Genomic DNA, 115,343 nt, shown 5'->3' on the forward strand with positions numbered 1-115,343 from the left:
TAGCCATAGCAGAGAACTCCTTTTAAGTTAATTTTTGTTGTGGTGACTAAAATATAACACAAAGAGAGTATCTCTGCTTTTTAATTATTCAGTTGTAACACATGTATTGTAATCCTACAAATAAAAACAGGAAGATAACAAGAAACGAATTGACAAACAAGAAACTGCTTAGTACAATGAAATTGCAATTAAAACACAATAGAATCGTGCGTTTGTGTGAAATTACATACTATGCGGGGGCAATAGGGATAACCTGGAGAAGTACGTGCGTATAAAAGGTGGATTATGAGGCGATGAACGAAATGCCGGGAAGAACCCTGAAGAAAAACAGTTTTCAGAGTGCTTTCCGGTATTTTTTTAATAATATTATAAAAGCTGTTGCGTTATTGATTGACACTTTACAATATAATTAGTACAATTACACTGTAAATAAAATACAATCAATTAAGAGAGGGCAAAAAATTGAAGTCTTACAAAAGAGCGACAGCTTTCATCTTATCTGTTGTGACAGCAGCATCATTGGTTGCTCCACAGATTCCGGTAAGGGCAGAGGAACCGATGCAACAGTATGTTGTGTTGGCAAAGAATGAGAAGGGATGTGATAAGGTAGACAGGCTGTGCGGAGAAAGAGCAGTTGAGGTAACAGAGGAGCTTGCGGAGGAAATGTCAGACAATCATGTTGTGGTTGCACAAATGACAGAGACGGAAGCGGAAAGACTGGAAAGAGACAGAAATATTATCTTAGTGGAAGAAGATATTATTCTGGATGCAAGTCTTGCAGTAGAGGAGGTAGACGCCAAAAGTAGCATATCATCATCTGATATACAGATGGAACAGGAAATTATTGAGGCGACAGATGTATTAGAGGATGTGGAAACTGTATCCGGAAATGAGCATTTCGAAAAAGAATTCCGGAATGCAGATATGAGTGCATTGCAGTGGAATATGGATGCAATGCATATTGTACGTGGAAGCGATGAAGCACCTATTAAGATAGCGCTTCTGGATAGTGGAGTTTCTTTTGATCCGGATATAGAGCTTGCAGGGCAGATTACTGTAAATCCGGAAAATCAGATGGAGAATCCTCTGTTTGACGATGCAACAGGACATGGTACTGCAATGGCAGGTGTGATTGCAGCCAAAGATAACGGGGAATGCATTACGGGTGTGAATCCAAATGTGGAACTTTATTCAGTGAAGATTTTGAATTGTGATAACCAGACCACTTTAAGTCAGGTGGTGGCAGGTATCTATTATGCGATGAATCAGAACTGCGATATCATTAACATGAGCTTTGGTACGCGTGTAGATTCTGAAATACTGCATCAGGCGGTTATAGATGCATATAAACAGGGAATATTATTGATCGCAGCAGCAGGTAATAAAGCAGGTAATCCGGTAGAATATCCGGCGGCTTATGATGAAGTAATGGCAGTAGGTGGCACTGACGCAATGGGACACAAAATGACAGATACCTGTGATGGAGGAGAGATTGATATTCTGGCACCGGGCAGTCAGATCATTACAACAGGTCTGTATGGTGGATATCTGGTAGCTGAAGGCACCAGTATTGCAGCAGCTCAGGTCAGTGGAGCAGCTTCCCTGATCTGGTCTAAGGATAAGGGTAAAACGGCGAATTTTGTACGTCGTCTATTAGAAACAACTGCACAGATGAATGTTGGTGATAATGGAGCATCAGAAGCAGGACTTATTGATGTGGAAGAAGCGTTCAGACAATATGACGTATTTGCAGGTATGTATACAGAACAGCAAAAAGAATATGCAGATCTGAATGATAAAGAGCCACAGGCTTATGAAGATGTGGAGCTGGTTAATGGATCGTGGTCAGCAGGTGATCATCAGAAACTGGTAAGCGGAGCAGTTGATCCGGATTATAAAGTAAATGCATCTTACATATCATTGATGCAGAAGGTGGTATATGAGGCAGATTATACCTATAAAGCAGCGAATTATCTGCATGGCTTGCAAAATTATGTGAAAGGTCTGAAATTTTTATATCAATGTGCAGGCTATCTGAGGGCTGGAAAGAGTGAGAAAACAGCAATTGATACGGCAGCTAAGGATGCGGGATTCGATAAAAACAATACACACGATGCAGAATTAATAAATCAGACGAAAAGTTTACTGGGTAAAAACTATGGAATTGTTGATTACACTACTGCTGCAGCCAAAAGCTATAAGGTATTGGGGTTTGCAATGCATCTGGTAGGAGATACGTTTGCACACAGAACGATCGTACCTGATTATACAGTAGCCGGAACCAATCCAAAGACTATGATTAAGTCCCCAAAGGTCGGAGAGGCAAGGTTTGGTACAGGAGATTTTGATAAAACACCAAGCAGTGGTCATGATGTCACGGATGCAACATTAAAGAGCTGGGCAAAAGCAGCAGACAAAGGAACGGGCTGTAAGCATTGGAAGTGTTTTCAGCGTACGGTCAGATTAGGTGTAATGGAGTTTAAAGATATTAAATACTATACACTGGAAAAGAAGTATACATACGAGGATGATAATCAGTTCTGTGCGGAACGGTACAAAGATGCGAAAATGAATTGTACGGTATTGTTTGATGCATATCACGGAAAAGAAAAATATGATGGTATTTATATTTTTGAACCTACTGAAAAATATGTAAAATTAAATAATTTTAAGAATTTCGCAAAAGATGCGGGTGAAAACATCAGTGTACATACTGATGCGGAATGGGCAAAGATCTCAACACCGGAAAGATATTAAAAAGGAGGAAGTAGATATGAGAAGAAAACAAAATAAACTGGTTGCTTTGGCTGCAGTCATACTTACTGTGTCGCTGATACCGGCACAAACTGCAAGTGCATATGATATCTATAGACATACTGATTTCCAGGATAATAGCTGGGGAAGAGACGATAAGATCCAAAGTATTGAACGGTATAAATTGTATGATGAGCTGGTTAAGTTCTCCAATCAGCGTGTGAATAAGAATGTGCTTACAAGTGGTGACACGGTCAGATTTTATGTGGATGTGGATGATTCTGTTCTCAAATCCAAAAAATGTAGTGAGTTGGAAGACCAGTATTGGAAGTATTTTGATGCACAACATTATTTTGATGGAGATGGTGTCCGAAACATTGCACTTGTACTGGTGCCCGAGAAAGCAGATAAAAGTGAAATTGTTGTTCTGAACAAAAGCAGGGATAATGCAGACGGAACCAGCAGATTTACGGGAAAAATGAAAATAGGTGCATATATGACTTTCGGAAAGTGGAAAATAAAAGATCTGTATGTTAATTATGATGATTCCCCGGAAGAATACGGAATGGCAATGCTCTATGGTAACAGAGCGGTATATGCAAATCCTGCAATGCCTGATCTGTCATGGGGTGATTTTAAGGTGACCGGAACCAAAAAGGATTCAAGTGCGCCAAAGGTATATGATATCAAGATAGAAAGACTGGACAATGGGAAGAAACAGATTTCCTGGAAGATAGAGGACAAAAACCTGAAGAAGTGTTATGCGGAGTATTATGGAGGCAGCCATCTTTTAAAAACGAAAAAGGTAAAAGGAAAAAGCAATACATACACATATGTGTTATCCGAAACATATGATGAAGAAAATGAACAAATCCAGATCTACGCAGTCGATCAGGCGGGAAATCAATCAGCATTTGCCTATTCAAATGGGGAAATAACCAAAGGAAGCAATCAGAAGTATGCAAGTGTAAAACCAAAGGCAAGTGATCTGAAGGTGTCACAAAAGAAGGTAGATAAGGGACAAGATGTTAAGATAAGTGTAAAACTGAAGGTGAAAAATAACTATAAAATGAAAAAAATAGAAGCGTATTATGAGTCCCCATATGGAGGATATACAAGGTGCGTACGCTTAAAGCATGGCAAAGGGTCTGTATGGGAAGGAACCTTCCATACAGTGGAGTCTATGCCGTCTGGTAAATGGACACTTGCAGCTATTAGTTTTGATGATGGTAAACTGGGTCGTTTTTCAATAGAAAATACAAAGTATTGTAAGAGCATTACGGATCCTTATTCTGTGTTGAGATTCCGACAGGATTTATCTGCAGGAAGTATCACAGTGAAGTAGGATATTGATACAAGAACAAAAAATACTGTCGGGCATATCAACCGGCAGTATTTCTTTGATGACCTGCCTGACAACTTTTAAATCGCTGTAGGACAAAATGCACAAAGATCTGAGAATGCAAGACCAAATTGCAGAAAAAGTACGGGTAAGGTCGAAAAAAGTTATCCACATAAGAAAGAACGGTTTTAAGGCAAAAAGTGACTTATAAACGAGGTTATCCACATTATCCACATAAAATGGGGTTAAAAATAAAGGGATTTTATGGTAACTTTCAGAACGTTTGTTTTGTTGGATAATCATAAAAAACAGATTTTTGGTGAAAAACGTCGAAAAAGGGCTTGACTTTTCTGGTGTACAAATATTACAGACAATTTGAATAAATATTGCAAATATATATGCAAATGTGCTATAATTATCACATAAATTAAAGACAGAAAGGGTGAGCCGTATGAAATATATCATTATTGGCAAAAACATTGAAGTGACTCCTGGTTTAAAGACAGCAGTGGAGGACAAGATTGGTAAGCTGGAGAAATACTTTACGCCGGAGACAGAAGTACATGTTACTTTGAGTGTAGAGAAAGACAGACAGAAGATCGAAGTAACAATTCCTGTAAAAGGCAACATCATCCGTTCCGAGCAGGTAAGCAACGACATGTATGTTTCTATTGATCTTGTGGAAGAGATCATCGAGAGACAGCTGAAGAAGTATAAGAATAAACTGGTGGACAAGCAGCAGGCAGGCAGCTTCTTCAAACAGGAATTCATTGAGAAAGATTATATGGATGAAGAGGATGTGAAGATCATCCGTACAAAGAAGTTCGACATCAAGCCGATGTATCCGGAAGATGCATGTGTACAGATGGAGCTTCTGGGACATAATTTCTTCGTATTCTGCAATGCGGAAACAGACGAAGTAAACGTTGTTTATAAGAGAAAAGGCGGTACATACGGACTGATCGAACCTGAAAATTAAATATAGGATGTCAAAAAACAGGGAGAATTGTGGGAAAAGCGATTCTCCCTCTTGTTTTTGCACTTTTGCTATGTTAAAATAAGTGCAGTGGGCAATGACAAAAAAATAACAATCATTGCCAAGCCCGAAAAATAAGGGCGGGAAACAATTATATGGAGGAAAGAAAAATGGCAAAAAAAGTAGTTTTAGCAGGCGCCTGCCGTACAGCAATCGGTACAATGGGTGGATCTCTTAGCACAACTCCAGCTCCGGAACTGGGTGCTATCGTTATTAAAGAAGCTTTAAACAGAGCTGGCGTTAAGCCGGAAGATGTAGATCAGGTTTACATGGGGTGTGTAATCCAGGCCGGACAGGGACAGAATGTAGCTCGTCAGGCAAGTATCAAAGCAGGTCTTCCAAATGAAGTACCGGCTGTTACAATCAACGTTGTATGTGGTTCAGGTCTGAACTGTGTCAACATGGCAGCACAGATGATCATGGCAGGAGATGCTGATATCGTTGTTGCCGGTGGTATGGAAAATATGTCTATGGCTCCATACGCTATGATGCAGGGACGTTACGGCTACAGAATGGGCAATGCTAAACTTGTTGATACAATGGTAAATGATGCTCTTTGGGATGCATTTAATGACTACCATATGATCAAGACTGCTGATAATATCTGCGAAGAATGGGGACTGACAAGAGAAGAGCTTGATGAGTTCGCATTAAAGAGCCAGTTAAAGGCTTGCGCAGCACAGGAAAACGGTGCTTTCGATAAGGAAATCGTTCCTGTAATGGTTAAGAAGAAAAAAGAAACAATCGAATTCAAGAAGGATGAAGGTCCAAGACCAGGTTCTACAATCGAAGGTCTTGCAAAACTTCGTACAATCAATCCGGGCGGATTCGTTACAGCCGGTAATGCATCCGGTATCAATGATGGTGCAGCAGCAATCGTTGTTATGAGCGAAGAAAAAGCAAAAGAGCTTGGTGTTAAGCCAATGGCTACATTCGTAGCTGGCGCACTTGCAGGCTGCAGACCGGAAGTTATGGGTATTGGTCCTGTTCCGGCAACAAAGAAGGCTATGGCAAAAGCTGGCATGAAGATCGAAGACTTCGATATCATCGAAGCAAACGAAGCTTTCGCAGCACAGTCTGTTGCAGTAGGTAAAGAGCTTGGTATTGATGTAGATAAGCAGCTGAATCCAAACGGTGGTGCAATCGCACTTGGTCATCCGGTTGGAGCTTCAGGCGCTCGTATCCTTGTTACTCTGCTTCATGAGATGGAAGCAAAGGATGCTAAGAAGGGTCTTGCTACATTATGTATCGGTGGCGGTATGGGATGCGCAACAATCGTTGAGCGTGAGTAATCTGCCTGCCTGAATAGTCAATAAGGAGAACAACAATGGATTATATTTTATATGAAGTAAATGGTGCAGTCGGCACTATTACGATCAACCGTGAAAAAGCATTAAACGCTTTAAATTCACAGGTTCTTGATGAACTGAATGAGACTCTTGACGCTGTAGATCTGAATACAGTAAGATGTCTGATCCTGACAGGCGCAGGCCAGAAATCATTTGTTGCAGGCGCAGATATCGGAGAAATGAGCACACTGACAAAGGCAGAAGGCGAAGCATTCGGCAAGAAGGGTAATGATGTATTCCGCAAGCTGGAAACATTCCCAATCCCTGTTATCGCTGCTGTAAACGGCTTTGCACTTGGCGGCGGCTGTGAGATCTCTATGAGCTGTGATATCAGAATCTGTTCTGATAACGCTGTATTCGGTCAGCCGGAAGTTGGTCTTGGTATCACACCTGGCTTTGGCGGAACACAGAGACTGGCAAGACTTGTCAGCCCTGGTATGGCAAAACAGCTTATCTACACAGCAAGAAATATCAAAGCAGACGAAGCATACAGAATCGGTCTTGTAAATGCCGTATATACACAGGAAGAACTTCTTCCGGCTGCACAGAAGATGGCAGCAGGCATTGCAAAGAACGCACCGATCGCAGTTCGTAACTGCAAGAAGGCAATTAACGAAGGTCTTCAGGTAGATATGGATCAGGCAGTTGTGATCGAAGAGAAATTATTCGGTGACTGCTTCGAGACAGAAGATCAGAAGTATGGTATGGCTTTCTTCCTTGACAAGAACAAAGAAAAAGTAAAAGAGCCATTCAAAAACTGCTAATTTATTCAGGTAATATACACACCGGGCTGGCAGAATTTCTGCCAGCCATGTGTGGGTAAAGATAAACAAATATTTAAAGGAGGCACAACAATGAAAGTTGGCGTTATTGGTGCAGGAACCATGGGTCAGGGTATTGCAAAAGCATTTGCCCAGGTTGACGGTTATGAAGTAGCTCTCTGCGATATCAAGCAGGAGTGGGCTGAAGGCGGCAAGGATAAGATCGCTAAAGGCTATGCAAGACTTGTAGAAAAAGGAAAAATGACACAGGATAAGGTAGATGCTATCTTAAACAGCATCACACCTGGTTTAAAGGAAAACCTGTGTGCAGACTGCGACCTGATCGTAGAAGCTGCATTTGAAAATATGGAAGTTAAGAAGACAACATTTGCTGAGCTTGACAAGATCGCTAAGCCGGAATGTATTTTCGCTTCCAATACATCTTCTCTTTCTATCACAGAGATCGGAAATGGCTTAACACGTCCTATGATCGGTATGCATTTCTTCAATCCTGCTGACAGAATGAAACTTGTAGAAGTGATCGCAGGTGTAAACACACCGGTTGAAACAGTAGATGCTATCAAGAAGATCGCTGAAGAGATCGGCAAGACTCCTGTACAGGTAAATGAAGCTGCCGGTTTCGTAGTAAACCGTATCCTGATCCCAATGATCAACGAAGCTGCTTTCATCAAGATGGAAGGTGTTTCAGATATCGCTGGTATCGATGCAGCTATGAAGCTTGGTGCTAATCATCCAATGGGACCTCTTGAACTTGGTGATTTCGTAGGTCTGGATATCTGCCTTGCTATCATGGATGTTCTCTACAATGAGACAGGCGACAGCAAGTATCGTGCATGTCCACTGATCCGCAAGATGGTACGTGGCGGCAATCTTGGTGTTAAGAGCGGAAAAGGTTTCTATGTATACAACGCAGATCGTACAAAGACACCTGTAGACGCACAGTAAGCTTTGCGCTGAACTATAAATATGGAGGAATTAAAAAATGGATTTCACTTTAAGTAAGAAACATGAAATGGCAAGACAGTTATTTAAAGATTTTGCCGAAAATGAAGTTAAGCCACTTGCTCAGGAAATCGATGAAGAACACAGATTTCCAAGAGAAACAGTAGAAAAAATGGCTAAAGCAGGCTTTATGGGTATTCCTGTTCCGAAGGAATTAGGCGGACAGGGCTGCGATCCTTTAACATATGCTATGTGTGTTGAAGAGCTTTCAAAAGTTTGCGGTACAACTGGTGTTATCGTATCTGCTCATACATCTCTTTGTGTAGATCCGATCCAGACATTTGGTACAGACGCTCAGAAAGCAAAATATTTACCGGATCTTTGCTCAGGCAAGAAGCTTGGTGCTTTCGGTTTAACAGAGCCAGGTGCCGGTACAGATGCACAGGGTCAGCAGACAAAGGCTGTATTTGATGAAGCAACAAACGAATGGGTATTAAACGGTTCTAAGTGCTTCATTACAAACGGTAAAGAAGCTGATGTTTATGTAATCATCGCTGTAACAGGTAAGATCGAGAAACGTGGTCGTGTTCAGAAAGAGATTTCTGCATTCCTCGTAGAAAAAGGAACACCTGGATTTACATTCGGTACAAAAGAGAACAAGATGGGTATCTGTGCTTCTTCCACATACGAGCTGATCTTCACAGACTGCCGTATCCCGGCAGATGCTATCTTAGGCGCAAAGGGCAAAGGCTTTGGTATCGCAATGCATACACTGGATGGTGGACGTATCGGTATCGCTGCTCAGGCTCTTGGTCTTGCAGAAGGTGCTCTTGAGACAACAATCAACTATGTAAAGGAAAGAAAGCAGTTCGGTCGTTCCATTGCACAGTTCCAGAATACACAGTTCCAGTTAGCAGATATGGCTACAAAGGTAGAAGCTGCTAAGTTATTAGTATACAAGGCTGCTATGAAGAAAGCGCAGTATCAGCAGGATCACAAGACTTCTTATTCTGTAGAAGCTGCTATGGCTAAGTTATGTGCAGCAGAAGTTGCTATGGAAGTAACAACAAAATGTGTTCAGTTACATGGTGGTTACGGTTACATCAAAGAGTACGATGTAGAGCGTATGATGCGTGATGCTAAGATTACCGAGATCTACGAAGGAACTTCAGAAGTTCAGCGTATGGTAATTTCAGCTAATCTTTTGAAATAAGGAGGAACATACTGTGAAAATCGTTGTTTGTATTAAACAGGTACCTGATACAAAGGGTGGCGTACAGTTCAACCCAGACGGTACATTAAATAGAGCTGCAATGCTCACAATCATGAACCCAGATGATAAGGCAGGTCTTGAGGCTGCTCTTAGAATCAAGGATCAGACAGGCGCTGAAGTTACTGTTGTAACAATGGGTCTTCCAAAGGCTGCTGACGTTCTTCGTGAAGCAATGGCTATGGGAGCTGACAAAGGCGTCCTGATCACAGATAGAGTATTAGGTGGTGCTGACACATGGGCAACATCTACAACTATCGCAGGTGCACTTAGAGGAATGGAATATGATCTGATCATCACAGGTCGTCAGGCTATCGATGGTGATACAGCTCAGGTTGGTCCACAGATCGCAGAGCACTTAAATCTTCCGATCATCTCTTATGCAGAAGATATCAAGGTTGAAGGCGACAGCGTTATCGTAAAACGTCAGTATGAAGACGGATTCCATATGCTGAAAGCTAAAATGCCATGTCTGATCACAGCTCTTTCTGAGTTAAATGAAGCTCGTTACATGACTCCAGGCGGAATCTTCGATGCTTGTGATGCAGAAATTACAACACTTGGCAGAGCAGATCTGATTGATGTTGATGATTCTAACATCGGTCTGATGGGATCTCCAACAAAGATCGCAAGAGCTTCTGATAAGGTACGTAAGGGTGCTGGTGAGAAATTTACTCCAGACACAGCTGATGAAGCAGCTAAGATTATTGTAGACGCATTAAAAACAAAGCACATTATCTAATTTAAGAGGTGAATAAAATGGGCGCAATGAACGCAGAAGAATTAGCAAAGTACAAAGGCGTATTCGTCTTTGCACAGCAGGTAGATAATAAATTAAGCGGTATCGCATTCGAACTTGTCGGCGAAGGTTCAAGACTTGCAGAAAAGTTAGGAACAGAAGTAACTGCAGTTTTACTTGGCTCAGGAGTTGCTGGTCTTGCAGATGAACTTGCTGAGTACGGTGCTGACAAAGTTATCGTTGTTGACGATCCTGAATTAAAGGATTACAGAACAGAGCCATATGCACATGCACTTGCATCTGTTATCAATGAGTACAAGCCAGAGATCATGTTAGTTGGTGCAACAGCTATCGGTCGTGACCTTGGCCCTACAGTATCAGCAAGAGTTAAGACAGGTCTTACTGCTGACTGTACATTACTGGAGATCGGTGATTTCCCTGTTAATCCAATTCCTGGAAAAGAACAGAAACACAACCAGTTATTAATGACTCGTCCTGCATTCGGTGGTAACACAATCGCTACTATCGCATGTCCTGACAACCGTCCACAGATGGCTACAGTTCGTCCGGGTGTTATGCAGAAGCTTGACAGAGTAGCTGGAAAGAAAGCAGAAGTAATCAACTACAATCCTGGATTTACTCCAAACAACAGATATGTAGAAATCCTTGAGATTTCCAAAGCTGTTTCAAACATCAAAGATATCATGGATGCTAAGATCTTAGTATCTGGTGGTCGTGGTGTTGGATCTGCAGAAAACTTCAAGATTCTGGAAGATCTTGCAGAAGTACTTGGTGGACAGATTTCTTGTTCACGTGCTGCTGTTGAAAGCTATGGAATGGCTCCGGAGTTACAGGTTGGACAGACAGGTAAGACAGTTCGTCCTAACGTATACTTCGCAATCGGTATTTCAGGTGCTATCCAGCACGTAGCCGGTATGGAAGAATCAGACATCATCATCGCTATCAACAAAGATGAAGATGCTCCAATCTTCGATGTAGCTGACTACGGTATTGTAGGAGATCTGAATAAGATCGTTCCACTGCTTACAGAGCAGATCAAAGCAGAACTTGCTAACAAATAGTTGTAAGTGATCTGTGAAAAGATGAAATAAAAGGCGGGAGATCGAAAGATCTCCCGTTTTAACGCTAATAGTTTATAGGAGTATATGATAGATGAATCCTGCAGTACTGATGAAACTGATGAGCGCAAAGGCGCAGTTTGAACAAAATCATCCAAAGGTAATTTCTTTTTTAAAGACCGTGTTTTCCCGTCCGATCGAGGAAGGGACTATTTTGGAGCTGACTGTAACACGTCCGGGAGAAGAACCGGTCACAACGAATTTGAAAGTAAAAGATTCCGATCTGGCTTTGATGGAAAGCCTGAAGGATCTTATGAAAAATAAATAAACAGATGAATAACAGAAAGAAAACAATACAATATGCATTTCAAAAATCAATCCCGATCATGACAGGCTATATTGTACTTGGGATGGGATTTGGTATTCTGCTGCAAAAGCAGGGCTATGGGCTTCTATGGGCGTTCCTTATGAGTCTTTGTATTTACGCAGGCTCCATGCAGTATGTGACGATCGATCTGCTGGGAAGCGGAGCCTCTTTGGTTGCCACGGCGATCATGACATTGATGGTAAATATCCGCCATGTATTTTATGGCATCACGATGCTGACAAAATATCAGAAAGCAGGCAGGAAAAAGCCGTATCTGATCTTTGCACTCACAGATGAAACCTTTTCGGTTGTCTGCGATGTGGATCTGCCTGAGGGAGTAGAGGAGAACGAATATTATTTCTGGATCTCTCTGATGGATCAGTTTTACTGGGTATTGGGCAGTCTGCTTGGCAGTATCATTGGCAGCACGCTCCCATTTAATTCAGCAGGTGTGGAATTTTCCATGACAGCATTGTTTGTTGTTATTTTTGTAGAACAGTGGGAAAAGACAAAGCAGCATTTTCCGGCACTTTGCGGTGTTTTGCTTTCGCTGCTCAGTCTGCTTTTGTTCGGAGCGGATGATTTCCTGATTCCTGCCATGATCGGCATTACGATCGCATTGTTGATCGGTAAAAAATGGATGGAGAAGGGAGAGACAAAGGCATGATATATTTAGGATGTATGGCCGGCAGTACGATCAGTCAGGGACATGCAGCCGGTATCGTGGCGGTTGCAGCACTTGTTACAATGGCGATCCGGTTCTCTCCGTTTGTGATATTTAAAAAGCATACGCCGGCGATCGTTTTGTATCTGGGAGAGGTGCTTCCCTTTGCAATTATGGGCATGCTGGTTGTATACTGTCTGAAAGGTATGACGCCGCTTTCCGGCAATCATGGGATTCCGGAGCTTGCAGCAGTTCTTTTGACAGTTGGTTTACATAAGTGGAAACACAATACCCTGTTGTCTATATTGGGCGGAACAATTTGTTATATGGTTTTAATTCAGTGTGTTTTTTGATATAAGGAGGGAAAGCATATGATTACAATATGGAACAGAAAACTTTTGTTTGATACGTACGATATGGGAAAGCAAGGAACGCTCAGACAGCTCCTGGCACAAAATAATATCGAATATACCTACAAGCTGGCAGGCAATGCGATAGGTTCGCAGGGAAAGTTTGGAAGCAGTCCGCAAAGACCATTGCAATATAAAATATATGTACATAAAAAAGATTACGATGCTGCAAAAAAGATAATGCATGATCAAAAAATATTTTGAAAAGCAGGGTACTTGTGTAAGTAAGAAAAGGAGAAGCGAGAAATGAATACATTTTATTATATCGTAGACAGCATTGATGGCGATTATGCGCATCTTGCACGCACAACAGAAGCGGGCGAACGCATTGAAGGAGAAGAAACAAAATTGGTAGCGCGTGCACTTTTGCCGGATACGATCATGGAAGGTACACGGCTGATCTACGAGTGGATGCAGTACAAAGTAATATAAGAAAGAAGGTAATCATATGGCAAAGAAAGAAGTGAAAACAAATGCCATGAGAATACTCGACAGGATGAAGATCCCATATACGCATCAGGCATATGAATGTGACGAGTTTGTAGATGGCATTCAGACAGCGGATAATCTGGGGCTGCCTCACGAAAAGGTGTATAAGACGCTTGTTACGCAGGGAAACGACAAACAGTATTATGTGTTTGTTCTGCCGATCGAAGCAGAGCTGGATCTGAAGAAAGCGGCAAAGGCAGCAGGTGTAAAGTCTGTTTCCATGCTTCATGTGAAGGATATCACGCAGGTAACAGGATATGTGCGCGGCGGCTGCACAGCGATCGGAATGAAGAAGCAGTACAAAACATTTATCAGCGACAGTGCCAAGACGCTTTCGGATGTGTATGTCAGCGGTGGCAGGATTGGCTGTCAGATGAACCTTGCACCGGATGATCTATGCAAAGCAAGCGGCGGAAGCTATGCGGATATATTGGTATGATATGGGAGTCAAAAGATGCCATACGGATTGTGAGAGTGCAAGTTCAACATGTTTTTTGATTTTTGGCCATGGCATTATTATATAAATGAAGAAGAAAGAAGGAAGGGTAATCAGAATGAATTATGTAATAGTAGGAGCCGGTGGGTGCGGCGGAAGCATCGCCGCATATCTGGCAAGAGCAGGAAAAGATGTGACAGTGATCGCGAGAGGAAAGCATTTAGAGAAGATGCAGAAGGACGGCATTAAAATGGAAACACCTCATCTGGGTGATTTTACCGTTCCGGTACATGCGATGGTGGCAGATGACTATGAAGGGATCGCTGACGTGATCTTTGTCTGTGTGAAAGGCTATTCCGTTATGGATATCGTACCATTTCTGCAGGCGCATAGTGATGCTCATACAGTGATCATTCCTATTCTGAATATCTATGGAACAGGCAGTAAGCTGCAGGCACTTTTACCGGAACCGACAGTGCTTGACGGCTGTATCTACATTGCAGCAGAGATCAAAGAGCCGGGTGTGATCCTGCAAAAAGGCAGCATCTTCCGTATTGTATACGGCGCAAGAAAAGAGCAGGAGCCGAATAAGGAAATGTTTGACATTGCAAAGGATCTGCGACAGGCAGGAATTGAAGCAGTCATCTCCGATAATATTGCAAGAGATGCATTCCAGAAATATGCCTATGTGGCACCGATGGCAGCCTGCGGACTGTACTATGATGCCAAGGCTGATGTATTTCAGCAGGCTGGTGAAGAACGTGAGCTTTTCGTGAAATGTATGCAGGAAATGGATGCGCTTGCGACAGCAATGGAGATCCCATTCCTCGTGGATATCGTAAAGACCAATCTGGATATTCTGGATACCCTGTCCCCGGAGGCTTCCACCTCTATGCAGCGTGATATCTGGGCAGGTAAGGATTCCGAGCTGGAAGGCCTTGTATTTGAGCCGGTCCGCATGGGACGTAAGGCAGGCATTGCAATGCCGAATTACGAGATGATCGCTAAGAAGTTTGGGCTGGAGTAAAAAGGAGGAGGGTTAAAATCCCTCCTCCTTCAAGTTTTCCACAAGCTGTATGTAACATTCTAACACATCAAATCCCTTGATATCTTCTCTTTTCAGATCGATCATATCGCCGTGCGAAATGCCGCGCTTTCTGCTTTGCAGCGTCTCCTGAAACTGTCCCCATTTGGCGGAGCTTTCTGTCACAAGACCATCGTTTGGCTCATGGGAAAGCAGCTTCATAAAGAAGTAAGGCACTGACAAAAGCGAGTCACTGAAGCAGTTTTTCATAACAGAAGCATAGCTTTGATAATAGACCTGCGGGCTGTCCGGTGTTGTCTCATTAAACCGGCTGCAGAATGCAGGATCAAGCTGTTTGCTGGAATGGTAGCAGTCCGGATGTTCGTCGCCAAGCTGAGTGGAAGAACGATCCAGAAGACCGGCGATCCATCGATAGATGCCATCCGGCAGTTTGTTTAAAAACGGGATCAGCTCGGAACCGCGGTGCGGCGTTGACATTGTTGTCAGGCTGGCGACCTTGTCTGCGTACCCAAGGTGGCTGATCAGATAACGGCTGTCCAGCCCTCCCTTTGAATGGGCAATGATATTGACTTTATCTGCATCGGTCTCCTGCAGTGCTTTGTCAATCGTCTGTGCGATGGCAGCGGCATTTTCTTCGATGGTTCCCCAGGCTTTCTGATGTCCATAATAGACACAGGCGCCATTTTTCTGCAAGATCCGCGGAATACGTCCCCAGTAATTAAAATATTTCAGATCACGGAATCCGATACCATGCACCATGATAAGCGGATATTTTGTCTTGCAGGCATTGGAAGAGGGACGAAGCTCTGCGTTTTGCCGTCTGGTGACTGCAATGGCATATTCATCCTTAACAGCTCTGCACATAGCATGGGCAAGAAATAGATTGACCACGGGGATCCAGAGGTTGAGACAGAGCAGAACCCGCTTTACAATGCCGAGCCGCCTGCAGGTGCAGATCACACGGATGCCACCATTCAGCAGAAACAGCAGGATAAATACGCATGTGTAAATAATATCAAACGTAAAGAACAGCGCAGTTGCAAAGCTGATGCCATAGTCAAGCCTGTCGAACAAAGACGGTAGAAAGAACTGGCTTGTCAGATATAGGATAAGATACAGGAAGATCTGCAGAAAAATGCCGAGAATACCAGCCTTTAACAGAAGCATGCCACCGTATTCGATGCGGATCCGTGTATTGCCGGATTCGTCCCTGCGGAAGGGCACAAAATGCATTCGGATCGTGGAATACAGATGAAATGCTGCCAGCCCAAGGGCAAGGAATATCAAAGGAATCAAGGAAAGATCCGAGATCAGACAGCAGTAAAAAATAAATGGAAAATGCGGTACGATCAGAAAATACAGAAACCGCATCGGACCGGTCAGCAGGTCGATCTTTTTGACCGCATCCAGATATAGCAATAACATTAAAATACAAAAAATCAAAATTGTCATTTGTTTTCTCCTTTCCCAAATTATAGCAGAGAATATCCAAGGCGTATAGGTATAAAAAAAGATACAAAATTGTATATAACTATGCTATAGTAGATTTGTATGGTCGATAGAAAATCAAACTACAATCATTTTAGGAGGATTTATAGCATGCAGATGAAGTCGATTGAAAAGGAATTGCAGCAAAATGCATATCCGGGCAGAGGTATTATCATTGGAAAGAGTGCAAACGGTAAGTATGCGGTAACAGCATATTTTATCATGGGCAGAAGTGAGAACAGCCGTAACCGTGTTTTTGTAGAGGACGGAGAGGGCATCCGCACACAGGCATTTGATCCAAGTAAATTAAGTGATCCGAGTCTGATCATCTACGCACCGGTACGTGTGCTGGGCAATAAGACGATCGTGACGAACGGCGATCAGACAGATACGATCTATGAACTGATAGACAAGCAGCAGACATTTGAACAGGCACTGCGCACCAGAGAGTTTGAACCGGATGCACCAAACTACACACCTCGTATTTCAGGTATCATGCATCTTGAAAACGGCGGCTTCAATTATGCAATGTCTATTTTAAAGAGTAATAATGGCAATCCGGCGGCTTGCAACCGTTACACATTTGCCTACGAAAATCCGGTAGCAGGCGAAGGACATTTTATTCATACATATATGGGTGATGGCAATCCGCTTCCGAGCTTTGAAGGAGAACCTGAGCTGATCTCTATTCCGGATGATATGGATGCATTCACAGAGCTTCTGTGGAACAGCTTAAACGCAGATAATAAAGTATCTTTATTTGTCAGATACATTGAGATCGAGACAGGTAAGTATACCTCTAAGATCGTGAATAAGAACCAGTAAAATAAAATCAAACAAAAAGGGAGAATACAAATGAACGAATTAGAACTGAAATACGGTTGTAACCCAAATCAGAAGCCTTCCCGCATTTATATGGAAGATGGCAGTGATCTGCCGGTCACAGTACTGAACGGAAAGCCGGGTTATATCAATTTTCTGGATGCTTTTAATGGCTGGCAGCTTGTAAAGGAGCTGAAGGCAGCAACAGGGCTTCCTGCTGCAACTTCTTTTAAACACGTATCTCCTGCAGGTGCGGCTGTCGGACTTCCGCTGAGTGAAGTAGAGAGCAAGATCTACTGGGTAGATGATCTCGGCGAGCTTTCTCCGCTGGCTTGTGCATATGCAAGAGCAAGAGGCGCAGACAGAATGTCTTCTTTCGGTGATTTTATTTCTCTTTCCGATGTCTGTGATGAATCCACAGCAAGGATCATCAAAAGAGAAGTTTCCGATGGTGTCATTGCACCGGGCTATACAGACGAGGCACTTGCGATCTTAAAGGCAAAGAAAAACGGAAATTACAATGTGATTCAGATCGATCCTGATTATGTACCGGCTCCGATCGAGCACAAGCAGGTATTCGGCATTACATTTGAACAGGGCAGAAATGAGCTTAAGATCAATGATGAGCTGCTTTCCAATGTAGTCACAGACAACAAAGAAATTCCGGAATCTGCAAAGATCGATCTTGCGATTGCGCTGATCACACTGAAATATACACAGTCCAATTCCGTCTGCTTCGCAAAAGGCGGACAGGCAATCGGTATCGGAGCAGGACAGCAGTCCCGTATCCACTGTACAAGACTGGCAGGCTCTAAGGCTGATAACTGGTTCCTGCGTCAGTCACCACAGGTTATGAACCTTCCGTTTGTAGACAATATCCGCAGAGCAGACCGTGATAACACGATCGACCTCTATATCGGGGAAGATTACATGGATGTTCTGGCTGAAGGCGAATGGCAGAAGTTCTTCAAGGAAAAACCGCCTGTATTTACCCGTGAGGAAAAGAGAGCATGGCTGGATCAGAATACAGATGTGGCACTTGGCTCCGATGCATTCTTCCCATTCGGTGATAACATCGAAAGAGCACACAAGAGCGGTGTGAAATATGTGGCACAGCCGGGCGGCTCTATCCGCGATGACCATGTCATCGAGACCTGCAACAAGTACAATATGGCAATGTGCTTCACAGGAATCCGCCTGTTCCACCACTAATTATCGAAAAAACAATAGCTCCTGCATTATATTTTATGCACGCTACGCATGCTTTTCTACTAAGGCACGTACTAACATGAATATGGCACGCGAACATTCGACATCCATGTCTCAGGTTCGCTGCCACGACATCCTTGTCGTGGCACCATATCCATTGTCAGTACTTAGCCAAGTAGAAAGACGCATTTGTAGCTATCGCATAGCAATATAATGCCGGAGCTATTTTATTTTGTAGAAATATAGAAGAAAACCATATGCCGGACAATCGATAGCGTAGACGACCGAGATTTGCGAAGCACTTGCTGCAGCGGAGAGACCGCAACGCTTTTTTGCGGCCGGAGCGCGGCAATATGTGCTCATAGCAAATCGCAGGGTAGTCAAGCGTGATTGACTGGTATATGGTTTTCTTCGTATTATTACATATTATAATAATTCTAATTTTATTGAAAAAGGACTTAGTACTGCATAGCCTCTTCTTCTCCGTTCACAACGCGAAGTCCGCCCTGTGCAAGTGCAAGAAGCTCATCTTCGCCCGGATATACAGTAAATGGAGCGATCCATTCGCAGCGGGCTTTCAGACCGTCTACAACACCCTTATCGTAAGCAATACCACCTGTTACGATGATCTGGTCAACCTTGCCTTCGAGTACAGTAGCCATAGCACCGATGTTCTTAGACATCTGCTGGATGAATGCATCACGTACTTCAGCTGCTTTTGCATCGCCTTCGTCAACCATCTTTTCTACGTCACGCATATCGTTTGTACCAAGATAAGCATTGAAACCGCCGTTACCGACTAATTTCTTGTAAACTTCTGCTTCTGTATATTTGCCGGAGAAGCACATCTTTACAAGTGCACCAACAGGAACTGCGCCTGCACGCTCCGGAGAGAATGCGCCGTCACCGTCAAGGGCGTTGAAGATATCAATGACCTTGCCCTGCTTGTGGGGACCTACGGAAACACCGCCGCCCATGTGGACAACGATCAGATTCAGGGAGTCATAAGACTTGCCGATTTCCTTTGCATATCTCTTTGCAACAGCCTTCTGGTTCAGTGCGTGGAAGACAGAAGTTCTCGGAAGCTCTGGAACACCTGAATAACGGGATGTTGGGATCAGCTCGTCTACAACGACCGGATCAACGATGAAAGAAGGAACACCGATGGAATCACCGATCTCTCTTGCAAGGATACCGCCAAGGTTGGAAGCATGCTGTCCCTGTTTACCGATCTTTAAGTCATTTAAAAGATCGTCTGTTACTGCATAAGTGCCGCCCGGGATTGGTTTTAACATACCGCCGCGGCCAACAACGAAATCAAGGGAATTGATGTCGAAATCTTTTTCCTTTAACAGATTTACGATAATTTCCTTACGGAAGTCTTTCTGATCGAAAATAGTTGCATATTTAGCGATCTCTTCTGTGGAATGACGCAGTGTTTCTTCGAATAATAATGTTTCATCTTCAAAAACACCGATCTTTGTAGAAGTAGAACCTGGATTGATAATTAAACTCTTCTTAGACATAACTGTTTCCTTTCTTTATGAAAATACATTATTTCATCATTTCTTCTGCCATAACGGCTGCAAGTGCAATGGAGTTTACCTTTGTCTCGCATGTATCGGAACGGGATGTCAGGATAACCGGTGCCTGTGTACCTGTTAAGATGTTACCGTTTTTAACAGGTACCATATGTACGATTGCTTTGTATACAAGGTTACCTGCATGGATATCAGGGAACAGAAGAATATCTGCATCGCCTGCTACCTTGCGGTCAAGTGCACCCTTTTCTGCAGCGGCCTCTTTGTAAAGCGCGATATCAAGAGAAAGAGGACCGTCAACGATACAGCCTGTGATCTCACCCTTTTCGTTCATTTCCGTAAGCTGCTGTGCATCTACTGTAACAGGCATCTTCGGATTGACAACTTCAACTGCTGCAAGCGGAGCAACCTTTGGATTCTCAACGCCGCAGGCATTTGCAACTTCAACTGTATAGTTGATGATATTGACTTTATCTTCCAGTGTAGGATATGGGATGAATGCTACGTCGGTAAAGAATAACAGACGGTCGATCCCCGGAATTTCAAATACACAGACATGAGATAATGGTTTGCCTGTACGAAGACCACATTCTTTGTTCAGAACACTCTTTAAGAATGTCTTTGTGTCAAGAAGACCTTTCAGGTACATATCTGCTTTTTTATCATGTACCAGCTTAACTGCTGCAAGAGAAGCTTCAACAGTGTCTTCTACATTGATGATTTCATAATCGGCTAAATCCATATCGATCGTAGCTGCGATCTCTCTGATCTTTGCTTCGTCACCGACAAGAATGGAATCAGCAATGCCACGTTCCTTAGCAGCCTTGACAGCTTCCAGAACAGCCTTGTCCTGTGCGCAGGCTACAGATAATTTCTTCTTTGAACAAGAAGAAACCTTTGACAATAATTCATCAAAATTTTTTGCCATTTTTTTACACCTCATTTGTCTTATTCTTCTGGGGAAACCCCATTTGTTAAAATTCTAACACTAAAAGAGCGAAAAAGCAATGATTCAGCCTCTTTCTATTCATAAAAATTTAACTTTCTTAACCAGCCTTTCAGGTTGAATCATCTATGTAAATCTGTTACAATGTACTTTAGGTTTTATCCTGAATAACTCTGCTTTATGCAGAGAACAGTAGGAGTTAAGGCAAATTATGAAAATGATAGAAAAGGTATTCGGAACCCACAGCGAGCGGGAACTGAAGCGTATTGAGCCAATCGTGGAGAAGATCGAATCTTATCGCGATACGATGCGTGCACTGTCAGATGAAGAATTAAAAGGCAAAACAAAAGAGTATAAAAAACGTCTTGCGGAAGGCGAGACACTCGATGATCTTCTGCCGGAGGCATTTGCGACAGTCCGTGAGGCTGGTAAACGTGTTCTGAATATGGAGCATTACCGGGTACAGCTCATTGGTGGTATTATCCTGCACCAGGGACGTATCGCTGAAATGCGTACCGGTGAAGGTAAGACACTTGTTTCCACACTGCCGGCTTATCTGAATGCGCTGGAAGGAAAGGGCGTACATATCGTTACGGTCAATGACTATCTGGCAAAGCGTGATGCGGAGTGGATGGGACAGATCCATGAGTTCTTGGGACTGACGGTCGGTGTTGTACTCAATGACTTAAAGCCGGAGGAAAGACGGGCCGCTTATAACTGTGATATCACTTATGTCACGAATAACGAGCTCGGATTCGATTATCTGCGTGACAACATGGTTATTTATAAGGAACAGCTTGTACTTCGCGATCTGCATTATGCGATCATCGATGAGGTTGACTCCGTTCTGATCGATGAGGCGCGTACCCCACTGATCATTTCCGGACAGAGCGGCAAATCCACAAAGCTGTATGAGGCATGCGATATCCTGGCTCGCCAGCTCAAGCGTGGTAAAGATCAGGAAGAGCAGTCCAAGCTGGATATCATGATGGGTATCGAGCAGGAAGAGGACGGTGATTTCATCGTCAACGAAAAGGATAAGCTGGTCAACCTGACAGCAGAAGGTGTGGAGAAGGTTGAGAAATTCTTCCAGATTGAAAATCTGGCTGATCCGGAAAATCTGGAGATCCAGCATAATATTATTCTGGCACTGCGTGCCCACAATCTGATGTTCCGTGATCAGGATTACGTTGTAAAAGACGATCAGGTCTTCATCGTAGATGAATTTACCGGTCGTATTATGCCGGGACGTCGTTTCTCAGACGGTCTGCATCAGGCGATCGAAGCAAAGGAACATGTAAAGATCAAGAGAGAAAGCAAGACGCTTGCAACCATTACCTTCCAGAACTTCTTTAATAAGTTTGAAAAGAAGTCAGGTATGACAGGTACTGCTTTAACAGAAGAAAAGGAATTCCGTGATATTTACGGAATGGACGTTATCGAGATCCCGACAAACCGCCCTGTTATCCGTAAGGACTGGGAGGATGCAGTCTATAAGACAAAGAAAGAAAAGCTGCATGCGGTTGTGGAAGCTGTCAAGGAAGCACATGACAGAAATCAGCCGGTTCTGGTCGGTACGATCACGATTGAAGCATCCGAAGAAATCAGTAGACTTTTAAAGAGAGAAGGTATCCAGCATAAGGTATTAAATGCCAAGTTCCATGAGCTGGAGGCTGAGATTGTTGCAGATGCAGGTATCCACGGTTCCGTTACGATCGCTACCAACATGGCAGGTCGTGGTACGGATATCAAGCTGGATGATGAATCCAAAGCAGCAGGTGGCCTGCGTATCATCGGTACAGAACGTCATGAGTCAAGACGTATCGATAACCAGCTCCGCGGTCGTGCAGGTCGACAGGGAGATCCGGGTGAATCCCGTTTCTATATATCCCTAGAGGATGATCTGATGCGTCTGTTCGGTTCAGACCGTATGATGACAATGTTCAATGCACTCGGTATCGAGGAAGGACAGCAGATCGAGCATAAGATGCTGACAAAGGCGATCGAGACAGCCCAGAAGAAGATTGAAAGTAATAACTACGGTATCAGAAAAACGCTTCTGGAATACGATCAGGTTATGAATGAGCAGAGAGAGATCATCTATGCAGAGCGTCTCCGTGTATTGAATGGAGAAAGTATGCGTGATGTGATCTATAAGATGATCACAGATATCGTGGAAAATGCGGTAGATTCCTGCATTTCCGATGACAGAAGCAGTGATGACTGGGATCTGGCAGAGCTGAATCAGTTCCTCCTGCCGATCATTCCGTTAAAGCCGGTGATCCATCCGGATATCAAGGGTATGAAGAAGAACGAACTGAAGCACTCCCTGAAGGAAGAAGCAGTCAAGCTGTATGAAAGCAAAGAAACAGAATTCCCGCAGCCGGAGGCAATCCGTGAAGTAGAGCGTGTGATCCTTCTGAAGGTGATCGACCAGAAGTGGATGTCCCATATCGATGATATGGAGCAGCTTCGTCAGGGTGTCGGTCTGCAGGCTTACGGACAGAGAGATCCGCTCGTAGAATACAAGCTCGCCGGCTATGATATGTTTGATGCCATGACAGTAGCAATTCAGGAAGATACGGTCAGACTGCTGTTCAATGTCCGGATTGAGCAGAAGGTAGAGCGTGAGCAGGTTGCAAAGGTAACAGGAACAAACAAAGATGATTCTGCACCGAAGGGACCTGTCAGAAGAGAAAGCGAAAAGATCTATCCAAATGATCCGTGTCCATGCGGAAGCGGAAAGAAATATAAGAACTGCTGCGGCAGAAAGTTATAATCAAAGCTGTAGCGGCTATAAAGGTGGTGAGCAGAGTGGTCGAACTCGATCAGTTAAAACAGGAACTTTTATCCTACGAATCTCCACTTGCGGAAGTAAGGGATTCACTTTGACATCGCTAATAAAGAAAAGCGAATCGAAGAATTAGAGCGGGAAATGGAAGCCCCGGGCTTTTGGGATGATGCGGAAGCAGCACAGGAAAAGTCAAAGCTTCTCAAAGGATTAAAAGATGATGTAGAAACATGTGCACATCTGTACCAGCAGTACGAAGATATCGAGACGCTGATCCAGATGGGCTATGAAGAAAATGACGAAGAGCTTGCACAGGAAGCGAGAGAAGAATTTGACAGCTTCGTGCAGACGCTGGACAATATCAAGATCCGTACCCTGCTTTCAGGTGAGTATGACAAATGTAATGCGATCTTGAAGCTGAATGCGGGCGCAGGCGGAACGGAAAGCTGTGACTGGGCGCAGATGCTTTATCGTATGTATACAAGATGGGCAGAGCGCAAGGGCTTTACGGTAGAAGAGCTGGATTTTCTGGAAGGAGAAGAAGCCGGTATCAAATCGGTCACATTCCAGGTAAACGGCGAGAACGCTTACGGTTATCTGAAATCAGAAAAGGGTGTGCACAGACTGGTGCGTATTTCTCCGTTCAATGCACAGGGCAAGCGTCAGACTTCGTTTGTGTCGCTGGATGTAATGCCGGACATTGAAGAAGATGTGGATGTGGAGATCCGCGATGAAGATCTTCGTATCGATACCTACCGAAGCTCCGGAGCCGGCGGACAGCACATCAACAAGACGTCTTCTGCAATCCGTATCACGCATCTGCCGACAGGCATCGTGGTACAGTGTCAGAATGAACGAAGCCAGCATATGAACAAGGACAAGGCAATGCAGATGCTGCGTGCAAAGCTGTATATGCTCAAGCAGGAAGCAAATGCGGAAAAGCTGTCGGATATCCGTGGTGAGGTGACGGAGATCGGATGGGGCAATCAGATCAGATCCTATGTCATGCAGCCATATACCATGGTAAAAGATACAAGAACCGGTGCTGAGACAGGCAATGTAGATGCAGTCTTAGACGGCGATCTCGATAAATTTATCAATGCATATCTCAAATGGAAAAGCCTGGGCAATTAAGCCCAGGCTTTTATCGCATTCTTCTTTTTCTTATTTATACTTCGGAATTCTCTCAAAGTAAGACTTTGTCTCAGCCACGATCACACCGGATAATGCAAGCAGTGCTACCAGGTTCGGCAGAGCCATAAGACCGTTGAAGATATCGGCGATCGTCCAGACAGCGGAGATCGTCATGAAAGGCCCGATCAGAACTGCCAGAATGTAGATCCAGCGATATATATGTACAACCTTCTGATTGCCATGGCAGAGATATTCAAGACAACGCTCAGAATAGTAATCCCAGCCAAGGATCGTAGTGAAGGCAAAGAAGATCAGGCAAAGCATTAAAATAAAGGAGCATACCTCATCAGGAAGCGGAAGTCCACGCTGGAATGCTGCTGTTGTAACGGCAACACCTTCCAGACCGATGTTCCATGTATCAGTGATGACGATGGCAAGACCTGTCATCGTACAGATGATCAGTGTATCGATAATGGTTCCCATCATGGAAACAAGTCCCTGTCTTACAGGCTCTTCTGTATGAGCAGCGGCTGCAGCGATGGGTGCGCTACCAAGACCGGCCTCATTGGAGAAGATACCACGGGCAATACCCTTCTGCATAGCAAGCAGGACTGCACCGAGTGCACCACCTGCAGCAGCACGCAGACCAAATGCGCTCTGTACGATCGTAACAAAAGCAGCAGGGATTTTTGTGACATTGCAGATCAGGATGGCAATAGCAGCGATCACATAGATCACAGCCATGAATGGTACGACAATCTGTGAAACCTGTGAAATTCTCTTTAAACCGCCGATGACAACAAGACCGACGCAGATGGCAAGGATCAGGCCTGTGATCACAACGGACCAGGAATAATCACGACCGAATAAGGAGATCAGGTGTGTGTTGTTTGGATCAAAGAAGTTGTTGGCTGCACTTGTGATACCGTTTACCTGGGTAAAAGTACCGATACCGAAAAGACCAACGCCAACGCCAAAGAAAGCAAAAAGCTTTGCAAGCCATTTCCATTTTTCTCCCATACCTTTTTCAATATAGTAGAATGGACCGCCCACGATATGGCCGTCCTCTGCAACTGTACGATATTTTACAGCAAGAAGACCTTCTGCATATTTGGTGGCTGTTCCTAAAAAGGCTGCAATCCACATCCAGAATAATGCGCCAGGACCGCCGGCTACGATAGCAGTTGCAACACCGACGATGTTACCGGTTCCGATCGTTGCGGATAATGCGGTACAAAGTGCAGCAAAGCTGGATACTTCACCGTCCAGATCCTCGGACTCCGAATGAAACATATAATGGATCGCGCGTGGAAGTTTGGTGATTTGGAGACATCTGACACGAATTGTCAGATAGATGCCTGTGGCGAGGATAATGACGATCAGGGGAACGCCCCATACGAAGTCATCGATCGCGCCAAGTAGATTGTTGATAGTTTCTAACATTTTTGTGTTCCTTCCTCTCTTAGTCATGATTTGACTCTAAAGAGAAGAACATGCAATACGTATTAGATATGTAATGCTCTGTCCTTTGTGCCTGAGAGATTGGCTGCTAAGCCTTACACCTTCGGCGCTCTCTTCCCGAAACGGGCGAGAGACTCTCCAGAGTGGTTACCCATAGATAATAAGTTATCATAGCATACAGTCTGTGTCAAATAGCATATCACAATTTCTACACACTTTTTTCACAAAATCATATCCTTTTTTTCACAATTTCAAATTATGATAGGGGCAAATATAAGATGGTACAGGGAGGCAGACCATGATAGAAGTAAATCATCTGACGAAAAAATATGGGAATCATGTGGCAGTGGATGATTTGTCCTTTCAGGTAGAAGAAGGGCAGATATATGGCTTTTTGGGCCCGAACGGGGCAGGAAAATCAACCACGATGAACATGCTGACCGGTTACTTGGGAGCAACCAGCGGAGAAATCAAAATTGACGGACATGATATTTATAAGGAACCGGAGGAAGCCAAGAAGAATATTGGTTATCTGCCGGAGCTTCCACCTGTCTATGATGCCATGACCGTAAAAGAATATCTGGCATTTGTGGCAGAACTGAAGAAGATCGACAAAAAGGAACGACAGAAGCAGATCGAAGAGGTTATGGAGCTGACGAAGATCACATCCATGCAGGACAGACTGATCCAGAACCTTTCCAAAGGCTATAAGCAGAGAGTCGGTCTGGCGCAGGCAATTTTAGGCTATCCGAAGATCATTATTTTAGATGAGCCGACAGTCGGACTGGATCCGATGCAGATCATAGAGATCAGACAGCTGATTAAGAGTCTGGGCAAGAAACATACAGTAATACTGAGTTCACACATTTTACCGGAAGTCAGTGCAGTCTGTGATCATATCATGATCATTGCACACGGCAAACTGGTGGCAAGTGATACACCGGAAAATCTGAGCCGGCTGATGAGCGGCGACAACGTACTTTCCATGCAGCTTCGCGGCGCAGAGGATGCAGTCAGGGCTGCGGAAAATGAACTGAAAGAACGCTATACGGCGATTGAAGAAGTTCATATTTCGCAGAATGCGGAAAATGATCTGTGGCAGATGGAGCTTCATTATAAAAAGGAAGAAGATCTGCGGGAAGAGATCTTCTATTATATGGCAGAGCATAAACTTCCAATTTATGAGATGAAGATGACGAGTAAATCCTTAGAGGACGTATTCCTGGAACTGACGAAGGAACAGGAGAGCGGAAAAGCATCCGGACAGGATGCAGCAGAGACTGCTGCGACAGAGAATACGCAGACGGCAGAAACAGAGCAGAAGGAGGAGACAGACAATGCTGGCGATATGGAAAAGGGAATTTAAGAGTTATTTACATACGGTGATAGGCTGGCTGTTCATGGCAGCGATCCTCTTTTTTGTCGGATTGTATTTTACAGCAACCAACCTGTTATACGGTAGTGCTTATTTTTCAAACGTGATCAGTGCATGCGGTTTTATCCTGCTTCTGGCAGTTCCGATTCTGACCATGCGCTGTCTTGCGGAAGAACGAAAAAATAAAACCGATCAGCTCATTTTGACAGCACCGGTTTCTCTGGGCAAGATCATTGCGGGAAAGTTTCTGGCACTGGTTTCCATCTTTACGATCCCGATGCTGGTGATCTGTCTGTATCCGCTGATCCTGACAAGGTTCGGTAATGTTCCGCTGGCAGAAGCGTATACAGCGATTCTGGGCTTTTATTTATATGGGTTGGCCTGTATGGCAGTCGGTGTGTTTATTTCCTCTCTGACGGAAAGTCAGGTGATCGCGGCAGTACTATCCTTTGCTGCTCTCTTTGTCTGCTATATCATGAGCGGGCTTTGCAATATGATTTCTTCAGAAGGCAATATACTGACAAAGATTCTTGGATGCTTTGATTTTTACACAAGATTTTCAGCTTTTCTGACAGGAACACTGGATCTGAAAGCTGTGATCTACTTTGTAACCGTTATCCTGTTGCTTATGTTTTTGACCTGTCAGTCCATCCAGAAGAGAAGATGGAGCATTTCCGTCAAGAGTCTGAAAACAGGCGTATTCAGCAGCGGAATGATCGCCGTCGCGATCGCGGTAACGGTACTTGTCAATCTGGTTGCGGATCAGCTTCCACTTTCTGTATCCAGCATTGATATGACGAGTAATCATCTGTATTCCCTGACGGATGATACGGTGCAGTTCTTAAAGAACATGCAGGAAGATGTTACGATCTATGTATATGGAAAGAAGAGTACACTGGACGAAACGATTTCCCAGACACTTTCCAAGTATGAAAGTGAATCTTCTCATATTAAAGTAGAATATAAGGATCCGGTTAAATATCCGAATTTTGCATCGGATTATACAAGTGATACGTTGCAGGAAAACAGTCTGATCGTAGTGGGAGAAAAGAGAAACAAAGTGATCTCCTATGCGGATATGTATGAAACGCAGCTTGATTATAACACCTATTCCCAGCAGACGACCGGATATGACGGAGAAGGCAGGATCACAAGTGCGCTCGATTATGTGACGGCAGCAGAGATGCCTGTTGTTTACCGGATCACAGGACATGATGAACAGGAACTTGACAGTTCCTTCCAGACAGCGATGGAAAAGGCAAATCTGACCGTAGAAGATCTAAACCTGATGGATCAGGATGCGATCCCGGATGATGCGGATGCCATCATGATTCTGGCTCCGCTCAGTGATTTTTCCACGGATGATGCCAAGAAAGTAAAAGATTATATGGCAGCAGGCGGGAAAGCCATTGTTGTGACGACCTATACGGATAAAGATATGACGAATTTTAAATCTATTCTGGATGAATATGGGGTATCTGTGACAAAAGGTATTCTGGCAGAAATCGATAACGGACATTATTATCAGAATCCGTTTTATCTGATTCCGGAAGTCAAGAGCAACACTTATACTTCCGATTTCGCAGATTCTAAGTATGTATTTGCTCCGTATGCACAGGGACTGACTGTTTCCGAAAACGATGCCCTTTCCGTGACACAGATGCTTGTGACAAGTGAAAATGCGGTTGTAAAGGATGATCCGCAGAGCATGACGAGTTATGAAGCAGAAGATGGCGATGAAACAGGACAGTTTACTTTGGGCGCAAAAGTAGAGAAAACAGCAGATGATACAACAAGTACATTGTTTGTATTCTCTTCCGAGAACCTTTTTACGGATGCGTCCAGCCAGATGGTCGGCGGTTCCAACCTGCAGCTGTTTACACGTGTGATCAATGATCTGTCAGACGAACAGAGTTCTGTTTCCATTCCTGTAAAAGAGTATACACAGGAAAATATTACGGTTCCGCAGAATCAGTTCGTATTCCTCGGACTGACTACCGTGATCCTTCTGCCGGTATTACTCCTTGTAGCCGGTATTGTGATCTGGGTAAGGAGGAGAAGACGATGAAAAAACAGAAAATACAGATGATCATTTTACTGGTTGTGCTTGTTCTTCTGATCGGTGGTTATTTCTTCCTGCAAAGCTATAATAAGAAGCAGGAGGAAAAGGAAGATGCAGATAAGATCCAGGTGGCGCAGATCGATGCGGATGCGATAGAGGCATTTTCCTATCAGCTCAATGGAGAGACTTTATCTTTCACCAAAATAGATGGTAACTGGAGCTATGATCAGAATACAGAACTTCATATGGATAATGACCGGATCACGAGTATGCTTGCCAATGTGACAAAGGTAGAAGCGGACGAAGAAATCGATGGTGTGACAGATCTGTCCGAATATGGGCTGGAGGATCCGGCAAACGTCATTACCGTCACAACAGCGGATCAGACGTATACCTTTACGGTCGGCGATCACAATGCGACAGCAAACTGCTATTACTTTATGACCGATCAGCAGCCGGATGTGGTTTATACGATGACAAGCGGGCTCTGTGGCAGCTTTCAGGAAACGGCAGACGATCTGATCAAGCTCGAATCGGTTGTTTCCGATAACAGTGCGGAAACGGATGATGCAGCGGAGGCAGTAACTGACGAAGCATCAGACGCAGAATAAGGATAAGACGGGGCGGAAACTTCCGCCCCTTAAATATGTGATAATATATGTGTAAAATATGTGCGGATTATGTGAAAAAATATATGAAAAAATATACGAAAACAGTTGACAAAGAATACAGAATCATATAAAATACATGATGTTGCGAGTGACGTAACAAAGCATATGTGCGTGTAGCTCAGCTGGATAGAGCGTCTGGCTACGGACCAGAAGGTCGAGGGTTCGAATCCTTTCACGCACGCTGCAAAAGGCATCCCGAAGATTCAGGATGCCTTTTTTATATCCTTTTTAAATTAAGTGGAACTGTGTCCATTTTTGTGAATGATATCTGTGTATAAAAATGATACCACGGAAAACAAGATCCATGCTCATACCGAGTGCAACGCCGATAACGCCCCAGCCAAATACGAGTCCGAACAATGCAGAGAAGAAGAGTCTTGCGGCAATGGTCAGCGAAATAGAGGTGAGCATTGTAAATTTGACATCTCCCGCAGCCCGCAGCCCATTACCGAGTGACCCGGCAAACGGATATGCCAGTCCGTTAAAAATGTTGTTGATCAGGACAAGCCATATCACCAGAGATTTTGCTTCAGCCGAAATTGCGGAATAGCGGATGATCAGCGGTGTGATTGCAAAGACAAAGATATTCCATATAATAGACAGAACAAGCGTGATCTTGTTCAGCTTTTTAAAATAATCATTTGCCGCATCAATATCACGGGCCCCCATACATTGTCCGATCACGGTTGTATAGACGGGAGCCATGGCAAGTCCCATAATAGAAGCCAACGACCAAATGCTCTGTGCTACACCGTTTGCAGCGATCTGATAAGTCCCAAATAAAGCTACCATGCTGGAAAGCGCAACTTTGACAAGCTGGTGGATACCGTTCTCTATTCCGTTTGGCAATGCGATGCCCATGATCTTCTTTTGCAGTGAACCATCCCATCTGATCAGAGAAGCCAGCCGGTAAGTAACGGGGAGTTTTGGATAAAAACAGTAAGCAGTAACAGCAACGGCGGAAAGCATTCTGGTGATCAGTGAGGGATATGCCACACCTGCAGCTCCTAGATGAAATACAAATACGCCGATACAGTTTCCGATGATATTCAGCAGATTTGTGACAGCCGAAATATACATGGTCGCGTTCGTTTTCTCAATGCTTCTGCAAAGTGCGGCACCTGCATCATAGACAGCCAGCGCCGGAAGAGAAAAGGTTGTGATTATAAGATAGCTTTCGCAGGCGTGCATTACGTCCGGTTCAATTTTTCCAAACAGCAGATGTAGCAGCTGATCTTTAAATAAAAGGATCAGAGCGGACAATGCGATCGAGATCAGTATGGATATTAATAAAAGCTGACTGGCTGACCGGGAAGCTTCTTTTTTGTCCTGTTTCCCGATATACTGGCTGATGATCACTGCACCGCCCGATGACAGGGCTGTAAATAAGAAGATCAGAACCGTATTGAAAGACGTTACCAGAGAAACACCGGATACATCTGCTTCGCCGGAAAAGCTGACTACAAAGGTGTCGGCAATTCCGACAAACATCAGAAGAAACTGTTCCACAAAAAGTGGAAGGATCAGATTTTTCAGATCCTTATTGGAAAACATTTCATTTTTCATATTTCTTCAAAAAAGCCTCCTTACATTCTGTCAGCATATGTTCTGCTTTTTCCATATTCCAGTCGCAGAAATCTGTAGCGATCATGGATGCGATACCATGTGTGTGCATCCACAGATGATCATGCAGGTTATCTGCTTCCTCATAACTGATTCCGTAAAGCGTTATAAATTCCTTTACGGACTGGTCGATAATGGGAAAAAGCAGGCGCTTTGTCTGGGTAAATGCGTTTGCACGCATGAATAAAAAGCAGAAGAGTCTGGGTTCGTTTTGTGCAAAACGAATGTATGTCCTGTCATAAAGGCGGATAGCGCCGTCCGGACTTCCTTTTTCCATGACGGTTCTGAATTCTCTGACAGCCAGTGGGATCAGTTCATTCCGCAGTTCATCCATTCCCGTAAATGATAAATAAATGGGCTGTGTGGAACAGTGCAGGGATTTTGCGAGTTCCTTGACCGTAATGGCTTCAAAGCCTTTTTCCTTTAAGATTTTTAAAGAAACTTCTAGGATCATATCGTGTGTGATCTGTTTTTTTGCCGGCATATAAAACCTCCCGATAATAAAATAAATATATTTATCAATAAACAAGTTTATTTTATTTCAATCATATTTTTCTGTCAATAGATTACTCGGTTTCTGCATTTTATGGCACTCTTCTGTGACATCTGCATATTTTCATGATACGCAAAGTATGATATAATTTACTTTGAATGGATTTATGTATTGTGTAAGAGGAAAAAGAGTGGTAAGGGGAAATACAAATGAAAAATAAAAAAGAGCACAGGATCATTCTATGGACGATAGTTGCACTGGCAGTCGATCTGTTGGGACGTACAGTGGCAGACAGACTGACATTGCCAATCTGGTGCGATTCGATAGGTACTTTTTTGATCGCTTATATGGCAGGACCGATTTGCGGTGGTATTGTGGGATTTGCCAATAATATCATTTACGGTATTTTTGTCGATCAGCAATCCGTGTATTGTATTGTCGGGGCGCTTCTTGGCGTAGTGGTCGGTTATTTCGCAAAGAAGAAGGTATTTGAAAGCCAGTTCAGGACAATGACACTTGGTATGGGTCTGGCATTGTTTTCAACAGGCGTTGCGGTTGTGCTCAACACAGCATTATATGACGGACAAAGTGGAAATATCTGGGGAAACCAGGTGATAGAGCTCTGTATCGACAATGGGTTCCCTATCTATCTTGCAAATCTGCTCGGGCAGTTCTGCGTGGAATTTTTAGATAAGCTGCTCTGCGTGGAGATTGTGTATCTGTGTATCAGATTGAGCAGGTTCCGAAGGACGAGAAAACGGGTCGATACACTGCTTGTTCTGCTGCTTGTTATGGCAGGTGTTCTTCTGCAGAATGAAACTGCACAGGCAGGGGAAGCAGCTGATTATGATGCCTATATTCAAATGGAATATGGAAAGGAAGAAGGCCTGTTATCCGGAGAAGCCAATGATATCGCGCAGACAAAGGATGGAAAGCTCTGGATTGGTACTTATGCGGGTCTGTTCAGCTATGATGGTACCAGGTTCAAGCTGTTTCAGGATATAGAATCCATTAAAAATGTAAACTGCTTATATGTGGATGAAGAAGGCAGACTGTGGGTCGGGACAAATGACGACGGTGTGACGATTCTGATCAATGAGCATGTGATGAATGTGTTGGATGATGAAAACGGACTTTTATCCAATTCCGTAAAAAGCATTGTCTGTGATTCCAACGGCAATTATTATATAGGCACAACAGAGGGGCTTTCACAGGTATCTTTAAGCAGTGGCGTAAAGGTAACCAAGTCTTACAGGCAGATCAAAAATGTGATGGATATGTCAGCAGACGGGAATGGAAATGTCGTGATCGTGACAGAAAGAGGAAAGACCTATTGGCTGAAAGACGGCGAAATTGCACAGGCACCGCAGGGATTTGTGCAGAACAAGCCGCTAAGTACAGCCTGCTTTGCAGATGACCTGCTGCTGACCGCAACAGAAGACGATCAGGTTCTGCTTTATCAGACGGAAAATGAGCAGCTGAAGCTGCTTCAGACAACTGCCATGGATGGGATTGAGGCAATCAATTCTTTTTATATGACAGACGAAAATCAAATTTTTGTCTGTTCTGATACAGGCGTTGCCATATTACAGAAAAACGGCACTTATGAAAAGATGAGTACCGGTAAATTTACGAGTTCTATCGATAATATGCTGATAGATTATCAGGGGAACCTCTGGCTCAGTTCTTCGCGTCTCGGATTGATGGAGCTGTGTCAGTCGCCTTTTACGGAGCTGTTCCGGGAAATCGGAGAAACGGCTGTTGTCAATACCACACAGAAGTGGCAGGGGCTGCTTTTCTGCGGAACGGATCAGGGACTTGTCATTCTGGGAGGGGATGAAAAGAGCAGGGTAGAAAATGAACTCAGTGAACTGCTGCAGAATACAAGAGTGCGCTGCCTGACGGTAGACAGCCAGGATCGGTTATGGATCGCAACGACCGGAATGGGAATCTATCAGGTTTCTGCGGCAAACGGTACATACCGGATCCGTAATTTTACGGAAGAAGATGGTATGCCTGGTACACGTTTCCGAAATATCTGTGAGCTTTCGGATGGCAGGATCGTGACTGCGGGAGATTATGGTGTGGCAGTCCTTTCTGAAAATGAGGTCATACAGGTTTTTACGGCAGAAAACGGTCTGGTGAATGAAAAATCGCTCTGTCTGCTGGCGGACGGTGACAGCTTTTATATTGGTTCTGACGGTGGTGGGATCACACAGATCAGAAATGACAGGATCGTGGCGCATATCGGAAGAGAGGATGGACTGTCTTCGAACGTGATTCTGCGTATGGTTGCGGATCCGGTATCCGGCGGTATTTACATTGTGACCAGTAACGGTCTGTGTTACAGATCGCCGGACGGAAGCATAAAGTATCTGAAGAATTTCCCATACAGTAATAATTTTGATATGATCTGCGATGCGGACGGAACCTGCTGGATTTTGAGCAGCGCCGGCATTTATGTGGCGGAAACAAAGGATCTGATGGCAGATAAGAAAACGGATTATCTGCTGATCAATGCAAAACGGGGATTCCGTTCTTCGCTGGTTGCCAATGCATGGATGTACCGGGAGGGGGATGAACTGTATCTGTGCTGTGACAGCGGTGTAGTAAAGGTCAATATGTCACAGTATGATATGACGGCAAAATCCTATCGTATGATTCTGGATTATATTTATGTGGATGGTGAAAAATTTGATATTGACCGTGTGGATACATTCCGGCTTTCTCCACAGGCGGATACGATCGTGCTGGAACCGGAAGTATTAAATTATTCCATGAATGATCCATATGTCAGCGTTTATCTGGAAGGCTATGATACAAAGGCTTCTGTCTGTCTGTTAAGTGAGCTGGACAAGCTGACCTATCAGAAACTAAAACCCGGTATTTATACATTCCGGATCGCGATCCTGGACAGTGCGGATGGTGCGGTTGTGGAATCGGCAAACTATAAGATAGAAAAAGAAACCGAGATGTACCAGAACTGGTGGTTCCGGTTATACGTTATCTTTATTGCGGGACTTGTACTGATCTGGATCACATGGTTCATTACAAGAACACAGGCACAGAGAACGCTGCTGAAGCAGAAATATGAGTTGGAATACGCAAAGAAACAGATCCAGATGGGGAATGAAACCATTCTTTCCATTGCCCGGACAGTTGATGCGAAGGATTCCAATACAAGTGAGCATTCCTTCCGTGTATCGGAGTATTCTGTGGCAATCGCAAAACGGTTGCATTACACAAAGGAAAAATGTGAAAATCTCCGTCAGATGGCACTATTGCATGATATCGGTAAGATCGGTATTCCGGATGCAATTCTGAATAAGCCGGGCAGACTGACGGATGAAGAATATGCGATCATGAAAACACACGTAACACGAGGTGGTGAAATCTTAAAGGATTTTACAATGATCGACAATGTGAGCGTTGGTGCGTTGTATCACCATGAACGATATGACGGAACAGGATACTGTGCGGGACTGAAGGGAGAAGAGATCCCGTTAGATGCAAGGATCATCGGTATTGCCGATGCGTTTGATGCCATGACGGCAAACCGTGTTTATCGAAAACAACTGGATATTGATTTTGTGATTGGCGAACTGAAGCGTTGCAGCGGAACACAGTTTGATCCGAAGCTGGTAGATATTTTACTGTCCCTGATCGAAGATGGAACGATTGATGTGGAAAAACTGTATGCAAAGTCTAAGGAGGATAAGTAGGATGAAACGGACATACACTTTATGTATTATCACTTCTCTGATCATGTGTATCCTGGCAGTTGGCGTGCATCGTATCACGAGAACGGAAGAAAAGCATCTGAAAGTCGGATTTATCTTTGTCGGTGATGAGATCACACCATATACAGAGAATTTTATCAAAGCAAGAAATCATGTGATGGAAGTGTACGGAGATCAGATCGAATGTGTTACCAAATATAATGTAACGGAAGATCAGATCGAGGAACCGCTGCAGGAGCTGGTTGCTGAAAAATGTGATTATATCATCGCAGCAAGCTACGGTTATGGTCCGGTTGTGAAAGAGGTGGCGGAAAAGCATCCGGAGATCCAGTTTTGCGTTCCAACGGGGGACAATGCCAATCAGGAACCGGTTCTTTCCAATTACCACAACTGTTATGGCACGATTTATCAGGGACGTTATGTCTGTGGTGTTGTGGCGGGTGTGAAATTAAAAGAAATGATAGAAAATGGGATCATTACGCCGGAGCAGGCAAAGATCGGTTATGTTGCGGCATTTCCGTATGCAGAGGTCATATCCGGTTATACGGCATTTTATCTGGGTGTCAGATCGGTTGTGCCCGAGGCAACGATGCTTGTCAAATATACGGATACATGGTCAAATTATTCCATGGAAAAACAGGTGGCAACGGAACTGATCGAACAGGATTGCGTACTCATTTCGCAGCATTCCGACACAATAGGACCGGCAACGGCCTGCGAAAATGCAGGAGGCAGTATTCCGGTGTATCATGTTGGCTATAATCAGAGTATGACGGATGTTGCGCCGACAAGATCACTGGTAAGCAGCTGTGTGGATTATTCCTATTATTTTGAGCAGTCGATCTATGCGCTTTTGCATGACAAAAAGATCGAAGACTGCATAGACGGTAAGACATACGGACAGGATGCCATGGCAGGGCTGGATAAGAACTGGGTACGTATTCTGGATATCAATGAAGCAATTGTACCAAAGGAAACGGATCAGATCGTTGAAGATACGATCAATGAGCTGGTCAGCGGAAAAAAACAGGTATTTTCAGGAAACCTGACAGGTGTTGACCCGTATGATAGTACAAAACGGATCGACCTGAATACACCGTATATAGAAAATGAAACATCTTCATCACCGACATTTTCCTATATTTTAGATGATGTGATCACGATCGTGGAATGATGATGCGGGAATAAAAATGAGAGTGGAATGTGGGAGGCGCTTATGCAACAGGGGTCAATGTCACGGATCCGCCAGAAAACAAAAAAGGTAAAGCAGAGTGGTGGCAGGGTGCTGTTCCGTCTGATATTCAGCCGGACTATGGTCACAATTCTGCTTTTGCTGTTGCAGATATTATGTCTGGGCGGCATTTTTCGTATGGTCAGACTATCCAAAGAACTGATCACACTCAGTAACCTGGTTGGTATGGCTGCAATCGTTTATATCATCAACAGTGAGGATAACCCTGCGTTTAAGCTGGCATGGGTGCTTCCGATTTGTCTTGTGCCGGTTTTCGGGATCGGATTCTATTTCTTTATCATGCTGAATCCCGGAAATCGGGGACTGCAAAAGCTGCTAAATCGCAGAAAGGATGAGACAAAGCCGTATCTGCGGACAGAATATCATGTTGTGGAAAAACTGAAAAAAGAAAGTACCGGAATCCGTAATCTGGGGCATTATATTCAGAATCAGAATGGTTTTCCGACTTACGATCATACGAATGTAACGTTTTTCTCCACGGGAGAAGAAAAATACGCAGATCTTTTAAAGGAATTGGAGCGGGCAGAGCATTTTATCTTTCTGGAATATTTTATCATCAATCAGGGAGAAGTCTGGGATCATGTGCTGGAAATACTGGAACGGAAAGTAAAAGAAGGCGTGGAAGTACGCGTCATGTACGACGGTATGTGTGCACTTGTATCCCTTCCATACCGTTATCCGCAGCAACTTCGGGAAAAGGGAATCCGGGCAAAGATGTTTTCGCCGATCAAACCGCTTCTGTCCACGCATCAGAATAACAGAGATCACCGCAAGATCGCCGTGATCGATGGCAGGGTGGCATATAACGGCGGAATCAATCTGGCAGATGAATATATGAATCTGAAAAAACGTTTCGGGCACTGGAAGGATACGGCGGTCAAGCTGGAAGGTGAGGCAGTCAGAAGCTTTACAATCATGTTTTTACAGATGTGGTATATGACAGAAACGGGGGAGGGTGAGTATGAAACATATCTGCCGCGCTATGGTGCGCCCATGGCACCGGGCTATGTGATCCCGTTCAATGACGATCCGATTAACCGCCTTGATATTGCAGAGAGTGTTTATCTGGATATCCTGTATAAGGCAAAGAAATATGTGCATATAATGACGCCTTATCTGATCATAGACAACGAGCTCGTTACAGCATTGACTTATGCGGCGAGAAGAGGCGTGGATGTGAAGCTGATCCTGCCCCATATACCGGATAAAAAGATCATCTTTGCAATTGCAAGGACGTATTATCCACAGCTTCTGGAAGCAGGCGTAAAGATTTACGAATACACGCCGGGCTTTGTACATGCAAAGGAATTTGTTTCAGACGATAAGAAGGCGGTGGTTGGCAGTATCAATCTGGATTTCAGAAGTCTGTATGAGCATTTTGAATGTGCAACCTTTATTTATAAGAATCCGGTCATTCTGGATATAGAAAAGGACTATCAGGAAACGCTTAAGAAGTGCAGGAAAATCGATATGCAGTTTTGCGTGGATCTGCCGCTTTGGTACCGGATTGGCGGTCATGTGTTCAGGCTGTTCGGACCGCTTGTATAAAATTATAGGAAGAAAAAGAAAGGGGCTTCGGCAAATGCCGAAGCCCTTAATATTTGTAATGGATTAGCCCATAACAACTTCTACTGTATGAGTCTTACCGTCGCCGAATGCAGGAATGACATTGCCTTCAATCGCATTACCGTCAACTGTTACGCTCTTGATACCCTTGTTGACATGAGAAGGATTGGAAACCCTGATGTCATAAGTAGCACCGCGGAACTGACGTGTTGCAGTAAGACCATCCCATGCAGCAGGGATAGATGGATCAATCTTCAGACCATCGAAGTCTGCTGAGATACCAAGGATGTACTGGGAAATAGCAACCATGTTCCATGCAGCAGTACCTGTCAGCCATGAGTTCTTGCCCTGACCGAAGTTCTTACCGGTCTGCCCGATATCAGAACCAGCGTCCTTACCACCGATCATCTGACCGTATACATATGGCTCAGTCTTGTGCAGATCTGAAGTCTCTTCTGTAAAGGCAGGAGCGATCTCTGAATAATACTTAAATGCCTGATCACCCTGGCCTGCGTAAGCGGCAGCACAGATGATCCATGCATTGTTGTGAGTGAAGATACCGGCATTTTCTTTATATCCGCCCGGATATGTGGAGATTTCGCCGTACTGTACATAGTATTTTGTATAAGCAGGGTTGTTCAGAACAAGACCGTGCTTTGTATTTAATCTCTCGTCAATCGCTTTCAGAGTCTTCAGATCAGCGCCCTGATCTTTACCGATCTCTGACATGATAGCGAAGCCCTGTGGCTCGATGAAGATCTGACCTTCTTCACATTCCTTAGATCCCATCTTTTCGCCGTTTGCATCGTATGCACGCAGGAACCAGTCGCCGTCCCATGCGGATTCCATAACGTTTGCTTTCATCTTATCGATCTCAGCCTGTGCTTTTGCAGCTTCGTCGTCTTTGTCAAGGTGCTTTAAGATAGCAACGTAGTTTGGACCTGCATAGGTAAATAAAGTAGCAACCATAACAGACTCAGCAACCTTTGAGTAACCGCCTTCAGCAGCGAACTTCGGATTTGTGTAAGTCTGGAAGCTTTCACCCGGTGTATCGGAGAAGCAGGAAAGGTTGATACAGTCGTTCCAGTCAGCACGCATTGCAAGTGGAAGACCATGCGGTCCTAAGTTGTCTACAATGTGGTAGAAGGAAACTTTTAAGTGCTCCAGCATTGTCTGTGCGATAGACATATCATTATCATAAGGAACCATCTCATCCAGGATTGTCCAGTCGCCTGTTTCCTTAATATATGCGGAAACGGAAAGGATCAGCCATAACGGATCATCTGAGAAGTCTCCGCCGATATCTGCGTTACCTTTCTTTGTCAGTGGCTGATACTGATGGTAGCATCCGCCATCCGGGAACTGTGTAGAAGCAATATCAATGATTCTTTCTCTTGCACGATCCGGGATCTGATGAACGAATCCGAGAACGTCCTGGTTGGAATCACGGAAGCCCATACCACGTCCGATACCTGACTCAAAGTAGGAAGCGGAACGGGAAAGGTTGAAGGTTACCATACACTGGTACTGGTTCCAGATGTTTACCATACGGTTTACTTTTTCATCCGGTGTGTTGACATTTAAGATGCCAAGCAGGTGATCCCAGTATGCTTTCAGCTCTGCCATTCCGGCAGCAACCTTTTCGGGTGTGTTGTACTGGTCGATCATGGCAAGTGCTTTTACTTTGTTGATCGTCTTGCCGTCTGCCTCGAATTTCTGATCTTCCGGCATTTCTACATAACCGAGTACGAATACGAGTGTCTTGCTTTCACCCGGTGCAAGTTTGATCTTCTTGCAGTGGGAAGCGATCGGAGACCAGCCGTCTGCGATGGAGTTAGTCGGTGCGTTGTTTGTAACAACCTGTGGATCGCCGAAGCCGTTGTACATACCGATGAAAGCATCTCTGTCTGTATCAAAACCGTCGATCTCGTCATTTACAGTATAGAAAGCGAAGTGATTACGTCTGTCTCTGTACTCTGTCTTGTGATATACAGTAGATCCAACTACTTCAACACGTCCTGTAGAGAAGTTTCTCTGGAAGTTTGTACAGTCATCCTGTGCATCCCATAAACACCACTCAGCGAAAGAATACAGTGTGAATTCTTTATCCTGGGAGCCCTCGTTTGTCAGGACAACCTGCTGTACTTCACCGTCGTAGTTCTGTGGTACGAAGAAAGTAACTTCTGCTTTCAGATCGTTTTTCTTACCTGTGATAACAGTGTAGCCCATACCATGACGGCATTCATAAGAGTCAAGCTCTGTCTTGACCGGAGACCAGCCCGGATTCCAGATCGTACCGTTTTCATTAATATAGAAGTAACGGCCTCCCATATCGATCGGTACATTATTATAACGATAACGTGTGATACGGCGAAGACGTGCATCCTTGTAGAAGCTGTAGCCGCCTGCTGTATTGGAGATCAGAGAGAAGAACCCCTGTGTTCCTAAGTAGTTGATCCATGGATATGGAGTTCTTGGAGATGTGATGACATATTCTCTTCTGTCATCATCGAAATAACCAAATTTCATAATTCTATGTCCTTTCGTAATTTAAATTTGCGAAAACTTAGAAAACGATTAAGTAAGACAAGATTTTGAAATCTTTACAGACAAAATTATACTCAATGCCCGGAATAAAAGCAAGCAAAAGCTGGCAAAAACAAACTTATTTTAATAGTTGTAATATAGAAGAAAAGGGTTTATTATAAATATGAACAAAATGTAAACGAACTGTGTATGAACTGTTCAAAAACGGATCGCCAAAATTGTGAAATAGTACCAAAAATATAGAAACTATACAAAAAAAAGTAAAAAACCATTGCCAAATTATCCAAATTGTAATATATTAAAAAGGCGAAAACGATTAAGTAATTTTCATGTTTTCCTTGAGAGGAGAAGACATGGTATCCATGAAAGATATAGCTGCTGCTTGCCACGTTTCCGTTGCCACAGTCAGTAAAGCACTGAATGGGCACAGAGATATCAGCGAGGAGACGAAGCTACATATTAAGAAGGTAGCGAAGGATATGGGGTACTTCCCCAATTCAGTTGCCAGAGCATTAAAAACAAATAAGACATTTAACATCGGTGTCCTGTTTGTGGAAGAAGCACACAGTGGTCTGACACATAACTACTTTTCACATCTGCTTGACAGCTTTAAGGTCACGGCAGAGGCGCAGGGATACGATATCACATTCCTTAATTGCAATAAGCAGAGAAAAGACAGAATGTCTTATCTGGAACACAGCCGCTACAGGGGCTTCGATGGAGTTGTCATTGCATGTGTCAACTTTGAAGATCCCGAAGTGATCGAACTGATCGAAAGTAATCTTCCGGTCGTGACGATCGACAGGGTATTCCCCAACCGCATCAGTATTGCTTCCGATAATAAGAAAGGGATCACAGATCTGGTTTCCTACATTATTAAAAAGGGGCATACAAAGATCGCATACATACACGGCCGTGATTCCGCAGTCACAAGGCAGCGTCTGACAGGCTTCCGGGAAGTGATGGAACAACATGATATTGTTGTTCCGGAAGAATATATCCGGGAGACCGATTATCGGGATATCCAGAGAACGGCGATCGCAACGGCAGAACTTTTAAAATTGCCGGATCCGCCTACCTGTATTTTGTTCCCGGATGACTATGCTGCATATGGTGGCATCAATGTAATAAAAGCCGCAGGGCTCCGCATTCCGGAAGATGTTTCGGTAGCAGGATATGATGGCATCTCACTGGCGACTAAGATAGAGCCGAAGATGACGACGATCAAGCAGGACACCAAGACGATGGGAATGCTGGCAGCGGAAAAACTGATCGCTCTGATCGAGAGACCGAGTACGACGGAGATTACATCCATCACCGTGCCGGGCATCCTTTTACCGGGGGCGACAGTTGCAAGCCAATAAAGGCATTTATATCACGCAAGTGATACTTTAATAAATGCAAGGTACTATTAACCAACACTTTATTTCAAACATTTTTTAGAGGAGGACAAAAAAAGAATGAAAAAGAAATTATTAAGTGTAGTTCTTTCAACAGCTATGGTAGCATCTCTTTTAGTAGGATGCGGTAGCAGCAACGATGCAGCAGATGATTCTGCAGCAACAGACGCAGCAACAGATGAAGCAACAGACGCTGCAACAGATGAAGCAACAGATGCAACAGACGCAACTGATGCTGCAACAGATGAAGAAGCAGATGTAGAGCTTCCAGAAGATACAGGTAAAGTTCTTAACATTTACTGCTGGAACGACGAGTTCGCTAACCGTCTGAAAGATCACTATCCGGGATACGAAGCAAATGATCCTGATGATGCTTTAGCAGGTGGTAAGATCGGTGATGTTGAAGTTAAGTTCACATCTACACCATCTACAGACAACGCTTACCAGAACAACCTGGATGCTACTCTTCCTGGAAACGCAGATGCAGCAGCAGATGACAAGGTTGATATGTTCTTAGTAGAAGCTGACTACGCATTAAAGTATGTTAACACAGATCTTTGTATGCCAGTAGCTGATCTTGGAATCAAAGATTCTGAATTAGCTAACCAGTATCAGTATACAAAAGATATCATGACAGATTCTGACGGAAACTTAAAGGGTCTTTCATGGCAGGGATGTCCTGGTGTTCTGATCTACAACCGTGAAGCAGCTAAAGAAGTTTTCGGTTCTGATGATCCAGATACAGTACAGGCTAAGGTTTCTGACTGGGCTACATTCAATGCTACAGCAGCAGAAATGAAAGATGCTGGCTACAAGATGACAGCTACAACAAACGATACATTCCGTACATACTCTAACAACGTAACAACTCCTTGGGTTGTTGATGGAAAGATCCAGATCGATGACAACATCAAAGCATGGGTTGACGCTTCTAAGGAAATGGCTGACAACGGATACTGTGGAACACAGGCTCTTTGGTCAGATGACTGGAGCAAAGGCTTCTATCCAGACGGAAAAGTATTCTGCTACTTTGGACCAGCTTGGTTAATCAACTTCTCTATGGCAGCTGATACAGAAGGTTCTATCGCTAACGCAGGTGGCTGGGGTGCTTGTGAAGGTCCTCAGGGCTTCTACTGGGGTGGTACATGGATCGCAGCAGCTACAGGTACAGACAATGCTAACCTTGTTGCAGATATCATGAGAAAACTTACAACAGATGAAACAATCATGACAGACATCGTTAAAGCAGATAGCGACTTCGTAAACAACAAGCCAGCTATGGAAGCAGCAGCTCAGGATGATTCTTATGCATTCCCTGTATTAGGCGGACAGAATCCACTGGCTATGTTCTGTGCAGGTGCTGATAAGATTTCTCTTTCTAACATCACAGAGTACGATCAGGGATGTAACGAAGAGTTCCAGAATGCTATGACAGGCTACTTCGATGGCAACTACGCTACATATGATGAAGCACTTGATGCATTCTACACAGCTATTACTGAAAAATATCCTGAACTTACATACTAAGATTTAGGAATCGCATAGTAAGATAGCGAAATAGCTAGTGCGCCTGTTTGGCGGTCAGCCGGACAGGCGCACTTTTTTAACAGACAGGTTTGGAAAAATAACATGCGGAGGTGTGGTACAGTATGGCTAAAAAGAAAAGCGGAACTGTTCTTCGTTATAATCGGTGGGGCTACATTTTCTTAATTCCTTTTATTGTAGTATTTATTATCTTTCAGTTGATTCCTCTGATTAGCACGATCTATAATAGTTTCTTTGAACACTATTTTAAAAATGGTTTAACAGAAGTTGGACCTACATTTATTGGTATCCAGAATTATGCGACCCTGTTTACAACGGGTGACCTGCCTAAATACTTAGGCAACACAATGATCATGTGGATCATCGGATTTGTTCCTCAGATCCTTCTTTCATTACTTCTTGGTGCTTGGTTCTCAGATCCGAGCCTGAGATTAAAACATCAGCAGTTCTTTAAAACTGTTATTTACTTACCGAACTTAATCATGGCATCAGCTTTTGCCATGTTATTCTTTACATTGTTCTCAGATGGTGGTCCGATCAACTCTTTGTTGATGCAGATGGGCATTCTGAGCGAGCCTTACAAGTTCCTGTCACACGCAGGAAGCGCAAGATCCTTAGTTGGATTCATGAACTTCTTAATGTGGTTTGGTAATACGACAATCTTATTACTGGCAGGTATGTTAGGTATTGATACATCCTTATATGAAGCAGCCGAAGTTGACGGTGCTACTTCTACACAGGTATTCTTCAAGATCACATTACCACTTTTAAGACCTATTCTGGTATACGTAATGGTTACATCTCTGATCGGTGGTCTGCAGATGTACGATGTACCACAGATCTTAACAAATGGTCAGGGTAATCCGGCTCGTACAACAATGACACTGATCATGTATCTGAATAAGCACTTATATTCTAAGAACTACGGTCTTGGTGGTGCGCTTTCAGTTATCCTGTTTATTGTAACCGGTATTTTGAGTGTCATCGTATTTAAGATGAACCAGGCATCAGAGAAATAGGAGGCGAAAATATGAATGCATCATCTAAAGGTTTAAATGTAAAGACTAGAAGAGTCATTTCATATGTAGTTCTCGTTATTGTAACTATTATGTGTCTGTTCTGGTTCTATGTATTATTTGTAAACTCAACACGTTCACATGCAGATTTAACAAAGGGTTTCAGTGCCCTGCCAAGTACAAACGCGCTGAAGAACGTAAACAGCTTGTTACACAGCAGTAACATCCCGATTCTTTCCGGTCTGCTTAACAGTGTTATCGTAGCTGGTTTTACAGCATTATTGAGTACATACTTCTCAACAATGACTGCATATGCAATCCATGCATATGATTTCAAATTAAAGAAATTTATGTTCACATTTATTCTCGGTATTATGATGATCCCTACACAGGTAACTGCACTTGGTTTCATCCAGTTAATGAGAAAAATGCACTTAATGAACTCTTTCATTCCGCTGATCATACCGGCAATCGCAGCTCCGGCCGTATTCTTCTACATGAAGCAGTACATGGAAAGTACACTTCCTCTGGAACTGTTAGAAGCAGCTCGTATCGATGGTGCCGGCGAGTTCAGAACATTTAACCAGATTGCACTTCCACTTATGAAACCGGCTATTGCGGTTCAGGCAATCTTCTCATTCGTAGGAAGCTGGAATAACTACTTCACACCTGCCTTAATTTTGACAGATGACAATAAGAAGACACTTCCTATTTTGATCGCAACACTTCGTTCTGCTGACTATTTGAAGTTTGATATGGGTCAGGTTTACATGATGATCACATTCTCTATTTTACCTGTTATCATCGTATACCTCATCCTTTCTAAGAACATCGTATCTGGTCTTGCAGTTGGTGCTGTTAAAGGTTGATATTTGCAAATTAAAAGCACATACCTTCGGGTATGTGCTTTTTTATTTGCAAAATGGGCAAAACTCTTATTTTATGCTTATTTAATAGTCTTTTTGGGGGAAAGATGGTAAAATAAGAACTGGGTCATGCAAATGATCCGGAAAGGGATATGAAAATGAGCGATATTTTGCAGAATGATAAAGTGCAGGAAACAGAAGAAAGACGTACGATCTCTGAGATTGCTGCGCAGATGGAAGAAGAGGAAGAACTGACAGGGGAAAACAATCCACTGAATCGGATGGAAAAGGGAACGGATACCAGAAATCCGATTATCAAAGCGCTGGAACGGTTTGGAGATCTGTTTGCATTGAATCTGACCTTTTTGCTGTCCTGTATTCCGGTTATCACAATAGGTGCTTCTGTGACAGCGCTGTTTACCATGACTAACAAAATGGTCAGAAATGAAGACGGTACGATGTGGAAAGGCTTCTGGAAGGCATTCAGGCAGAATTTCAAGGTGGGCACCAAAATGTGGGCGGTCATCCTTGTGTATCTCGGCGTTGTATATGCGGAATACGCGTATATGATACAGTCCGCAGGACAGACAACCAGTTTTATGGTGGTTCTGATTGGCTTTGAAATGGTGCTGTTATCCTTTTTACTGCCGTTTCTGTTCCCGATCATTGCAAGATATGAAAATACGATCGGCAATTACATCAAGAATACACTGATTATTTCTGTGTCAAACTTTAAGACGTGGCTGGTTGTATTTATCATCTGGTTTGTACCGGCGCTTGCGCTGGCTGCAAGTGCGTTGCTTTTGGCATATACATGGTACTTGTGGCTTCTGGTCATGTTTGCTGTGCAGGCGTATGCAACATCTATGATCCTGCAGAAGGTGTTTGATAAGCTGGAAGAGGCACAGACAGCGGGAAAGGAGTGAGGCATTACAGATGAGTAAAGAAGAATATATCGACGCGTTGGAGCGGAAATTGTGGGATCGACTGGATCCTGATCAACTGAGAGACATCATTTCTTATTATAAAGATTATTTTGCAATGGAAGCTGCAAAGGGGATTTTGGAGGAAGAGACGATACAGAAGCTGGGAGATCCTGCGTTGCTTGCAAAAAGTATTCTTGCGGCGGAGGGCAGTAAGGGAGAATCGGCAGAGCCGGAGATCGAGCAGGGCATGCAAAAGCAGCACCGGGGATTCCAAAGTGGCAGGCTGCTCGTCCCACTTGTGATCGTAGCGGTTCTGGTCGTGCTGTGTGCGATCATCGGACTGATCTTTTCTGTTGTCAGTGCACTTCTGCCATTCTTATTTGTTCTGGCATTTGTTTTTCTGATTTTTTCCTTTTTTAAAAATAATCGATAAAGAAACAAAATTAAAAAGCCTATCAGGGGTGATAGGCTTTTTTGGGGAGTATAAATAAAAATACTATTCTTACAACAGAGCAATTGGGGATTGCTGTTGTATGATTAGATTATAGGATATTTTAGAAAAATTATCAAGAATTATTTTGCCTGAGTGACCATTTATGAAAAAAATAAGACCGAATATGCATAAAAATTAAAATCCTCCGAATACTAGTACTGCAACACAAAATGAAGGAGGAAACAGTTATGGCAAAGAATGAAACAAACGCAAAGAACAGTGCACAGAACAGTCAGGATGAACAGTCTAAGAACAGTGCAAAACAGGCATACAAAAATGCAAGTGACACAAAATCCTGCACTTCTGACTACAAGGATAAACAGTCTAATAAAAACGATCAGTAATCAAAAGCAGGCATGTCCTGCTTTACATAGCATCATTTATATTGACAGCCCGGAAAAATCATTTTAAGATAAGCGTATGAAAACATTTGAGTGTATTGCACCATGCCATTTCGGGCTGGAAGCAGTGTTAAAAAGAGAAATTATAGAATTAGGGTATGAAATAACATCGGTCGAAGATGGCCGTGTCACATTTATCGGTGACGCTGAGGCAGTCTGTCGTGCCAATGTTTTTTTGCGTACAGCAGAAAGAATACTGATTAAAGTAGGACAGTTCCATGCGGAAACGTTTGATGAGCTGTTTGAGGGAACAAAGGCACTTCCGTGGGAAGAATATCTGCCACAGAATGCCAAATTCTGGGTCACCAAGGCTGCAAGCGTCAAAAGTAAGCTGTTCAGCCCATCGGATATCCAGTCGATCATGAAAAAAGCCATGGTAGAGCGGATGCGCAAGGTTTATCGGGTGAACTGGTTCCCGGAGGACGGAGATGCTTTTCCGGTGCGTGTTTTTCTGCATAAGGATGAAGTGACGGTTTCTCTGGATACAACCGGAGAATCACTGCATAAGAGAGGCTACAGAAAGCTGACGGCAAAAGCCCCGATTGCAGAAAATCTTGCAGCGGCACTGATTATGCTGACACCATGGAATAGGACAAGGATTCTGGTGGATCCTTTCTGCGGAAGCGGTACGATCCCGATCGAAGCAGCTATGATGGCTGCCAATATGGCACCGGGCATGAACCGCAGCTTTCTGGCAGAAAGCTGGACACACATCATTCCGAAAAAAGAGTGGTACGCCTGCATGGATGAGGCAGCGGAGCTGGTTGATTTCAGCCAGATGCCGGATATTCAGGGCTATGATATTGATGATGAGATGGTAAGAATTGCAAGAGAAAATGCAAAACTGGCAGGCGTGGAGCAGTATATCCACTTCCAGCGCAGAGGCGTAGAGGCGCTCAGCCATCCGAAAAAATACGGGTTTATCATTACAAATCCGCCGTATGGAGAACGACTGGAAGATAAAAATACGATCGCGTCCATTTACCGTACACTGGGCGAACGCTACAGACAGCTTGATTCCTGGTCGCTTTATGTGATCACCTCCTATGAGGATGCACAGCAGATGATCGGCAGAAAGGCAGATAAAAACCGCAAGATCTATAATGGTATGTTAAAAACCTATTATTATCAGTTTATGGGGCCGAAGCCGGGGAGCAGATCATGACAGGAAAAGCAGCAAAAGCCTATGTGACAGCCTGTCTTCTGGTATTTGCGGTCAGCCTGTGTCTGCTCGTATATCAGGGCAGAAAAGGCGTGCAGGCAGAAGAAACGGCAAATCTGCCGACCGAAATAACAGGGCAGGAAAACTGCATGCAGTACGATGCATCACTGGCAGAGAATACACTTCTGCTGCAGTTGCCGGATGGTGTGGCAGAGCAGGATATAGAAGTGCAGAGCGACTGTATGGCAAAAAAGGTGACGATCCGTCTACGGAAAGAAGCGGGCGGCAAGCAGCTGGACAGACAGTATTTTCAGAAACGTCCGATCCTGCAGAATATTTCTTTTGTGGAAAGTGAAGTAAAAGAAGAACAGGATACGATCCTTTTTACATTTGTTTTAAATCAGCCGCAGGAGGCTTCTGTGCATTTGCAGCAGGAAACTGTGGGAACAGAGGCAGAGATTACATTGCAGGCACCGGTCACGCTTTATGACAGGATTGTCGTTCTAGATGCCGGGCATGGCGGAAGCGATGCGGGAGAAACTGCCATGGCACAGGATGTGAGCCTGCAGGAAAAAGATATAACGCTTGCAACTGTAAAGAAAGCAGGAGAACTGCTTTCGGCGCAGGGCATACAGATTTATTATACAAGAGAAGATGACAGCGACCGCAGCGGACAGGACAGAGTGGACTTTGCCAATGCACTGCAGGCAGATATGCTGATCAGCGTCCATGTAACGTCGACGGAGGATACGACGGTTTACGGAATCCAGACAGAATACAATGCACAGTATTTTATACCGGATTTCTCCAGCGCGGATCTTGCTTATCTGCTGCTTACCAAGGTTGCGGAAACGACCAATGAAAAGGCACTGGATATTATATCGGGTCAGGATGACAATGCGGTGATCAGGGATGCCATGATTCCGGTCGCACAGCTTGACATGGGCTTTTTGAGTAACCAGCAGGAACGTAAGCTGCTGCAAAAAGATGCATATACAGAAAAAGTGGCACAGGGCATCTGTGATGCTGTGCTTTTGGCATACAAGGAGATGGGAAAGTGAAACAGATCGTATTAGCAAGTACAAATCAGGGAAAAGTCAGGGAAGTTGCCATGATGGTACAGGACATGGGAATTGAGATCATTCCGCTGTCAGAAACGGCTTTTCAGGGAGAAATAGAAGAGAACGGAACGACTTTTGAAGAAAATGCCATCATAAAGGCAACACAGGTGGCAAAAACACTGGGTGTTCCGGCACTTGCAGATGATTCCGGCCTGGAGATCGATTATCTGAATAAAGAACCGGGCATTTATTCCGCACGATATCTGGGACATGATACCCCGTACGCGATCAAAAACAAGCAGATTCTGGAAAAACTGAAAGATGTACCAGAGGAGCAGCGTACAGCGCGGTTTGTATGTGCTATGGCACTTGTTCTCCCGGATGGGACGACAAAGACAACACAGGCGACCATGGAAGGCCGTATCGGTTATGAGATCAAGGGAGAGAATGGGTTTGGATATGATCCGATCTTTTACCTGCCGGAGTTTGGAAAAAGCTCTGCGGAAATCTCACCGGAACAGAAAAACGCGATCAGTCACCGCGGAAAAGCACTGCGGCTGATGAAAGATAAAATAAAAGAATTGTGTAAGGATGAAGCATGAAGATACTGGTTGTAAGTGATACACATCGCCACAATGAGAATTATTTTAAAGTGATCGAAAAACTCGGAAAGATAGATCTTGTGATCCATTGCGGGGATGCAGAGGGAAGTGAATATGCGATCAGCGAAAGGGCTGGCTGTGAGACGCTTATTGTGATGGGAAATAATGATTTTTTCTCCAAACTGCCGCGGGAGATCGAGACGACTATCGGAAAATACAAGGTCTGGATCACGCACGGACATAATTACTATGTTTCCATGAACAGTGAAATCATCAAGGAAGAAGCGGTCCGCCGGGGCGTTGATATTGTATTTTACGGACATTCGCACAGACCGGTCATAGAGATCGGGAAAGAAGTGATCGCTGTGAATCCGGGCAGCCTTTCCTATCCGAGACAGGAAGGAAAAAGACCGTCTTATGTGGTAATGGATATCGACAGAGAAGGGGAAGCACATTTCAATATTTGCTATCTGTAAAAAACTTGTAAAAAAACTGCAAAAAATTGTTGACAATGGAAAAACCATATAATATAATATATCTTGCGTCACGGATAAAGAGTGATACAAAACGGGGTGTGGCTCAGCTTGGCTAGAGCGCCTGGTTTGGGACCAGGAGGTCGCAGGTTCGAATCCTGTCACCCCGATTTTTTATGCAAGATTTTGCGGGTGTAGTTCAATGGTAGAACACCAGCCTTCCAAGCTGGATACGTGGGTTCGATTCCCATCACCCGCTTGGCATTTTATGACTGTCATTCATTACAGGAACAGAGGTGCCCCATTATGAAAGAAGCACACCGACGTGTGCAGATGTGTGTTCGTAGCTCAGCTGGATAGAGCAACGGCCTTCTAAGCCGTGGGTCGGGGGTTCGAATCCCTTCGAGCACGTATGAGGGAAGCTGGTTCTTCCCTCAAATCATATGGTGGGTATGGCGCAGTTGGTTAGCGCGCCAGATTGTGGCTCTGGAGGCCAAGGGTTCGAATCCCTTTACCCACCTTTTCTGATAATGGGCTATCGCCAAGCGGTAAGGCACAGGACTTTGACTCCTGCATTCGGCAGTTCGAATCTGCCTAGCCCAGTTTAAAATATGGGCCACTAGCTCAGGTGGTAGAGCACTTGACTTTTAATCAAGTTGTCCGGGGTTCGAGTCCCCGGTGGCTCATTTGAAAATCTTGAAGCTGACTATGCTTCAAGATTTTTTGTATAATAGGAAATTCTGCCGGACTTTATGCGGCACGGCGGAGTACGTTATATGCGGATGTGGCGGAATTGGCAGACGCGCCAGATTTAGGTTCTGGTGGGAGACCGTGCAGGTTCAAGTCCTGTTATCCGCATGAATGCCATACAGGCATAAGAAAAGAGGATGTTTCTTCCGAGACATCCTCTTTTTGTGTTAATGTTTTTTACATTATCGTTTTGGCATTTTTTTAAGTTTGCTTTCTTTGAAGGATGCAGTAGCTTTTTCCCAACTGCTGATACCGATTGTTTGCAGGCAGGATTTGGTATATTTTGCATACTGTGGTGTATCCATATACTTGAAAACCTTGTAAGCAGGCTTTTCTTTGCCATCCGTGGTATAAAGGCCAAAGCTCAGCCCCTGTGATACCTCGGAAGCGTCATCTTGCATTGAACGGAAGATGACGGCATCAATCATCGGATTGAATTCTGCCTTGTAATAAGTGTAGGCAATGGCTGCTGCCTGCACATCCTGCCCGCAATTAGATGTAAAGCCCTGTTCGGATAACAGGATATGCGTATCGGATCCGAAGTTCTTTTTTACATAGTTTGTCATGACATCCAGATTCCTTGGTGAAACAAAATCGCTGTCAAGACTGTTCTTTGTATAAGAATCTCTCCATGTTGCGGATTGTGTCAAAATAGCAGGGTAAGCATGGTAGGCAAGATTCCATTTAATGTTTTTGTTTTGTGATTTGATTTCACTGTTGAAAGCATCCATAAATGGTTTTGCACCCCAGTCACCGCACCGGTTAATCCAGGTGTGGTCGGTACAGATGAATACGCGTGCGTTTTTATAGTTGCTGCGGACTGCATAGTATAAAATACGATAAGTGTCTGCATAGTTTTGCATAAAAGCGGTTTTTCCGGTGTTTCCGGCGTAATACCACATCGGATAAATATTGACTTCGTTCCCCAGAATCCAGTTATCGAGATGGCAATCTTGTGTGGAATAGCGTTCAGCGAGAAAACTGAAGGCTGCTTCCAGTGTTTCACGGGCTTTTTTGGTCTGGGCGTTCATGGCATAGTAACCTGTTCCGGATGAAGCTGATTTTGTGCCATAGAGCAGATAAGAATAGGAACTGCCCGGGTAGCGCAGCATGAGCTGTCCGGTAACTGTCATTCCGTTCTGGTTGGCAGAAGAAATAAAACTGCCATACGGATCGTTGAAATAATAGGTTTTGCCATTGTACCGGTAGGCATAAGAGCCACCTGTTATAACATCATTCAGATTCATGTTAATAAATGTATGCTGTATGCCAAGTCCTGTATCTAATGAGCCTTGCAGTCCTTTTTTGGAGGTTGTGGACGGGAAGGCAGCGGTATAAGCTGCTGCAGCTTCCGGGTTCTTGACAAAGGAACTGCCGGATATGATAAAGTAGGATTTCCCTTTTTTCACGGCAAGTGCATACTTGCCCTGAATCAGATGATTTCCTTTTTCGTCGACCAGAGGCAGGGAAAACTGTGGTTTTGTCAGCTTCGGGCAGGCGGCAATCTTTTTTTCGTATTTATCGGTGGCGGGATTGACTCTGACCAGATAATAGGAGTCGTCGCTGCTCTTCAGTCGTTTCGGTACGGAAGCGCTGACAAAGAGCTGCCCGTCCTTGACTTCTACTTTTTTGAGTTTGCCGGCATTTTTCTGTGCTTTGTATTCTTTGACCCCTTTTTTGATCTTGCAGGACAGAACATTGGAATAAGAACTGTAGCAGATGCTGCCTGTGGAATCTGTGGCAAAAGCACGGACACGGAAGTAATATGTTTTCCCTTTGGGTAGATTCTGGATTGTGTAGCTTGTTTTGTTCCCAACGGTCTCTTTATTCACATTTTTTTTGAATTTTTTATCGGTTGTATAAGAAATCTCGTAGTTTTTGGCAGTGGCCGTGTAGCTTAAAGCAACTTTACCGGCGCTTTTGTTCCGCGCATTTGTAAGCTGTGGTGCCTTCGGCTTTGCATCTATCCATTTGGCATACAGCGTAAGTGGATTTACAATACCGTTTTCGTCGGAATCGATATAAGAACCGGCAGGGATCTCCGTTACCTTCTCGGTAAAAGTATTGTCCGCATACCAGCCGTCAAATTTGTAATTTTTCCGCGTAGCATCCGGTAAAACGATTGTGTCGTCAGTGACACGGAAGCTGTAAGGAATATCAATTTCGTTACCATCTGCATCAACATCGCTTATGCTGCCGCCATTTGTTTCATAGTTGATTTCAAAGGAATAAGGGGTTGTTTTCCAGTTGGCTGTAAAGGTCATATCTTTATTTAGAGAAAGATTATAAATACTGGAAGTTTTTCGATAGGTTTTGCCGTTAGTCAGGCAGTTCCAGGAAGCTAACTGATAGCCTTGGCGGACCGGCTGCAGAAAATCCGCAGTTTCATAAAAGTCGTACAGATGTAAGGATGTACCCTGATAGGTGAGCGGAAACTGCATCAGAACGGTCTGGGCATCACTGTCGTAAAAAGTGATTGTAATGGTTTGACCAACCTCGGTGGCATCTGCGTCCAGATCATCATCCGGCAAAGCGTTTTGCTGTGAGTCGTCATTGGCAGATACAGATGCATCTTCGCCTGTTGTTTGCGTATCATTTTCCGAGACAGAAGCATGCACAGGCAAATCCATTGGCCGTAGCAGCAGAAGCGCTGCCAGAAAGATTGATAGAATTCTTTTAGGTTTTTTCATTGTTTACCTCCCTCATATTGATTCTTCTTATATTATAAAGGAAGAAAGGGTGTTCTACAACAAAAGAAAGCACAAAAAGGACTTTACAAAGTCACAGTTTTCATGTATAAGAAAGATGAAGAAGTAGGGAATTTAATTGAAGAAGTAGGAGGGTCATTATGACATTACAAAGAGAAGTGATAGAACTGAAGCTGGAGGATCAGCTGGAGGGCATTACACAGTCCATGTACAGTAAATCTATTTCAGCCTGCAGCGATAAAGAACTTTATTATGCAATTCTCCGCCTGACGAAAGGTATGCTGGAGATCACAGAGCCAATCAGTGGGCCGAAAAAAGTATATTATATTTCGGCAGAATTTCTGATCGGAAAACTGTTATCCAACAATCTGATCAATCTGGGCATTTATGATAAATTGAGCGGCATTTTGGAAAAGAACGGCAAGAAACTGGCAGCGATCGAAGAGGTTGAGCCGGAGCCGTCACTTGGCAACGGCGGACTTGGCAGACTGGCAGCCTGCTTTCTGGATTCCATTGCAACACTTGGTCTGCCGGGCGACGGTATCGGTCTGAATTATCATTTCGGGCTGTTTAAACAGGTGTTTAAAAATCACAAGCAGTATGCAGAAAAAAATGACTGGATCGAGGATGATTCCTGGCTGACAAAGACAGATGTGACATTTGATGTCATGTTTGGTGAGCATAAGGTAACTTCCCGTTTGTATGATATTGATGTAGTGGGTTATGAAAACGGTATTAACAAGCTGCATCTGTTTGATATTGAAACAGTGGATGAAAGCATTGTAAAATCAGGCATTGATTTTGATAAGAAAGATATCGATAAAAACCTGACTTTATTCTTATACCCGGATGATTCCGATGAAGCAGGTAATCTGCTCCGTATCTATCAGCAGTATTTCATGGTCAGCAATGGTGCACAGCTTATCTTAAAAGAACTGCGTGAAAAGAAATGCGATCTGCGCAAGATGAATGAGTATGCGGTGATTCAGATCAACGATACCCATCCGACAATGATTATTCCGGAACTGATCCGTATTCTGGTAGATGAAAAGGCATTTACGATTGATGAAGCAATCGATGTAGTCAGCAAGACGTGTGCTTATACCAATCATACGATTCTGGCGGAAGCACTGGAAAAATGGCCGCTCAAGTATCTGGAAAAGGTTGTACCGCAGCTTGTACCGATTATCAAAGAGCTTGATAAACGTGTCCGTGCGAAATATGACGATGAGAGAGTACAGATCATCGATAAGGACGACAGAGTCCATATGGCACATATTGACATTCATTACGGATTTTCCGTTAATGGTGTGGCAGCGATCCATACAGAGATCCTGAAAGAAACAGAACTGAATCATTTTTATAAGATCTATCCGGAGAAGTTCAACAATAAGACAAACGGTATTACATTCCGCCGCTGGCTTTTATCCTGCAACAAACCGCTTGCCCAGATGCTGACGGAAACAATTGGCGACGGCTATAAGAAGAATGCGGATGAACTGAAGAAACTGCTGCAGTTTGAGGACGACAGCAAGGTACTTGACCGGATCGCAGCGATCAAGCATGAAAAGAAACAGGAACTGGCTGCATATCTGCAGGAGAACGAAGGCGTTACCGTAGATCCGAATTCTATCTTCGATATCCAGATCAAGCGTCTGCATGAGTACAAACGTCAGCAGATGAATGCGCTGTATATCATACATAAATATTTGGAGATCAAGTGCGGCAAGAAGCCAAGTACACCGATCACCTTTATTTTCGGTGCCAAGGCAGCACCTGCCTATATCATTGCACAGGATATCATCCACCTGCTGCTCTGCCTGCAGGAGCTTGTCAATAACGATCCTGATGTAAAAGATTACATGAAGGTTGTCATGGTGGAAAACTACAATGTCAGCTATGCGGAAAAGCTGATCCCTGCCTGCGATATTTCCGAGCAGATCTCTCTGGCAAGTAAGGAAGCATCCGGAACAGGTAATATGAAGTTTATGCTGAACGGAGCAGTGACACTCGGTACAAGTGACGGTGCAAACGTAGAGATTGATGAGCTTGTCGGCGAAGACAATATTTATATCTTCGGTGAAAAGTCCGAAACAGTCATCAAACATTATGAGAATGCGGATTATGTTTCCAGGGATTACTATGAGAAGAGCCCTGTGATCAAGGAAGCAGTGGACTTTATCATAAGTGATGCGCTTGTGAAGATCGGAGATAAGGAAAATCTGGAACGTCTTTACAAAGAGCTTCTGAACAAAGACTGGTTCATGACATTGTTGGATCTGGAAGCTTATATCAAGACAAAGGATCAGGCACTGGCAGATTACGAAAAGAAAGAAGAATGGAAGAAGAAAATGCTCGTCAACATTGCAATGGCAGGTTTCTTCTCATCAGACAGAACAATCGCACAATACAATGAGGATATCTGGAAATTAAAAAAAGACGAGATGTAAGGTGGCAGAAATGAGGAAAAATAGAAAAGCCGGCATTTTACTGCCGATCACAAGTCTTCCCAGCAGATATGGGATCGGAACACTGGGAAAGGAAGCATACGCATTTGTGGATTTCCTCAAAAAAGCAGGACAGTCCTACTGGCAGATATTGCCGGTAGGACCTACCGGTTATGGGGATTCGCCGTATCAGTCGTTTTCGACTTTTGCAGGGAATCCTTATTTTATCGATCTGGAGCTGATGATTGAGGAGGGACTGCTGACAAAGGAAATCTGTGACCGGGCAGAGCTTGGCACCAATCCGCAATATGTGGATTATGAAAAACAATATCAGAACCGTTATCCGCTGCTCCGTCTGGCGTTTCAGAGCTTTACGGCGCAGGGCGGGATCAGAGACAAGGCATATCGCAGCTTTTGCGAAGAAAATGCATTCTGGCTGCCTGATTATGCCCTGTATATGGCAGTGAAGGAAACCTTTGACGGCAAGAGCTTTTCCGAGTGGGACGAAGATATCAGACTGCGCAGGGAAGATGCCCTGCAGAAATATAAGATCGCCTGCAGGGAAGAAATGGATTTTATCTACTTCCTGCAGTATGAGTTTGCAAAGCAGTGGAAGCAATTAAAAGCATATGCAAATGAAAATGGCATTCGCATCATCGGGGATATTCCGATCTATGTGGCAGCAGACAGTGCGGATACCTGGGCGAATCCACAGCTGTTCCAGCTTGAGGAGGACGGTGTTCCGAAAGCAGTGGCAGGCTGCCCGCCGGACTGTTTCAGTAAAACAGGCCAGCTTTGGGGCAATCCCGTTTACGACTGGGACTATCATAAACAGACCGGATTTGCATGGTGGATCCAACGGATCCGTTACTGCTACCAGCTTTATGATGTGGTCAGGATCGATCATTTCAGAGGTTTTGATGCATATTATGCCATTCCCTACGGGGATCCGACGGCAGAGTTCGGTACCTGGATGCCGGGGCCGGGCATGGAGCTTTTTGAAGCACTGCAGAAGGCACTCGGCAAGATGGATGTCATCGCAGAGGACCTTGGCTTTTTGACGCCGTCTGTGCTGAAACTGGTACGAAAGACCGGTTATCCGGGCATGAAGGTACTGCAGTTTGCATTTGATCCGGCAGGAGACAGCACGTATCTGCCGCACAATTATCCGAAAAACAGTGTGGTCTATACGGGCACGCATGACAATGATACATCGATCGGCTGTTATAAGTCGTTAAGCCGCAGGGAAAAACAGTTTGCAAAGGCTTATCTGGGACTGCAGGGGACGAAAAACATCAACTGGGCATTTATCCGCACGGCGCTGGCCAGTATGAGCGATACGGCGATCATCATGATGCAGGATTATCTGGGACTTTCCTCCGAAGCGCGGATCAATACACCGTCAACGCTGGGAGATAACTGGAAGTGGCGTATGCTGCCCGGTCAGGCAGATGAGCAGCTGGCAGAGAAAATCAGGGAAACCTGTTTTGTATATGCAAGATGCAGTAAGCAATGAGTGAAAAAAACAGCCGAACTTAATGTCCGGCTGTAGCCATATTGGAGTTGTGATAGGCGGGATCGTTTGTGACATCTGCAAGGAACCAGTCCGGCATGACAAAGGCATTGGCACTTTCTTCATCCGGGAATTCCACCTCTGCCATAACGAGGTCGGATGGTGAATGGAACAGATCCAGTTCAATGACCAGATTGGTATGGTCGATCGGAATTTTGTAGCGAGTTTTGTGGATAACAACCCCTTCTGTCTTTGGCAGGAGCTTTTCAAAGGCTTCCTGTGTCAGCGGCAGGTTGTATTCTTCCCGCACCATAAGACCGCTTCCTTTATAGGTAAAGACGTATTTGCTGTCCTGCTTGCGGATCCGCATGACGGGATCGGTGCACAGATACGCCTGCTTGATCTCATAATGTGGATAAGCATCCAGATTTTCGGGAAGCTGTTTGATCGTAAATTTACGTTCGATTTCCATGATTTTGTACTCCGTTTCAAAAGGATTTGTGGATGCGGATGTATATGACAGACAGGCTGCCATCCGCTATCATTACTATTATATATGGTGAGTGGTAAAAATGCGAATTATTTTTCTGCGATAGAGCAGAAGAACAGGAGAAAACTATGAATAAAGTATGTGTATTTCTGGCAGACGGTGTGGAGGAGATCGAAGCACTGACTGTGGTAGACATTTTAAGACGTGGCGGCGTTACGGTAGAGACAGTGTCCATTACGGACAGTAAGAGCGTCACAAGCTCACACAAGATTACAATACAGGCAGATAAAACGCTTTCGGAGCTTGATTTTGATGAGGTTGCCATGATCGTTCTGCCGGGTGGAATGCCCGGAACAAAGAATCTGGAAGCATGTGCACCGCTTATGGAGCAGGTGGATCGGTTCCACGCACAGGGAAAGTATTTGAGTGCGATCTGTGCAGCACCGAGCATTTTCGGTCATAAGGGACTGTTAAAGGGCAGAACAGCCTGCTGTTTCCCGGATTTTGAAAGTCATCTGGAAGGTGCAACTGTGACTAAGAATCCGGTAGAGGTCTGCGATCACTTTATCACAAGCCGCGGTATGGGCACGGCGATCGAATTTGCACTTGCCATTCTGGCACGTATGCAGGATCAGGCGTGTGCGGACGATATTGCAGAGCGGATCGTATACGAACGCTAAAACAGGTGGCATAGAAGCTATGCGATCTGCATATAAAAAACAAAGAAAAGGGAATGAAAAATAATGTGGACGAGAAGTGAATTAAAAGAAAAAGCAAAAGTTTACGTAAAACGCAGTTACTGGCCGCTCGTACTGGTATCTCTGATTCTGGCGGTCATCACCGGTGGGTTTTCGAACGGCGGTAACAGCGGTAATTACTCGACAGACTGGAGTGACAGTGTGGACGGAGGCGATATCGCAAACCGGATCACCGGAAGTATCACAGGGATTAACTGGGCACTTGTAGGTGGCATTATGGCAGTGACTGCGGTGTTTGCCATCGCCGTGATCGCCATTGCCGTGGCTGTATCCATATTTGTGCTGAATCCGATCGAGGTTGGCTGCAGAAGATATTTTATCGAAGCGGCTTATGGTGAAGTGACCATGAAAAACATTGGTGTGCTGGTGCAGGCATTTAAGGACGGGAAATATGGCAATATCGTAAAGACCATGTTTCTGAGAGATCTGTATCAGTTTTTGTGGACACTGCTTTTGGTCATTCCGGGTATTGTGAAGAGCTATGAGTATCGGATGATCCCTTATATTCTGGCAGAAAATCCGGACGTGACAACAGAAGAAGCGTTCCGCCTTTCCAAAGAAATGATGGACGGTGAAAAGTGGGAAGCATTTGTGCTGGATCTTTCCTTTATCGGATGGGCGCTTGTGGCAGGTATTACATGCGGTATTGCAGGCATTTTCTGGGTAAATCCTTATATGAACATGACAGGAACGGCACTTTATGAAACATTAAAGAGAAGAGCGAAAGTAGATTATTACGATAAGTCGCTGGGCGGCTATGAGAATGTATACGGTAATCCGGGGGCTTATATGGATCAGGCACCGCAGGATTATTATGAAGATGGAAATATAAGAGATTTATAAGGAATATAACAAAAAGGACAGCAGCCGCTGTCCTTTTTGCATGAAGATCTGAGGGAGTTATCTTAACTGAGATTCTTCGTAGTTCTTTACCATTCTACGAACCATCTCGCCACCGATGGAACCTGCTTCCTTAGAAGTCAGATCACCGTTGTAGCCTTCTTTTAAGTTAACACCAAGTTCAGATGCAACCTCTGTTTTGAAACGATCCATAGCTGCCTTAGCTTCTGGAACTTCCATGCTCTTAGATGATTTTGTGTTTGCCATTTTGTTCACCTCCGTGATTTTATTTGTTGATCTATTTCCAAGATAAGTGCAAAACACTTACTCTGGAATTGCTTCGCCGGATCCGTGCTTTTTATCACTTATCTTGGTGTTATTATGTTCGGAATGAAAGAAATCTATAATGGTAAGTTCTGTCAGACAAAAAAGTGCATTTTTGCAAAGAAAAAGTGCTGGTAATTGCATGTTACTTGTGCTATAATCCTATAATGACTGTGAGTATGGGAAATTGTTTCTTGGCTCAGTACGAAAAGAATATTGCGTGATACGAATGAGATCACAAGCAAGGAGGAAATAGAAAAAATGAGTTTACAGATGGAAAAATTAGAGCACAACATGGCTAAGATTACAATCGAGGTACCTGTGGAAGAAATGGCAAAAGCTGTTAATGCTGCTTATTTAAAAAATAAGAACCAGATCTCTATTCCGGGCTTCCGTAAAGGAAAAGTACCGCTTGCTATGGTAGAAAAAATGTATGGCAAGGGTGTATTTTTAGAGGATGCTGCAAATGCTGTTATTCCTGGTGCATATGACAAAGCAGTTAAGGAATGTGAAGAAGAGATCGTATCCACACCAACGATCGATGTGGTACAGTTAGAGCCTGACAAAGCATTTATCTTCACAGCAGAAGTTGCATTAAAGCCGGCAGTTGAGCTTGGAAAATACAAAGGTGTTAAGATCGACAAGATCGAAACGGAAGTAACAGAAGAAGAAGTAAACGAAGCAATCGACCGTGAAAGAAAGAACAACGCACGTGAGATCACAGTAGAAGATCGTCCGATCCAGGATGGTGATAAGGCAGTGATCGACTTTGAAGGATTTGTAGACGGCGTTGCATTTGAAGGTGGCAAGGGAACAAATTACGATCTGGTGATCGGTTCTCATTCTTTCATTGATAATTTTGAAGAACAGCTGATCGGTAAGAACATCGGTGACGAAGTAGAAGTGAATGTTACTTTCCCGGAAAGCTATCAGGCAGAAGAACTTGCCGGAAAGCCAGCAGTATTCAAAGTAAAAGTAAACGGTATCAAAGTAGACGAGCTGCCTGAGCTGGATGATGAATTCGCATCAGAAGTTTCAGAGTTCGAAACAGTAGCAGAGTACAAGGACAGCGTGAAGAAGAGCCTTGCAGAGACAAAGGAAAAGAATGCAAAGGACGCAAAAGAAAAAGCAGCAATCGATGCAGTGATCGCTGATGCAAAGATGGATATCCCGGAAGCAATGGTTTCCACAACACAGAGACAGATGATGGATGAGTTTGCACAGCGTGTATCCAGCCAGGGATTATCTTTCGAGCAGTATCTGCAGTTTACAGGCATGACAGAAGAGCAGATGCTTGAGCAGATCAAGCCACAGGCTGAGCTCCGTATCAAGTCAAGACTTGTCTTAGAAGCAGTTGTAGCAGCAGAAAAGATCGAAGCAACTGAAGAAGATTTCGAACAAGAAATCGCAAAGATGGCTGAAATGTACCAGATGGAAGCTGACAAGGCAAAAGAGCTGGTCGGCGAAGCCGGTAAGGCAGAGATCATGAAGGATCTTGCAGTTACAAAGGCAGCAGAGTTCGTAAGAGACAATGCAAAGGAAAGCAAAAGCAAATAAGAAGTAAGACGTGTTTTATATAAGTAAGGAGGAATTACCATGAGTTTAGTACCTTATGTCATTGAACAAACAAGCCGTGGGGAACGTTCCTATGATATTTATTCAAGACTGTTAAAAGAAAGAATTATCTTTTTGGGCGAAGAAGTAAATGATACTTCTGCCAGCATCGTAGTAGCACAGCTTCTGTTCTTAGAGGCTGAGGATCCGGAAAAAGATATCCAGATCTATATCAACAGCCCGGGCGGTTCCGTAACTGCCGGAATGGCGATCTATGACACGATGCAGTATGTAAAGTGTGATGTTTCCACCATTTGTATCGGTATGGCTGCAAGTATGGGTGCATTCCTGCTCGCAGGCGGTACAAAGGGAAAACGTATGGCACTTCCGAACGCTGAGATCATGATCCATCAGCCTTCAGGCGGATCTCAGGGACAGGCTACAGAGATCGAAATTGCAGCAAAGCATATTCTGCGTACCAAGGAAAAGCTGAATAAGATCCTTGCTGCCAACACCGGTCAGGATTACGAAGTGATCGCTGCCGATACAGAAAGAGATAACTGGAAGACTGCACAGGAAGCGCTGGAGTATGGTCTGATCGATAAGGTTATCGAAAACAGAACAGAAATTTAAAATGTAGGAGCGTAAAGATGGCAGGAAAAAGTTCTGATACAAAAGTCAGATGTTCTTTTTGCAATAAGACACAGGATCAGGTGCGCAAGATGATCGCAGGCCCGACGGGCGTATATATCTGTGATGAATGCGTGGATCTGTGTGCAGATATTATTGAAGAAGAATACGAAGAGGAAGAATCCACCAATGCAGTGGATATTAACCTGCTCAAACCGGTAGAGATCAAAGAGTTTCTGGATGATTATGTGATAGGGCAGGAGGAAGCCAAGAAGGTACTGTCTGTGGCTGTTTATAATCATTATAAGCGTGTGACAGCAGATAAGGATCTGGATGATGTGGAGCTCCAGAAGAGCAATATCATCATGATCGGACCGACAGGCAGCGGTAAGACATTTTTGGCGCAGACGCTTGCAAAGATCATTAACGTACCGTTTGCGATCGCAGATGCGACGACACTGACGGAAGCCGGTTATGTCGGAGAAGATGTGGAAAATATCCTGCTGAAGCTGATTCAGGCAGCAGATTATGATGTAGAGCGTGCACAGTACGGTATCATTTATATTGATGAGATCGATAAGATCACAAAGAAGAGCGAAAATGTTTCAATCACCAGAGACGTATCGGGCGAGGGTGTACAGCAGGCACTTCTGAAGATCATTGAAGGTACGGTTGCATCGGTTCCGCCGCAAGGAGGCAGAAAGCACCCACATCAGGAATTGATCCAGATTGACACAACCAATATTTTATTTATATGTTCCGGTGCATTTGACGGACTGGAAAAGATCATTGAAAACAGACTGGACAGAAAGTCCATTGGCTTTAATGCAGAGATCGGAGAAAATGTGATCCGCGACATCAGCGATATGCTGAAGGAAGTAACGCCGCAGGATCTTGTGAAGTTTGGTCTGATCCCTGAATTTGTCGGACGAGTTCCGATTACGGTATCTTTGGAAGGGCTGGATGAAGAAGCACTGAAGAAGATCCTGACAGAGCCAAAGAGCGCGCTTGTAAAGCAGTATAAGAAGCTCTTTGAAATGGATGGCGTAGATCTTGAATTTGAGCCGGATGCGGTTACAGAGATCGCAAAGCAGGCGATGGAGAGAAAGACCGGAGCCAGAGGTCTGAGATCGATCATTGAAAAGATCATGATGGATATCATGTATGAGATCCCATCGGATGATACGATACAGAAATGTGTCATTACAAAACAGGTAGTGCTGGGAGAAAGTAAACCGATCGTAGAGCGTCGGGGAACGGATTCCACAAAGAAATTAAGAGCATAAGGACGTCGCCCTGGCAGCAGGGCGGCGTTTTGCCATAAGAAAGAGAAAAATATGGAACAGATACAGAAGAAATTACCATTGATCCCCCTGCGGGATGTCTGCGTTCTGCCCGATAATGTGCTGCATTTTGATATCAGCCGGAAGGCGTCTGTTGCTGCGCTGGAGCTGGCGATGAGCATGGAGCAGGAGATCTTTCTGGTTATGCAGAAGGATCCGCAGGTAACGGAGCCTGCAAGAGAAGACCTGTATGAGATCGGTACTCTTGCAAAGATCAGGCAGCTTATCAAAATGCCGGGAAAGATCATACGTGTCCTGGTAGAAGGCGTCTGCAGAGGACAGATAGATGAAATAGAAGAAACTGAATGCATGTGGGCAGCCTTTACGATACAGAAAGAGGATACAGAGGCGGATGCACGACTGGATGCAGCAATGCAGGAAGCGATGCGTCGGCAGCTAGCAGAAGCCTATGCGAAGCTGCAGAGCATGCAGGACAAAGGCAACGGCGTGATCCGGCATTTGGAAGAAGTGAAAGATTTCTCTCATTTTATGGATCAGCTTGCCATGAATCTGCAAGTTTCTCCTGCAAAAAAGCAGCAGGTGCTTGCATGTATATCCCTGCAGGACAGATATTCCTATATCGAAACGCTGTTGCAGGAGGAGATCCAGATCATGGAGATCCGCAATGAGCTGAATAAAGAGGTCAAGAAAAAAGTAGAGAAAAACCAGAGAGAATACGTGCTCAGGGAGCAGATGCATTACATCCGCAAGGAACTGGGCGAGGAAGATACCGAGTCGGATGCGGAAGTATTCCGCAAAAAGCTGAAAAAGCTGCAGGCAGATGATACGGTAAAAGAACGGATCAAAAAAGAAATCGCCAGATACGAGAGAATCAGTACCAATTCTTCGGAAAGTGCTGTGGAACGCGGCTATATTGAGACACTTCTGGAGATGCCATGGAATAAGTGCTCAGAAGATAATACGGACATTGAAAAGGCAGAAAAGATCCTGCAGGCAGACCATTACGGGCTTACAGATGTCAAAGAGAGGATTTTAGAATATCTGGCAGTCAGACAGCTCGCTGAAAAAGGAAACAGCCCTATTTTATGTCTGGTCGGACCGCCGGGTATCGGTAAAACGAGTATTGCGCGCAGTATGGCACGTGCCATGCACAAAGAATACGTCAGAATCTGTCTGGGCGGCGTCAGGGATGAAGCAGAGATCCGTGGACACAGAAAGACATATGTAGGTGCAATGCCTGGGCGGATCGTTACGGCGATCAAGCAGGCAGGCGTGAAAAATCCGCTGATCCTGCTGGATGAGATCGACAAGATGAGCCGGGACTATAAAGGAGATACTGCTTCCGCAATGCTGGAAGTGCTCGACAGCGAACAGAATGAGCATTTTCAGGATCATTATCTGGAACTGCCGATCGATCTGTCAGAGGTTACTTTTATTGCGACAGCAAACGATCTGCAGGACATTGATGCGCCGCTGCGCGACCGTATGGAGATCATAGAGATCGGCGGCTATACAACAAACGAGAAGCTGCATATTGCAAAGGAACACCTCGTAAAGAAGCAGCTCTCCCAGCACGGACTTCTGGCAAAGCAGCTTTCCTTCAGTGATAAAGCACTGGAGAAACTGATCCTTGCCTATACAAGAGAGGCAGGCGTCAGAGAGCTGGAACGTAAGATCGGCAAGATCTGCAGAAAGGTGGCAGCGCAGATCCTGAAAAAGGAAACAAAAGCTGTCCGCATTACCATTCATAATCTGTCCGAATATCTGGGCAAAGAAAAATTCCAGCCGGAGAAGCGGGCGAAAAAGGCAGATGTCGGTATTGTACGCGGACTGGCATGGACAAGCGTCGGCGGTGTGACACTGGAGATCGAAGTCAATGAAATGCCGGGTAAAGGCGAGATCAAACTGACCGGACAACTGGGCGATGTGATGAAGGAGTCTGCAATGACAGGCATTTCCTATATCCGATCCGTCAGCAGAAAGTATGATATCCCGGATGATTATTTTGAAACGCATGATCTGCATATCCATATCCCGGAGGGCGCAGTGCCAAAGGATGGGCCAAGCGCAGGTATAACAATGGCGGTAGCGGTCTTATCGGCGATCACACACCGGAAGATCCGCGCTAATCTTGCCATGACAGGCGAGATCACATTGCGCGGCCGTGTGTTACCGATCGGCGGACTGAAAGAAAAACTGCTTGCAGCCAAAAATGCAGGTATTGAAAACGTATTAATACCAGTGGATAATGAAAAAGATCTGGAAGAAATAGAACAAGAAATTAAAACAGGACTTAATATTACACCTGTTACTAATATGGAAGAAGTGCTGCAGCAGTCCTTCCAGAAAGGAAATAAAGATGATCATTAAAAGTGTGGCACTGGAGACAGTGTGTGGCATTACCAGTACATTACCGAAAAATACACTACCGGAGATCGCATTTGCCGGTAAGAGTAACGTGGGAAAATCTTCTCTGATCAACGGGCTGATGAACCGTAAATCGCTGGCGCGGACTTCCGCTCAGCCGGGTAAGACACAGACGATCAATTATTACAATATCAATCAGGAGCTGTATTTTGTGGATCTGCCGGGCTATGGCTATGCGAATGCTTCTGTGGAGGTAAAGGCAAAATGGGGCAAGATGATCGAGCGGTATCTGCAGAAGTCGGAAATGCTCAAAGAGGTATTTCTGCTGATCGATATCCGGCATAAACCGGGCGCAAATGATGTACAGATGTATGACTGGATCTTACATAACGGTTTCAGACCGATCATCATTGCAACAAAGCTGGATAAGATCAATCGTTCCCAGATACAGAAACAGATCAAGCAGATCAAGGAAACCTTGCAGGTAGAACCGGGAACACTGGTATTCCCTTATTCTGCCCAGACAAAGCAGGGCAGGGACGAACTGTATGACTTTATTGATGAAGTGGTTTTAGGAAAGAAAGAGTGATGGATGATGGATTCTGTAAAACACTATCTGAAAATTTTTCTGAATCTCGTACTTGCGGTTCTTGCAATCATATTGGTTGTTATTTTATTGCCGCGGCTGATCGTATTTTTTATGCCGTTTGTCGTTGGCTGGATCATAGCGCTGCTTGCCAATCCGCTGGTACAGCTTTTGGAAAAGCATCTGAAGATCAAGCGAAAAGCCGGTTCCGCTTTTATTATTGCGGTGGTTATCGGCGGTGTGGCATTTCTGCTGTATCTGGCTGCTGATTTTCTGGCGCAGCAGGTGATCGGCTTTATCGGAAACCTGCCTTCCATGTGGGAAGCAATCGAGGCGGATCTGACACATGTGGGTGGCAGATTCCAGGTGCTTTACCAGCGTATGCCACTGGATTCCAGACAGCAGATCGACAGCGTGATCGAAAGCGTCAAATCCTATATGGGCAATTTGCTTGGCAACCTGAGCTCGCCGACGGTAAAGGTAGTCAGCCGGTTTGCAATGAATGTGCCAAGTATCCTGATGTCTATTTTGATGGGATTGTTATCCGCTTACTTCTTTGTTGCGGAAAAATTCCAGATCAATGCGTTTTTGCAGAAATGGGTTCCACAGCCGGTCAAGAAGCAGTGGCAGATCGTGAAAAATACGATGACAAAGGCTTTTGGCGGTTATTTTCTGGCACAGCTTAAAATTGAGATCTGGATGTATCTGCTGCTTGTGATCGGTCTGACGATCGCGGGGACAAAATATGCGGTGCTGGTAGCGCTGGGCATTGCAGTACTGGACTTTTTACCGGTCTTTGGAACGGGAACGGTGCTGGTGCCATGGGCGATCATCAAGATCCTGAACGGAAGCTATACAACAGCGATCATCCTTCTGGTGCTGTGGGGCGGCGGACAGCTGCTCCGTCAGCTGATCCAGCCAAGGATCGTCGGAGATTCCCTCGGACTGCCTGCTCTGCCAACCCTGATCCTTTTATTTATCGGCTGGCGGCTTTCCGGCGTCGGCGGTATGATCCTGGCGGTTCCGATCGGACTGGTGCTGTACAATCTCTATAAATCAGGTCTGTTTGATACAACGATCGACAGCTTTAAAATACTGGCGAATGATCTGAGTGCATTTTGTAAGTATACAAAGCAGGATTATGTGCATTATAAAAAGTATGAAAAACCGGAGAAAAAGCAGGACGGGGATTGCAAAAAAGAGTAGGGTAAGGTATACTGAAAGTAGCTTTTCGGAAGGAAGGAATCAGTATGGGAATTGGTGCAATCATGGCTTATCAGCCATATATCTACAATACCAATACAGTCAGTGCAAAAAGCCTTGAAAAAATACAGGGCGTAAATAACGATGTATCGACTGATCATATCGAAAAGAAATCCCCTTATGTTGCGGATGTGGAGAATTCTCTTTCTTATGGAGAGACTTCTGATTTTGCCAGTATTTTAGATGAGCAGATGCATATGGGTATGCAGAATGCAATGCGCTTATTCGGAAGCGATTCCGTTTACGCAGCAAATGCAACGGCTTAAGGGAAGTTCAGGCATGCATAGAAACTCATGGATATACGATCCATGAGTTTTTTTGAACCTATATATTAAAATAAAAGTCAAATGAGGAGAAAACAATGAACATTTTTATCGCAATCGTACTGCTGGTCGTCGGATTTGTGATGCTGACCAAAGGTGCTGACTGGTTTGTGGACGGATCTTCTGCACTTGCCTTCCGGCTCGGCATACCACAGCTTGTGATCGGTCTGACGATCGTCGCTATGGGAACAAGTGCACCGGAGGCGGCTGTCAGTATTACATCAGCCCTGAAAGGAAACGAAGGGATCACGGTCGGAAACGTTGTAGGAAGCAATATTATGAATATCCTGCTGATCCTTGGCATTGCATCAGTCATTGTGCCGTTGGCGGTACAGAAGTCAACAAGACTGATAGAAATACCGTATATGATCGCCATCACCGTTTTATTTGGCGTGTTAGGCTATACAGGAGAAAATGTCACAAGAGTGGAAGGCGGTATTTTGTGGATCGCTTTTCTGATCTATCTGGGCTATCTGCTCTGGATGGCAAAGAAGGGCAAGGAGGACAATGAGCCGGACGAAAAGCAGAAGAGCCTGCCTGTGCAGCTTTTGATGATATTGGTTGGGCTTGTCTGTATCGTGCTGGGCAGTCGGTTTGTAGTAGACGGTGCGACAGAGATCGCCGAGGTGATCGGTATCAGTGAAAGGATCATCGGTCTGACGATCGTTGCCTTTGGTACATCGCTGCCTGAACTGGTGACTTCCATCGCAGCGGCAAGAAGAGGCAATGCGGATATCGCGATCGGTAATATCGTGGGCAGTAATGTATTCAATATTTTATTTGTAGCAGGCACTTCCGCACTGATCCGTCCGGTCGTATTTGAAAGAAAATTTGTGCTGGATACAGCGATGGCAACGGCAACAGCCGTGCTGCTCCATGTCTGTGTCTGCAATAAAGACAGTAAACTCAAGCGCACAGGCGGCATTATCATGCTGCTTGCGTATGCAGCGTATTTTGTGAAGCTGCTGGTGGGGTAGATAAAATAAAATTACAAAGATATATCATAAAACGAAAGGAGAAGGATATGAGAACGTTTGAAGGGTATCAGAAAGGCATTAATTTAGGAGGCTGGATCTCACAGTGCAGAGTATATGAAACACAGCACTATGACAGCTTCATCAAGGAGGAGGACATCAAGGAGATCGCATCCTGGGGCGTGGATCACATCAGACTCCCACTTGATTACAATGTGATCGAGGAGGAAGACGGTACACCGATCGAGGAGAATTACAAGTACATAGACAACTGTATCGAGTGGTGCAGAAAATATAATCTGAATCTGATCCTCGATCTGCATAAGACAGCAGGCTATGTATTTGATGATGTAGAGGGCAGTGAGGGATTTTTTGACAATGATAAACTGAAAGACCGCTTTATTGCTTTATGGGACAAACTGGCATCAAGATATGCAAAATACAGCGACAGAATGGCATTTGAGCTGCTGAACGAGATCGTAGATCCGGGTGTGGCACTGAAATGGAATGCGCTGGCAAAACGTGCCATGGAGACAGTACGCAAGTACAGCAAGGATGCTTATATTCTGGTAGGCGGCATCAATTACAACAGTGTGCTTTCCGTTCCACAGCTTGATCCACCGATGGATGATAAGATCGTATATAATTTCCACTGCTATGATCCGCAGCTTTTCACACACCAGTCCGCATACTGGCAGGATTTCATGCCAAAGGGCTTCCATACGGAGTATCCGATGACAGTGGCAGAGTATGAAAAAGCGGCAAAGGATAATAACATGCCGGATCACACAACAGAGATCTTCAGACGGGCAGGTGTTGCAGACATGGGAATCGGCTTTTTTGACGCGATTTTTGCTCCGGCGATCGAATATGCCGAAAAAATGAATGCACCGCTGTATTGCGGCGAATACGGCGTTATAGACCAGGCTCCGACCGACGGTACGGTAAACTGGTACAAGGATATCCATGCAGCCTTTGAAAAACATGGCATCGGACGCGCAGCATGGACTTATAAGGAAATGGATTTCGGCTTGACACAGGAGCATGTGGCATCTGTGAAAGAGGAGCTGATCAAGTTATTATAAGATTTCACTGCTGAGATTACAGGAGATAGACAGGAACATAAAGAGCTGGGCAAAATTTAGATTTTGTTCAGCTTTTTTTATGTAGATTTCATAGATCTTACACAATTCATTCAAATATATCTGGTAAGATATAGAAAATAAAAAGCAAAGACCGGGCAGCAGGCAGATGTTGCACGATTGAAGGAAAAGGGAGTAAGACATGGAATACATAGAGGAAGCGGATTATGACAGTCTTATCATTCCGTATCAGGATGCCATGGCAAATCTGATGACGAGGCTGGAGAGCCTGAATAACGATTACAGGCGCAAATATAAGAATTATCCGATCCATCATATGCAGGAACGCATCAAAAAGAAGGAAAGTATCGAAGAAAAGCTGCGCAGAAAGGGCTGCAGGGTGAGCGCAGAGGAAGCAAGGGAAAACCTGACAGATATTGCAGGGATCCGGATCATCTGCTATTTTGAAGAAGATATATATCATGTACTGGAGCGGATCAAGAGGCAGACGGACATTCTGATCCTGCAGGAGAAAGATTATATCAGGCAGGAGAAGGAAAACGGCTACAGGAGCCTACATATTATCGTAGGAATTCCGGTCTATCACATCGATGGCATGGATTATTATCCGGTAGAAATCCAGATGCGGACAATGGCAATGGATCTCTGGGCGAGCATGGAACACCGGATCTGCTACAAAAACGAGGAGAAGATCGGAAAAGATTCTCCAAAGAAAGAAGCCTTTAAAGAATTTGCAAAAGAACTATACCAGATGGAACAAAAACTGAGTGAGATGAAGTGAGAAACTTCTTCTCACTCTTTTTTATTAGTTTGATATTTTTAGCCCGTCTCCCTGTTCTTAGCGGCTTGCTCTCTTTTTTTAATTCATAGTTTGCTCTTTTTCGATTATTTTTTACTCTGATTTATCTGGACTTTCGGGTTTCTGACCGTCTTTTGCCGTTTTTATCCCATTTTATGTTATCTTCTTCTGTTTTCTCAGCTTCTGCGCTTTCTGCAGTCCGCTATCCTTTCTGTTTTTTATCTGTGATTTGTTTTGAAATTTCAGTTAGTATAGCATCTGTAACGTAACACATGGGATAAAATAATTCTTTCTTTTTAATTTACATAACATCAATAACATAATATTAAATAACAATCCTATTTATTACAATAAAAGAAGCAGTAATACACCATATCTTGTTTGATTTGGTCAAAAAATATACTATATTATGTTGCAGCAAATTGACTAGAAAATATAGGATACAAAACTGATACCTAGGTCATAAAAATTTTGAAAAAATAAAATAGCACATATCATAAATCAGAAAATAAGAAAAAATACAGAAAATGATTGGATTGTCAGCAAAACGATGACTGTAATAGTCAATATAAAATTCTGAAAAATAACACAAATATTTAATTGCGTAAGTTTACATAAAATAAACAATAATATTAAAATAACAATATCAATATTTAAAAATACGATAAAATCGTATTTCATAACGCCACAATTAAAAATTTGCTATAAATATTATGTATACCTATAAATTACATATGTGTTTAATGAAAAGGTACGAGCAAAGAGAAAGAGACAATGAAAATATAATAGGGAAAATAAAGCCGCAAGCCGGTGGCATAAAAGGAGAAAAGACAGGGAAGGGTGTCGGAATCAAAATAAAAAACAACTGTCATGTATGGTCATAGGTTGAAAAAAGGGATATTTCTTGTATAATGAAAATGATATGTCATTAACATAGGAAAAGATTACAAATGGAGGAGTCATCAAATGGCAGACGTAAGACGGATTTATGTTGAGAAAAAAGATGCTTTTGCAGTCAAAGCGAAGGAGCTGCAGGAGGATCTGAAAAACTATCTGGGAATGACAGGCATCGACAAGGTCAGAGTGCTGATCCGCTATGATGTGGAAAATATCTCAGAAGAAACCTTCCAGAAAGCATGTAAGACTGTTTTCAGTGAACCGCCGGTTGATATGCTGTACGAGGAGCAGTTCCCAATGCCGGAGAATGCAAAATGTTTTTCCGTAGAGTTTTTACCGGGACAGTTCGACCAGCGTGCGGATTCCGCACTGCAGTGTATCCAGTTTTTAAAGGAAGATGAACAGCCGATCATCAAAACTGCTGTTACTTATGTACTGGAGGGTTCTGTTTCAGATGAAGATCTGGAAAAGATCAAAGCATATTGTATCAACCCTGTAGATTCCAGAGAAACCGGTATGAAGAAGCCGGAAACACTCGTATCCGAATATAAAGAGCCGGATGATGTTAAAATCTTTACCGGTTTTCAGGATATGGCAGAAGACGAGCTGAAGAAGTTATATGATTCTCTGGGACTTGCGATGACATTTAAGGATTTCCTTCATATTCAGAATTATTTCAAGAAGGAAGAAAAACGTGATCCGTCCATGACAGAGATCCGTGTACTCGATACGTACTGGTCTGATCACTGCCGTCATACTACTTTCTCCACAGAGCTGAAGGATGTAACATTTGAAGATGGCTATTACAAGACTCCGATTGAAAAAACATATAAAGAATATCTGGCTGCCAGAGAAGAGATCTTCAAGGGCAGGGATGACAAGTTTGTCTGCCTGATGGATCTTGCACTCATGGCAATGCGCAAGTTGAAAAAAGAAGGCAAGTTGGATGACATGGAAAAATCAGATGAGATCAATGCCTGCTCGATCGTTGTACCGGTAGAGATTGACGGTAAGACAGAAGAATGGCTGATCTTCTTTAAAAATGAAACACACAACCATCCGACAGAGATCGAGCCGTTCGGTGGTGCTGCTACCTGTCTGGGTGGTGCGATCCGTGATCCGCTTTCAGGCCGTGGTTATGTATATCAGGCAATGCGTATTACAGGTGCTGCAGATCCGACAGTTCCTGTCACAGAGACTTTAAAAGGAAAACTTTCCCAGAAAAAACTTGTCAGAGGCGCAGCAAGCGGTTACTCCTCCTATGGTAACCAGATCGGTCTTGCGACAGGCTACGTAAAGGAGATTTACCATCCTGATTATGTGGCAAAGAGAATGGAGATCGGTGCTGTTATGGGTGCTGCTCCGAGAAAGAACGTCATTCGTGAAAATTCCGATCCGGGCGATATCATCATCCTGCTCGGTGGCAGAACCGGACGTGACGGCTGCGGCGGTGCAACAGGTTCGTCTAAGGTACATACAACAACTTCCATTGAAACATGCGGTGCGGAAGTACAGAAAGGTAATGCACCGACAGAGCGTAAGATCCAGAGACTGTTCCGCAGAGCGGAAGTCAGCAAGCTGATCAAGAAATGTAATGACTTTGGTGCAGGCGGTGTATCCGTAGCGATCGGTGAACTGGCAGACGGACTTGTTGTTGATCTTGATAAAGTACCGAAGAAATATGCAGGTCTGGACGGTACAGAGCTTGCCATTTCCGAATCTCAGGAAAGAATGGCAGTTGTCGTAGCACCAAAGGATGTAGATGAATTCTTAGGCTATGCGGCAGAGGAAAATCTGGAAGCTGTCAAAGTTGCAACGGTAACAGAGGAGCCAAGACTGGTACTGAACTGGAGGGGCAAGAGCATTGTAAATCTTTCCAGAGCATTTCTGGATACAAACGGTGCACATCAGGAAACAAGCGTAAAGGTGGACGTACCGAAGAAAGAAGACAACTATTTAGAAAAGATTGCAATAGATAAAGTAGAAAAGGATCTGGAGCAGAAGGATGTCAAGGCTGCTATGCTGGATACCCTGCATGACCTCAATGTCTGCAGCCAGAAAGGCCTTGTGGAAATGTTTGATGCTTCCATCGGTGCAGGCAGCGTATTTATGCCATACGGTGGTCAGTATCAGCTGACAGAGACACAGTCCATGGTTGCAAAGCTTCCTGTTCTGCATGGCAAGACAGATACTGTTACAATGATGAGCTATGGTTTTGATCCATATCTTTCCAGCTGGAGCCCATATCATGGTGCAATTTATGCAGTCCTCGAATCTTTATCCAAGATTGTTGCAACGGGCGGCGATTATAAGAAGGTTCGTTTCACATTCCAGGAATACTTCCGCCGCATGACAGAAGATCCGGAAAGATGGAGCCAGCCGTTTGCAGCACTTTTAGGTGCTTATAATGCGCAGATCGGTTTCGGACTGCCAAGTATCGGCGGAAAGGACAGTATGTCCGGTACATTTAATGATATCGACGTACCTCCGACACTCGTGTCATTTGCAGTAGATACCGCACTGCAGCAGGAAATCCTGACACCGGAACTGAAAAAGACAGGCGACGCGCTTGTATTATTTGAGATTCCGAAGGATGCTTATGATCTGCCGGAATACGATAAGGTAATGGCTTTATATGAGAAGCTGCATGCTCTTGTTGTAGACGGTACTTTAAAGGCTGCTTATACAGTAGACGGTACAGGTGTGATGGCTGCAACAGCCAAGATGGCATTCGGTAATAAGCTGGGTGTCAGCTATGCAGACAGCCTGACAGAAAAAGAGTTGTTCGGTAATCAGATCGGCGCGATCGTTGCAGAAGTGGCACAGGAAGATCTTGCAAAGCTTCCGGCTTATAAACTGGTCGGCAGCGTAGCAGAGAGCGGATTTGCTTATAAAGATGCAGTTGTGACGGAAGACGATGCACTGAAGAGCTGGAGTTCCACACTGGAACGTGTCTTCCCGACAAAGGCAGAAAAGGGCACAGAGCTGGTTGCTTCTCCTTTATATGAAGCAAAAGAAGTATATGTATGCAAGCATAAAGTAGCAAAACCGACCGTATTCATTCCGGTATTCCCGGGTACAAACTGTGAATACGATTCCGCCAAGGCATTTGAAAGAGCTGGTGCGGATGTTATCACAAAGGTATTTAAAAATATGTCGGCAGAAGACATCAGAGAAAGTGTAGATGCTTTTGAACAGGCAATCAGCCAGGCACAGATCATCATGTTCCCGGGCGGCTTCTCGGCTGGTGATGAACCGGACGGAAGTGCGAAGTTCTTTGCAACTGCGTTCCAGAATGCAAAGATCAAAGAAGCTGTAACAAAGCTGCTGAACGAGCGCGACGGTCTTGCACTTGGTATTTGTAACGGATTCCAGGCATTGATCAAACTCGGTCTTGTACCGTATGGCGAGATCTGTGGACAGAAGGAAGATTCTCCGACACTGACTTACAATACGATCAACCGTCATATCTCCAAGATGGTTTATACAAAGGTTGTTTCCAATAAATCTCCATGGCTGGCACAGGCAGAGGTTGGTAAGACTTATGTATCACCTGCTTCTCACGGCGAAGGTCGTTTCGTAGCTCCGAAGGAATGGATCGACAAGCTGTTTGCAAACGGACAGGTTGCAACACAGTATGCAGATTTCAACGGTAATGTTTCCATGGATGAAGAGTGGAACGTCAACGGTTCTTATGCAGCCATCGAAGGTATCACTTCTCCGGATGGCAGATGCTTCGGTAAGATGGCACATGCGGAAAGACGTGACAATGCGGTAGCGATCAACATTTGTGGCGAACAGGATCTGAAGATTTTTGAATCCGGTGTAGCTTACTTTAAATAAAAAAGCATGAAATAGAGATAATAAAAAGCGGGATGCTGTGCATCTCGCTTTTTATTTTGCATGACACATATTATTTGATTGCAAATGTATTGCTAATTACAATACAAGGTGATACACTACATAGGAAAGGTGGTGTTATACATGGCAGCAAAAACAGCAAATGTTACAGCAAGAATACAGCCGGAAATCAAAGAATCAGCAGAGGCTATTTTGGAAAAATTGGGAATACCGGTATCTGTTTTTATTGATATGACATACAGACAGGTGATTGCAAAAAACGGAATTCCGTTTGAATTGAAGGCACCCAGGTCTATTGCAAGCAGAGATGTCATGACGGATTCACAATTCAATGCCATTATGGAGAACGGACTTATGCAGGCAAAAGCAGATGATTCCAGAACTGCGAAGGAAGTTTTTGCAGAATTGAGAAAGAGGGGTTAGATTGGCAGATACTTATGAGGTAAAGATTACGAGTCAGGCACAGGAACAAATGGCGGAAATTGTTGATTATATCTCTAATGAACTTTTTGCACCGGAAGCGGCAGAGCATCTTTTGAATCGGATGGAAAATAGTATATTGGCTTTGGCGGAGTTCCCGGAGCGCAATCAGTTGATAGAAGAGGAACCATGGAAAACACATGGAATCCGTAAAATAGTAGTTAGCAATTTCCTAGTATACTATTGGATCAATAAACCTGAGAAGAAGGTTCAGATAATAGCGGTGATTTATACTAAGAGAGATCAAATAGAACAGCTGAAAAATATGACTATACATAAAAATAATAATTGACATTTAAAAACTTTATAGCAAAACAGCCGTCTCCCTCATATAGTAAATTATGTATAGGGGGAGCGGCTATGAAGAAAAGAATTGTACTACTGGGAGGAGATCTCAGACAGTATTATATGGCAAAATCTCTTATTCGTAAGGATTTTGCCATTTCTTATTATGGACTGAATTTCCCGCAGGAGGAGCAGGGAGCACGTCAGTGCAGAGATAAAAGTGCTCTGTGGGCTGCTTTGCGGGAAACGGACGCACTCGTATTACCGGACCCTGTCAGCCGGGATGGCATGACTGTCCGGGAAAATATGCTGGAAACACCTGTGCTTCTGGCAGAAGTGATGCTGCATATGGATGGGCAGCAGCTTTTTGGCGGCAGATTTCCGGTTGACATGGTAGCGGCTGCAGCAAAAAATAACTGTCGGTTGCATGATTTCGTGCAAAATGAAAGACTGCAGATCAAAAATGCAACTCTTATTGCAGAGGCAGCTTTGCTGGAAGCGAAGCTGCTGAGCGATGAAATGCTGCGGGGAAGTAATTGTCTGATCATAGGTTATACGCTGGAGGCAAGACTGCTTGTGCAATATCTGAAAGCATTTGGAGCGCATGTGACAGTTGTGTCAACGATCGGACGGCGCAGACTGGAGGCGGAGGCATGTGGCTGCATCGGAATGGATGAGGAACGGCTGTCGGAATCCGGTATGAGATGGAAATATGTATTTCAGATAACGGGTGAAATCAAACTTGGACGCAAGCTGCTCAATCTGATGCAGCCGGATACAGTGATCCTCGATCTGTCGGAAAAAGAGGACAGTGTCAATACCGTATACGGGCGGAGTCAGCATCTGACGATCCGAAAATGCACAGATCTGCCCGGCAGATATGCTGCAAAGACGGTTGGAGAAGAATATGCCGATTATGTGGCGACTGTTATTTAATTATCTGATAGCTGATCGTCTGATATCTTGATAGAAGGTAAAATGGGAATAAGATAACAAAGTGAAAAAAGAACAGGACGGATATGAAATCTGCCCTGTTCTTTCCCTTTGCGAAATTACTTCTATATACTATGTAATTATTCTGCTGAATCACTTGCAGTATCTGTAGCGTTCTCGTCAGAAGCTGAATCACTTGCAGCATCTGCAGCGTTCTCATCAGAAGCTGTATCGCTTGCGCTATCTGTAGCAGCATCTGTGCTGTCTGCTGACTCGCTGTTGTTTAAAATATTCATGATATTATTTGCAATATCTTCTGTTGAGTTTTCGGAAGTTGAGCTTTGCTCGGACTGCTTCTTGGGTAATACAACATTGGTATAGTAAACCAGATAGCCACATCCACCAACGATCAGAAGGGCGATCACGATACCGCAGATCCAACTGATGATGCGTTTCTTCTTAGCTTTCTTTTCCAATTCTTTCTTATTCTTTTTGGCGTTTTTGTAAGCCTCCATTTTCTTCTGGCTCATGGTAAAATCCTCTTTTCTGTTAGATATAATGGTATTTTATGAAAATCTATTCTTATTGTAAAGAATAATTGTGAAAAAAATATGATAAATAATAGAAAAAGAATATTGACAGACAGGAAACAAATGCTATAATGAACATATGAACAGATATTCATATGAACATATCTACATGTAATAAAAGGAGGACAATATGAAGAAAATAGAAGGCGAAGCTGAAAAATGTGATTGCATTCACGTTCATGAAGATATCGTGAAAAAGGTAGAAGAAAAGATGCCACAGGATGAACAGCTCGCAGATCTGGCTGAGTTCTTCCGCATCTTCGGAGATGCGACCAGAATCCGTATCTTATATGTGCTGATGTGTTCGGAAATGTGTGTCTGCGATATTGCCACGCTTCTGGGGATGACGCAATCCGCAATCTCGCATCAGCTCAGAGTGCTGAAGCAGATGGATCTGGTGAAGAACAGAAGAGAAGGCAAAACAGTATTCTATTCACTGGCAGACGGTCATATCAAGACGATCTTAAGTCAGGGAATTGAACATATCAACGAATAATAAAACAAAATCAAATCAAACGGAGGTAAGGAACATGAAAAAAACAGTTATTTTAGAGGATCTGGATTGTGCACATTGCGCAGGTAAAATCGAGGAAGCGGTAAATGAACTGAAAGACGTTGAAAAATGCAGCGTCAACTTCCTGACACAGAAGATGATCATTGATGCAGATGAAGCAGCAATGGATGGTGTTTTAAAAGAAGCCAAGAAAATCGTAAAGAAAATTGAGCCGGATGTTACATTTACTGTAAAGTAAATAATAGCGGTAAGGCAGAAGAGAAGCTGTATCGGATATACAGAGAACCTACAAGTATGCCTGGTAAGTGAGGAAGAAGTATGACAAAGAAACTGAAAAAAAGACTCTATAGAATCATAGCAGGTGCAGTTTGTTATGCAGCCTGTATGGCAATGGAAAAACTGGCACCTGTCAGCAACAACGTATTACTGATCGCATTTCTTGTTACCTATTTTATTATAGGTGGCGATGTACTGAAAGGCGCAGCACAGAATATCATAAAGGGACAGATCTTTGATGAAAAATTCCTGATGGTGATCGCAACGATCGGTGCATTTTTAAGCAGCCAGTATCCGGAAGCGGTAGCGGTAATGCTGTTTTATCAGATCGGTGAATGGTTCCAGTCATATGCGGTCAACAAGTCCAGAAGATCGATCAAGGATCTGATGGATATCCGACCGGATTATGCAAATGTATATAATGAGGCCGGAGAGCTTGTCAGTGTAGACCCGGATGAAGTCAGCATCGGTACGACCATCGTAGTAAAACCGGGCGAGAAGATCCCGCTGGATGGAGAGGTCATCAAAGGCGAAACTTCCTTAGATACGATGGCACTGACCGGAGAAAGCCTGCCAAGAGAGATCCGTACAGGAGACGAAGTCATCAGTGGCTGTATCAACTTATCCGGTGTGATCGAGGTAAAGACCAACAAGGAATTCGGCGAATCTACAGTAGCGAAGATCCTGAATCTGGTAGAAAATGCGACTGCAAAGAAGGCAGAAGCAGAGAACTTTATTTCCAAATTTGCAAAATACTACACTCCGATCGTCGTATTTTTAGCTGTTGCACTGGCGATCATCCCATCTGTTATCACAGGTGCGTGGGGTAAATGGGTTTACCGTGCACTTTGCTTTTTGGTTATTTCCTGTCCTTGTGCCCTTGTTATTTCCATTCCGCTCAGCTTCTTCGGTGGTATCGGCGCAGCAAGCAAAGCCGGTATTTTAGTAAAGGGAAGCAACTACTTAGAGGCACTTGCCAATGCGGAAACGATCGTTATGGATAAGACCGGTACGCTGACAAAAGGACAGTTTGCTGTGACAAAGATCATGGCGGTGAATGAATCCGAACAGCGTGTACTTGCATACGGTGCTTTTGCAGAACGATTATCCACACATCCGATCTCCAAATCCATTATGGCTGCTTACCAGCAGAAAAACGGAGATATGACAATTATGTCATCTAACGAAGCGGTAGAAGAAAAAGCCGGATTCGGTGTGGTCGCGCAGAAGGACGGCGGTAAGATTGCAGTCGGCAATGAGAAGCTTATGGCACATGTGCTGGGTGCGGATGCCTGGGCTGCCTGCAAAGAAAAATATCTGGCAGGCGAAAAGGCATTGTCCGAAGGAACGATCTGCCATATCGCATACAATGATGTGTACTGGGGCTTCCTGCTGATTGAAGATCAGCTCAAGGAAGATGCGGCAGAGTGTGTAACAGGACTGAAAAAAGCGGGTATGCGGCTTGTTATGCTGACCGGAGACCAGAAGGGTGTTGCAGATAAGGTAGCAGGTCAGCTCGGCATTACAGAGTATTATGCAGAGCTTCTGCCGGGCGATAAAGTAGATCATGTAGAAAAGCTGCTGGCTGAGAAGTCGGAAAAAGGCAAGCTGATCTTTGTCGGAGACGGTATCAATGATGCGCCGGTACTTGCAAGAGCAGATATCGGTATTGCAATGGGCGGTCTTGGCTCCGATGCAGCGATCGAAGCAGCGGATATCGTTATCATGACGGATGAACCGGCGAAGATCACGACAGCAATGCATATTTCCAAGAAAACGCTGGAGATCGTTAAACAGAACATTATCTTTGCGATCGGTGTAAAGATTTTGGTACTGATCCTGGCAGCGCTCGGTGTAGCCTCCATGTGGTGGGCAGTATTTGCCGATGTCGGTGTTGCGTTTATCGCGATCCTGAATGCCATGAGAGCATTAAAACTGAAATAATAGTAAAAACTTATAAAACAGAGTATAGTGGCGGATGCTGCTGTACTCTGTTTTTTGTTATGGCGACGAGGAAAATGCACGCATTTATGCGATGCATTTGACGACCGCTAATCAGAGCGAGATTCGCAGAGCGTATCTCGTCTCTGTTATGGCGACGAGGAAAATGATAAAATTAAAATTTAAAAAAATGAAAAATATGTATTGACAATATGACATTCTGTGTTATAGTTGAAATAGAACAGATACAACGAGGAGGTGTCTAGTATGAATATTCAAAAATTTACACAGAAATCCCTGGAAGCTGTCAATGGTTGCGAAAAGCTCGCGTATGAGTTCGGCAATCAGGAGGTGGATCAGGAGCATCTTCTTTATAGTCTGCTTACAATCGATGACAGCCTGATCTTAAAGCTCATCGAGAAAATGGAGATTAATAAAGAGCACTTTTTAGATAGAAGTAAAGCCGCGATCGAGAAAAAGACAAAGGTCAGCGGCGGACAGATTTATATGAGCAAGGCTTTGAATGAAGTCCTGCTTATGGCTGAGGATGAGGCAAAGGCGATGGGAGACGAATATGTTTCCGTAGAGCACTTGTTCTTATCTCTGTTAAAGCATCCGAATGCAGAGATCAAAAAGCTGTTTTCGGAATACGGTCTGACGAGAGAGCGCTTTTTGCAGGCATTGTCCACAGTACGTGGCAATCAGCGTGTGACAAGCGATAACCCGGAAGCCACCTATGATACACTGGAAAAATACGGACAGGATCTGGTAGAGCGCGCAAGATCGCAGAAGCTTGATCCGGTCATCGGACGTGATAACGAGATCCGTAATGTGATCCGTATCCTGTCCCGTAAGACGAAAAACAATCCGGTACTGATCGGTGAGCCCGGCGTTGGTAAGACGGCAGTAGTAGAAGGTCTTGCACAACGTATCGTCAGAGGCGATGTACCACAGACCTTAAAGGATAAAAAGATCTTTGCGCTGGATATGGGCGCGCTTGTTGCAGGTGCCAAATATCGTGGTGAATTTGAAGAGCGTCTGAAAGCAGTGCTGGAGGATGTCAGAAAGAGCGAAGGACAGATCATTCTGTTCATTGATGAGCTGCATACGATCGTCGGTGCAGGCAAGACAGACGGCGCACTGGATGCGGGCAATATGTTAAAACCTATGCTGGCACGTGGTGAGCTGCATTGTATCGGTGCTACGACACTGGACGAATACAGACAATATATTGAAAAGGATGCAGCACTGGAACGTCGTTTCCAGACCGTTATGGTCGAAGAGCCGACGGTTGAAGATACGATATCCATCCTGCGTGGCTTAAAAGAGCGTTACGAAGTGTTCCATGGTGTTAAGATCATGGATAATGCGCTTGTCAGTGCGGCAGTTTTATCGAACCGTTACATTACGGACAGATTTCTGCCGGATAAAGCGATCGACCTTGTCGATGAGGCCTGTGCGCTGATTAAGACAGAGCTGGATTCTATGCCGACGGAGCTGGATGAAATGCGCCGTAAAGTGATGCAGATGGAGATTGAGGAAGCTGCGCTGAAGAAGGAAGACGACAGTCTTTCCAAAGAACGTCTTGCCAATCTGCAGAAGGAACTGGCAGAACTGAAAGAGAAATTCAACAGCCAGAAAGCAACCTGGGAAAACGAAAAGAATTCCGTACAGAGACTGCAGAAAATGCGTGAAGAGATCGAGTCTGTCAATAATGAGATCCAGATCGCACAACGGGAAGGCAATCTGGAGAAAGCTGCAGAGCTTTCCTATGGAAAACTGCCAAATCTGAAAAAACAACTGGAGATAGAAGAGGAAAAGGTAAAATCAGAAGATCTTTCTCTGGTGCATGAAAATGTCAATGAGGAAGAGATCGCAAAGATCGTATCCCGCTGGACAGGTATTCCTGTTGCAAAACTGACGGAAGGAGAACGAAATAAAACCCTGCATCTGGATGAAGAACTCCATAAGAGAGTCATCGGACAGGATGAAGGTGTGACAAAAGTGTCAGAAGCCATTATCCGTTCCAAAGCGGGTATCAAGGATCCGACAAAGCCGATCGGTTCGTTCCTGTTCTTAGGCCCTACCGGTGTTGGTAAGACAGAACTTGCAAAAGCACTTGCCGCAAGCCTGTTTGATAATGAGAATAATATGGTGCGTATCGATATGAGTGAGTACATGGAGAAATACTCTGTGTCACGTCTGATCGGAGCGCCTCCGGGATATGTCGGTTATGAAGAGGGCGGTCAGCTGACAGAAGCAGTCCGCCGCAGACCTTACAGTGTTGTTTTGTTTGATGAGATCGAAAAGGCACATCCTGATGTATTTAATGTGCTTCTGCAGGTACTGGATGACGGTCGTATCACAGACTCTCAGGGCAGAACGGTAGATTTCAAAAATACCATTCTGATCATGACCTCCAATATCGGTGCGTCCTATCTGCTGGATGGCATCAATGAGGATGGTACGATCAAGCCGGAAGCAGAGGCTGCGGTTATGAACGATCTGCGTAATCATTTCAGACCGGAATTTTTAAACCGTCTGGATGAAACGATCCTGTTTAAACCGCTGACAAAGAGCAATATCAGTGGTATCATCAATCTGCTTGTGGACGATCTGAACAAACGGCTTGCTGATAAGGAGATTTCCATCAGACTGACAGATGCTGCCAAACAGCATATTGTGGAAAACGGATATGATCCTGTTTACGGTGCAAGACCACTCAAGCGTTATATGCAGAAATATGTGGAAACATTGTCTGCAAAGCTGATTCTGGAGGATAAAGTAAAACCGAAGGATACGATCGTGATCGATGAAAAAGACGGTGAGCTGACAGCTGGTTGCGAGAGTTATTCATAAGTGAAAAAATGGAAAGAAAATCAGTTGATTATCTTTTAAAATCAATGGTTTCATGGTAATCTATAAGAGAGCCTTAGCTATTTATGCGAAAGCGTTATGGCTAAGGCTCTTTTTGACAAGATGAACAGGGGTGAGACGATGATACCAAAGGATCCGGTTATGCTGCTGAGCTTTGTGAATCTGAAGCTGCGTGATTATTACAGCAGTCTTGACGATATGTGTGACGGACTGGATGTCAGTAAGCAGGAGATCACAGAGAAGCTGGCACAGATCGATTATCATTATGATGCAGACAGAAATCAGTTCTGTTAAATAAGTTTGATGTAATGTATAGGGTGAGTTATGGGAGAGAAAAAAATGCAGATGGTAGTGAAAAACGGAGGAGCGTTTTCTCTGAACGCCGGGGAAAGCGTTCTTTCTGTGCTGAAAAAGAGGAATCTTGCAACATTTTCCAATTGCGGCGGGCATGGAACCTGCGGAAAATGTGCGGTGCGTTTCCTGAAAGGAGCGCCGCTTCCGCTGCCGGCGGACCGGAAACGGTTTTCGCCGTCGCAGCTCAGGGAAGGATACAGGCTGGCATGCCTTGCAAAGCCTGCGCAGGACTGTATCGTGGAAATGGCATTTGAAAAAGAGAGGGAATTTATTCTGACTTCCTCAGCCCTTCCGTCAGATGCACTTTCCTCACAGATGAAGTCGCAGGTGCTTCTGCGGGAAGATCCAAAGCAGTATGGAAAAACGTTTGTGATTGCCGATCTGGGTACTACAACGATCGTTCTGCAGCTTGTGGAGGCTGAGAGCGGACGTGTGATCGATACGTATCGGGCACTCAATCCACAGAGGCAGTACGGAAGCGATGTGATCAGCCGCATGGAACATGCGCTTTCCGGTATGGATCATCTGCTGGCAGACTGCGTACATTACCTTCTGGAGGGGGCAGTGGAAAAATGGCTGCAGGCAGGATTTTCCCCGCTGTTTGTTGTGCTTGCGGGTAATACGGTCATGGATCATCTGCTGCTGCATATGGATGTGAGCGGTCTTTCCCATGCGCCGTTTACACCGGTCACAACCGATCAGGTGGTAACGGATATTGCAATGCTGAAATGCTATGTGATGCCCGGTATTTCTGCATTTGTCGGAGGTGATATCATGGCAGGCATGCTTTCCGTGCGGGAGCAGATGCAGAAGGAGCAGGTGGAAAAAGCTCTTTTGATCGATCTGGGAACAAACGGAGAAATGGCGCTGATCGACAAGGACAGGACGGTATGTACGGCAACGGCTGCGGGCCCGGCTTTTGAGGGTGGTGCAAGTGCCAATGTACCGGGAACGGATATGATCGCGCTGGTGGCACGCATGCTGTCAGGCGGTATTATAGATGAGACGGGATTGATCTGCGAGGAATATTTCCATAATGGTGTGACAGTGGATCATGTCTGTATCAGGCAGGAGGATGTACGCGGGCTGCAGATCGCCAAAGCGGCTGTTTATGCGGGCATTCATGTACTGCTGGAAACGGCGGGCTGTAAGGTAGAAGAGCTGGAACGGGTTTATCTGGCAGGTGGTTTCGGGTATCTGCTGGACGGAGAAAGTGCGATCCGGATCGGACTGCTTCCTGCACAGCTGCGCGGAAAGATCACAGCAGTCGGAAATACGGCGCTTTCCGGTGCTTACTTATATGGGAAGCTGTTGCTTGCACAACGGGCGGAGGAGAAGACCGCTGCGATCAAGAAGCAGACGGAAAGTATCAATCTGGCAGAGCAGGATGCTTTTCAGGCGTGCTATCTGCAGGCAATGTCATTGACGGAAATGGCAGAATAAAAAGAAATACAGGGTTGGAGAAAGGTTATGTTATTTCAGGATTTTTACAAAGGACGAGCATTTGATGCTTATACATATTTCGGAGCACATATCGAGGGAAAAGGCGTTTGGTTCCGCGTCTACGCACCGGCGGCAAAAGCTGTTTATGTGATCGGTGATTTTTCGGACTGGAACAGGGTCCGGATGGATCACGGTTATGACGGTGGTGTTTTTACGGCTTATGTAGAGGGTGCAAAGGCTGGACAGATGTATAAATATCTGGTGGAAGAGCAAAGCGGTGTGGTACGCGAACACTGTGATCCTTACGGCTTTGCAATGGAAAAACGTCCGGCGTTTGCATCGATCATTACCGATCTGTACAAGTACCGGTTTGCGGATGAAGAATGGATGGCAAAGCGGGACAAAGCCTATAATAAGCCAATGAATATTTATGAACTGCATCTGGCATCCTGGAAAAACAAAAAGGCAGTCAGGGAACGCAAAGAGGGAGAAGAAATGCACTTCCCGACGTATGAGGAAATTGCAAGTGAGCTGATCCCATATCTGAAAGAAAACCATTTTAATTATATTGAAGTACTGCCGCTTGCGGAGCATCCGGCGGATTGCTCCTGGGGGTATCAGGATACGGGCTTTTATGCACCGACTGCAAGATATGGCAGCCCGGACGGACTGAAAAAGCTGATCGATAGCTGCCATCAGAATGACATTGGTGTCATTCTGGATTTTGTACCGATCCATTTTGCAATGGATGGGTATGGACTGAAAAAGTTTGACGGAACAGCTCTTTATGAATATGAAAACAAAGATGTCGGCGAGAGTGAGTGGGGCACCTGCAATTTCAATCATTCCCGCGGAGAAGTGGCAAGCTTCTTACAGTCCAATGCCAATTACTGGCTGCAGGAGTTCCATTTTGACGGGATCCGTATGGATGCGATCAGCCGTGCCATTTACTGGATGGGAGATCCGAAGCGTGGCGTGAATACCAGAAGTGTTGCATTTATCAGGGAGATGAATGCAGGGCTGCACAGCCTAAATCCGACCGCAATTCTGGTGGCGGAGGATTCCACCAATTATCTGAAGGTCACAGCACCGGTAGAATATGACGGACTGGGCTTTGATTATAAGTGGGACATGGGCTTTATGAATGATACGCTGGACTATTTCCGCCTGGAGCCGGTGTACAGACCGGCAAATTATGATAAACTTGCTTTTTCCATGCAGTATTTTTATAACGAATTATACCTGCTTGCTTTTTCGCATGATGAAGTTGTCCATGGAAAGGCAACAATCGTGCAGAAGATGTGGGGCGATTATGAACAGAAATTCCCGCAGGCAAGAGCTTTATATGCTTATTTTTATACCCATCCGGGCAAGAAGCTGAATTTCATGGGCAATGAGATCGGACAGCTCCGGGAGTGGGACGAAAACCGCCAGCAGGACTGGGATATGCTGAAGTATCCGATGCATGACAGTTTTTATCATTATTACAGAGAGCTGAGCAGGCTCTATACTACCTGTCCTGCTTTATATAACGGGGAATACAATCCGAACTGCTTCCGCTGGCTGCAGGTGCATGCAGCACAGTTTTCCACTTATGTATATGAAAGACGTGCCGAGGGACAGTCGGTGATCGTCATGCTGAACTTCTCGGATCAGTACTGGAGCAGCTTCTCATTTGGATATGACAGAAATGTCACACTGGAAGAGCTGATCAACAGCGACTGGGAAGAGTACAGCGGTAAGACAAAGCATTCGGATATGCAGGTTCTGGTGCAGAAGCAGGTGTATGACGGAATGCCATACCGCATCAGTACAGATATTGCACCATTTTCTGCCAGGATCTTTTTGGTGAAAAAGGGCTTGTAATTTTCGAACACTTGTTTATAATAAGAATATAACTCGAACAGATGTTCTTTATATAAACAGGTGGGTAGAATATGATCGTTTTGGAAGATTTAGAAATTGAAAAGAAGCTGGAGATCTTATCCGATGCGGCGAAATATGATGTGGCATGTACTTCAAGCGGCGTAGAGCGTAAGGGGAGTCAGGAAGGCATGGGAAATGCGACGCAGTGTGGCATCTGTCACAGCTTTGCGGCTGACGGCAGGTGTATTTCTCTTTTGAAGGTTTTGCTGACCAACGAATGCATCTATGACTGCAAATACTGCATCAACCGCCGCTCCAATGACACGGTCCGTACATCGTTTACGCCGCAGGAGCTTTGCGAGCTGACGATCCAGTTTTATCGGCGCAACTATATCGAGGGGCTCTTTTTGAGCTCCGGGATCAGGCGTTCGCCGGATGAGACGATGGAGCAGATCTACCAGGTTCTTTTTTTATTGCGCAGGCAGTATCATTTCAATGGCTATATTCATGTGAAGGGGATTCCGGGCGCATCTGCAGAGCTTGTGCAGGCAGTCGGGTATCTGGCAGACCGCATGAGCCTGAATCTGGAGCTGCCGACCGCACAGGGATTGAAAAAGCTGGCACCGGGCAAGACACGGGAAAAGATCCTGACACCGATGCGGCAGATCCAGAATGGCATCAGAGAGCAGAAGCTGCTACTGGCGGATCATCGCCGGATCGCAGGAAAACAGGACAGGGGCAGCAGTCTGTATCTGCCGGGAGGCGGGCAGCTTTTACGGGAGAAGAGCAGCTATGGCGTCAGTGTGCCCGGCGGAAAGCAGGATCGTTTTGTGCCGGCGGGACAGAGTACCCAGATGATCGTTGGTGCAACGCAGGAGAATGATTACCAGATCCTGACGATCGCAGAGTCTTTATATCAGAAGTATGAACTGAAACGCGTCTTTTACTCTGCCTATGTGGCACTGAATGAAGACCGCGATCTGCCGCAGGTAGGCACAAAGCCGCCGCTGCTCCGCGAGCACCGTCTGTATCAGGCAGATTTCCTGCTACGCTTTTACGGATTTGCGGCAAAGGAGCTTCTGTCAGAGGAAAAGCCGAATTTTAATGTGTATCTCGATCCGAAGTGTGACTGGGCGATCCGGCATCTGGAATATTTTCCGGTCGAGATCAACCGGGCGGGGTATGAAATGCTGCTCCGCGTTCCGGGGATCGGGGTGAAATCAGCGCAGCGGATCATGCGGGCGCGCAGATCGGCAAAGCTGGATTTTGACCAGCTGAAACGGATCGGTGTGGTACTGAAGCGGGCGCATTATTTTATTACCTGCAACGGGAAAATGCTTTACCATACAAAGATCGAAGAAGATTACATCACCAGAAGGATCTTAGAGCTCGATCATGCCAAAAACTGGCAGATGGAGTATCAGATGACCTATCGGCAGCTTTCTCTTTTCGATGACCGGAAGGAGGGGATGACAGGATGATCACTTATCTTTGTGAGGATACGCCGGAAGGTATTTTTACAGCAATCTATGATGCATGGGCGGCAAAGATCCCGGATGACCGGCTTCATCTGATGACGGAGCAGGAGATGAATTTCAGTTTGTTTACGGAATACCGGCAGGTGGAAACGGATCAGGAAAAAGCAGTCAAGGTGGCACGTTCCATCCGGCAGAAGATTGCAAATGAAGCATATGTACAGGTGTATTATGCGTCACTGTCAGATGAAGAAGACAAGGTCGATGCTATCTATCACTTTTTAAAACAGGGCTTTCGCTATGGAGCACGCGTTCTGGATATGCACGGTCTTGTGCAGGTATGCAGAGTATATGAGCTGTACCGGGCGGTGAGCAATGAAAATCAGAAATACAGAGGGTTTGTAAGGTTTGCGGAGATCGGCAGACAGGGACAGAAGCTATTGCTTGCCAGGATCCGCCCGAAGAACCAGCTTCTGCCGCTTCTGGGACAACATTTTGCGGACAGGTTTGGGCAGGAAAATTTTGCGATCATAGATGATGAACGGGCAATGGGCTATTTCCATGGAAAGACGGCTTTTCTCTCCAAGGTGGATATGGCGCAGATAGACAGGCTGTGGCAGGGGCAGCGTGACACGGCGTATGAGGAACTGTTCCAGACGTTTTTTCGCAGCATTGCCATCAAAGAGCGGGAAAACTATGTCTGCCAGAGGACGATGTGCCCGATCCGTTACCGGGATTATATGGTGGAATTTAATAAGACAGGCACAGATCACGAAAAGCTGCATAAGATACAGGAAGAACACAGAGCGTAGAGAAGTCTGACATGGAAAAAAGCAGAAAGTGGAAACTATTTCTGGGAGCGGGCATTCTGGCAGTGTACGCATTTGCCAGTCTGCTTGCCTTCTGGCGTATGCCTGAAAGAGCAGCTGCATGGTCGGAAGATACGGTCCCAAAGCGCATAGCACTTACCTTTGATGATGGCCCTTATCCGAATCTGACAAGGCAGCTTTTGGACGGACTGCGCGAGCGTGGTGTAAAAGCCAGCTTTTTTGTGGTGGGCGAAAATGCAAAAGCCTATCCGGATGTGATCGAAACGATGTATGAGGACGGGCATCTGATCGGGAATCATACTTACCATCATGTACAGCTGACCGAAGTTGGTGAAGAGAAATTTAAAGAAGAGATCCGTATGACAAATGCGGTGCTTTCTGAGATCACCGGAGAAACACCGACCTTTATCAGACCACCGTATGGGAGCTGGAATAAAAAGTATGAGGAAGAATTAAATCTTTTCCCTGTTTTGTGGACGGTGGATCCGCTGGACTGGTGCTGTAACAGCAGCCAATGTGTTTATCAAAGAGTAGTGACGACTGTGAAGGAAAATGATATTATATTGTTGCATGATTGCTATGAGACATCTGTGACTGCTGCACTTTCAATCGTAGACAGCCTGCAGGCACAGGGGTATGAATTTGTTACAGTAGACGAACTGCTGCTGGAGTAGCAGACAGGGCAGAGCATGCAGAGAGAAGGCATAGGATGGACTTATTTGAATACATGAGACAGAATACGATGGAAAAGGAATCGCCGCTGGCAGCGCGTATGCGGCCGACAACCCTGTCAGAAATCGTGGGACAGCGTCATATCTTAGGCGAAGACAAGCTGTTGTATCGTGCGATCAAGGCGGATAAGCTCAGTTCTCTGATCTTTTACGGACCGCCGGGCACAGGAAAGACGACGATCGCCAAAGTCATTGCCAATACGACAAGTGCGGAATTTACACAGATCAATGCGACCGTAGCAGGCAAAAAGGATATGGAGGAAGTCGTTGCAAAGGCAAAGGATACGATGGGCATGTATCAGAAAAAGACGATCCTCTTTATCGATGAGATCCACCGTTTCAACAAAGGGCAGCAGGATTATCTGCTTCCGTTTGTAGAGGACGGAACGATCATCCTGATCGGAGCGACAACGGAAAATCCGTATTTTGAGGTAAATGGAGCTTTGCTGTCACGGTCCATCATTTTTGAACTGAAACCGTTGGAGAAGGAGGATATCAAGGATCTGATCAGGCGGGCACTGACGGATGAAAAAAAGGGGCTTGGCAGCTATCAGGCAGAGATCGATGAAGATGCACTGGAATTTCTGGCAGATATGGCAGGCGGTGATGCAAGACATGCATTGAATGCGGTCGAGATCGGTGTCCTGACGACGCAGCGCAGTGAGGACGGAAAGATCCATCTTACCTTGCCAGTCGCTTCCGAATGTATCCAGAAGCGTGTTGTGAAATACGACAAGACGGGAGATAATCATTACGATACGATATCTGCGTTTATCAAGAGCATGCGCGGGTCAGACCCGGATGCTGCTGTTTATTATCTGGCAAAGATGCTGTATGCGGGAGAAAGTGTGACGTTTATTGCGCGGCGTATGATGATCTGCGCGGCGGAAGATGTGGGAATGGCGGATCCGAATGCCATCCAGGTTGCAACCAGCGCAGCACTTGCAGTAGAGCGTGTCGGAATGCCAGAGGCGCAGATCATTTTGTCGGAGGCGGTAATCTATATCGCGACCGCACCAAAGAGCAACAGTGCCAACAATGCGATCGCTGCAGCGATGGACTGTGTCAGAAAGACCGGAAATCTGAAGGTACCGACGCATCTGCAGGATGCACACTATAAAGGCGCAGCAAAGCTGGGACATGGTCTGGGCTATCAATATGCGCATGATTTTGACAAGCATTATGTACAGCAGCAGTATCTGCCGGACGAACTGACAGATTCTGTTTTTTATGAACCGTCAACAATGGGCTATGAAAGTAAAGTACAGGAGCATATGAAATGGTTAAAAGAAGAAAAATAGACCAGCGGATGGTCGTCATTTCGCTGGATGCAGTCGGAGCGAGAGATCTTGCCTATTTAAAAACATTACCGAATTTTCAGAAGCTGCGTGCACAGAGTGGGTATTGCGACCATGTAGAGAGTGTCTATCCGTCCATTACCTATCCTGCGCATACGTCGATCGTAACAGGGAAAAAGCCACTGCATCATGGTGTTGTCAATAACCTGCAGCTGCAGCCCGGCAGAAAGAGCCCGGACTGGATGTGGCAAAAGCATTTTATCCATGGAAAGACTTTATATGAAGCAGCGGCAGAAAAAGGATACGTCACAGCATCTATTTTATGGCCGGTGACAGGCAAAAGCGGGATCCGGTATTGTGTACCGGAGATCTTTGCCAATCACTGGTGGCAGAATCAGGTCACGGTATCGGCGACAAACGGACCGGTGCTGTATCAGATCGAGCTGTTAAAGAAGTTCGGACATCTGATCGATGGCATCAAACAACCGCAGCTGGATAACTTTGTTTATGCGGCAGCAGACTATACGATCCGCAAATATGATCCGCAGCTGTTTCTGATCCATCTGACGGATGTGGACACCAACAGACATCTGTACGGACTGGATGCACCGCAGATCAAAGAAGCACTGGAGCGTCATGATGAAAGGCTGGGTGGCATCTGTCAGGCACTTGCCGAAACGGGAGATATGGAGAAAACGACGATCGTTGTGCTCGGCGATCATTGCCAGATCGATACCCATACAGTGCTGTATCCGAATTATTATCTGAAAAAAGCGGGGCTGATCCGGGCAACAGCAGACGGAAAGATCAAAGACTATGATTTTATCGCGCAGCATTGTGATGGCAGTTGTTATATTTACGCCGGAAAGAAGCTGAAAAAACAAATGACAATCATGTCAACAGAGGAAAAGGAAGCAGTGATGAAGCAGCTGAGAGGCTGTCTGCAGAAAATACCGCATCTGCATGAGATCTTTTCCAGAAAGCATGCGGCTGCTCTCGGTGCAGACGGTGACTGCATCTGTATGTTGGAAGCAGAGCCGGGATATTACTTCCAGAATGGCATGGAAAAGCCGCAGGAAGAAGTCGATCAGATGCAGGGCGAAAGAATGCTGGCAACCCATGGATATCTGCCAACATTACCGGAATATGAAACGTTCTTTATGATGAGCGGATATGGAGTCAAACAGGGAGAAATCCCTAAGATGTATTTATGGGATGAGGGACCGACACTTGCGTCAGTTCTTGGCGTATCCTTACCGGATACCGATGGTAAAATAATAGAGCAGCTTTTAAAATAGCTGCTCTATCAGAAACTGATACACATCCTGACTTTTACGTTCCCATTTTTCGCAGATCGACTGGGCGATCGCTTCGGTTGGAACGGAGATCGTCAGATCGAGCAGTGTCACATGCTTTTCTCGGGCGATCAGATGGGCTTTGTATTCGCCGTCAGTTCCCTTGAAGAACTCACTGCTTAAAGAGGCTTCTTCTTTTAAAGAAATGGATTTTTCCTGCAGATAAGTCTCAATGTCTTTTTTGATCTCCGGGGAAATCCTGTTTTCAAAAAAGCCCAGTGTTGTTTTCCCTTCTTCGGTGATCAAAAGCTGCGTCCGGTTACGGATCGTACGTTCCATGATCATATTGCTGTCCCTAAGCTGTGCCAGAACGGACTGCAGGTTCATATATGTCGTATATTCTTTTTCTAATATAAAGTCTGTGATCTGTGCCTTGGTCAGCGGAAAATCTACGCGGTTCAGCATATAAAGCACGATCAGCTTATAAAGTGTCAACGGATCCTGTGTCATGGATACCCTTCCTTTCTATATAATCCCTTCCCTGATAATGTCCGCCTGCCTTCAAGGCTTTGTGCAGGCTGTTTAAAACATTGCGCTTCTGCAGGCTCCAGGTCGGTGCGATCAGCAGATCCTTCGGCCCGTCTCCGGTAACTCTGTGCAGAATGATGGCAGGGTTTAAATGGTCAATGCAGCTGCAGAGCAGGTCGATGTAAGCCTCCTTTGAGAGACAGGAAAAAAAACCGCGCTCATATTCTGCCGCCAGATCTGTACCACGCAGAACATGTAAAAGCTGCAGCTTGATGCCAAAGATATTTTTATGACTTAAGTAGTCAATGGTGGCAAGCATATCTGCCTGCGTTTCCCCCGGAAGCCCTAGGATCACATGAACGATCACGGGAACGGACATTGCCTGCAACGCCGCGAGTGCCTCTTCAAAGCAGGAGAGCGGATAGCCGCGGCGTATATAAAGAGCTGTTTTTTCATGGATGGATTGCAGCCCCAGCTCGATCCAGATAAATTTATCGGGAAATTCTGTCTGGCATCGCTTTATCACATCCAGAACAGACGTGGGCAGGCAGTCCGGTCTTGTAGCGATGGAGATCCCGACGATCTTCGGATGGGAGAGTGCCATGTGATACAGGGCATAGAGCCGCTCAGGAGCCGCATAGGTACCTGTGTAAGCCTGAAAATAGGCAATAAAACGCTGCCCGGTCTGCTTATCGCCAAAACGGGCAAGCGCCTGTGTGATTTGCGCATCGATCGAACTGTTCTGACGAATAGCAGTGGCGAATTCACCACTGCCGCCTGCAGAGCAGAAGATGCAGCCACGCGTGCCACACGTTCCGTCTCTGTTGGGGCAGGTAAATCCGCCATCCAGTGCAATCTTATATATTTTTTCACCGTATTTCTTTTTTAAATAGGCATTCAGGCTCTGGTACGGCTTATACAAAGCTTCTTCCCGGAGCTGGTTTTCTATCGGATCAGATGTGGGATTTGACAGCATTTGCAACAACCTCTGCAACACGCGGATCAAAAGCCTGTGGCATGATATTGTCGTCGCTCAGCTCATCATCGGAAACGAGAGAAGCGATGGCAAGTGCAGCAGCAAGCTTCATATCTTCTGTGATCTGGGTAGCACGTCCTTCTAAAGCACCCTTGAAAATACCCGGGAATGCAACGACATTATTGACCTGATTCGGGAAATCGGATCTGCCTGTACCAACAACTCTGGCACCGGCTGCTTTTGCAACATCAGGCATGATCTCCGGAACCGGATTTGCCATGGCAAATAAAATGGAATCCTTGTTCATGGATCTTACCATTTCAGACGTCACGATATTCGGTGCGGAAACACCGACAAAAATATCTGCACCCTTTAAAGCATCGGCAAGAGAGCCTGTTTCATTATTTGGATTGGTCACCTCTGTCATTTTCTGCTGCATCCAGTTCAGATTTTCGGAATCCTTTGAAATGATACCTGCCTTGTCACACATGATCACATTTGGGAAACCATAGGTAAGGAGCAGCTTTGTGATCGCGATACCGGCACTTCCCGCACCGTTGATAACAACCTTGCAATCCTCTTTCTTCTTATTGACAACCTTTAAGGCATTGATGATACCTGCAAGTACGACAATGGCTGTACCGTGCTGGTCATCATGGAAAACAGGAATGTTTAACGTCTGTTTCAGGCGTTCCTCGATCTCAAAGCATCTTGGTGCACTGATATCCTCTAAATTGATACCGCCGTAGTTGGGTGCAAGATAAGTGATTGTCTTGATGAGTTCTTCTGTATCCTGTGTGTCCAGACAGATCGGAACGGCATTGACATTACCGAACTCCTTGAACAGTACACATTTTCCTTCCATAACAGGCATAGCAGCGAGCGGGCCGATATTTCCAAGACCGAGAACAGCACTGCCGTCTGAGATAACGGCAACAGTGTTTGCCTTCATTGTATATTTGTAAGCAGCTTCCGGATCCTCTGCGATCACCTTACAAGGCTCTGCGACACCCGGTGTATAGGCAAGTGCAAGATCCTCTCTGGATTTGACAGATGCCTTTGCGGTGGTTTCCAGTTTACCGTTCCATTGTTCGTGAAGCTTTAACGCCAGCTCTTTTGATGCCATTTTATTTTCCTCTTCCTTTGATATAATATAGTAAATAGATAGCAAATGATTGATTCGCAATTACCTATAATGATATAACATCTTTTTGAGGTCTGCAATCCTTTACCATAAGAAAATATAAAAAGTACTTTACTATTTAAAGTTATTTGTTATACTATAGAAGCAAATCGTAATGCGGAATGTTCTTTCTTATTTCATATTGTAGATGTGTGCGGTTATATGCAGGCGAAATCCCCAATGAGTTTAGAATCGAATATAATATGCAAATAACGGAGCAGATGACGGGATAGAATCTGGCTGGAACAGGAGGTAATAAATTTGATGAGAGAAAAGTATGAATCTCTGGCATTAGCAGATCTAAAAGAAATTGCAAAATCCAGAGGAATCAAAGGTGTTTCCACGATGAAAAAAGCAGATGTTGTGGAAGCAATGCTTGCAGAAGATGAAAAAAGTAAAATAAATCCGGAAAAGCTCAGCTCGGATCTGGACAGCGGCGTGGAAGTTGGTGGAATCTTAGAGGTAATGCCGGATGGCTATGGCTTTATCCGAAGTGCCAATTATCTGCCGGGAGAAAATGATGTGTATGTGGCACCAAGCCAGATCCGCAAATTCGGGCTGAAAACAGGTGACATCATCACCGGTAACACAAGAGTAAAGACACAGGGAGAAAAATTCAGTGCACTGTTATATGTCAAAAAGATCAACGGGCTGCATCCGGCGGAACTGGAGCACAGGATCAGCTTTGAAGACCTGACACCGATCTTCCCTGATGAGAGACTGAAGATGGAAACAAAGGGATCTTCCATTGCCATGCGTATCATGGATCTGATCAGCCCGGTCGGTAAAGGACAGCGTGGTATGATCGTATCACCGCCAAAGGCAGGTAAGACAACCCTTTTGAAAGAGGTAGCAAAGTCTATCAAGACAAATAACCCGGATATGCATCTGATCATCCTTCTGATCGATGAAAGACCGGAAGAAGTAACCGATATCAGAGAAGCAATCGAAGGTCCGAATGTAGAAGTGATCTACTCTACATTTGATGAACTGCCGGAACATCATAAGCGTGTATCCGAAATGGTAATTGAGCGTGCCAAGAGATTGGTAGAGCTGAAAAAGGATGTGACGATCCTGCTTGACAGCATTACCCGACTGACACGTGCCTACAACCTGACCGTTCCACCGAGCGGCAGAACTTTATCAGGTGGTCTGGATCCGGCGGCTCTGCATATGCCGAAGCGTTTCTTTGGTGCAGCCAGAAATATGAGAGAGGGCGGAAGCCTTACCATACTGGCAACGGCACTGGTAGAGACAGGCTCCAAGATGGATGATGTGGTATACGAGGAATTCAAAGGAACCGGTAACATGGAAATGGTACTTGACCGTAAACTTTCCGAAAAACGTGTATTCCCGGCGATCAGCATTCCGAAGTCCGGTACAAGACGTGAGGATCTGCTCCTTTCCGAAGAAGAACTGCAGGCGATCAATGTGATCCGTAAGGCGCTCAACAGCATGAAGCCGGATGAAGCAGTGGAAAAGGTCATCGATATGTTTGTCAGAACGAGAAATAACGATGAATTTGTCAAGATGATACAGAAAATTAAATTTATTTAATAAAAAAGGCTTGCCATAGCGGAAAGCCTATGATACAATAATAAAGCTGTTTATGTAGAAACGAAAGTAAATTCATATAGAGAGGTGAAAAAGATGAAAGAAGGAATCCATCCAAACTACTATCAGGCAACTGTAACCTGTAACTGTGGCAATACATTTGTAACAGGTTCAACAAAAGAAGATATCCACGTTGAAATTTGTTCTAAGTGCCATTCATTCTATACAGGCCAGCAGAAATCAGCTAGAACTGATGGACGTATTGATAAGTTTAATAAGAAATACGGCGTTGTTAGTAAATAGTTTGACGTAAAAGGTTGAGATTTCTTATCTCAACCTTTTTTTGTGTAATAGGAAACTTCGTTCCTATTACACAAAAACGCTCCGTGGGGATGCGCACTGCGGCGTACAATGTAGATGTCGCAAGCGATCGCCGCAGGCGCAAGAATGTGCCAAGGCACATTCTTTGTTCTTATGGTGACGAGAAAGTTTTATCCGATATGCATCGAGAAAATCAGAAGTAGTGGGATTTTCGAGAGGAGATATAGAAATGACTAAGAAAAAAACGATCGATCATTACTCCGGTATTGGCGGGCAGGCGGTTTTGGAAGGTGTTATGATGAAAAATCAGGATACCTATGCAGTCGCAGTCCGTAAGCCGGATGGAAAGATAGAAGTCAAGACAGAGGAATATAAGCCAAGGACAGCCAAATGGACAAAGCTTCCGTTCATCCGTGGTGTGTTCGGTTTCTGGGATTCTCTTGTACTTGGCATGAAATGCATGACCTATTCCGCTTCCTTTTATGAGGAAGAAGAGGAGGAAGATACTGCGCTGGATAAATTAGGAGATAAGCTTTTTGGCGAGAAAGCGGAAAATGTGCTGATGGGCATTACCGTTGCATTATCGCTTGTGATCGCGGTTGCACTGTTTATGCTGCTTCCGTATTTTCTGGCAGGCTTTTTGGCAAAAGTGGTTGCCAATGAGACATTGCTGGCATTGTTTGAAGGACTGATCCGGATCCTTATTTTCCTTTTGTATGTATCTTTGATCTCTTTGATGAAAGACATCAGACGGGTTTACCAGTATCATGGTGCAGAGCATAAATGTATTAACTGTATCGAAAAGGGCAGAATCCTGAATGTGGAGAATGTCAAGAAAAGCTCCAGACAGCATAAACGCTGCGGTACAAGTTTCCTGTTGTTTGTTATGCTGGTCAGCATCATTTTGTTTTTCTTCATTCGTGTGGAACAGCCTGTTTTACGTGTGGTTCTCCGTATTTTACTGATCCCTGTGATCGCGGGCATCTCTTATGAGATCATCCGTCTTGCAGGCAGAAGCAACAACATCATTGTACGGATCATTTCCGCACCGGGGCTCTGGCTGCAAAAGCTGACAACGAAAGAGCCGGATGAGGATATGATCGAAGTGGCGATCGCATCGGTAGAAGCTGTATTTGACTGGAAGGCTTATTTTAAGACCGAGTTTGGCTATGATGTGGACGATGCCATGGAAGTAGAAGCAGAGTCAGAGAAGATCACGGAAGAACTTGCGGCTGAAACTGCAGATGATGCTACGCAGAATACAATTGCAGATGCTGTGGAACCAGATACAGAAAACGGGAAAGCAGAATAAGGATAGGGTGACAAGATGCAGTACGCAAAGCTCTATCAAATCGGAAAAGAACAATTACAAAAAGCAGGCATCACAGATGCAGAGCTTGATGCCAGACTTTTGCTTGAATTTATATGTCATACGGATCGAAATGCCTTATATGCGCATGGCGATCTGGAAATAGAAGATGAAAAAATGCAGGATTTCCTGCAACTGATCGAAAAACGGGCAACCCATATCCCGCTGCAACACCTGACGGGGGAACAGAATTTTATGGGACTGGATTTTCTGGTCAATGAACATGTGCTGATCCCCAGACAGGATACAGAAATTCTGGTGGAAGAGATCATGCGTGATCTGCATGACGGGATCCGAATTTTGGATATGTGTACAGGTTCCGGCTGTATTTTGTTGAGCCTTTTGCATTATTCCAATGATTGCAGCGGCGTTGGCGTCGATGTATCCGAGGATGCACTTGCAGTTGCCAGACAGAATGCAGACAGGCTTGCGGAAAAGCAGGCTGTATTTATACAGAGTGATCTGTTTGAGAAGGTAGAGGGCAGCTTTGATCTGATCGTTTCCAATCCGCCCTATATCAGATCACAGGAGATCGCGGGGCTGATGCCTGAGGTGCGTGAGCACGAACCGCATCTGGCACTGGATGGCAAAGAAGACGGTCTGTATTTTTACAGAGAGATCATAAAAGGGGCAGAGCATCATTTGAAACGAGGCGGTCAGCTCTTTTTTGAGATTGGTTATGACCAGGGAGAGGCTGTAAAAGCACTTCTTGTGGCAAACGGATATACAGAGGTAGCAGTAGTAAAAGATTATGCCGGGCTCGACAGAGTCGTATATGGCACATTTCTTGGAGGAAGTTCAAATGTTTGATAAGTTAGAGGATTTATTGATCCGATATGAAGAGATCATGGGAGAACTCAGTTCTCCGGGGATTGCGGATAATCAGGCGAGATTCCGCAAACTGATGAAGGAGCAGAGTGATCTGACACCTATCGTCAATGCTTATAAAGAATATAAAGAATGTAAGGAAACTGTTGCGGATTCCCTTTCCATGCTGGAGGGAGAAAGCGACGAGGAAATGCGTGAAATGCTGAAAGAAGAAATGAACACAGCAAAGAAGCGTATTGAAGAATTAGAGCATGAACTGAAGATCCTGCTGCTTCCAAAGGATCCGAATGATGATAAAAACGTTATTGTAGAAATCCGTGCAGGCGCGGGCGGTGATGAAGCAGCCCTGTTTGCTGCAGAGATCTATCGTATGTATGTGCATTATGCGGAAAGCAAACGCTGGAAGGTCGAGACGATGGAAATGGAAGAGATCGGAATCGGCGGTATGAAGTCCGTTACTTTCATGGTAACAGGACAGGGCGCATATTCCGTGCTGAAATATGAATCCGGCGTACATCGTGTACAGCGTGTTCCGGAAACAGAATCCGGCGGACGTATCCATACATCCACGATTACCGTTGCGGTAATGCCGGAGGCAGAGGAAGTAGACGTTGTCATTGATGATAAGGATATCCGAATTGATGTCTGCCGTTCTTCGGGAGCAGGTGGACAGTGTGTCAATACAACAGACTCTGCGGTTCGTCTGACACATATCCCGACCGGTATTGTGATCTACAGCCAGACAGAAAAATCACAGATCCAGAATAAAGCAAAGGCATTCCAGTTGCTGCGTACCAAGCTGTATGACTTAGAACAGCAGAAGGCACATGATGCGGAAGCAGAGCTTCGTAAGAGCCAGGTCGGAACAGGAGATCGTTCCGAAAAGATCCGTACTTACAACTTCCCACAGGGACGTGTGACCGATCATCGTATCAACCTGACACTGTACAAGCTTGATAAGATCATGGATGGAGATATCCAGGAGATCATCGATGCCTGCATCGCCGCTGACCAGGCAGCTAAATTGGCAAAGATGAACGAATGAGCGATTCATGCAACATAAAAAAAGGGATATGGTATTCTCACTTGTGAAGAATATCATATCTCTTTTTTATGTTATAAGAATGCAAACGTCACCGAGAAGAAGCGAAGCGTATTCGAGGTGAACGTTTGCATTGCATGAATAGCGTAGAAGATTAGTTCTGCTCAAGAGCAAGTGTTCTTGTTGTCAGATCACAAACTTCTGAAGGTCCGTAATACTGGATAGCACCTGGATATGTGAAAGCTGTTTCAACAGCCCAAGCATCTCTGTGTGCTTCGAAGTATTTGAATGGTTTGCCATCAAGCTCAACAAGAGCTTTTCTGATAACCGGCTTATCTTCACCGTTTCTTCTTTCCATGTTCATCATCTTTGTGATAGGCATACCACCTGCAACCCATTCTTCAGCCGGTTTAGACAGGTTAGAAACCTTTGAAAGGTATCCTGTGTAACCATACTGAATCAGCATGAATGCGTTGTAACCAAGTGAGTAGCAGTAGTCTGCATCGAAGTTAGATGGGAATGCACATCTTCCTTCATATCCGAAGAAGTGATGCAGTGGGCTGAACTTGCCGTTGTATGTGCCTGCTGCTTTTCTCTTTGCAAGCTCGTCTTTTACAAGTGCAGAGAAGAGCTTTTCAGATTCAATCAGGGAAACCTGTACGTTTCCGTGAGGATCTCTCTCTAAGAATAACTGCTGCTGGATACCAACAGGAAGCAGATCAAATACTGCAAAGGAAGCAGGTGTCAGACCATTTTTGATGAATTCATATTTGTCATTCCAGCTTGGAAGAGCGTTGAAAGCATCTGTCTTGCTGCCTGCAAGAAGCTCGTTGATCTCAGCGATCAGTACAGAGAATTCAGGAACGAATTCTACGATACCTTCCGGGATGATTGCAACACCGAAGTTATCTCCGTTAGCTGCTCTCTTTTCTACAGAATCAGCGATGTAGTTTGCGATAGAAGAAAGAGACATTTTCTTTTCTTTTACTTCTTCACCAACTAAGCAGATGTTTGGCTGTGTCTCAAGTGCACATTCCAGAGCAACGTGAGAAGCGGAACGTCCCATCACTTTGATGAAATGCCAGTACTTTTTAGCAGAGTTAGCATCTCTTTCGATGTTACCGATCAGCTCTGAATATGTCTTTGTAGCTGTATCAAAACCGAAGGAAGCTTCGATATCTTCATTCTTCAGGTCACCGTCGATTGTCTTAGGACATCCGATTACCTGAATACCTGTATTGTTTGCTGCCATGTACTCAGCCAGTGTAGCAGCGTTTGTGTTAGAGTCATCACCACCGATGATAACGATAGCTGTCAGACCGTTCTGTTTTGCATTTTCAGCAACGATAGCAAACTGTTCTTTTGTTTCAAGTTTTGTTCTGCCGGAACCAATGATATCAAAACCACCGGTATTTCTGTATGCATCGATGAAAGCATCATCAAATACAACATAGTCATTCTTTAACAGTCCGTCCGGGCCACCCTTGAAGCCGTACAGTACGTTGTCAGGATTTGTAGCCTTTAATGCATCATAAAGACCTGTGATAACGTTGTGTCCGCCAGGAGCCTGTCCGCCGGAAAGGATAACACCTACAACCTGCTTTTTAGCAACGGATGTATTCTGTCCTTTTTCAAATGTGATTTCCTTTTTACCGTATGTGTTAGGGAAGAGAGCTTTGATCTTATCCTGATCAGCTACGCTCTGTGTGTCAGCACCTTCCTTAACGCAGATTTCTGCGATACCATTTCTGAGCATGCCCGGAAGCTTTGGGCTGTACTCATATCTTGCTTTCTGAAGTGGTGAAAGATTCATGATTGTTCTCCTTTTTTCCTTTATTTTAAATATAGGGCTGCCATAAGGCAGCCCCAAAAAATCAGTTTAGATCTTATAACTGAGGACCAGCTGCTACAAGAGCTTTGCCAGCTTCGTTTGTTGTATACTTAACGAAGTTCTTCTGGAATCTTTCAGCAAGGTCTTTTGCTTTTACTTCCCATTCAGAAGCATCTGCATATGTGTCACGAGGATCAAGAATTCCGGAATCTACTCCAGGAAGTTCTGTAGGAACTTCGAAGTTGAACATAGGAATTGTCTTTGTAGGAGCTGTCTTGATGTCGCCATTTAAGATAGCATCGATAATTCCACGTGTATCTTTGATTGTGATACGTTTTCCTGTTCCGTTCCATCCTGTATTTACAAGATAAGCTTTAGCGCCGTTAGCGTTCATCTTCTTAACAAGCTCTTCGCCGTATTTTGTAGGATGCAGCTCTAAGAATGCCTGTCCGAAGCAAGCTGAGAATGTAGGTGTTGGCTCTGTGATTCCACGCTCTGTACCAGCAAGTTTTGCTGTGAATCCTGATAAGAAGTAGTACTGTGTCTGTTCTGGTGTCAGGATAGATACTGGAGGAAGTACGCCGAACGCATCTGCTGATAAGAAGATTACGTTGTCAGCTGCAGGACCTGCAGATACACCATTTACTTCAGCGGCAATGTTGTTGATGTGAGAGATCGGATAAGAAACACGAGTATTCTCTGTTACGCTCTTATCATCAAAGTCGATCTTTCCGTCTGCTGCAACAGTAACGTTCTCAAGAAGAGCGTTTCTCTTGATTGCATTGTAGATATCCGGCTCAGATTCTTTGTCAAGACCGATAACCTTAGCGTAGCATCCACCTTCGAAGTTGAATACGCCGTTGTCATCCCAGCCGTGCTCATCATCACCGATCAGACGTCTCTTAGGATCTGTAGAAAGTGTTGTCTTACCTGTTCCTGAAAGACCGAAGAAGATAGCTGTATGCTTACCTTCCATATCGCAGTTAGCAGAGCAGTGCATTGAAGCGATACCCTTAAGTGGTAAGTAGTAGTTCATCATAGAGAACATACCTTTCTTCATTTCTCCGCCGTACCATGTATTGATGATAACCTGTTCTCTGCTTGTGATGTTGAATGCTACACATGTCTCAGAGTTAAGACCGAGCTCTTTGTAGTTTTCGACTTTAGCCTTAGAAGCGTTGTATACAACGAAATCAGGCTCGAAGTTCTTTAATTCTTCTTCTGTAGGTTTGATGAACATGTTTGTAACAAAGTGAGCCTGCCAAGCAACCTCAACGATGAAACGAACTGCCATTCTTGTATCAGCGTTTGCGCCACAGAATGCATCAACTACGAATAATCTCTTGTTGCAGAGCTCTTTCTTAGCGATGTCTTTTACTGTTGTCCATACGTTTTCTGGCATTGGATGGTTATCATTCTTGTAAGCATCAGATGTCCACCATACTGTGTCTTTAGAGTTCTCATCCATAACGATGTATTTGTCTTTAGGAGAACGGCCTGTGTAGATACCTGTCATAACATTAACAGTATCAAGCTCTGTGTTCTTTCCTACTTCATAACCCTCGAGACCAGCTTTTGTCTCTTCTTCGAAAAGCATTTCGTAAGAAGGGTTGTAGACAACTTCAGTTGTTCCGGTAATACCGTACTTGGTTAAATCGATGTTTGCCATTTTTTTTACCTCTTTCTTTATAGTATTATTGCATCACCTGCAGAGCAGGTAATAAGCCTTTTTAAGAGAAGCCCGCAGCCGCGCACTCTCCGCTTATTATTATACATTATAAACGCGTAAAATCAATAAAAATATTTGAAATTATAGGAGAATTTGACATAACTAACAATAAGATGGAATGCTTGTGAAAACAGGTAAACGGTTTGTAAATATTCTGTAAAGCAGGTTGCAAATGAAAAAACGCGGTGTTATACTGCTTGCGTATTCAAAAAACAGGAGGTGACAGGCATGGACAGCCCTGACGGTAATAGTCGAAGTACGAAATACGGTGTAAGTTCTGAAAAAGAATACAGATGGCTGCGTATGTCTGATCGGCGGCTGTTTTTGAATGATGGGAAATCCAGAGAAATTTCCTGTTATTTGTTATGCTGAAATTGAGATAGGGCATACTATTATTGTATCTTTTTTCCTGCACCGTATGAATTGTTCTATGGTGCATTATTTTTTTATAAGGAGGAAGATACGATGACGAAGTATGTAGAAGAACTGATCCGGATCATCCGCAGCAATCATTCCAAGGAAGAACTGGCTGACCGGTTATCCGATTACCATGATAATGATATTGCAGAAAGTCTGGAGTCTCTGACTGAGCAGGAACGCAAAAAACTGTATGCGGCACTTGGCATGGAACGCATGGCAGAGATCTTTGCGTATGTAGACGATGCGGAGCCATATTTAAAGGAGTTGTCACTGGAAAGTGTGGCAAGACTTGTTTCCGAAATGGATTCCGACGATGCGGTCGATATGCTCGAAGAGCTGGATGAAGAAGAAAAGAGCAAGATCCTCGCCATGCTGGACGAAGAAGCGGGAGAGGATGTTAAACTGCTTTTGTCTTATGAGGACGATGAAATCGGTAGTCTGATGACGACAAATTTCATCGTGATCCATAAGGACCTGACTGTCAGACAGGCGATGCGTGAGCTTGTCAAGCAGGCGGGAGAAAACGATAACATTTCCACGATCTATGTAACAGACAGGGAAGGCAAGTTTTACGGAGCCATTGAACTGCAGGATCTGATCATTGCCAGGGAATATACCGAACTTGACGATCTGATCAGTAAATCTTATCCGTATGTCATGGATCATGAAAAGATCAGTGACTGTATCGAAAAGATCAAGGATTATGCGGAGGATTCTATTCCTGTCCTTTTGGAAGATCACAGTATTGCAGGTATTATCACAGCGCAGGATATCATTGAGGTTGTCGATGACGAAATGGGTGATGATTACGCAAAGCTCGCCGGTTTGACTGCGGAAGAGGATCTACATGAGACAACAAAGGAAAGCATGAAAAAAAGATTGCCCTGGCTGATCATCCTGCTGTTTCTCGGAATGGCGGTATCGACTGTAGTCGGTGCGTTTGAAACGGTTGTTGCGGTCTTACCGATCGCCATGTGTTTCCAGTCCCTGATCCTGGATATGGCGGGAAATGTCGGAACGCAGTCACTTGCCGTAACGATCCGTGTGCTGATGGACGAAAATCTGACAACAAAACAAAAGCTCCTTTTAATAGGAAAGGAATGCAAGATCGGATTCTTCAACGGGGCGTTCCTCGGTATTCTGGCACTGGTCTTTTTAGGATTGTATATCTTCCTATTTAAACATTACAGCATTGCTTTTTCCTTCCTGATCTCCGGTTGTGTCGGTGTATCCCTGATCGGTGCAATGGTTGTATCCAGTCTTATCGGTACGATTGTTCCGATGCTGTTTAAAAAGGTAGGAGTTGATCCGGCAGTTGCTTCCGGCCCGTTGATCACGACGATCAATGATCTGGTTGCGATCGTCGTATATTACGGACTGGTCATGCTCATACTCATTGACATGATGCATCTGGCAGGGTAAGGAGAACGTGAAAATCTAGCAACATATTGCTATAAATATAGAAGGAAAGGATCACGTGGATCATGGGAGAGTACGAAACACTTACACATACATTTGAACCGGTTTACAATGCGGATTCGGAAATACTGATCCTGGGCACTTTTCCCTCCGTAAAATCCAGACAGCAGCATTTTTACTACGGGCATCCGCAAAACCGTTTCTGGAAAGTGCTTGCGGCAGTTACAGGAGAGCAGTTGCCTGTTACGACCGAAGAAAAGAAAGCATTCCTGCTCCGAAACCACATTGCGGTCTGGGACGTGATCAAAAGCTGCAGCATCATCGGTTCCAGTGACAGCAGTATCAAAGACGTTGTACCGAATGATATTGCAGGGCTGCTGAAAAAAACGAAGATCCGCATCATAGCCGGAAATGGAAATAAAGCGTGTGAGCTGTACCAGAAGTATTGTCAGGAGCAGACGAAGGCGGAGATCAGACGCCTGCCATCGACGAGTCCTGCCAATGCCGCATGGAATTTTGACAGATTATGTGCCAGTTACAGACAGCTATTTGTGCAAAATATTGCTTTACAAGAATTATGAGGATACGTATAATACAACTTATATGATAGACATTAACTAATAGAAAAAGGAGAAAAGGCTCACATGAAAAAAGAAACCGTGATCGTGCTAGATTTTGGTGGACAGTATAATCAGCTTGTGGCAAGACGTGTCCGTGAGTGCAATGTGTACTGTGAGATTTATTCTTATCGAACAGACATTGCAAAGATTAAGGAAATGAACCCGAAGGGTATTATCTTAACAGGAGGGCCAAACAGTTGTTATGAGCCGGATTCTCCTACGTATTCCAAGGAATTGTTTGAGCTTGGCATTCCGGTACTCGGACTTTGCTACGGCGCACAGCTTATGATGCATGTGCTCGGTGGAAAGGTCATCACACCGGAAGTCGGTGAGTATGGCAAGACAGAGATCAACTACATGGAAAACGCGGTTCTGTTCAAAGGACTTCCTTCCAAATCCATTTGCTGGATGAGCCATTTTGACCGTATTTCCGAGCTCGCTCCGGGATTTGAGGTTGCTGCTTATACAGCAGACTGCCCGATCGCTGCAGCACAGAATGTAGAGAAAAATCTGTATGCGATCCAGTTCCATCCGGAAGTTCTGCATACGGTAAACGGTACAGAGATGATCAAAAACTTTGTACGTGGTGTCTGTGGCTGCGTCGGCGACTGGAAGATGGATACTTTCGTAGAGCATACGATCCAAGATGTGCGTGAAAAGGTCGGAGACGGCAAGGTGCTTTTAGCTCTTTCGGGCGGTGTGGATTCTTCCGTACTTGCAGCACTTCTGGCAAAGGCAGTCGGTCCACAGCTTACCTGTGTATTTGTAGATCACGGTCTTCTCAGAAAAAATGAAGGCGACGAGGTAGAAGCCGTATTCGGAAAAGGCGGCAGCTTCGATATTAACTTCATCCGTGTCAATGCACAGCAGCGTTACTATGATAAATTAGCCGGTGTCACAGAACCGGAGCAGAAGAGAAAGATCATCGGAGAAGAATTTATCCGTGTATTTGAAGAAGAAGCAAAGAAGATCGGTGCGGTAGATTTCCTGGCACAGGGAACGATCTATCCTGACGTTGTAGAATCAGGACTTGGCGGTGAATCCGCAGTCATTAAGTCCCACCACAATGTGGGCGGTCTTCCTGATTTCGTAGATTTTAAAGATATTGTAGAACCGCTTCGCAACCTGTTTAAGGACGAAGTCAGAAAGGTAGGTCTGGAGCTCGGACTTCCGGAATACCTCGTATACCGTCAGCCATTCCCTGGACCGGGACTTGGCATCCGCATCATCGGCGAAGTCACAGCGGAAAAAGTTCGTATCGTGCAGGATGCAGATGCGATCTACCGCGAGGAAATAGACAAAGCGGCAGCAGCCTACAAGGCAGAAAACGGTAAGGAAGCACCATGGATGCCAAACCAGTACTTCGCAGCCCTTACCAATATGCGATCTGTCGGTGTTATGGGTGATGAGCGTACTTACGACTACGCTGTTGCAGTCCGTGCAGTCTGCACAGTAGACTTCATGACAGCAGAAGCTGCAGAAATCCCGTTCGCAGTCCTGCAGACCGTAATGAGCCGGATCATCAATGAAGTAAAGGGAGTCAACAGAGTATTCTACGACCTGACGAGTAAACCGCCAGGAACGATTGAGTTTGAATAAATAGGTAAATCCCTACAAAGCCTGTATTTATGGGCTTTGTAGGGATTTTTTTAGTGCGAATGGGTACGTTTTGGGTACAAAAATTTATTTTTGATACCTCTTGATACCTGGTTTCTTAATTTTTCGGGTTTAATCCGAGCTTATCCATAATCTCATCGTGCGATTTCTGCATGTCCAGTCGATCCTGCCATGGCTCTGATTCCGGATAAATGTCCATCCAAAGGTTGAAGTCAGCTTCTGCTTGCAACAGGGCTTCTCCACGCTTCTTAACGTCCTTAATTTCGTTGCATTTTTCAACTTCGTCCATATATTCTTCATACCGCTCTAACCATGATCGCATCAAGGTTAATGATCCGAAACTAATGCCGACCATATCATTTCCGTCCTTGTCTTGGTATTCAAAAAGCTCACCACTGTATTGACGGAAAACCTGAAACAATCTATGCATGGCTTTCACGCCGTCAAAATCTGAATTTGTTAAGACTTCAACATTTACCGCAAGAGCCTGAGCCAATGCTTCCAATGAGGATAGCTTGGGATTTCTGCGTCCACTTTCATAGGCTCGGATATAGGATTCGCTTACGCCAACCATATCACCTAATTGTTTTAAGGTAAGTCCTCTTTCTAGACGGATTCGTCGTATATTTTCACCGACAGTCATTGTGTTCCCTCCTGTTTATTAAAACATGTTACATATATGTGCACCAAATGTAACTTGATTTTACCATATGATACGGAAAAGATAAATAAAAACATGAAAAAGATGTTGACACGTATCAAAAGATACGCTACTATAAAGACGTATCAAAAGATACGTAACAAAAACAAAAGAAATAAAATGGAGGAAACAGTATGAACGAAAAAATTTATTACAGTGCAGAAGACATTGCAAATATGCTCGGTGTGAGCATGGGAAAATCCTACAAAATATTGCGTGAAATGAATAAGGAACTGTCTGAAAAAGGCTTCCTTACAATTGCAGGCAAGATTCCGGTGGAGTATTTTCGTGAGAAGTGGTATGGAGGAGCAAAGGAGGTGGGAGCATGAGTTGTAGTGCAAAACGAGATCCGAATGGCACATGGCATATTCAGTATCGTTGGACAGACTGGACAGGAACCAAGAAAAAATCTCAGAAGCGAGGTTTTAAAACAAAGAAAGAAGCTGAGGAATGGTATGCACATTTTATAATGCAGCAAACTTCTGATCCGACCATGACCTTGAACGATTTCTGGGAGATATACAAGGCAGACATGGAGAAGCGGTTGCGGAAAACCACCATGAAACAGAAGGAATACGTGATGAAAGACAAGGTGCTCCCGTATTTTGGAAATACACCAATCAATGCAATCACAGCACCTATGATACGCAAATGGCAGGGAGCGATGATTGATAAGGGATTTAAGCCTACTTATTTGAAGACGATCAATAATCAGCTTAGTTCCATTCTCAACTATGCGGTGCGTTTTTATGAATTGCGATCCAATCCATGCCACAAAGCAGGCAGTATGGGAAAAAGCAAAGCAGATGAACGACCATATTGGACATTGGAAGAATTTCAGAAATTTTCAGATGCAATCATAGATAAAAGAGATTCATGGATGGCATTTCAGATATTGTTCTGGACAGGTATGCGTATCGGAGAGTTACTTGCCTTGCAGGTGAAAGACGTGGATTTTGAGCACGGAACGATACGTGTAGATGAGTCACTTGCAAGAATTGACGGGGAGGATTTGATTACAGCTCCAAAGACAGAAAGTTCGGTACGAGTGATCACAATTCATAAGGAGTTGCAGGATGAAATTCGAGAGTATATTGATACGCTTTATCGTCCGAGACTGGGAACCAGATTATTTGCAGGAAGAACAAAGAGCTTCTTTGAACATGAAATGGAGCGTGGCATAAAGCAGTCGGGAGTGAAGAAAATTACAGTGCATTGCACCAGACACAGCCATGCAAGTATGCTGGTACAGATGGGGGTCAGTCCGATAGAGATTGCCAAGCGACTGGGGCATGGAAAGGTAACAACAACGATTGAAACCTATTGCCATCAGTCGGGAGATGCACAAGAAAGAATTGCGGACAGGCTCGGAAAAGTGAATCGGGGTGAGGAAGATGGCATGTAAACGAGAGGACAGATTTCGGCATAACACAATCGCTTTCTGGTTGAGTGATGAAGAAAAAGCAGAGGTCGAAGCAAAAATTATACTGTCGGGAGTGCCGAAAGGTGAGTATTATCGAAAGGCTGTGCTGGGACAGGAGATTACGGTGGTGTCAGGCAGTTATATGTCATTTCGATTATCAAAGGTGTTGGAGCGGATCTGTGAAGAGTTGAACAATGAGAATTCAGAGAATGAACTGCTTTTGAAGGCTTTGGTAAAGGAATTGATAGCATTACAGAAAAATGCCCCTGCTGGTAACAGGGACATTACAGAATAAAAAGGATAAAGCCTTTCTATCCACAACAAATTTATTATAGCAAAGGCTTTCTCCGCAGGAAAGGAGAAATTTGTAATTTGGATATATTTTCAGAAGTGAAAGAGCATCTAACCGCAAGACAGGTGGCAGAAAGTTATGGACTGTATGTTCGTAGAAATGGCACTGCCTGTTGTCCGTTCCATGATGACAGACATCCGAGCATGAAGGTGGATAAAAATTATCACTGCTTTGCATGTGGGGTGGGCGGAGATGCGATTGATTACACGGCAAGAATGTATGGATTATCCCAGTATGATGCAGCAAAGAAATTGATTGAGGATTTTAACTTGTCAATTCATACAGAAACAATGAGTAAGAAAGAAAAAGAGAAACTTCACAGGGAAAAAGAGGAGCGCATGCGCATTATCCGAATCAAGAAAAGATTTTCAAGGTGGCGTAGGAAAACGATAGAATTGTTAAAAAAAGCACTGGTTCAGATTGATGATAGTGGACAGGTACTTTGTGCTAAGACACCAGATGTAACGTTTTCTGATAATTATGCCATGATGCTTCATGCAGAGCCAATCATTAATTATTGGCTTGATATTCTCTGTATGGGTAGTGAGCAGGATCAAAAAGAATTATTTATACAGGGCAGAAAAGAGGTGGAGAATATTGCAGGAAATGTCAGCAAATGGCACAGAAGTATCGTGGAGCGATGTCGGGAAAGTGCTTGATGATGAAATGAGCAGTATTGAGGATATCCGGACTGATCTTGTAAGAAATGATAAGGGAAATGTTTGCCAAAGTATTGATAATTGTATGACGGTTTTCAAAAGAGATCCTTTGTTGAAAGGCGCAATCAGGAAAAATGATCTTTCAGGAAAAATTGATATTGTTGGCGAGATGGGGTGGGAAAGAACATCTTGCAGCGTGACGGATACAGATGTTTATCAGCTGCATTGGTATCTGGAAAAACAGTATGGATTAAAAAATGAGAGAAACATTAACAAAGCGATGAATATCATTGCAAGTGAGAACCGGTATCATCCGATTAGAAAGTATCTGGAACGACTTGAATGGGATGGCAAGCAGCGTATTGGAAAATTGCTCCCCAAATATCTGGGAGCTGAAGATGCTGCCTATACCAGGGAAATCATGCAGCTTCTTATGTTGGCAGCGATACATAGGATATATGAGCCGGGCTGTAAGTATGAAATTATGGTGTGTCTGGTAGGAGGACAGGGCGCAGGAAAGTCAACATTTTTCCGATTTCTTGCAATCAATGATGAATGGTTTTCGGATGATCTGAAACGTATGGATGATGACAATGTGTATCGGAAGATGCAGGGACACTGGATTATTGAAATGTCTGAGATGATGGCTACTGTGAATGCAAAAAGTATTGAAGATATCAAGTCATTTATCAGCAGGCAGAAAGAAACTTATAAAATTCCATATGAAACGCATCCGGAAGACAGACCAAGACAATGTGTATTTGTTGGTACTTCCAATAGTATGGATTTCCTTCCTCTTGATCGAACCGGTAATCGTAGATTTGCACCGATACTTGTACACCCAGACAGGGTGGAGAAGCATATTCTGGAGGACGAGAAAGAGGCAAGAAATTATATCATTCAGGCATGGGCAGAGGCAATGGAGCTGTATCGAAGCGGTCAGCATGAATTGAAGTTGTCCAAAGATACAGAAATCTATCTGCGTCAGATGCAGAAAGAATTTATGCCGGAGGATGCAAAAGTTGGAATTATCCAGTTGTGGCTGGATGAACTGACACAGGATTATGTGTGCAGCACCATGATCTATAAGGAAGCATTTGACCATGAATATGATACGCCGAAGGACTGGGAATTAAAGGAAATCAATAATGTCATGAACAACAGTATTTCCGGATGGGAGAAAATATCATCCCACCGATTTGCGGAATATGGCATACAGAGAGGCTGGCGCAGAGTTGTAGATAAAGATGGATTTCATAAATTACCAGAATACGCAGAAACACCATTTGACAAAAAATAAGTTTTTTGATCCCCGTTTACAAATTCTGTTTACAGCCTGTGTATGCGGGATGGTAAACAATTCTGTTTACGAAGAAACACAGTGAATACGCATGATGCAGAAGTTGTAAACAATGTAAACAGGGAAAACGGCAAAAGAGTATTGTGACGACAGGAGCATGGACGTTCCTATTGATGGATGAAATAATCGTCGGAGTATAAAGAAAATGGAGGTAATGCATAATGACAACAGGACGACTTGGATATAACAGCGTAAATGACAGATATGGACTGCTTGTGTCAGATCTGTGGGTGCACAGCGGCTTTCACTGCGGGGAGGGGCTTGAGGCCATGGTAGATGGCAAATGGGTACCGACTCGTATGGAAATGTGCTGGAACGATGATGGCAGTCATGACTGGTATCTCGTTGGCACTCCTTATTTCTGTGATCTGGAATATGTCAGAGCAAGGGTATAAGGAGTGACATTGGATAATCGTGGCACTGGTGGCAGATGTGTACTTACATGTGCGTTGCCAGTGTTGTGGTTATCCCCAAGAAGCCCTCGGCGCATGAGAGCCCTCGGAGAGCGCCTAGTTTTGATGCGTAGTGTCAAAACTAATAAGGCGTTACTTCTGACAGAAGTAACAAGACTTTAGCTAGTTTGAGAGTAAGAGATTGGAGGCGAAAAGCAGTGGGAAAGACGATATCATTTGTAAAAGGCAGAGGGCATATCAGCCACAACAACAGAGATTTCATCAGCAATAACGTAGTGCCGGAGCGGACGGACTGGAACCGGACTTATGTGAAAGAGAGCATAGAAACAGCTTACGATACCTGTTTTGGACAGGCACTAAAGGACTACAATGCCAGGCAGAAACGAAAAGATCGACAGAAGCATGACTATATCACGGAGATCAGAAATTCCAAAAATAAAGAGAAAGTATTTTATGAGAATGTGGTGCAGATCGGCTCTAAAAATGATACGGCAGTTGTAGATGGTAAAGGCTGCATGACAGAAGAAGCCGTAAAGGCGGCGAAGGTTCTTGAAAAATATGCACAGACATTTCAGGAGAGAAATCCGAACCTGTATCTGTTCAACTGTGTGCTGCACATGGACGAGGCAACACCGCATTTGCACATGGATTATATCCCGGTGGCGCATGGATATAAGTCCGGCATGGAGACACGGAACAGCCTGACAAAGGCGTTGCAGCAGATGGGATTCGATAAGGCAAAGAGCCGGAATGAGAATGAAACTGTTGCATGGCAGAAAAGAGAGCGTGAATATCTGACGGAGCTTTGCCGGGAACAGGGAATAGAGATTGACGTTCTCGGTGTCAGCCGTGATAATCTGACCTTGCCGGAGTACAAGGCGGCTATGCGGAAGGTTGAGAGTTTGGAAGAACGGGCAGATAAGATCAAGGAAAATAATATGGAGCAGAGT

General features: G+C 44.5%; 99 protein-coding genes, 8 tRNA genes and 1 riboswitch (1 of these 108 running past the window's edge). Of the genes, 90 read left to right on the plus strand and 17 right to left on the minus strand.

Features of this window, described 5'->3' with window-relative positions:
• Nucleotides 1–462 precede the first annotated feature (462 nt).
• The 16 genes from KQI22_RS07295 (at nucleotide 463) to KQI22_RS07370 (ending at nucleotide 14,686) form a co-directional block, all read left to right on the plus strand.
• Nucleotides 463–2,757, plus strand: a complete 2,295-nt coding sequence (locus KQI22_RS07295; RefSeq protein WP_216551438.1) for a S8 family peptidase — start codon at nucleotides 463–465, stop codon at nucleotides 2,755–2,757.
• 16 nt (nucleotides 2,758–2,773) lie between these two features.
• Nucleotides 2,774–4,099 carry a hypothetical protein gene (locus tag KQI22_RS07300; protein ID WP_216551439.1) on the plus strand — a complete coding sequence of 442 codons (1,326 nt, stop codon included), beginning with the start codon at nucleotides 2,774–2,776 and terminating at the stop codon, nucleotides 4,097–4,099.
• Nucleotides 4,100–4,547: 448 nt separating this feature from the next.
• Complete coding sequence (hpf, locus tag KQI22_RS07305; RefSeq protein WP_216551440.1) at nucleotides 4,548–5,075, plus strand: ribosome hibernation-promoting factor, HPF/YfiA family; 528 nt, start codon at nucleotides 4,548–4,550, stop codon at nucleotides 5,073–5,075.
• 167 nt (nucleotides 5,076–5,242) lie between these two features.
• On the plus strand, nucleotides 5,243–6,424 hold the full coding sequence (locus KQI22_RS07310) for an acetyl-CoA C-acetyltransferase (RefSeq protein WP_216551441.1): 1,182 nt from the start codon (nucleotides 5,243–5,245) through the stop codon (nucleotides 6,422–6,424).
• 35 nt (nucleotides 6,425–6,459) lie between these two features.
• The gene (locus KQI22_RS07315) at nucleotides 6,460–7,245 is read left to right on the plus strand and encodes an enoyl-CoA hydratase-related protein (protein WP_216551442.1); all 786 of its coding nucleotides are present in this window, start codon (nucleotides 6,460–6,462) and stop codon (nucleotides 7,243–7,245) included.
• A gap of 90 nt (nucleotides 7,246–7,335) precedes the next feature.
• Entirely contained in the window at nucleotides 7,336–8,208 is an 873-nt protein-coding gene (locus tag KQI22_RS07320; RefSeq protein WP_216551443.1) for a 3-hydroxyacyl-CoA dehydrogenase family protein, read from the plus strand.
• A gap of 37 nt (nucleotides 8,209–8,245) precedes the next feature.
• The gene (locus KQI22_RS07325; protein ID WP_022004178.1) at nucleotides 8,246–9,418 is read left to right on the plus strand and encodes an acyl-CoA dehydrogenase; all 1,173 of its coding nucleotides are present in this window, start codon (nucleotides 8,246–8,248) and stop codon (nucleotides 9,416–9,418) included.
• 13 nt (nucleotides 9,419–9,431) lie between these two features.
• Nucleotides 9,432–10,217 carry an electron transfer flavoprotein subunit beta/FixA family protein gene (locus tag KQI22_RS07330; protein ID WP_022004177.1) on the plus strand — a complete coding sequence of 262 codons (786 nt, stop codon included), beginning with the start codon at nucleotides 9,432–9,434 and terminating at the stop codon, nucleotides 10,215–10,217.
• 17 nt (nucleotides 10,218–10,234) lie between these two features.
• Nucleotides 10,235–11,296: an electron transfer flavoprotein subunit alpha/FixB family protein gene (locus KQI22_RS07335; protein WP_022004176.1), complete on the plus strand. Its 1,062-nt coding sequence runs from the start codon at nucleotides 10,235–10,237 to the stop codon at nucleotides 11,294–11,296.
• 91 nt (nucleotides 11,297–11,387) lie between these two features.
• Nucleotides 11,388–11,621 (plus strand): hypothetical protein, encoded by a 234-nt coding sequence (locus tag KQI22_RS07340; RefSeq protein ID WP_216551444.1) that lies wholly within the window; start codon nucleotides 11,388–11,390, stop codon nucleotides 11,619–11,621.
• Nucleotides 11,622–11,625: 4 nt separating this feature from the next.
• Nucleotides 11,626–12,327, plus strand: a complete 702-nt coding sequence (locus tag KQI22_RS07345; RefSeq protein ID WP_216551445.1) for an AzlC family ABC transporter permease — start codon at nucleotides 11,626–11,628, stop codon at nucleotides 12,325–12,327.
• Nucleotides 12,324–12,677, plus strand: coding sequence for a branched-chain amino acid transporter permease (locus KQI22_RS07350; protein WP_253293553.1), 354 nt, complete (start codon nucleotides 12,324–12,326; stop codon nucleotides 12,675–12,677). Before KQI22_RS07345 ends, KQI22_RS07350 begins: the two co-directional genes overlap by 4 nt.
• A gap of 18 nt (nucleotides 12,678–12,695) precedes the next feature.
• Nucleotides 12,696–12,938, plus strand: coding sequence for a DUF2007 domain-containing protein (locus KQI22_RS07355; protein WP_216551446.1), 243 nt, complete (start codon nucleotides 12,696–12,698; stop codon nucleotides 12,936–12,938).
• 42 nt (nucleotides 12,939–12,980) lie between these two features.
• Nucleotides 12,981–13,166 (plus strand): chorismate--pyruvate lyase, encoded by a 186-nt coding sequence (locus KQI22_RS07360; RefSeq protein ID WP_216551447.1) that lies wholly within the window; start codon nucleotides 12,981–12,983, stop codon nucleotides 13,164–13,166.
• Nucleotides 13,167–13,182: 16 nt separating this feature from the next.
• Complete coding sequence (ybaK, locus tag KQI22_RS07365; protein ID WP_216551448.1) at nucleotides 13,183–13,662, plus strand: Cys-tRNA(Pro) deacylase; 480 nt, start codon at nucleotides 13,183–13,185, stop codon at nucleotides 13,660–13,662.
• A 115-nt stretch (nucleotides 13,663–13,777) separates the two neighbouring features.
• Complete coding sequence (locus KQI22_RS07370) at nucleotides 13,778–14,686, plus strand: ketopantoate reductase family protein (RefSeq protein WP_216551449.1); 909 nt, start codon at nucleotides 13,778–13,780, stop codon at nucleotides 14,684–14,686.
• A gap of 12 nt (nucleotides 14,687–14,698) precedes the next feature.
• On the opposite strand, the gene KQI22_RS07375 is transcribed toward KQI22_RS07370, so the two are convergent.
• Nucleotides 14,699–16,156, minus strand: coding sequence for an esterase/lipase family protein (locus KQI22_RS07375; protein WP_216551450.1), 1,458 nt, complete (start codon nucleotides 16,154–16,156; stop codon nucleotides 14,699–14,701).
• Nucleotides 16,157–16,303: 147 nt separating this feature from the next.
• On the opposite strand from KQI22_RS07375, the gene KQI22_RS07380 reads away from it, so the two are divergent.
• Nucleotides 16,304–17,017, plus strand: a complete 714-nt coding sequence (locus tag KQI22_RS07380; protein ID WP_216551451.1) for an IMP cyclohydrolase — start codon at nucleotides 16,304–16,306, stop codon at nucleotides 17,015–17,017.
• Between the two features lie 30 nt (nucleotides 17,018–17,047).
• Nucleotides 17,048–18,226: a phosphoribosylaminoimidazolecarboxamide formyltransferase gene (locus KQI22_RS07385; RefSeq protein WP_216551452.1), complete on the plus strand. Its 1,179-nt coding sequence runs from the start codon at nucleotides 17,048–17,050 to the stop codon at nucleotides 18,224–18,226.
• Nucleotides 18,227–18,681: 455 nt separating this feature from the next.
• On the opposite strand, the gene buk is transcribed toward KQI22_RS07385, so the two are convergent.
• Nucleotides 18,682–19,749, minus strand: coding sequence for a butyrate kinase (gene buk / locus KQI22_RS07390; protein WP_216551453.1), 1,068 nt, complete (start codon nucleotides 19,747–19,749; stop codon nucleotides 18,682–18,684).
• Nucleotides 19,750–19,777: 28 nt separating this feature from the next.
• On the minus strand, nucleotides 19,778–20,707 hold the full coding sequence (ptb, locus tag KQI22_RS07395) for a phosphate butyryltransferase (RefSeq protein WP_256447418.1): 930 nt from the start codon (nucleotides 20,705–20,707) through the stop codon (nucleotides 19,778–19,780).
• A gap of 214 nt (nucleotides 20,708–20,921) precedes the next feature.
• Between ptb and secA the strand changes: the two genes are divergently transcribed.
• Both secA and prfB read left to right on the plus strand, forming a co-directional pair.
• On the plus strand, nucleotides 20,922–23,489 hold the full coding sequence (secA, locus tag KQI22_RS07400) for a preprotein translocase subunit SecA (RefSeq protein ID WP_216551455.1): 2,568 nt from the start codon (nucleotides 20,922–20,924) through the stop codon (nucleotides 23,487–23,489).
• Between the two features lie 35 nt (nucleotides 23,490–23,524).
• Nucleotides 23,525–24,635, plus strand: a protein-coding gene (gene prfB / locus KQI22_RS07405; RefSeq protein ID WP_216551526.1) for a peptide chain release factor 2 whose coding sequence is annotated in 2 segments (ribosomal slippage) — nucleotides 23,525–23,587 and nucleotides 23,589–24,635 — 1,110 coding nt in all. Because the reading frame shifts where the segments join, the coding sequence is not laid out codon by codon here.
• Nucleotides 24,636–24,665: 30 nt separating this feature from the next.
• Here the strand turns inward: prfB and KQI22_RS07410 are convergent.
• Nucleotides 24,666–26,078: an alanine/glycine:cation symporter family protein gene (locus KQI22_RS07410; protein WP_216551456.1), complete on the minus strand. Its 1,413-nt coding sequence runs from the start codon at nucleotides 26,076–26,078 to the stop codon at nucleotides 24,666–24,668.
• Nucleotides 26,079–26,146: 68 nt separating this feature from the next.
• A riboswitch (glycine riboswitch) is annotated at nucleotides 26,147–26,248 on the minus strand.
• Nucleotides 26,249–26,394: 146 nt separating this feature from the next.
• On the opposite strand from KQI22_RS07410, the gene KQI22_RS07415 reads away from it, so the two are divergent.
• From KQI22_RS07415 to KQI22_RS07430, 4 genes are all read left to right on the plus strand, one after another.
• On the plus strand, nucleotides 26,395–27,462 hold the full coding sequence (locus KQI22_RS07415; RefSeq protein WP_216551457.1) for an ABC transporter ATP-binding protein: 1,068 nt from the start codon (nucleotides 26,395–26,397) through the stop codon (nucleotides 27,460–27,462).
• Nucleotides 27,434–29,539 carry a Gldg family protein gene (locus KQI22_RS07420; RefSeq protein ID WP_216551458.1) on the plus strand — a complete coding sequence of 702 codons (2,106 nt, stop codon included), beginning with the start codon at nucleotides 27,434–27,436 and terminating at the stop codon, nucleotides 29,537–29,539. The genes KQI22_RS07415 and KQI22_RS07420 overlap by 29 nt, the downstream gene beginning before the upstream one ends.
• On the plus strand, nucleotides 29,536–30,144 hold the full coding sequence (locus KQI22_RS07425; protein WP_216551459.1) for a DUF4340 domain-containing protein: 609 nt from the start codon (nucleotides 29,536–29,538) through the stop codon (nucleotides 30,142–30,144). Before KQI22_RS07420 ends, KQI22_RS07425 begins: the two co-directional genes overlap by 4 nt.
• A gap of 167 nt (nucleotides 30,145–30,311) precedes the next feature.
• Nucleotides 30,312–30,385, plus strand: a tRNA-Arg gene (locus KQI22_RS07430).
• 47 nt (nucleotides 30,386–30,432) lie between these two features.
• Here the strand turns inward: KQI22_RS07430 and KQI22_RS07435 are convergent.
• Nucleotides 30,433–31,770 (minus strand): MATE family efflux transporter, encoded by a 1,338-nt coding sequence (locus KQI22_RS07435; protein WP_216551460.1) that lies wholly within the window; start codon nucleotides 31,768–31,770, stop codon nucleotides 30,433–30,435.
• Nucleotides 31,760–32,311 carry a TetR/AcrR family transcriptional regulator gene (locus KQI22_RS07440; RefSeq protein WP_216551461.1) on the minus strand — a complete coding sequence of 184 codons (552 nt, stop codon included), beginning with the start codon at nucleotides 32,309–32,311 and terminating at the stop codon, nucleotides 31,760–31,762. Before KQI22_RS07440 ends, KQI22_RS07435 begins: the two co-directional genes overlap by 11 nt.
• A gap of 218 nt (nucleotides 32,312–32,529) precedes the next feature.
• Between KQI22_RS07440 and KQI22_RS07445 the strand changes: the two genes are divergently transcribed.
• From KQI22_RS07445 to cls, 3 genes are read left to right on the plus strand one after another with little or no spacing between them, the layout of a single operon-like run.
• Entirely contained in the window at nucleotides 32,530–36,042 is a 3,513-nt protein-coding gene (locus tag KQI22_RS07445; protein WP_216551462.1) for an HD domain-containing phosphohydrolase, read from the plus strand.
• A 1-nt stretch (nucleotide 36,043) separates the two neighbouring features.
• Nucleotides 36,044–37,234: a BMP family ABC transporter substrate-binding protein gene (locus KQI22_RS07450; RefSeq protein WP_216551463.1), complete on the plus strand. Its 1,191-nt coding sequence runs from the start codon at nucleotides 36,044–36,046 to the stop codon at nucleotides 37,232–37,234.
• Nucleotides 37,235–37,291: 57 nt separating this feature from the next.
• Nucleotides 37,292–38,860 (plus strand): cardiolipin synthase, encoded by a 1,569-nt coding sequence (cls, locus tag KQI22_RS07455; protein ID WP_442905253.1) that lies wholly within the window; start codon nucleotides 37,292–37,294, stop codon nucleotides 38,858–38,860.
• Nucleotides 38,861–38,923: 63 nt separating this feature from the next.
• Here cls and KQI22_RS07460 read toward each other — a convergent pair whose 3' ends face one another.
• Nucleotides 38,924–41,407 carry a GH36-type glycosyl hydrolase domain-containing protein gene (locus tag KQI22_RS07460; RefSeq protein WP_216551464.1) on the minus strand — a complete coding sequence of 828 codons (2,484 nt, stop codon included), beginning with the start codon at nucleotides 41,405–41,407 and terminating at the stop codon, nucleotides 38,924–38,926.
• A gap of 380 nt (nucleotides 41,408–41,787) precedes the next feature.
• Between KQI22_RS07460 and KQI22_RS07465 the strand changes: the two genes are divergently transcribed.
• The 18 genes from KQI22_RS07465 to KQI22_RS07550 all read left to right on the plus strand — a co-directional run bounded on the left by KQI22_RS07465 (nucleotide 41,788) and on the right by KQI22_RS07550 (nucleotide 52,228).
• Entirely contained in the window at nucleotides 41,788–42,789 is a 1,002-nt protein-coding gene (locus tag KQI22_RS07465) for a LacI family DNA-binding transcriptional regulator (RefSeq protein ID WP_330623298.1), read from the plus strand.
• Between the two features lie 96 nt (nucleotides 42,790–42,885).
• Nucleotides 42,886–44,352: an ABC transporter substrate-binding protein gene (locus tag KQI22_RS07470; RefSeq protein ID WP_216551466.1), complete on the plus strand. Its 1,467-nt coding sequence runs from the start codon at nucleotides 42,886–42,888 to the stop codon at nucleotides 44,350–44,352.
• A 122-nt stretch (nucleotides 44,353–44,474) separates the two neighbouring features.
• On the plus strand, nucleotides 44,475–45,389 hold the full coding sequence (locus KQI22_RS07475; RefSeq protein ID WP_216551467.1) for a carbohydrate ABC transporter permease: 915 nt from the start codon (nucleotides 44,475–44,477) through the stop codon (nucleotides 45,387–45,389).
• Nucleotides 45,390–45,400: 11 nt separating this feature from the next.
• Nucleotides 45,401–46,255 carry a carbohydrate ABC transporter permease gene (locus tag KQI22_RS07480; protein WP_216551468.1) on the plus strand — a complete coding sequence of 285 codons (855 nt, stop codon included), beginning with the start codon at nucleotides 45,401–45,403 and terminating at the stop codon, nucleotides 46,253–46,255.
• A gap of 155 nt (nucleotides 46,256–46,410) precedes the next feature.
• Entirely contained in the window at nucleotides 46,411–47,178 is a 768-nt protein-coding gene (locus KQI22_RS07485) for a YesL family protein (RefSeq protein WP_216551469.1), read from the plus strand.
• 10 nt (nucleotides 47,179–47,188) lie between these two features.
• Nucleotides 47,189–47,611, plus strand: a complete 423-nt coding sequence (locus KQI22_RS07490) for a DUF1700 domain-containing protein (protein ID WP_216551470.1) — start codon at nucleotides 47,189–47,191, stop codon at nucleotides 47,609–47,611.
• 248 nt (nucleotides 47,612–47,859) lie between these two features.
• Complete coding sequence (locus KQI22_RS07495) at nucleotides 47,860–48,015, plus strand: hypothetical protein (RefSeq protein ID WP_216551471.1); 156 nt, start codon at nucleotides 47,860–47,862, stop codon at nucleotides 48,013–48,015.
• A 76-nt stretch (nucleotides 48,016–48,091) separates the two neighbouring features.
• Complete coding sequence (locus KQI22_RS07500; RefSeq protein WP_216551472.1) at nucleotides 48,092–49,237, plus strand: THUMP domain-containing class I SAM-dependent RNA methyltransferase; 1,146 nt, start codon at nucleotides 48,092–48,094, stop codon at nucleotides 49,235–49,237.
• A complete protein-coding gene (locus KQI22_RS07505) occupies nucleotides 49,234–50,295 on the plus strand; it encodes an N-acetylmuramoyl-L-alanine amidase family protein (RefSeq protein WP_216551473.1) in 1,062 nt (353 codons plus the stop codon). Before KQI22_RS07500 ends, KQI22_RS07505 begins: the two co-directional genes overlap by 4 nt.
• Nucleotides 50,292–50,897 carry an XTP/dITP diphosphatase gene (locus tag KQI22_RS07510; RefSeq protein ID WP_216551474.1) on the plus strand — a complete coding sequence of 202 codons (606 nt, stop codon included), beginning with the start codon at nucleotides 50,292–50,294 and terminating at the stop codon, nucleotides 50,895–50,897. Before KQI22_RS07505 ends, KQI22_RS07510 begins: the two co-directional genes overlap by 4 nt.
• Nucleotides 50,894–51,373, plus strand: coding sequence for a YfcE family phosphodiesterase (locus tag KQI22_RS07515; protein ID WP_216551475.1), 480 nt, complete (start codon nucleotides 50,894–50,896; stop codon nucleotides 51,371–51,373). Before KQI22_RS07510 ends, KQI22_RS07515 begins: the two co-directional genes overlap by 4 nt.
• A gap of 92 nt (nucleotides 51,374–51,465) precedes the next feature.
• A tRNA-Pro gene (locus tag KQI22_RS07520) sits at nucleotides 51,466–51,540 on the plus strand.
• 18 nt (nucleotides 51,541–51,558) lie between these two features.
• Nucleotides 51,559–51,629 (plus strand) — tRNA-Gly (locus KQI22_RS07525).
• Between the two features lie 78 nt (nucleotides 51,630–51,707).
• Nucleotides 51,708–51,781, plus strand: a tRNA-Arg gene (locus KQI22_RS07530).
• Nucleotides 51,782–51,816: 35 nt separating this feature from the next.
• Nucleotides 51,817–51,890 (plus strand) — tRNA-His (locus KQI22_RS07535).
• Between the two features lie 11 nt (nucleotides 51,891–51,901).
• A tRNA-Gln gene (locus KQI22_RS07540) sits at nucleotides 51,902–51,973 on the plus strand.
• 10 nt (nucleotides 51,974–51,983) lie between these two features.
• Nucleotides 51,984–52,056 (plus strand) — tRNA-Lys (locus KQI22_RS07545).
• Nucleotides 52,057–52,148: 92 nt separating this feature from the next.
• Nucleotides 52,149–52,228 (plus strand) — tRNA-Leu (locus tag KQI22_RS07550).
• A 74-nt stretch (nucleotides 52,229–52,302) separates the two neighbouring features.
• Here KQI22_RS07550 and KQI22_RS07555 read toward each other — a convergent pair.
• The gene (locus tag KQI22_RS07555; protein WP_216551476.1) at nucleotides 52,303–54,810 is read right to left on the minus strand and encodes a DUF5722 domain-containing protein; all 2,508 of its coding nucleotides are present in this window, start codon (nucleotides 54,808–54,810) and stop codon (nucleotides 52,303–52,305) included.
• Nucleotides 54,811–54,968: 158 nt separating this feature from the next.
• Between KQI22_RS07555 and KQI22_RS07560 the strand changes: the two genes are divergently transcribed.
• A complete protein-coding gene (locus KQI22_RS07560; RefSeq protein WP_216551477.1) occupies nucleotides 54,969–57,278 on the plus strand; it encodes a glycogen/starch/alpha-glucan phosphorylase in 2,310 nt (769 codons plus the stop codon).
• A gap of 10 nt (nucleotides 57,279–57,288) precedes the next feature.
• Nucleotides 57,289–58,791, plus strand: a complete 1,503-nt coding sequence (malQ, locus tag KQI22_RS07565) for a 4-alpha-glucanotransferase (RefSeq protein ID WP_216551478.1) — start codon at nucleotides 57,289–57,291, stop codon at nucleotides 58,789–58,791.
• 19 nt (nucleotides 58,792–58,810) lie between these two features.
• Here malQ and KQI22_RS07570 read toward each other — a convergent pair whose 3' ends face one another.
• Complete coding sequence (locus tag KQI22_RS07570; protein WP_216551479.1) at nucleotides 58,811–59,260, minus strand: CYTH domain-containing protein; 450 nt, start codon at nucleotides 59,258–59,260, stop codon at nucleotides 58,811–58,813.
• 146 nt (nucleotides 59,261–59,406) lie between these two features.
• Between KQI22_RS07570 and KQI22_RS07575 the strand changes: the two genes are divergently transcribed.
• Both KQI22_RS07575 and KQI22_RS07580 read left to right on the plus strand, forming a co-directional pair.
• On the plus strand, nucleotides 59,407–59,958 hold the full coding sequence (locus tag KQI22_RS07575; protein WP_216551480.1) for a DJ-1 family glyoxalase III: 552 nt from the start codon (nucleotides 59,407–59,409) through the stop codon (nucleotides 59,956–59,958).
• Between the two features lie 63 nt (nucleotides 59,959–60,021).
• Nucleotides 60,022–60,879, plus strand: coding sequence for a DUF975 family protein (locus KQI22_RS07580; RefSeq protein WP_216551481.1), 858 nt, complete (start codon nucleotides 60,022–60,024; stop codon nucleotides 60,877–60,879).
• A 57-nt stretch (nucleotides 60,880–60,936) separates the two neighbouring features.
• Here the strand turns inward: KQI22_RS07580 and KQI22_RS07585 are convergent, their stop codons facing one another.
• Entirely contained in the window at nucleotides 60,937–61,143 is a 207-nt protein-coding gene (locus KQI22_RS07585) for an alpha/beta-type small acid-soluble spore protein (protein ID WP_022003647.1), read from the minus strand.
• A gap of 318 nt (nucleotides 61,144–61,461) precedes the next feature.
• On the opposite strand from KQI22_RS07585, the gene tig reads away from it, so the two are divergent.
• The 14 genes from tig to KQI22_RS07655 all read left to right on the plus strand — a co-directional run bounded on the left by tig (nucleotide 61,462) and on the right by KQI22_RS07655 (nucleotide 78,562).
• Nucleotides 61,462–62,757, plus strand: a complete 1,296-nt coding sequence (gene tig, locus KQI22_RS07590) for a trigger factor (RefSeq protein WP_216551482.1) — start codon at nucleotides 61,462–61,464, stop codon at nucleotides 62,755–62,757.
• 39 nt (nucleotides 62,758–62,796) lie between these two features.
• Nucleotides 62,797–63,387, plus strand: coding sequence for an ATP-dependent Clp endopeptidase proteolytic subunit ClpP (gene clpP, locus KQI22_RS07595; protein WP_216551483.1), 591 nt, complete (start codon nucleotides 62,797–62,799; stop codon nucleotides 63,385–63,387).
• A 17-nt stretch (nucleotides 63,388–63,404) separates the two neighbouring features.
• On the plus strand, nucleotides 63,405–64,670 hold the full coding sequence (gene clpX, locus KQI22_RS07600) for an ATP-dependent Clp protease ATP-binding subunit ClpX (RefSeq protein ID WP_216551484.1): 1,266 nt from the start codon (nucleotides 63,405–63,407) through the stop codon (nucleotides 64,668–64,670).
• Nucleotides 64,671–64,721: 51 nt separating this feature from the next.
• Complete coding sequence (gene lon / locus KQI22_RS07605) at nucleotides 64,722–67,058, plus strand: endopeptidase La (RefSeq protein ID WP_216551485.1); 2,337 nt, start codon at nucleotides 64,722–64,724, stop codon at nucleotides 67,056–67,058.
• Nucleotides 67,048–67,644 (plus strand): ribosome biogenesis GTP-binding protein YihA/YsxC, encoded by a 597-nt coding sequence (gene yihA / locus KQI22_RS07610; protein ID WP_216551486.1) that lies wholly within the window; start codon nucleotides 67,048–67,050, stop codon nucleotides 67,642–67,644. Before lon ends, yihA begins: the two co-directional genes overlap by 11 nt.
• A 6-nt stretch (nucleotides 67,645–67,650) precedes the next feature.
• Nucleotides 67,651–68,847, plus strand: a complete 1,197-nt coding sequence (gene ytvI / locus KQI22_RS07615) for a sporulation integral membrane protein YtvI (RefSeq protein ID WP_253293555.1) — start codon at nucleotides 67,651–67,653, stop codon at nucleotides 68,845–68,847.
• 44 nt (nucleotides 68,848–68,891) lie between these two features.
• Entirely contained in the window at nucleotides 68,892–69,170 is a 279-nt protein-coding gene (locus KQI22_RS07620) for a hypothetical protein (RefSeq protein ID WP_216551488.1), read from the plus strand.
• Nucleotides 69,171–69,265: 95 nt separating this feature from the next.
• Nucleotides 69,266–70,204, plus strand: coding sequence for a calcium/sodium antiporter (locus tag KQI22_RS07625; RefSeq protein WP_216551489.1), 939 nt, complete (start codon nucleotides 69,266–69,268; stop codon nucleotides 70,202–70,204).
• 47 nt (nucleotides 70,205–70,251) lie between these two features.
• Nucleotides 70,252–71,286: a glycoside hydrolase family 5 protein gene (locus KQI22_RS07630; RefSeq protein WP_216551490.1), complete on the plus strand. Its 1,035-nt coding sequence runs from the start codon at nucleotides 70,252–70,254 to the stop codon at nucleotides 71,284–71,286.
• A 199-nt stretch (nucleotides 71,287–71,485) separates the two neighbouring features.
• Entirely contained in the window at nucleotides 71,486–72,085 is a 600-nt protein-coding gene (locus KQI22_RS07635; RefSeq protein WP_216551491.1) for a GTP pyrophosphokinase, read from the plus strand.
• A gap of 984 nt (nucleotides 72,086–73,069) precedes the next feature.
• Complete coding sequence (locus KQI22_RS07640) at nucleotides 73,070–76,843, plus strand: phosphoribosylformylglycinamidine synthase (protein ID WP_216551492.1); 3,774 nt, start codon at nucleotides 73,070–73,072, stop codon at nucleotides 76,841–76,843.
• Nucleotides 76,844–76,984: 141 nt separating this feature from the next.
• The gene (locus tag KQI22_RS07645) at nucleotides 76,985–77,284 is read left to right on the plus strand and encodes a type II toxin-antitoxin system RelB/DinJ family antitoxin (protein WP_216551493.1); all 300 of its coding nucleotides are present in this window, start codon (nucleotides 76,985–76,987) and stop codon (nucleotides 77,282–77,284) included.
• Between the two features lies 1 nt (nucleotide 77,285).
• A complete protein-coding gene (locus KQI22_RS07650; protein WP_253293556.1) occupies nucleotides 77,286–77,633 on the plus strand; it encodes a type II toxin-antitoxin system RelE/ParE family toxin in 348 nt (115 codons plus the stop codon).
• A 68-nt stretch (nucleotides 77,634–77,701) separates the two neighbouring features.
• Nucleotides 77,702–78,562, plus strand: a complete 861-nt coding sequence (locus KQI22_RS07655; protein WP_216551494.1) for a dipicolinate synthase subunit DpsA — start codon at nucleotides 77,702–77,704, stop codon at nucleotides 78,560–78,562.
• A 137-nt stretch (nucleotides 78,563–78,699) separates the two neighbouring features.
• Here KQI22_RS07655 and KQI22_RS07660 read toward each other — a convergent pair whose 3' ends face one another.
• A complete protein-coding gene (locus tag KQI22_RS07660; RefSeq protein ID WP_216551495.1) occupies nucleotides 78,700–79,089 on the minus strand; it encodes a hypothetical protein in 390 nt (129 codons plus the stop codon).
• 190 nt (nucleotides 79,090–79,279) lie between these two features.
• Between KQI22_RS07660 and KQI22_RS07665 the strand changes: the two genes are divergently transcribed.
• The 12 genes from KQI22_RS07665 (at nucleotide 79,280) to KQI22_RS07720 (ending at nucleotide 94,052) form a co-directional block, all read left to right on the plus strand.
• Nucleotides 79,280–79,645: an ArsR/SmtB family transcription factor gene (locus tag KQI22_RS07665; RefSeq protein WP_216551496.1), complete on the plus strand. Its 366-nt coding sequence runs from the start codon at nucleotides 79,280–79,282 to the stop codon at nucleotides 79,643–79,645.
• Between the two features lie 34 nt (nucleotides 79,646–79,679).
• Nucleotides 79,680–79,901 (plus strand): cation transporter, encoded by a 222-nt coding sequence (locus tag KQI22_RS07670; protein WP_216551497.1) that lies wholly within the window; start codon nucleotides 79,680–79,682, stop codon nucleotides 79,899–79,901.
• An 80-nt stretch (nucleotides 79,902–79,981) separates the two neighbouring features.
• Nucleotides 79,982–81,883, plus strand: coding sequence for a heavy metal translocating P-type ATPase (locus tag KQI22_RS07675; protein ID WP_216551498.1), 1,902 nt, complete (start codon nucleotides 79,982–79,984; stop codon nucleotides 81,881–81,883).
• Nucleotides 81,884–82,147: 264 nt separating this feature from the next.
• Entirely contained in the window at nucleotides 82,148–84,739 is a 2,592-nt protein-coding gene (clpB, locus tag KQI22_RS07680; RefSeq protein ID WP_216551499.1) for an ATP-dependent chaperone ClpB, read from the plus strand.
• Nucleotides 84,740–84,877: 138 nt separating this feature from the next.
• Nucleotides 84,878–85,051 (plus strand): DUF4250 domain-containing protein, encoded by a 174-nt coding sequence (locus tag KQI22_RS07685; protein ID WP_216551529.1) that lies wholly within the window; start codon nucleotides 84,878–84,880, stop codon nucleotides 85,049–85,051.
• A gap of 45 nt (nucleotides 85,052–85,096) precedes the next feature.
• On the plus strand, nucleotides 85,097–86,554 hold the full coding sequence (locus KQI22_RS07690; RefSeq protein ID WP_216551500.1) for an ASKHA domain-containing protein: 1,458 nt from the start codon (nucleotides 85,097–85,099) through the stop codon (nucleotides 86,552–86,554).
• Nucleotides 86,555–86,581: 27 nt separating this feature from the next.
• Nucleotides 86,582–88,420, plus strand: coding sequence for a 1,4-alpha-glucan branching protein GlgB (glgB, locus tag KQI22_RS07695; protein WP_216551501.1), 1,839 nt, complete (start codon nucleotides 86,582–86,584; stop codon nucleotides 88,418–88,420).
• A gap of 71 nt (nucleotides 88,421–88,491) precedes the next feature.
• Nucleotides 88,492–89,901 (plus strand): putative DNA modification/repair radical SAM protein, encoded by a 1,410-nt coding sequence (locus KQI22_RS07700; protein ID WP_216551502.1) that lies wholly within the window; start codon nucleotides 88,492–88,494, stop codon nucleotides 89,899–89,901.
• Nucleotides 89,898–90,707: a TIGR03915 family putative DNA repair protein gene (locus tag KQI22_RS07705; protein WP_216551503.1), complete on the plus strand. Its 810-nt coding sequence runs from the start codon at nucleotides 89,898–89,900 to the stop codon at nucleotides 90,705–90,707. Before KQI22_RS07700 ends, KQI22_RS07705 begins: the two co-directional genes overlap by 4 nt.
• An 11-nt stretch (nucleotides 90,708–90,718) precedes the next feature.
• The gene (locus KQI22_RS07710; RefSeq protein WP_216551504.1) at nucleotides 90,719–91,399 is read left to right on the plus strand and encodes a polysaccharide deacetylase family protein; all 681 of its coding nucleotides are present in this window, start codon (nucleotides 90,719–90,721) and stop codon (nucleotides 91,397–91,399) included.
• A gap of 35 nt (nucleotides 91,400–91,434) precedes the next feature.
• Nucleotides 91,435–92,757 (plus strand): replication-associated recombination protein A, encoded by a 1,323-nt coding sequence (locus KQI22_RS07715; protein ID WP_216551505.1) that lies wholly within the window; start codon nucleotides 91,435–91,437, stop codon nucleotides 92,755–92,757.
• Nucleotides 92,736–94,052 carry an alkaline phosphatase family protein gene (locus KQI22_RS07720; RefSeq protein WP_253293557.1) on the plus strand — a complete coding sequence of 439 codons (1,317 nt, stop codon included), beginning with the start codon at nucleotides 92,736–92,738 and terminating at the stop codon, nucleotides 94,050–94,052. The genes KQI22_RS07715 and KQI22_RS07720 overlap by 22 nt, the downstream gene beginning before the upstream one ends.
• On the opposite strand, the gene KQI22_RS07725 is transcribed toward KQI22_RS07720, so the two are convergent.
• From KQI22_RS07725 to KQI22_RS07735, 3 genes are read right to left on the minus strand one after another with little or no spacing between them, the layout of a single operon-like run.
• Entirely contained in the window at nucleotides 94,044–94,559 is a 516-nt protein-coding gene (locus KQI22_RS07725; protein WP_216551506.1) for a DUF4364 family protein, read from the minus strand. The two genes, KQI22_RS07720 and KQI22_RS07725, sit on opposite strands and share 9 nt — an antisense overlap.
• Nucleotides 94,531–95,553: a TIGR01212 family radical SAM protein gene (locus KQI22_RS07730; protein ID WP_216551507.1), complete on the minus strand. Its 1,023-nt coding sequence runs from the start codon at nucleotides 95,551–95,553 to the stop codon at nucleotides 94,531–94,533. Before KQI22_RS07730 ends, KQI22_RS07725 begins: the two co-directional genes overlap by 29 nt.
• Nucleotides 95,531–96,679: an NAD(P)-dependent malic enzyme gene (locus KQI22_RS07735; protein WP_216551508.1), complete on the minus strand. Its 1,149-nt coding sequence runs from the start codon at nucleotides 96,677–96,679 to the stop codon at nucleotides 95,531–95,533. Before KQI22_RS07735 ends, KQI22_RS07730 begins: the two co-directional genes overlap by 23 nt.
• A 321-nt stretch (nucleotides 96,680–97,000) precedes the next feature.
• Between KQI22_RS07735 and rho the strand changes: the two genes are divergently transcribed.
• The 5 genes from rho to prfA all read left to right on the plus strand — a co-directional run bounded on the left by rho (nucleotide 97,001) and on the right by prfA (nucleotide 101,853).
• Nucleotides 97,001–98,293 carry a transcription termination factor Rho gene (gene rho, locus KQI22_RS07740; protein ID WP_216551509.1) on the plus strand — a complete coding sequence of 431 codons (1,293 nt, stop codon included), beginning with the start codon at nucleotides 97,001–97,003 and terminating at the stop codon, nucleotides 98,291–98,293.
• A 93-nt stretch (nucleotides 98,294–98,386) separates the two neighbouring features.
• A complete protein-coding gene (rpmE, locus tag KQI22_RS07745) occupies nucleotides 98,387–98,593 on the plus strand; it encodes a 50S ribosomal protein L31 (protein WP_022003681.1) in 207 nt (68 codons plus the stop codon).
• Nucleotides 98,594–98,840: 247 nt separating this feature from the next.
• Nucleotides 98,841–99,923: a DUF1385 domain-containing protein gene (locus tag KQI22_RS07750; RefSeq protein WP_216551510.1), complete on the plus strand. Its 1,083-nt coding sequence runs from the start codon at nucleotides 98,841–98,843 to the stop codon at nucleotides 99,921–99,923.
• Nucleotides 99,924–99,938: 15 nt separating this feature from the next.
• Complete coding sequence (gene prmC / locus KQI22_RS07755) at nucleotides 99,939–100,790, plus strand: peptide chain release factor N(5)-glutamine methyltransferase (RefSeq protein ID WP_216551511.1); 852 nt, start codon at nucleotides 99,939–99,941, stop codon at nucleotides 100,788–100,790.
• The gene (gene prfA / locus KQI22_RS07760) at nucleotides 100,783–101,853 is read left to right on the plus strand and encodes a peptide chain release factor 1 (RefSeq protein ID WP_216551512.1); all 1,071 of its coding nucleotides are present in this window, start codon (nucleotides 100,783–100,785) and stop codon (nucleotides 101,851–101,853) included. Before prmC ends, prfA begins: the two co-directional genes overlap by 8 nt.
• 151 nt (nucleotides 101,854–102,004) lie before the next feature.
• Here prfA and KQI22_RS07765 read toward each other — a convergent pair whose 3' ends face one another.
• Nucleotides 102,005–103,663, minus strand: a complete 1,659-nt coding sequence (locus KQI22_RS07765; RefSeq protein ID WP_216551513.1) for a diphosphate--fructose-6-phosphate 1-phosphotransferase — start codon at nucleotides 103,661–103,663, stop codon at nucleotides 102,005–102,007.
• A gap of 73 nt (nucleotides 103,664–103,736) precedes the next feature.
• Entirely contained in the window at nucleotides 103,737–105,350 is a 1,614-nt protein-coding gene (gene pckA, locus KQI22_RS07770) for a phosphoenolpyruvate carboxykinase (ATP) (RefSeq protein ID WP_216551514.1), read from the minus strand.
• Between the two features lie 525 nt (nucleotides 105,351–105,875).
• Here pckA and mgtE point away from each other — a divergent pair.
• From mgtE to guaA, 3 genes are all read left to right on the plus strand, one after another.
• Nucleotides 105,876–107,252, plus strand: coding sequence for a magnesium transporter (gene mgtE, locus KQI22_RS07775; protein WP_216551515.1), 1,377 nt, complete (start codon nucleotides 105,876–105,878; stop codon nucleotides 107,250–107,252).
• Between the two features lie 62 nt (nucleotides 107,253–107,314).
• The gene (locus KQI22_RS07780) at nucleotides 107,315–107,830 is read left to right on the plus strand and encodes a DNA-deoxyinosine glycosylase (RefSeq protein WP_216551516.1); all 516 of its coding nucleotides are present in this window, start codon (nucleotides 107,315–107,317) and stop codon (nucleotides 107,828–107,830) included.
• Nucleotides 107,831–107,893: 63 nt separating this feature from the next.
• A complete protein-coding gene (guaA, locus tag KQI22_RS07785; protein WP_216551517.1) occupies nucleotides 107,894–109,468 on the plus strand; it encodes a glutamine-hydrolyzing GMP synthase in 1,575 nt (524 codons plus the stop codon).
• A 115-nt stretch (nucleotides 109,469–109,583) separates the two neighbouring features.
• Here the strand turns inward: guaA and KQI22_RS07790 are convergent, their stop codons facing one another.
• Complete coding sequence (locus KQI22_RS07790; RefSeq protein ID WP_216551518.1) at nucleotides 109,584–110,129, minus strand: helix-turn-helix domain-containing protein; 546 nt, start codon at nucleotides 110,127–110,129, stop codon at nucleotides 109,584–109,586.
• A gap of 191 nt (nucleotides 110,130–110,320) precedes the next feature.
• Here KQI22_RS07790 and KQI22_RS07795 point away from each other — a divergent pair, with 191 nt between their 5' ends.
• The 7 genes from KQI22_RS07795 to KQI22_RS07825 form a co-directional block, all read left to right on the plus strand.
• Nucleotides 110,321–110,515: an ICEBs1 excisionase gene (locus KQI22_RS07795; RefSeq protein WP_216551519.1), complete on the plus strand. Its 195-nt coding sequence runs from the start codon at nucleotides 110,321–110,323 to the stop codon at nucleotides 110,513–110,515.
• Nucleotides 110,512–111,591 carry a site-specific integrase gene (locus tag KQI22_RS07800; RefSeq protein ID WP_216551520.1) on the plus strand — a complete coding sequence of 360 codons (1,080 nt, stop codon included), beginning with the start codon at nucleotides 110,512–110,514 and terminating at the stop codon, nucleotides 111,589–111,591. Before KQI22_RS07795 ends, KQI22_RS07800 begins: the two co-directional genes overlap by 4 nt.
• Nucleotides 111,581–111,904: a plasmid mobilization protein gene (locus tag KQI22_RS07805; protein ID WP_216551521.1), complete on the plus strand. Its 324-nt coding sequence runs from the start codon at nucleotides 111,581–111,583 to the stop codon at nucleotides 111,902–111,904. Before KQI22_RS07800 ends, KQI22_RS07805 begins: the two co-directional genes overlap by 11 nt.
• 77 nt (nucleotides 111,905–111,981) lie before the next feature.
• Nucleotides 111,982–112,620 carry a CHC2 zinc finger domain-containing protein gene (locus tag KQI22_RS07810; RefSeq protein ID WP_216551522.1) on the plus strand — a complete coding sequence of 213 codons (639 nt, stop codon included), beginning with the start codon at nucleotides 111,982–111,984 and terminating at the stop codon, nucleotides 112,618–112,620.
• A 7-nt stretch (nucleotides 112,621–112,627) separates the two neighbouring features.
• A complete protein-coding gene (locus KQI22_RS07815; RefSeq protein ID WP_216551531.1) occupies nucleotides 112,628–113,920 on the plus strand; it encodes a virulence-associated E family protein in 1,293 nt (430 codons plus the stop codon).
• 221 nt (nucleotides 113,921–114,141) lie between these two features.
• Nucleotides 114,142–114,375 carry a DUF5348 domain-containing protein gene (locus KQI22_RS07820; protein WP_216551523.1) on the plus strand — a complete coding sequence of 78 codons (234 nt, stop codon included), beginning with the start codon at nucleotides 114,142–114,144 and terminating at the stop codon, nucleotides 114,373–114,375.
• Between the two features lie 215 nt (nucleotides 114,376–114,590).
• On the plus strand, nucleotides 114,591–115,343 hold the 5' portion of the coding sequence (locus KQI22_RS07825) for a plasmid recombination protein (protein ID WP_216551524.1). Its footprint extends 30 nt past the window's final position; only the first 753 of its 783 coding nucleotides appear in the window; it begins with the start codon at nucleotides 114,591–114,593; the stop codon falls past the right edge of the window.

Origin of the sequence: Kineothrix sp. MSJ-39, assembly GCF_018917935.1 — a bacterium.
GTDB lineage: Bacteria > Bacillota > Clostridia > Lachnospirales > Lachnospiraceae > CAG-194.

What these genes read in the sequence shown, in the direction of transcription:
- KQI22_RS07685 (WP_216551529.1), top strand. Translation starts at nt 84,878, where the DNA reads ATGATACCAAAGGATCCGGTTATGCTGCTGAGCTTTGTGAATCTGAAG.
- KQI22_RS07380 (WP_216551451.1), top strand. Translation starts at nt 16,304, where the DNA reads ATGCAGATGAAGTCGATTGAAAAGGAATTGCAGCAAAATGCATATCCG.
- yihA (WP_216551486.1), top strand. Translation starts at nt 67,048, where the DNA reads ATGATCATTAAAAGTGTGGCACTGGAGACAGTGTGTGGCATTACCAGT.
- KQI22_RS07675 (WP_216551498.1), top strand. Translation starts at nt 79,982, where the DNA reads ATGACAAAGAAACTGAAAAAAAGACTCTATAGAATCATAGCAGGTGCA.
- KQI22_RS07630 (WP_216551490.1), top strand. Translation starts at nt 70,252, where the DNA reads ATGAGAACGTTTGAAGGGTATCAGAAAGGCATTAATTTAGGAGGCTGG.
- prfA (WP_216551512.1), top strand. Translation starts at nt 100,783, where the DNA reads ATGTTTGATAAGTTAGAGGATTTATTGATCCGATATGAAGAGATCATG.
- ptb (WP_256447418.1), bottom strand. Translation starts at nt 20,707, where the DNA reads ATGAGGTGTAAAAAAATGGCAAAAAATTTTGATGAATTATTGTCAAAG.
- KQI22_RS07560 (WP_216551477.1), top strand. Translation starts at nt 54,969, where the DNA reads ATGACATTACAAAGAGAAGTGATAGAACTGAAGCTGGAGGATCAGCTG.
- KQI22_RS07805 (WP_216551521.1), top strand. Translation starts at nt 111,581, where the DNA reads ATGGCATGTAAACGAGAGGACAGATTTCGGCATAACACAATCGCTTTC.
- KQI22_RS07620 (WP_216551488.1), top strand. Translation starts at nt 68,892, where the DNA reads ATGGGAATTGGTGCAATCATGGCTTATCAGCCATATATCTACAATACC.
- KQI22_RS07710 (WP_216551504.1), top strand. Translation starts at nt 90,719, where the DNA reads ATGGAAAAAAGCAGAAAGTGGAAACTATTTCTGGGAGCGGGCATTCTG.
- KQI22_RS07375 (WP_216551450.1), bottom strand. Translation starts at nt 16,156, where the DNA reads ATGACAATTTTGATTTTTTGTATTTTAATGTTATTGCTATATCTGGAT.
- KQI22_RS07725 (WP_216551506.1), bottom strand. Translation starts at nt 94,559, where the DNA reads ATGACACAGGATCCGTTGACACTTTATAAGCTGATCGTGCTTTATATG.
- KQI22_RS07310 (WP_216551441.1), top strand. Translation starts at nt 5,243, where the DNA reads ATGGCAAAAAAAGTAGTTTTAGCAGGCGCCTGCCGTACAGCAATCGGT.
- clpP (WP_216551483.1), top strand. Translation starts at nt 62,797, where the DNA reads ATGAGTTTAGTACCTTATGTCATTGAACAAACAAGCCGTGGGGAACGT.
- rho (WP_216551509.1), top strand. Translation starts at nt 97,001, where the DNA reads ATGAGAGAAAAGTATGAATCTCTGGCATTAGCAGATCTAAAAGAAATT.
- KQI22_RS07410 (WP_216551456.1), bottom strand. Translation starts at nt 26,078, where the DNA reads ATGTTAGAAACTATCAACAATCTACTTGGCGCGATCGATGACTTCGTA.
- secA (WP_216551455.1), top strand. Translation starts at nt 20,922, where the DNA reads ATGAAAATGATAGAAAAGGTATTCGGAACCCACAGCGAGCGGGAACTG.
- KQI22_RS07690 (WP_216551500.1), top strand. Translation starts at nt 85,097, where the DNA reads ATGCAGATGGTAGTGAAAAACGGAGGAGCGTTTTCTCTGAACGCCGGG.
- KQI22_RS07355 (WP_216551446.1), top strand. Translation starts at nt 12,696, where the DNA reads ATGATTACAATATGGAACAGAAAACTTTTGTTTGATACGTACGATATG.
- KQI22_RS07425 (WP_216551459.1), top strand. Translation starts at nt 29,536, where the DNA reads ATGAAAAAACAGAAAATACAGATGATCATTTTACTGGTTGTGCTTGTT.
- KQI22_RS07700 (WP_216551502.1), top strand. Translation starts at nt 88,492, where the DNA reads ATGATCGTTTTGGAAGATTTAGAAATTGAAAAGAAGCTGGAGATCTTA.
- KQI22_RS07370 (WP_216551449.1), top strand. Translation starts at nt 13,778, where the DNA reads ATGAATTATGTAATAGTAGGAGCCGGTGGGTGCGGCGGAAGCATCGCC.
- KQI22_RS07415 (WP_216551457.1), top strand. Translation starts at nt 26,395, where the DNA reads ATGATAGAAGTAAATCATCTGACGAAAAAATATGGGAATCATGTGGCA.
- KQI22_RS07705 (WP_216551503.1), top strand. Translation starts at nt 89,898, where the DNA reads ATGATCACTTATCTTTGTGAGGATACGCCGGAAGGTATTTTTACAGCA.
- KQI22_RS07490 (WP_216551470.1), top strand. Translation starts at nt 47,189, where the DNA reads ATGAGTAAAGAAGAATATATCGACGCGTTGGAGCGGAAATTGTGGGAT.
- KQI22_RS07655 (WP_216551494.1), top strand. Translation starts at nt 77,702, where the DNA reads ATGAAGAAAAGAATTGTACTACTGGGAGGAGATCTCAGACAGTATTAT.
- KQI22_RS07555 (WP_216551476.1), bottom strand. Translation starts at nt 54,810, where the DNA reads ATGAAAAAACCTAAAAGAATTCTATCAATCTTTCTGGCAGCGCTTCTG.
- KQI22_RS07505 (WP_216551473.1), top strand. Translation starts at nt 49,234, where the DNA reads ATGACAGGAAAAGCAGCAAAAGCCTATGTGACAGCCTGTCTTCTGGTA.
- KQI22_RS07790 (WP_216551518.1), bottom strand. Translation starts at nt 110,129, where the DNA reads ATGACTGTCGGTGAAAATATACGACGAATCCGTCTAGAAAGAGGACTT.
- KQI22_RS07485 (WP_216551469.1), top strand. Translation starts at nt 46,411, where the DNA reads ATGAGCGATATTTTGCAGAATGATAAAGTGCAGGAAACAGAAGAAAGA.
- KQI22_RS07780 (WP_216551516.1), top strand. Translation starts at nt 107,315, where the DNA reads ATGGGAGAGTACGAAACACTTACACATACATTTGAACCGGTTTACAAT.
- pckA (WP_216551514.1), bottom strand. Translation starts at nt 105,350, where the DNA reads ATGGCAAACATCGATTTAACCAAGTACGGTATTACCGGAACAACTGAA.
- KQI22_RS07325 (WP_022004178.1), top strand. Translation starts at nt 8,246, where the DNA reads ATGGATTTCACTTTAAGTAAGAAACATGAAATGGCAAGACAGTTATTT.
- KQI22_RS07820 (WP_216551523.1), top strand. Translation starts at nt 114,142, where the DNA reads ATGACAACAGGACGACTTGGATATAACAGCGTAAATGACAGATATGGA.
- clpX (WP_216551484.1), top strand. Translation starts at nt 63,405, where the DNA reads ATGGCAGGAAAAAGTTCTGATACAAAAGTCAGATGTTCTTTTTGCAAT.
- KQI22_RS07625 (WP_216551489.1), top strand. Translation starts at nt 69,266, where the DNA reads ATGAACATTTTTATCGCAATCGTACTGCTGGTCGTCGGATTTGTGATG.
- KQI22_RS07460 (WP_216551464.1), bottom strand. Translation starts at nt 41,407, where the DNA reads ATGAAATTTGGTTATTTCGATGATGACAGAAGAGAATATGTCATCACA.
- KQI22_RS07640 (WP_216551492.1), top strand. Translation starts at nt 73,070, where the DNA reads ATGGCAGACGTAAGACGGATTTATGTTGAGAAAAAAGATGCTTTTGCA.
- KQI22_RS07420 (WP_216551458.1), top strand. Translation starts at nt 27,434, where the DNA reads ATGCTGGCGATATGGAAAAGGGAATTTAAGAGTTATTTACATACGGTG.
- KQI22_RS07350 (WP_253293553.1), top strand. Translation starts at nt 12,324, where the DNA reads ATGATATATTTAGGATGTATGGCCGGCAGTACGATCAGTCAGGGACAT.
- KQI22_RS07495 (WP_216551471.1), top strand. Translation starts at nt 47,860, where the DNA reads ATGGCAAAGAATGAAACAAACGCAAAGAACAGTGCACAGAACAGTCAG.
- KQI22_RS07720 (WP_253293557.1), top strand. Translation starts at nt 92,736, where the DNA reads ATGGTTAAAAGAAGAAAAATAGACCAGCGGATGGTCGTCATTTCGCTG.
- KQI22_RS07445 (WP_216551462.1), top strand. Translation starts at nt 32,530, where the DNA reads ATGAAAAATAAAAAAGAGCACAGGATCATTCTATGGACGATAGTTGCA.
- ybaK (WP_216551448.1), top strand. Translation starts at nt 13,183, where the DNA reads ATGGCAAAGAAAGAAGTGAAAACAAATGCCATGAGAATACTCGACAGG.
- mgtE (WP_216551515.1), top strand. Translation starts at nt 105,876, where the DNA reads ATGACGAAGTATGTAGAAGAACTGATCCGGATCATCCGCAGCAATCAT.
- KQI22_RS07645 (WP_216551493.1), top strand. Translation starts at nt 76,985, where the DNA reads ATGGCAGCAAAAACAGCAAATGTTACAGCAAGAATACAGCCGGAAATC.
- KQI22_RS07795 (WP_216551519.1), top strand. Translation starts at nt 110,321, where the DNA reads ATGAACGAAAAAATTTATTACAGTGCAGAAGACATTGCAAATATGCTC.
- KQI22_RS07750 (WP_216551510.1), top strand. Translation starts at nt 98,841, where the DNA reads ATGACTAAGAAAAAAACGATCGATCATTACTCCGGTATTGGCGGGCAG.
- tig (WP_216551482.1), top strand. Translation starts at nt 61,462, where the DNA reads ATGAGTTTACAGATGGAAAAATTAGAGCACAACATGGCTAAGATTACA.
- KQI22_RS07320 (WP_216551443.1), top strand. Translation starts at nt 7,336, where the DNA reads ATGAAAGTTGGCGTTATTGGTGCAGGAACCATGGGTCAGGGTATTGCA.
- guaA (WP_216551517.1), top strand. Translation starts at nt 107,894, where the DNA reads ATGAAAAAAGAAACCGTGATCGTGCTAGATTTTGGTGGACAGTATAAT.
- glgB (WP_216551501.1), top strand. Translation starts at nt 86,582, where the DNA reads ATGTTATTTCAGGATTTTTACAAAGGACGAGCATTTGATGCTTATACA.
- hpf (WP_216551440.1), top strand. Translation starts at nt 4,548, where the DNA reads ATGAAATATATCATTATTGGCAAAAACATTGAAGTGACTCCTGGTTTA.
- prmC (WP_216551511.1), top strand. Translation starts at nt 99,939, where the DNA reads ATGCAGTACGCAAAGCTCTATCAAATCGGAAAAGAACAATTACAAAAA.
- KQI22_RS07315 (WP_216551442.1), top strand. Translation starts at nt 6,460, where the DNA reads ATGGATTATATTTTATATGAAGTAAATGGTGCAGTCGGCACTATTACG.
- KQI22_RS07585 (WP_022003647.1), bottom strand. Translation starts at nt 61,143, where the DNA reads ATGGCAAACACAAAATCATCTAAGAGCATGGAAGTTCCAGAAGCTAAG.
- KQI22_RS07465 (WP_330623298.1), top strand. Translation starts at nt 41,788, where the DNA reads ATGAAAGATATAGCTGCTGCTTGCCACGTTTCCGTTGCCACAGTCAGT.
- KQI22_RS07385 (WP_216551452.1), top strand. Translation starts at nt 17,048, where the DNA reads ATGAACGAATTAGAACTGAAATACGGTTGTAACCCAAATCAGAAGCCT.
- KQI22_RS07450 (WP_216551463.1), top strand. Translation starts at nt 36,044, where the DNA reads ATGAAACGGACATACACTTTATGTATTATCACTTCTCTGATCATGTGT.
- KQI22_RS07360 (WP_216551447.1), top strand. Translation starts at nt 12,981, where the DNA reads ATGAATACATTTTATTATATCGTAGACAGCATTGATGGCGATTATGCG.
- KQI22_RS07575 (WP_216551480.1), top strand. Translation starts at nt 59,407, where the DNA reads ATGAATAAAGTATGTGTATTTCTGGCAGACGGTGTGGAGGAGATCGAA.
- KQI22_RS07735 (WP_216551508.1), bottom strand. Translation starts at nt 96,679, where the DNA reads ATGGCATCAAAAGAGCTGGCGTTAAAGCTTCACGAACAATGGAACGGT.
- clpB (WP_216551499.1), top strand. Translation starts at nt 82,148, where the DNA reads ATGAATATTCAAAAATTTACACAGAAATCCCTGGAAGCTGTCAATGGT.
- KQI22_RS07660 (WP_216551495.1), bottom strand. Translation starts at nt 79,089, where the DNA reads ATGAGCCAGAAGAAAATGGAGGCTTACAAAAACGCCAAAAAGAATAAG.
- rpmE (WP_022003681.1), top strand. Translation starts at nt 98,387, where the DNA reads ATGAAAGAAGGAATCCATCCAAACTACTATCAGGCAACTGTAACCTGT.
- KQI22_RS07345 (WP_216551445.1), top strand. Translation starts at nt 11,626, where the DNA reads ATGAATAACAGAAAGAAAACAATACAATATGCATTTCAAAAATCAATC.
- KQI22_RS07665 (WP_216551496.1), top strand. Translation starts at nt 79,280, where the DNA reads ATGAAGAAAATAGAAGGCGAAGCTGAAAAATGTGATTGCATTCACGTT.
- KQI22_RS07815 (WP_216551531.1), top strand. Translation starts at nt 112,628, where the DNA reads ATGAGCAGTATTGAGGATATCCGGACTGATCTTGTAAGAAATGATAAG.
- cls (WP_442905253.1), top strand. Translation starts at nt 37,292, where the DNA reads ATGTCACGGATCCGCCAGAAAACAAAAAAGGTAAAGCAGAGTGGTGGC.
- KQI22_RS07440 (WP_216551461.1), bottom strand. Translation starts at nt 32,311, where the DNA reads ATGCCGGCAAAAAAACAGATCACACACGATATGATCCTAGAAGTTTCT.
- ytvI (WP_253293555.1), top strand. Translation starts at nt 67,651, where the DNA reads ATGGATTCTGTAAAACACTATCTGAAAATTTTTCTGAATCTCGTACTT.
- KQI22_RS07580 (WP_216551481.1), top strand. Translation starts at nt 60,022, where the DNA reads ATGTGGACGAGAAGTGAATTAAAAGAAAAAGCAAAAGTTTACGTAAAA.
- KQI22_RS07730 (WP_216551507.1), bottom strand. Translation starts at nt 95,553, where the DNA reads ATGCTGTCAAATCCCACATCTGATCCGATAGAAAACCAGCTCCGGGAA.
- KQI22_RS07635 (WP_216551491.1), top strand. Translation starts at nt 71,486, where the DNA reads ATGGAATACATAGAGGAAGCGGATTATGACAGTCTTATCATTCCGTAT.
- KQI22_RS07435 (WP_216551460.1), bottom strand. Translation starts at nt 31,770, where the DNA reads ATGAAAAATGAAATGTTTTCCAATAAGGATCTGAAAAATCTGATCCTT.
- KQI22_RS07670 (WP_216551497.1), top strand. Translation starts at nt 79,680, where the DNA reads ATGAAAAAAACAGTTATTTTAGAGGATCTGGATTGTGCACATTGCGCA.
- buk (WP_216551453.1), bottom strand. Translation starts at nt 19,749, where the DNA reads ATGTCTAAGAAGAGTTTAATTATCAATCCAGGTTCTACTTCTACAAAG.
- KQI22_RS07340 (WP_216551444.1), top strand. Translation starts at nt 11,388, where the DNA reads ATGAATCCTGCAGTACTGATGAAACTGATGAGCGCAAAGGCGCAGTTT.
- KQI22_RS07515 (WP_216551475.1), top strand. Translation starts at nt 50,894, where the DNA reads ATGAAGATACTGGTTGTAAGTGATACACATCGCCACAATGAGAATTAT.
- KQI22_RS07715 (WP_216551505.1), top strand. Translation starts at nt 91,435, where the DNA reads ATGGACTTATTTGAATACATGAGACAGAATACGATGGAAAAGGAATCG.
- KQI22_RS07500 (WP_216551472.1), top strand. Translation starts at nt 48,092, where the DNA reads ATGAAAACATTTGAGTGTATTGCACCATGCCATTTCGGGCTGGAAGCA.
- KQI22_RS07335 (WP_022004176.1), top strand. Translation starts at nt 10,235, where the DNA reads ATGGGCGCAATGAACGCAGAAGAATTAGCAAAGTACAAAGGCGTATTC.
- KQI22_RS07480 (WP_216551468.1), top strand. Translation starts at nt 45,401, where the DNA reads ATGAATGCATCATCTAAAGGTTTAAATGTAAAGACTAGAAGAGTCATT.
- KQI22_RS07300 (WP_216551439.1), top strand. Translation starts at nt 2,774, where the DNA reads ATGAGAAGAAAACAAAATAAACTGGTTGCTTTGGCTGCAGTCATACTT.
- lon (WP_216551485.1), top strand. Translation starts at nt 64,722, where the DNA reads ATGGAACAGATACAGAAGAAATTACCATTGATCCCCCTGCGGGATGTC.
- malQ (WP_216551478.1), top strand. Translation starts at nt 57,289, where the DNA reads ATGAGGAAAAATAGAAAAGCCGGCATTTTACTGCCGATCACAAGTCTT.
- KQI22_RS07800 (WP_216551520.1), top strand. Translation starts at nt 110,512, where the DNA reads ATGAGTTGTAGTGCAAAACGAGATCCGAATGGCACATGGCATATTCAG.
- KQI22_RS07570 (WP_216551479.1), bottom strand. Translation starts at nt 59,260, where the DNA reads ATGGAAATCGAACGTAAATTTACGATCAAACAGCTTCCCGAAAATCTG.
- KQI22_RS07475 (WP_216551467.1), top strand. Translation starts at nt 44,475, where the DNA reads ATGGCTAAAAAGAAAAGCGGAACTGTTCTTCGTTATAATCGGTGGGGC.
- KQI22_RS07765 (WP_216551513.1), bottom strand. Translation starts at nt 103,663, where the DNA reads ATGAATCTTTCACCACTTCAGAAAGCAAGATATGAGTACAGCCCAAAG.
- KQI22_RS07470 (WP_216551466.1), top strand. Translation starts at nt 42,886, where the DNA reads ATGAAAAAGAAATTATTAAGTGTAGTTCTTTCAACAGCTATGGTAGCA.